This window comes from Sorangium sp. So ce448 (assembly GCF_051520915.1).
Taxonomy (GTDB): Bacteria; Myxococcota_A; Polyangia; order Polyangiales; family Polyangiaceae; genus Sorangium; species Sorangium cellulosum_B.
The window spans coordinates 1,957,978-2,073,320 of record NZ_CP150343.1; the positions used below are offsets into that span (position 1 = coordinate 1,957,978).

96 protein-coding genes (2 of these 96 only partly in view) are annotated in these 115,343 nt (G+C 71.0%); 49 read left to right on the forward strand and 47 right to left on the reverse strand.

Annotation, left to right across the window (positions count from 1 at the left end; translation table 11 throughout):
* Positions 1–194, reverse strand: partial view of a hypothetical protein gene (locus tag WMF45_RS07415; protein ID WP_437716241.1) — the beginning only. 940 nt of this gene lie to the left of the window's left edge; only the first 194 of its 1,134 coding nucleotides appear in the window; its start codon is at positions 192–194; the stop codon falls past the left edge of the window.
* 568 nt (positions 195–762) lie between these two features.
* Here WMF45_RS07415 and WMF45_RS07420 point away from each other — a divergent pair.
* Together WMF45_RS07420 and glgX are read left to right on the forward strand one after the other, a co-directional pair.
* On the forward strand, positions 763–1,014 hold the full coding sequence (locus tag WMF45_RS07420; RefSeq protein ID WP_437716242.1) for a hypothetical protein: 252 nt from the start codon (positions 763–765) through the stop codon (positions 1,012–1,014).
* 81 nt (positions 1,015–1,095) lie between these two features.
* Positions 1,096–3,225 (forward strand): glycogen debranching protein GlgX, encoded by a 2,130-nt coding sequence (glgX, locus tag WMF45_RS07425; RefSeq protein WP_437716243.1) that lies wholly within the window; start codon positions 1,096–1,098, stop codon positions 3,223–3,225.
* A gap of 10 nt (positions 3,226–3,235) precedes the next feature.
* Here the strand turns inward: glgX and WMF45_RS07430 are convergent, their stop codons facing one another.
* The 4 genes from WMF45_RS07430 to WMF45_RS07445 form a co-directional block, all read right to left on the reverse strand.
* Positions 3,236–4,555, reverse strand: coding sequence for a GNAT family N-acetyltransferase (locus tag WMF45_RS07430; RefSeq protein WP_437550472.1), 1,320 nt, complete (start codon positions 4,553–4,555; stop codon positions 3,236–3,238).
* Between the two features lie 5 nt (positions 4,556–4,560).
* A complete protein-coding gene (locus WMF45_RS07435) occupies positions 4,561–5,412 on the reverse strand; it encodes a serine/threonine-protein kinase (RefSeq protein ID WP_437716244.1) in 852 nt (283 codons plus the stop codon).
* 109 nt (positions 5,413–5,521) lie between these two features.
* Positions 5,522–7,312, reverse strand: coding sequence for a Rieske 2Fe-2S domain-containing protein (locus WMF45_RS07440; protein ID WP_437716245.1), 1,791 nt, complete (start codon positions 7,310–7,312; stop codon positions 5,522–5,524).
* 146 nt (positions 7,313–7,458) lie between these two features.
* Entirely contained in the window at positions 7,459–8,625 is a 1,167-nt protein-coding gene (locus WMF45_RS07445; RefSeq protein WP_437716246.1) for an RtcB family protein, read from the reverse strand.
* A 169-nt stretch (positions 8,626–8,794) separates the two neighbouring features.
* On the opposite strand from WMF45_RS07445, the gene WMF45_RS07450 reads away from it, so the two are divergent.
* Together WMF45_RS07450 and WMF45_RS07455 are read left to right on the forward strand one after the other, a co-directional pair.
* Positions 8,795–10,735, forward strand: a complete 1,941-nt coding sequence (locus tag WMF45_RS07450; protein ID WP_437716247.1) for a D-glucuronyl C5-epimerase family protein — start codon at positions 8,795–8,797, stop codon at positions 10,733–10,735.
* A 32-nt stretch (positions 10,736–10,767) separates the two neighbouring features.
* A complete protein-coding gene (locus WMF45_RS07455) occupies positions 10,768–11,157 on the forward strand; it encodes a tautomerase family protein (protein WP_437716248.1) in 390 nt (129 codons plus the stop codon).
* Between the two features lie 65 nt (positions 11,158–11,222).
* On the opposite strand, the gene WMF45_RS07460 is transcribed toward WMF45_RS07455, so the two are convergent.
* Entirely contained in the window at positions 11,223–12,059 is an 837-nt protein-coding gene (locus tag WMF45_RS07460; RefSeq protein WP_437716249.1) for a cyclase family protein, read from the reverse strand.
* 362 nt (positions 12,060–12,421) lie between these two features.
* Here WMF45_RS07460 and WMF45_RS07465 point away from each other — a divergent pair, with 362 nt between their 5' ends.
* On the forward strand, positions 12,422–13,435 hold the full coding sequence (locus WMF45_RS07465) for a hypothetical protein (RefSeq protein WP_437716250.1): 1,014 nt from the start codon (positions 12,422–12,424) through the stop codon (positions 13,433–13,435).
* Positions 13,436–14,030: 595 nt separating this feature from the next.
* Positions 14,031–14,351 carry a DUF433 domain-containing protein gene (locus WMF45_RS07470; protein WP_437716251.1) on the forward strand — a complete coding sequence of 107 codons (321 nt, stop codon included), beginning with the start codon at positions 14,031–14,033 and terminating at the stop codon, positions 14,349–14,351.
* Between the two features lie 22 nt (positions 14,352–14,373).
* On the opposite strand, the gene WMF45_RS07475 is transcribed toward WMF45_RS07470, so the two are convergent.
* Both WMF45_RS07475 and WMF45_RS07480 read right to left on the reverse strand, forming a co-directional pair.
* A complete protein-coding gene (locus tag WMF45_RS07475; protein ID WP_437716252.1) occupies positions 14,374–14,721 on the reverse strand; it encodes a DUF5615 family PIN-like protein in 348 nt (115 codons plus the stop codon).
* The gene (locus WMF45_RS07480) at positions 14,721–15,575 is read right to left on the reverse strand and encodes an SIMPL domain-containing protein (RefSeq protein ID WP_437716253.1); all 855 of its coding nucleotides are present in this window, start codon (positions 15,573–15,575) and stop codon (positions 14,721–14,723) included. The genes WMF45_RS07475 and WMF45_RS07480 overlap by 1 nt, the downstream gene beginning before the upstream one ends.
* Before the next feature lie 627 nt (positions 15,576–16,202).
* Here WMF45_RS07480 and WMF45_RS07485 point away from each other — a divergent pair.
* From WMF45_RS07485 to WMF45_RS07540, 12 genes are all read left to right on the forward strand, one after another.
* Positions 16,203–16,745, forward strand: coding sequence for a hypothetical protein (locus WMF45_RS07485; RefSeq protein ID WP_437716254.1), 543 nt, complete (start codon positions 16,203–16,205; stop codon positions 16,743–16,745).
* The gene (locus WMF45_RS07490; RefSeq protein WP_437716255.1) at positions 16,742–17,701 is read left to right on the forward strand and encodes a phosphotransferase; all 960 of its coding nucleotides are present in this window, start codon (positions 16,742–16,744) and stop codon (positions 17,699–17,701) included. The genes WMF45_RS07485 and WMF45_RS07490 overlap by 4 nt, the downstream gene beginning before the upstream one ends.
* Before the next feature lie 54 nt (positions 17,702–17,755).
* Positions 17,756–18,775: an STAS domain-containing protein gene (locus WMF45_RS07495; protein WP_437716256.1), complete on the forward strand. Its 1,020-nt coding sequence runs from the start codon at positions 17,756–17,758 to the stop codon at positions 18,773–18,775.
* Positions 18,772–19,014, forward strand: coding sequence for a hypothetical protein (locus tag WMF45_RS07500; RefSeq protein WP_437716257.1), 243 nt, complete (start codon positions 18,772–18,774; stop codon positions 19,012–19,014). The genes WMF45_RS07495 and WMF45_RS07500 overlap by 4 nt, the downstream gene beginning before the upstream one ends.
* A gap of 202 nt (positions 19,015–19,216) precedes the next feature.
* Entirely contained in the window at positions 19,217–19,465 is a 249-nt protein-coding gene (locus tag WMF45_RS07505) for a hypothetical protein (RefSeq protein WP_437716258.1), read from the forward strand.
* Positions 19,466–19,597: 132 nt separating this feature from the next.
* Entirely contained in the window at positions 19,598–21,127 is a 1,530-nt protein-coding gene (locus WMF45_RS07510) for an amidohydrolase family protein (RefSeq protein WP_437716259.1), read from the forward strand.
* A gap of 80 nt (positions 21,128–21,207) precedes the next feature.
* Positions 21,208–22,764 carry a hypothetical protein gene (locus WMF45_RS07515; protein WP_437716260.1) on the forward strand — a complete coding sequence of 519 codons (1,557 nt, stop codon included), beginning with the start codon at positions 21,208–21,210 and terminating at the stop codon, positions 22,762–22,764.
* A gap of 159 nt (positions 22,765–22,923) precedes the next feature.
* On the forward strand, positions 22,924–24,006 hold the full coding sequence (locus WMF45_RS07520; protein WP_437716261.1) for an ABC transporter substrate-binding protein: 1,083 nt from the start codon (positions 22,924–22,926) through the stop codon (positions 24,004–24,006).
* A 64-nt stretch (positions 24,007–24,070) separates the two neighbouring features.
* A complete protein-coding gene (locus WMF45_RS07525; RefSeq protein ID WP_437716262.1) occupies positions 24,071–24,931 on the forward strand; it encodes an ABC transporter permease in 861 nt (286 codons plus the stop codon).
* 23 nt (positions 24,932–24,954) lie between these two features.
* Positions 24,955–25,737, forward strand: coding sequence for an ABC transporter permease (locus WMF45_RS07530; protein ID WP_437716263.1), 783 nt, complete (start codon positions 24,955–24,957; stop codon positions 25,735–25,737).
* Between the two features lie 114 nt (positions 25,738–25,851).
* On the forward strand, positions 25,852–26,607 hold the full coding sequence (locus tag WMF45_RS07535) for an ABC transporter ATP-binding protein (protein ID WP_437716264.1): 756 nt from the start codon (positions 25,852–25,854) through the stop codon (positions 26,605–26,607).
* A gap of 152 nt (positions 26,608–26,759) precedes the next feature.
* Positions 26,760–27,923, forward strand: coding sequence for a sigma-54 interaction domain-containing protein (locus WMF45_RS07540; RefSeq protein WP_437719506.1), 1,164 nt, complete (start codon positions 26,760–26,762; stop codon positions 27,921–27,923).
* A gap of 79 nt (positions 27,924–28,002) precedes the next feature.
* Here WMF45_RS07540 and WMF45_RS07545 read toward each other — a convergent pair whose 3' ends face one another.
* The 11 genes from WMF45_RS07545 to WMF45_RS07595 all read right to left on the reverse strand — a co-directional run bounded on the left by WMF45_RS07545 (position 28,003) and on the right by WMF45_RS07595 (position 44,136).
* On the reverse strand, positions 28,003–28,635 hold the full coding sequence (locus WMF45_RS07545) for a hypothetical protein (protein ID WP_437716265.1): 633 nt from the start codon (positions 28,633–28,635) through the stop codon (positions 28,003–28,005).
* A gap of 18 nt (positions 28,636–28,653) precedes the next feature.
* Positions 28,654–28,983 (reverse strand): hypothetical protein, encoded by a 330-nt coding sequence (locus WMF45_RS07550; protein ID WP_437716266.1) that lies wholly within the window; start codon positions 28,981–28,983, stop codon positions 28,654–28,656.
* 406 nt (positions 28,984–29,389) lie between these two features.
* A complete protein-coding gene (locus tag WMF45_RS07555) occupies positions 29,390–29,848 on the reverse strand; it encodes an SRPBCC family protein (protein WP_437716267.1) in 459 nt (152 codons plus the stop codon).
* 92 nt (positions 29,849–29,940) lie between these two features.
* Complete coding sequence (locus WMF45_RS07560; protein WP_437716268.1) at positions 29,941–30,744, reverse strand: phosphatase PAP2 family protein; 804 nt, start codon at positions 30,742–30,744, stop codon at positions 29,941–29,943.
* A complete protein-coding gene (locus WMF45_RS07565) occupies positions 30,741–32,348 on the reverse strand; it encodes a M16 family metallopeptidase (RefSeq protein WP_437716269.1) in 1,608 nt (535 codons plus the stop codon). Before WMF45_RS07565 ends, WMF45_RS07560 begins: the two co-directional genes overlap by 4 nt.
* A 4-nt stretch (positions 32,349–32,352) precedes the next feature.
* Complete coding sequence (locus tag WMF45_RS07570) at positions 32,353–34,107, reverse strand: M16 family metallopeptidase (RefSeq protein ID WP_437716270.1); 1,755 nt, start codon at positions 34,105–34,107, stop codon at positions 32,353–32,355.
* A gap of 99 nt (positions 34,108–34,206) precedes the next feature.
* Entirely contained in the window at positions 34,207–36,621 is a 2,415-nt protein-coding gene (locus tag WMF45_RS07575; protein WP_437716271.1) for a lysyl oxidase family protein, read from the reverse strand.
* Positions 36,622–36,766: 145 nt separating this feature from the next.
* Positions 36,767–38,587: a hypothetical protein gene (locus tag WMF45_RS07580; RefSeq protein ID WP_437716272.1), complete on the reverse strand. Its 1,821-nt coding sequence runs from the start codon at positions 38,585–38,587 to the stop codon at positions 36,767–36,769.
* 43 nt (positions 38,588–38,630) lie between these two features.
* Entirely contained in the window at positions 38,631–41,567 is a 2,937-nt protein-coding gene (locus tag WMF45_RS07585; RefSeq protein WP_437716273.1) for a hypothetical protein, read from the reverse strand.
* Positions 41,568–41,880: 313 nt separating this feature from the next.
* Positions 41,881–42,975, reverse strand: coding sequence for a substrate-binding domain-containing protein (locus WMF45_RS07590; RefSeq protein ID WP_437716274.1), 1,095 nt, complete (start codon positions 42,973–42,975; stop codon positions 41,881–41,883).
* Between the two features lie 159 nt (positions 42,976–43,134).
* Entirely contained in the window at positions 43,135–44,136 is a 1,002-nt protein-coding gene (locus tag WMF45_RS07595; RefSeq protein WP_437716275.1) for a Vgb family protein, read from the reverse strand.
* Positions 44,137–45,165: 1,029 nt separating this feature from the next.
* On the opposite strand from WMF45_RS07595, the gene WMF45_RS07600 reads away from it, so the two are divergent.
* Entirely contained in the window at positions 45,166–45,951 is a 786-nt protein-coding gene (locus tag WMF45_RS07600) for an SDR family NAD(P)-dependent oxidoreductase (RefSeq protein WP_437716276.1), read from the forward strand.
* A 113-nt stretch (positions 45,952–46,064) separates the two neighbouring features.
* Here WMF45_RS07600 and WMF45_RS07605 read toward each other — a convergent pair whose 3' ends face one another.
* The 3 genes from WMF45_RS07605 to WMF45_RS07615 all read right to left on the reverse strand — a co-directional run bounded on the left by WMF45_RS07605 (position 46,065) and on the right by WMF45_RS07615 (position 51,547).
* Entirely contained in the window at positions 46,065–48,377 is a 2,313-nt protein-coding gene (locus WMF45_RS07605; protein WP_437716277.1) for a di-heme oxidoredictase family protein, read from the reverse strand.
* Positions 48,378–48,456: 79 nt separating this feature from the next.
* Positions 48,457–50,034, reverse strand: coding sequence for a DUF1552 domain-containing protein (locus tag WMF45_RS07610; RefSeq protein ID WP_437716278.1), 1,578 nt, complete (start codon positions 50,032–50,034; stop codon positions 48,457–48,459).
* Positions 50,035–50,086: 52 nt separating this feature from the next.
* Positions 50,087–51,547: a DUF1592 domain-containing protein gene (locus WMF45_RS07615; RefSeq protein ID WP_437716279.1), complete on the reverse strand. Its 1,461-nt coding sequence runs from the start codon at positions 51,545–51,547 to the stop codon at positions 50,087–50,089.
* 354 nt (positions 51,548–51,901) lie between these two features.
* Here WMF45_RS07615 and WMF45_RS07620 point away from each other — a divergent pair, with 354 nt between their 5' ends.
* Positions 51,902–52,735: a LamG domain-containing protein gene (locus WMF45_RS07620; RefSeq protein ID WP_437716280.1), complete on the forward strand. Its 834-nt coding sequence runs from the start codon at positions 51,902–51,904 to the stop codon at positions 52,733–52,735.
* Between the two features lie 3 nt (positions 52,736–52,738).
* Here WMF45_RS07620 and WMF45_RS07625 read toward each other — a convergent pair whose 3' ends face one another.
* The 4 genes from WMF45_RS07625 to WMF45_RS07640 are packed head-to-tail and all read right to left on the reverse strand — an operon-like array spanning position 52,739 to position 55,480.
* Complete coding sequence (locus tag WMF45_RS07625; RefSeq protein WP_437716281.1) at positions 52,739–53,788, reverse strand: hypothetical protein; 1,050 nt, start codon at positions 53,786–53,788, stop codon at positions 52,739–52,741.
* A gap of 9 nt (positions 53,789–53,797) precedes the next feature.
* Positions 53,798–54,703 (reverse strand): hypothetical protein, encoded by a 906-nt coding sequence (locus WMF45_RS07630; protein WP_437716282.1) that lies wholly within the window; start codon positions 54,701–54,703, stop codon positions 53,798–53,800.
* Positions 54,696–55,322, reverse strand: coding sequence for an RNA polymerase sigma factor (locus WMF45_RS07635; protein ID WP_437298401.1), 627 nt, complete (start codon positions 55,320–55,322; stop codon positions 54,696–54,698). Before WMF45_RS07635 ends, WMF45_RS07630 begins: the two co-directional genes overlap by 8 nt.
* A complete protein-coding gene (locus tag WMF45_RS07640; RefSeq protein WP_437716283.1) occupies positions 55,319–55,480 on the reverse strand; it encodes a hypothetical protein in 162 nt (53 codons plus the stop codon). The genes WMF45_RS07635 and WMF45_RS07640 overlap by 4 nt, the downstream gene beginning before the upstream one ends.
* A gap of 219 nt (positions 55,481–55,699) precedes the next feature.
* Between WMF45_RS07640 and WMF45_RS07645 the strand changes: the two genes are divergently transcribed.
* The 6 genes from WMF45_RS07645 to WMF45_RS07670 all read left to right on the forward strand — a co-directional run bounded on the left by WMF45_RS07645 (position 55,700) and on the right by WMF45_RS07670 (position 65,710).
* Positions 55,700–57,049 (forward strand): hypothetical protein, encoded by a 1,350-nt coding sequence (locus tag WMF45_RS07645; protein WP_437716284.1) that lies wholly within the window; start codon positions 55,700–55,702, stop codon positions 57,047–57,049.
* Between the two features lie 1,272 nt (positions 57,050–58,321).
* Positions 58,322–58,948: a hypothetical protein gene (locus WMF45_RS07650; RefSeq protein WP_437550540.1), complete on the forward strand. Its 627-nt coding sequence runs from the start codon at positions 58,322–58,324 to the stop codon at positions 58,946–58,948.
* Positions 58,939–59,976 (forward strand): hypothetical protein, encoded by a 1,038-nt coding sequence (locus WMF45_RS07655; protein ID WP_437716285.1) that lies wholly within the window; start codon positions 58,939–58,941, stop codon positions 59,974–59,976. Before WMF45_RS07650 ends, WMF45_RS07655 begins: the two co-directional genes overlap by 10 nt.
* Positions 59,977–60,038: 62 nt before the next feature.
* Positions 60,039–60,605, forward strand: coding sequence for a response regulator (locus WMF45_RS07660; protein ID WP_437716286.1), 567 nt, complete (start codon positions 60,039–60,041; stop codon positions 60,603–60,605).
* Between the two features lie 5 nt (positions 60,606–60,610).
* Positions 60,611–63,469 (forward strand): response regulator, encoded by a 2,859-nt coding sequence (locus tag WMF45_RS07665; RefSeq protein ID WP_437716287.1) that lies wholly within the window; start codon positions 60,611–60,613, stop codon positions 63,467–63,469.
* A gap of 93 nt (positions 63,470–63,562) precedes the next feature.
* Complete coding sequence (locus tag WMF45_RS07670; protein ID WP_437716288.1) at positions 63,563–65,710, forward strand: TonB-dependent receptor plug domain-containing protein; 2,148 nt, start codon at positions 63,563–63,565, stop codon at positions 65,708–65,710.
* 198 nt (positions 65,711–65,908) lie between these two features.
* Here the strand turns inward: WMF45_RS07670 and WMF45_RS07675 are convergent, their stop codons facing one another.
* Positions 65,909–67,228, reverse strand: a complete 1,320-nt coding sequence (locus tag WMF45_RS07675; protein ID WP_437716289.1) for an ABC transporter substrate-binding protein — start codon at positions 67,226–67,228, stop codon at positions 65,909–65,911.
* A gap of 387 nt (positions 67,229–67,615) precedes the next feature.
* Between WMF45_RS07675 and WMF45_RS07680 the strand changes: the two genes are divergently transcribed.
* The gene (locus WMF45_RS07680) at positions 67,616–69,316 is read left to right on the forward strand and encodes a hypothetical protein (protein ID WP_437716290.1); all 1,701 of its coding nucleotides are present in this window, start codon (positions 67,616–67,618) and stop codon (positions 69,314–69,316) included.
* 102 nt (positions 69,317–69,418) lie between these two features.
* Here the strand turns inward: WMF45_RS07680 and WMF45_RS07685 are convergent, their stop codons facing one another.
* Complete coding sequence (locus WMF45_RS07685) at positions 69,419–70,663, reverse strand: hypothetical protein (RefSeq protein ID WP_437716291.1); 1,245 nt, start codon at positions 70,661–70,663, stop codon at positions 69,419–69,421.
* A 453-nt stretch (positions 70,664–71,116) separates the two neighbouring features.
* On the opposite strand from WMF45_RS07685, the gene WMF45_RS07690 reads away from it, so the two are divergent.
* Positions 71,117–72,169 (forward strand): FG-GAP repeat domain-containing protein, encoded by a 1,053-nt coding sequence (locus tag WMF45_RS07690; protein ID WP_437716292.1) that lies wholly within the window; start codon positions 71,117–71,119, stop codon positions 72,167–72,169.
* A 30-nt stretch (positions 72,170–72,199) separates the two neighbouring features.
* On the opposite strand, the gene WMF45_RS07695 is transcribed toward WMF45_RS07690, so the two are convergent.
* From WMF45_RS07695 to WMF45_RS07720, 6 genes are all read right to left on the reverse strand, one after another.
* A complete protein-coding gene (locus tag WMF45_RS07695; protein ID WP_437716293.1) occupies positions 72,200–72,841 on the reverse strand; it encodes a tetratricopeptide repeat protein in 642 nt (213 codons plus the stop codon).
* Positions 72,838–75,105 (reverse strand): urea transporter, encoded by a 2,268-nt coding sequence (locus tag WMF45_RS07700; protein ID WP_437716294.1) that lies wholly within the window; start codon positions 75,103–75,105, stop codon positions 72,838–72,840. The genes WMF45_RS07695 and WMF45_RS07700 overlap by 4 nt, the downstream gene beginning before the upstream one ends.
* Positions 75,093–76,436 (reverse strand): diaminopimelate decarboxylase, encoded by a 1,344-nt coding sequence (locus tag WMF45_RS07705; protein ID WP_437716295.1) that lies wholly within the window; start codon positions 76,434–76,436, stop codon positions 75,093–75,095. The genes WMF45_RS07700 and WMF45_RS07705 overlap by 13 nt, the downstream gene beginning before the upstream one ends.
* Entirely contained in the window at positions 76,433–77,500 is a 1,068-nt protein-coding gene (locus WMF45_RS07710; protein WP_437716296.1) for an ATP-grasp domain-containing protein, read from the reverse strand. Before WMF45_RS07710 ends, WMF45_RS07705 begins: the two co-directional genes overlap by 4 nt.
* Entirely contained in the window at positions 77,497–77,766 is a 270-nt protein-coding gene (locus WMF45_RS07715; RefSeq protein ID WP_437716297.1) for a PqqD family protein, read from the reverse strand. Before WMF45_RS07715 ends, WMF45_RS07710 begins: the two co-directional genes overlap by 4 nt.
* Before the next feature lie 423 nt (positions 77,767–78,189).
* Complete coding sequence (locus tag WMF45_RS07720) at positions 78,190–78,363, reverse strand: KOW motif-containing protein (RefSeq protein ID WP_437716298.1); 174 nt, start codon at positions 78,361–78,363, stop codon at positions 78,190–78,192.
* Between the two features lie 52 nt (positions 78,364–78,415).
* On the opposite strand from WMF45_RS07720, the gene WMF45_RS07725 reads away from it, so the two are divergent.
* From WMF45_RS07725 to WMF45_RS07740, 4 genes are all read left to right on the forward strand, one after another.
* Entirely contained in the window at positions 78,416–79,396 is a 981-nt protein-coding gene (locus tag WMF45_RS07725; protein ID WP_437716299.1) for an aldo/keto reductase, read from the forward strand.
* 918 nt (positions 79,397–80,314) lie between these two features.
* Entirely contained in the window at positions 80,315–81,118 is an 804-nt protein-coding gene (locus WMF45_RS07730) for a sigma factor-like helix-turn-helix DNA-binding protein (protein ID WP_437716300.1), read from the forward strand.
* Positions 81,115–82,287 (forward strand): hypothetical protein, encoded by a 1,173-nt coding sequence (locus WMF45_RS07735; protein WP_437716301.1) that lies wholly within the window; start codon positions 81,115–81,117, stop codon positions 82,285–82,287. Before WMF45_RS07730 ends, WMF45_RS07735 begins: the two co-directional genes overlap by 4 nt.
* Before the next feature lie 140 nt (positions 82,288–82,427).
* A complete protein-coding gene (locus WMF45_RS07740; RefSeq protein ID WP_437716302.1) occupies positions 82,428–83,570 on the forward strand; it encodes a hypothetical protein in 1,143 nt (380 codons plus the stop codon).
* Between the two features lie 21 nt (positions 83,571–83,591).
* Here the strand turns inward: WMF45_RS07740 and WMF45_RS07745 are convergent, their stop codons facing one another.
* On the reverse strand, positions 83,592–83,780 hold the full coding sequence (locus WMF45_RS07745; RefSeq protein ID WP_437716303.1) for a hypothetical protein: 189 nt from the start codon (positions 83,778–83,780) through the stop codon (positions 83,592–83,594).
* A 1,349-nt stretch (positions 83,781–85,129) separates the two neighbouring features.
* On the opposite strand from WMF45_RS07745, the gene WMF45_RS07750 reads away from it, so the two are divergent.
* Together WMF45_RS07750 and WMF45_RS07755 are read left to right on the forward strand one after the other, a co-directional pair.
* Positions 85,130–85,258, forward strand: a complete 129-nt coding sequence (locus WMF45_RS07750) for a hypothetical protein (RefSeq protein ID WP_437716304.1) — start codon at positions 85,130–85,132, stop codon at positions 85,256–85,258.
* A gap of 38 nt (positions 85,259–85,296) precedes the next feature.
* Positions 85,297–85,425, forward strand: coding sequence for a hypothetical protein (locus WMF45_RS07755; RefSeq protein WP_437716305.1), 129 nt, complete (start codon positions 85,297–85,299; stop codon positions 85,423–85,425).
* A gap of 76 nt (positions 85,426–85,501) precedes the next feature.
* Here the strand turns inward: WMF45_RS07755 and WMF45_RS07760 are convergent, their stop codons facing one another.
* The 5 genes from WMF45_RS07760 to WMF45_RS07780 all read right to left on the reverse strand — a co-directional run bounded on the left by WMF45_RS07760 (position 85,502) and on the right by WMF45_RS07780 (position 90,833).
* A complete protein-coding gene (locus tag WMF45_RS07760) occupies positions 85,502–86,497 on the reverse strand; it encodes a tetratricopeptide repeat protein (RefSeq protein WP_437716306.1) in 996 nt (331 codons plus the stop codon).
* Entirely contained in the window at positions 86,494–87,111 is a 618-nt protein-coding gene (locus WMF45_RS07765; RefSeq protein ID WP_437716307.1) for an RNA polymerase sigma factor, read from the reverse strand. The genes WMF45_RS07760 and WMF45_RS07765 overlap by 4 nt, the downstream gene beginning before the upstream one ends.
* A 111-nt stretch (positions 87,112–87,222) precedes the next feature.
* Positions 87,223–88,575 carry a hypothetical protein gene (locus WMF45_RS07770; RefSeq protein ID WP_437716308.1) on the reverse strand — a complete coding sequence of 451 codons (1,353 nt, stop codon included), beginning with the start codon at positions 88,573–88,575 and terminating at the stop codon, positions 87,223–87,225.
* A 144-nt stretch (positions 88,576–88,719) separates the two neighbouring features.
* The gene (locus WMF45_RS07775) at positions 88,720–89,508 is read right to left on the reverse strand and encodes a hypothetical protein (protein WP_437716309.1); all 789 of its coding nucleotides are present in this window, start codon (positions 89,506–89,508) and stop codon (positions 88,720–88,722) included.
* Positions 89,505–90,833, reverse strand: coding sequence for an AAA family ATPase (locus WMF45_RS07780; protein ID WP_437716310.1), 1,329 nt, complete (start codon positions 90,831–90,833; stop codon positions 89,505–89,507). The genes WMF45_RS07775 and WMF45_RS07780 overlap by 4 nt, the downstream gene beginning before the upstream one ends.
* Positions 90,834–91,002: 169 nt before the next feature.
* On the opposite strand from WMF45_RS07780, the gene WMF45_RS07785 reads away from it, so the two are divergent.
* The 10 genes from WMF45_RS07785 (at position 91,003) to WMF45_RS07830 (ending at position 102,347) form a co-directional block, all read left to right on the forward strand.
* A complete protein-coding gene (locus WMF45_RS07785) occupies positions 91,003–92,226 on the forward strand; it encodes a DNA polymerase IV (RefSeq protein WP_437716311.1) in 1,224 nt (407 codons plus the stop codon).
* Positions 92,227–92,255: 29 nt separating this feature from the next.
* The gene (locus WMF45_RS07790; protein ID WP_437716312.1) at positions 92,256–93,509 is read left to right on the forward strand and encodes an outer membrane protein assembly factor BamB family protein; all 1,254 of its coding nucleotides are present in this window, start codon (positions 92,256–92,258) and stop codon (positions 93,507–93,509) included.
* Between the two features lie 45 nt (positions 93,510–93,554).
* Entirely contained in the window at positions 93,555–94,757 is a 1,203-nt protein-coding gene (locus WMF45_RS07795; RefSeq protein WP_437716313.1) for an MFS transporter, read from the forward strand.
* A 10-nt stretch (positions 94,758–94,767) separates the two neighbouring features.
* Entirely contained in the window at positions 94,768–95,238 is a 471-nt protein-coding gene (locus WMF45_RS07800; RefSeq protein ID WP_437716314.1) for a hypothetical protein, read from the forward strand.
* Positions 95,239–95,667: 429 nt separating this feature from the next.
* The gene (locus WMF45_RS07805; protein ID WP_437716315.1) at positions 95,668–96,771 is read left to right on the forward strand and encodes a hypothetical protein; all 1,104 of its coding nucleotides are present in this window, start codon (positions 95,668–95,670) and stop codon (positions 96,769–96,771) included.
* A gap of 552 nt (positions 96,772–97,323) precedes the next feature.
* Positions 97,324–98,598, forward strand: coding sequence for a hypothetical protein (locus WMF45_RS07810; RefSeq protein ID WP_437716316.1), 1,275 nt, complete (start codon positions 97,324–97,326; stop codon positions 98,596–98,598).
* A 246-nt stretch (positions 98,599–98,844) separates the two neighbouring features.
* Complete coding sequence (locus WMF45_RS07815) at positions 98,845–99,390, forward strand: dihydrofolate reductase family protein (RefSeq protein ID WP_437716317.1); 546 nt, start codon at positions 98,845–98,847, stop codon at positions 99,388–99,390.
* A 308-nt stretch (positions 99,391–99,698) separates the two neighbouring features.
* Positions 99,699–100,757, forward strand: coding sequence for a hypothetical protein (locus tag WMF45_RS07820; RefSeq protein ID WP_437716318.1), 1,059 nt, complete (start codon positions 99,699–99,701; stop codon positions 100,755–100,757).
* A gap of 305 nt (positions 100,758–101,062) precedes the next feature.
* Complete coding sequence (locus tag WMF45_RS07825; RefSeq protein ID WP_437716319.1) at positions 101,063–101,923, forward strand: HipA family kinase; 861 nt, start codon at positions 101,063–101,065, stop codon at positions 101,921–101,923.
* Positions 101,901–102,347, forward strand: a complete 447-nt coding sequence (locus WMF45_RS07830) for a DUF3037 domain-containing protein (RefSeq protein ID WP_437716320.1) — start codon at positions 101,901–101,903, stop codon at positions 102,345–102,347. Before WMF45_RS07825 ends, WMF45_RS07830 begins: the two co-directional genes overlap by 23 nt.
* A 28-nt stretch (positions 102,348–102,375) precedes the next feature.
* On the opposite strand, the gene WMF45_RS07835 is transcribed toward WMF45_RS07830, so the two are convergent.
* The 3 genes from WMF45_RS07835 to WMF45_RS07845 all read right to left on the reverse strand — a co-directional run bounded on the left by WMF45_RS07835 (position 102,376) and on the right by WMF45_RS07845 (position 105,132).
* On the reverse strand, positions 102,376–103,299 hold the full coding sequence (locus WMF45_RS07835) for a DUF808 domain-containing protein (RefSeq protein WP_437716321.1): 924 nt from the start codon (positions 103,297–103,299) through the stop codon (positions 102,376–102,378).
* A gap of 180 nt (positions 103,300–103,479) precedes the next feature.
* The gene (gene ylqF, locus WMF45_RS07840; protein WP_437716322.1) at positions 103,480–104,391 is read right to left on the reverse strand and encodes a ribosome biogenesis GTPase YlqF; all 912 of its coding nucleotides are present in this window, start codon (positions 104,389–104,391) and stop codon (positions 103,480–103,482) included.
* Between the two features lie 30 nt (positions 104,392–104,421).
* Positions 104,422–105,132: a DsbA family oxidoreductase gene (locus WMF45_RS07845; RefSeq protein WP_437716323.1), complete on the reverse strand. Its 711-nt coding sequence runs from the start codon at positions 105,130–105,132 to the stop codon at positions 104,422–104,424.
* 224 nt (positions 105,133–105,356) lie between these two features.
* On the opposite strand from WMF45_RS07845, the gene WMF45_RS07850 reads away from it, so the two are divergent.
* Positions 105,357–105,701, forward strand: coding sequence for a hypothetical protein (locus WMF45_RS07850; RefSeq protein WP_437716324.1), 345 nt, complete (start codon positions 105,357–105,359; stop codon positions 105,699–105,701).
* Positions 105,702–105,740: 39 nt separating this feature from the next.
* Positions 105,741–107,156, forward strand: coding sequence for a DUF6896 domain-containing protein (locus WMF45_RS07855; RefSeq protein WP_437716325.1), 1,416 nt, complete (start codon positions 105,741–105,743; stop codon positions 107,154–107,156).
* Positions 107,157–107,346: 190 nt separating this feature from the next.
* Here the strand turns inward: WMF45_RS07855 and WMF45_RS07860 are convergent, their stop codons facing one another.
* From WMF45_RS07860 to WMF45_RS07875, 4 genes are all read right to left on the reverse strand, one after another.
* On the reverse strand, positions 107,347–108,057 hold the full coding sequence (locus WMF45_RS07860; protein WP_437716326.1) for a GNAT family N-acetyltransferase: 711 nt from the start codon (positions 108,055–108,057) through the stop codon (positions 107,347–107,349).
* A 73-nt stretch (positions 108,058–108,130) separates the two neighbouring features.
* Complete coding sequence (locus WMF45_RS07865; RefSeq protein ID WP_437716327.1) at positions 108,131–109,828, reverse strand: rhomboid family intramembrane serine protease; 1,698 nt, start codon at positions 109,826–109,828, stop codon at positions 108,131–108,133.
* A gap of 137 nt (positions 109,829–109,965) precedes the next feature.
* Entirely contained in the window at positions 109,966–111,612 is a 1,647-nt protein-coding gene (locus WMF45_RS07870) for a protein kinase domain-containing protein (protein WP_437716328.1), read from the reverse strand.
* Between the two features lie 283 nt (positions 111,613–111,895).
* Positions 111,896–112,669, reverse strand: a complete 774-nt coding sequence (locus tag WMF45_RS07875) for an endonuclease/exonuclease/phosphatase family protein (protein ID WP_437719507.1) — start codon at positions 112,667–112,669, stop codon at positions 111,896–111,898.
* Positions 112,670–112,731: 62 nt separating this feature from the next.
* On the opposite strand from WMF45_RS07875, the gene WMF45_RS07880 reads away from it, so the two are divergent.
* The 3 genes from WMF45_RS07880 to WMF45_RS07890 form a co-directional block, all read left to right on the forward strand.
* Positions 112,732–113,229, forward strand: a complete 498-nt coding sequence (locus WMF45_RS07880; protein WP_437716329.1) for a GNAT family N-acetyltransferase — start codon at positions 112,732–112,734, stop codon at positions 113,227–113,229.
* Positions 113,230–113,590: 361 nt separating this feature from the next.
* Complete coding sequence (locus tag WMF45_RS07885; protein WP_437716330.1) at positions 113,591–115,078, forward strand: sensor histidine kinase; 1,488 nt, start codon at positions 113,591–113,593, stop codon at positions 115,076–115,078.
* Between the two features lie 153 nt (positions 115,079–115,231).
* Positions 115,232–115,343 carry the 5' portion of a DUF4185 domain-containing protein gene (locus WMF45_RS07890; protein ID WP_437716331.1) on the forward strand. It continues 1,007 nt past the right edge of the window, so only the first 112 of its 1,119 coding nucleotides appear in the window; it begins with the start codon at positions 115,232–115,234; the stop codon falls past the right edge of the window.

Here is a 115,343-nt window from a genome sequence, read left to right on the forward strand (position 1 = left end):
GCATCACCGACCTCCGGTGTGGCGTTCTCCCACCCTGGCTCCCAGTGATCGCAGACCGCGAAGAGCAGGTGCCGCGGGCCGAGCGGGCGCGGAGCACGGGCGTTCTCGATCCTCTGCCGGGCGTAGCCGCCGAGCCAGTTGTGAAGGTTCTTGTTCTTGAGATACTGGATCTTCGCCTGGAGTGTTCCGATCATGAGCTCTCTCGACCGCGACGCGTTGGACCGGCGGCCGCCGCGGCGGAACGGATACTAACCTGGCCCCCCCGGGCGTAGCCATAGCCGCCTAGGGGCCGCGCAGCGATCAAGATCACCTCGCGCTCTCAGGCGACGCCGCGCGGAGCGCGGCCCACCTGCCTCCCGGACGGCGCGCGACGGGGCGTCGTGATCGTGCTCGCCACAAGCAGAGAGCACACGCGGCCCGGCCCGCCCGCCCACGGCAAGGGGTGCGCAGAAGCCATGGAAGCTCGAGCACACCCAGCAGAGCCCGAACGGCCGTCCCGAACAGCCGCCATGCAGCGAACCCTTGCGGCATGCATCGTGTCTTCAATTTTTGCGCCTGGCTGTTCGATGCGCCGCCCGCTTTGCCGAACGACTGCGGCTATGAGGGGGACAAATCGCCCCACCTGTGGCGCTTTGTGCCGCCCAGTTTGTCGGCTGACCACCTACCGTTGTGTCTGCGGTGAGCATCCGCACGGGAGCCGCGCTGGCACGACGCCTGCTCTGGGGGGTGCGGACCGTAGCCATCACCGACAAGGAGCCAGGCATGATGTCAACCGCGATGACGCTGAGCGAAGAGATGGTCTCCCTCCCGCGGAGGGCCTCCGTCGAGTCACCAGCTTCGATGGCCGAGGCGTGCGAGCTAGCCCGGCGGCTCGTGGACATGATCGAGCGCCTCAGGATGTGCACTCCGGAGGGCGATCAGGCCCAGGCGCTCCGCATCGCGGAGGGGATGGCACGGAGCGTCGCGGATGTCGTCACCGACGCCATGGGTAGCCGGCGCGCTCACGTCGCCTAGCCGCGCAAGCACGCCGGCCGGGGCGACGAGGCCCGAAGGGGGCGCCGCGCCCCGGCCGTGGATCGGCAAATCGAGACCAGCATGAGCTACAAGCGCAAAGGAATGCGCCCCGGGGATCCTTACCCGCTCGGCGCGACATGGGACGGCGCTGGAACGCAGTTCGCCCTCTTCTCGGAGAACGCAGAGGCGGTGGACCTGTGCCTCGTCGACGACGAGGGGAACGAGCAACGCCTGCCGGTCCGTCACCGCACCTCCCTCGTCTGGCACGTCTACGTGCCGGAGGTCGGACCGGGGCAGAAATACGCGTATCGCGTGCACGGCCCGTGGGCGCCGGAGCGGGGGTTGCGCTTCAACCCGCGGGTGCGCCTGCTCGATCCGTACGCGAAGGCGCTCGCCTCGCGGGTCCAGTGGGACGCGGGCGCGTTCGCCCACCGGAGCGGTGAGCCCGACGGCGACCTCGCCATGGCCGAGGGGGAGGCGCTCGGCGCCCCGCTCGGCGTCGTCATCGACCCGTCCTTCGACTGGGGCGGAGACCGGCGCCCGTACGTGCCGTTCCACCGCAGCGTCATCTACGAGGCGCACGTCCGCGGCATGACGATGCAGCACCCGGAGATCCCGGAGGAGCTCCGCGGGACCTACCTTGGCATCGCCCACCCCGCCATCATCGGATACCTGCGGTATCTCGGCATCACGGCCATCGAGCTCCTGCCCGTGCACGCCTTCGTGCACGAGAAATTCCTGCTCGACAAGGGGCTCCGGAACTACTGGGGATACCACTCAATAGGCTTCTTCGCGCCGGACGTCGGGTACCGCGCCGGCGCCGAGGTGGCGTCGGAGGTGCGGCAGTTCAAGGAGATGGTGAAGGCGCTCCACGCCGCCGGCATCGAGGTCATCCTCGACGTCGTCTACAACCACACGGCGGAGGGCAACCACCTGGGCCCGACGCTGAGCCTGCGCGGCATCGACAACCCGACCTACTACCGCCTCGTCCCTGGCAACGAGCGCTATTATTTCGACTACACGGGCACGGGGAACACCCTCAACGTGCGTCACCCGCAGACGCTCCAGCTGATCATGGACTCCTTGCGGTACTGGGTCCTCGAGATGCACGTGGACGGGTTCCGCTTCGACCTCGCGGCGGCGCTGGCGCGCGGCCTCCACGACGTCGACCAGCTCTCGAGCTTCTTCACGATCATCCACCAGGACCCGGTGCTCAGCCAGGTGAAGCTCATCGCCGAGCCCTGGGACGTGGGCCCCGGCGGCTACCAGGTGGGCAATTTCCCGGTGCGCTGGGCGGAGTGGAACGGTCGTTATCGGGACACGCTGCGCGATTTCTGGCGCGGCTCGGGCGGCATCGCCTCCGATCTCGGGTTCCGGATCACGGGGAGCAGCGATCTCTACGAGAACAGCGGGCGAAAGCCGTACACGAGCATCAACTTCGTCACGGCCCACGACGGCTTCACCCTGGCGGATCTCGTCTCGTACAACGAGAAGCACAACGACGCGAACGGGGAGGGGGGCTGCGACGGCGCCGACGACAACCGCTCGTGGAACTGCGGCGTCGAGGGGCAGACCGACGACCCCGAGATCCTGAAGCTGCGGGCACGGCAAACGCGGAACATCATGGCGTCGCTCCTGTTCTCGCAGGGGACTCCGATGCTCCTCCACGGGGATGAGCGGGGGCGCACGCAGGAGGGGAACAACAACGGGTACTGCCAGGACGGCCCGCTCACGTGGCAGCCGTGGGGCTGGGACGAGGCGTCGCGAGCGATGCTGGAGTTCACGCGCAAATGCCTCCGCGTCCGGCACGAGCACCCGGCGCTCAGGCGCTCGATCTTCTTCAAGGGGCGCCCGATCCGCGGCGGCAAGACCTACGATATCCAGTGGTATCGCCCGGACGGAGAGCTCATGACCGACGAGGACTGGTCGAACCCGTTCACGCAGTGCCTCGGCGTGTTCCTGTCGGGGGAGGGGCTCGACGACGTGGACGAGGAGGGCGATCGGCTGATCGACGACGACTTCGTCCTGCTGCTCAACGCGTCGCCGTGCGACCTGAGCTTCCTCCTCCCCTTCTCCGATGATCCCAGGCCGTGGCAGCTCCTCGTGGACACCCAGGACGACGCCGCCGTCGAGACGCGGAAAGGCGGGGAAGAGACGGCGCTGGCGTCGCGCTCGCTCAAGCTCTTCCTCCGCGCACGGCGCAGCACCTAGAGCAGGGCGCTCAGAACGCGTTGAAGGCGCCGAGGAAGAGCGGGGGGCCGGCGAACGCGGCGTCGAGGAGGGCGGCCGCCTTGGCGCTCCCCACCACGAAGCCCTGGCTCAGGAGATCGCGCGCCGAGGAGGCGCCGAAATAGATCTGCGTGAGGCGCTCGATGGAGAGCGAGAGGCGATCGCCCGCGGTGCTGCCGGGCGCCGTCTGGACGCCGCGCGCCGCGAAGGTGACGTCGAAGGCGCGCGGCGCGTCCGTGAACACCGGGTCCTCGACGTCGACGCCGATGGCGCCGCGGACGCCGTGCTTCCGCGGCGACGGGTGAAGCGCGAGCGCGGCGGCGACGTCGACGATGCGCCCCATCGCGCCCGCCGCCGTCAGGCCGAGGACGCTCCGGCGCTGCGCCGTGTGCGCGGGCGGGCACAGGCCGGGGTGCCGGGCCGCCGTCTCGTACACGATCGGCTCGTCGCGGACGCCGGGCTCGTCGAGCAGCGGCGCGCCCTGGCCGCGCGGGAGCGCCAGCTCCACGACCTCGTACTGATCGCCGAGCGCGCCGAGGAAGCCGATGAGCCCGCGGTACGCGCCCGGCGTCGGGGCGTGGAGCTCGCGGACGAGCAGCTGCTGGGCGCCGTAGGCGCCGCCCTCCGGGACGTCGAAGAACAGGTAGCCGGCGATCGCCTTGGAGCCCGGATCCACGTAGACGGCGCCGCTCGGAGAGCGCTTGAAGACGCGCACGTCCCACCAGTAGTCGCTCCGCTTCAGCTGCCCCGTCGTCTCGGCCCGCGCGACGTCGTAGGCCTGCTTGATGAGCGGCTCGTCCCGCGGGCGAGAGAAGGCCCGCACGTGGCGGCGCAGCACCGAGTCCGGGAGCCGATCGGGGGAGGTGCGCACGACGTCCCGGAGCTCGCAGACGCCGAAGCCGAACCGCCGGTAGAACGAGAGCCGGAAAGGGTGGAGCAGGGTGAGCGCCTCGCCCCGGCGGCGCATGCGGCGGAGGCTCTCGCGGACGAGCCGATCCGCGATGCCCCGGCGGCGGAACTCCGGCAGCACCGCGACGGACGAGAGGCCCTGGAACGGCACGTCCGCGCCCGCGAAGCTCATCGTCAGGTCGAGCGAGGCGACGTACCCGACGAGCTGGCCGTCGGTCTCGGCGACGATCACGTTGTCGAGGGCGAGGTGCGCGTGCTCGGTGAAATACCGCAGCCACGCCTCGGGATCACCCGCCTGGAACGCGCGGTAGGCCACCGTCGCGAGGGTGCCCTCCTCGCCCTTGCGGGCGCTGCGAAACACGAGCTCATGGTTGGAACGGCTCGGGGTGCGGGTGCGCGCCATGCCGGTCAATCTACCCTGGGAGGCGCGCTCCCTGGGCCCGACGGCCCGGCGGTGGCCCGGCGAAGCGCTTCGGACATCTCCTCGGCCGATCCGAAGCGGCCGGACGGCTCACGGGCAAGCGCCTTGACGAACCACGCGTCGAGGGCGGGCGTGATCTCGGCGCAACGCTGGCTCGGAGGCGAGAAGGTGCCGAGCCGGATGGCGCCGAGGAGGGCCTCGATCCCCTTCTGCTCGAACGGCGGCGCGCCGGTGAGCGCGTGGTACGCCATGATGCCCACGGACCAGAGATCCGAGCGGCCGTCGACCAGCTTCGGGTTGAAGAACTGCTCCGGGCTCATGTAAACGAGGCTGCCGACCACCGCGCCCGTGTTCGTCAGCGTGGTCCCATCCGGGTCGACATCCCCCCTGGCCACCCCGAAATCGAGCAGCTTGACGCAGGTGCCTCCGCCGGTGTCGGCGAGGAAGACGTGCTCTGGCGTGATGTCCCGGTGAATGACGCCGAGCTTGTGCGCCGCGGTGAGCCCTGTGCAGAGCTGCGAGACGAGCGCGAGCGTCTCCTCCAGGGGGAGGCGCCCGGCCCGCGCCAGCCGGTCGGACAGCTCCTCGCCCTGCAGCAGCTCCATCACGATGTACGAGAGGCCGTTGGCGGCGACGCCGTGCTCGTACACCTCGGCCACGTGAGGGCTCTTGATCCTCACCATGAGCGCGCCTTCGCGGTGGAACCGGGCGACCGCGGTCGCGTCGGTCGCGAGCGACGCAGAGATGAACTTGACGGCGACCTCCTTGCCGAGCCCGAGGTGATGCGCCGTCCAGATGCTGCCGACGCCTCCCATCCGGAGGAGGGTGTCGAGCGTCAAGTGCGGCGCTACGTGGGATCCAGGCTCAAGCCGCATAGACAGTCAGTATGAATGATGCTCGCACCAGTGCACGTCTCTCCGGTCTCTGTCCAACGGGCGGGCGGGCGGCTCAATACAGCCCATCGGGTGGTCGCCCATCGGACATGAACTTCTTTGCCACAGCCGCGATCCGGCGCGCGGAGAGCTCCCGCCGGACGGGGACGACGTGGGTGAGCAGCGCCGCGAGGTACGCTCCGTCGGGCTGAGGATCGGACGACTCGAGCCGCTCCAGCGCCTCGAGCGTCTTCACGGCGTGCGCCGTGAAGATGGGCCTCACCGCCGCGTCGAACGCGGCGAAGGGGGCGAGCTCGGCGAACGCGCGCCGGCGATCCGCGGCGTCGAGCTCCCGCGCGATCGCGAGCGCCGCGCCGACGTCGCGCGCCTCCACCGCCTGGAGCAGCCCGCCGCCTCGCGCGCGGGTAGTAGCAGCGGTCGTCGTAGCGGACGCGTGCGGCGCGGCGGTGTCCGCCTTGCGGAGCTTGCCGACGAAGCCGGCCGCGAGCACCGCGAGCTGCGCGGCCTCGCGCGGGAGGGCCTCGCGCCCGAGCGCCGCCGCCGCCTCCGCGAAGGTGACGGCGTGGGTGACGTCGAGCACCCCGACCTCGGCGTCGAGGCGCGCTTCCCAGGCCGAGTCGAAGCGCCCGAGGCGGACGGCGGCGGCGTGGCCGATCGCGCCGAGCAGCGCGAGCGGCCCGGCGCCGCGCGCGAGCCAGCGCACGGTCGCCTCGACGGCCGGCTGCTCTCCTGCGAGCACCTCGGCCTCGAAGGCGGCGCGCTCCGCGCCCTCGAGCGGCGCGGCGTCCGGGCGCGTGGCCTCTGCGGCGCCGTCGGGGCCGGGCAGGGGTAGATCGGCGAGGCGCGCGAGCGCGGCGCGCGTGGCGGTGAAGGGGGGCAGGCTGGTGTCGGCGGTCGCCCAGGCGAGCTGCACCGTGGAGGCGGCGAGGACCTCGTCGGCGGCGGACGAGAAGCGCTCGGCCAGCTCGAGCGCCTTCGACAGGAAGATGGCGCCGTGCCCGTAGTCGTACAGGTGCTGCGCGACGAAGGGCATGAGCGCGCGGCGCGCGCCGGCCGTGCCGCGGATCTCGACGAGCTCGCGCATCCGCGCCTCGGCCTCGTCGCGGCGCTCCGCCGCGAGCGCCTCGCTCACCTTCGCCGGCTCGTCGAGCTCGAAGTCGGCGATGCGCGCGAGGGGCGAGCGGGCCCCCACCTTGCCGGGGCCCTTGCCGCGGGGGCCTAGCCGGGCCGACGCCTCGCCGATCGCGTGGGCGGCGACCACGAACGCCTCCTCGGCCGGGATCCTGCCGCGCTCGACCCAGGCGCAGAGGTCCGCGAGCAGGGCGAGGCCGTGGTCGAAGCCGTACTCGGCGCGCTCCGCCCCGTCCCTGGCGAGCACCTCGAACGCGAGGTGCAGGCTGCCGAGGCCGGTCTCCCCCCGGTGGAGCCCGAGCGCGCCCAGCCGGAGGCCCTCGCGCAGCGCGCGCGCCGGCTCGTCGCGCAGGATCGCCTCGCGCAGGCCGGCGACGAGGCGCCGCACCTCGGCCGCTGTGTCGACGGCCCGGTTGAGCTGCACGCGCCCGCCGTCGATGCGGGTGGCGTAGCGCCGCACGGGCTCGCCGCCGAACATGCAGGCGCCCGAGGCGAGCTCGAACTTCCAGTTGTGCCACGCGCAGGTCAGCACGCCGCCGCGCAGCGCGCCCTGCGAGAGCGGGTAGCCCTGGTGCGGGCAGCGATCGTCGAGCGCGTGGACCTCGCCGCCACGGAGGACGCAGGCGAAGCGCCGCCCCGTGTCGTCCTTGCGCAGCACGGGCACCTCCGCCGGAAATTCGGAGAGGGGGCCCAGATCGATCCAGTCCGACTTCATGGCTTCTCCGCGCCGCGGCGCGCGCCGCGGTGGGTACGCGGCGCGCGTCGTGAGAGCGAGGCGCATCGTAGCCGAGGGCGAGGCGGGGAGGGGCCGCGAACACGGGCTGCCGCGAAAAGTTCCCTGTCCGGACCCGCGCCGCTCGCTCACCCCTTCACGCAGAGGACCTGCCGCAGCTCGGCGACGACCTCCACGAGATCGCGCTGGTCTTCCATGACGCGCTCGATCGGCTTGTAGGCGGAGGGGATCTCGTCGAGGACACCGCCGTCCTTGCGGCACTCGACCCCGGCCGTCTGCGCGGCCAGGTCATTGACCGTGAAGCGCCGCTTCGCCTCGCCGCGGCTCATCTTGCGCCCCGCGCCATGCGAGGCGCTCTCGAACGCCTCGGGGTTGCCGAGGCCGCGCACGATGTACGAGCGCGTGCCCATCGAGCCGGGGATGATGCCAAGCTCGCCCTTGCCCGCTCGGATCGCGCCCTTGCGCGTCACCAGCACGTCTTCACCGAAATGACACTCTTCTGCCACGTAGTTGTGATGGCAAGTGATGGCTTCCTGGATCGCGAGCTCGGGGAAGTGCCGGCGCAGGGCGCCTTCGGCGAGGTGGAACATGGCCTCGCGGTTCGCCCGCGCGTACCGCTGCGCCCAGAAGAGGTCGTGCCGGTAGGCCTTCATCTCCGGGGTGCCGGCGAGGAACACCGCGAGATCGCGATCGGGCAGGTCGCGGTTGTGGGCGAGCTTCTTCGCCCTGGCGATGTGGATCTCGGCGAGCTCCTTGCCGATGTTGCGAGAGCCGGAGTGGAGCATCAGCCACACGCCGCCGTCCGTGTCGAGGCAGAGCTCGATGAAGTGGTTGCCGCCCCCCAGCGTGCCGAGCTGACAGCGCGCCCGCGTGAACAGCCCCTGGACCTTCGGGCTCAGGCTCGCGAACTCGTCCCAGAGCGCGAGGCGCTCGAACCCGGCCGGCGGGGCGTCGTGGGCGGCGAACCCGACGGGGATCGCCCGCTCGATGTCGCTGCGGATCCGCCGGAGGTCGTCGGGCAGATCGGCCGCGGTGAGGTTCGTGCGGAGCGCGCCCATCCCGCAGCCGATGTCGACGCCGACGGCGGCCGGCGCGACCGCGTCCCGCATCGCGATGACCGAGCCGACGGTCGCGCCCTTGCCGAAGTGGACGTCGGGCATGGCGGCGACGTGGTGGAACACCCAGGGCAGGGCGCTGATGTTCCGCAGCTGCTCCAGCGCGATCGCCTCGACCTCGTCCGGCCGGGTCCACAGCTTGATGTCCACGTTCTTGCCCTTGATCTGCGCGGGTCCCATGCGGGCAGAATAGCGCGGGGCGCGCGCAGGCGAGCAGCGAGGGACGCATGCGGCGGAATCGCGAGGGCGCGTGCGGGCGATCGCGAGGCGCGCGGCTACCCCGTTCGGCCTTGCGGGACCTCTGGGTTCTTGATACGCGTCGAAATCGCTGCTTCCGGGGTCCTTGTTCATGTCGTCTGCTCGCGCGCTCTCCATCGCAACCCTGGCGGCCTTGGCCGCTCTGTCGTGTGGGGTCACGAGCGGTTGTGACGGCTGCAAGCCGGGCGAGGACCCTGCGGCCGGGAAGCCCGCCGCCGCGGCTTCCGCGACGGCCAGCGCCGCGGAAGGCGCGGAAGGCGCGGAACGTCGAAAGCGCCTCCTGCCCGCCGGCGACGACCGCTTCGCGGCCCAGATCGCGGCGAACCTACCCCGGGTGCCCGATCCGGCGATCCAGGCCCCGGAGGGCGGCGACGCGGGCGCCGAGCTCGACAATGGCACCTTCCGCGATCGCGTCATCGCCTTCGTCCGCCAGGTGGCCGCGGGCGGTGACAAGGTGACGTGCGATCTCGCCCTCTCGTCCAAACGCCCCTTCCGCGCTGTCGTGATGGGCTTTCAGGAGGGGAAGCAGATCGCCCGCGGGGAGGCGTCGGACGCGGGGCTCTGCGTCGCGCTGAAGGACGCTGCGCGCAGGGCCGTGGCCGCGGCGGGCGGCGCGGCGGCGATGACGAGCGCGCTCGCGGGCGCGCGGCTGGTCGTGGAGCTTCCGGATCATCACGAGTCGATGGTGGAGAGCGTCGAGCGCCCGGGGAAGGGCGTCGAGCTCGTCGAGGGGCTCGTGCCGGTGCGCGTCCTCGACAAGCCCCTCCTCGCGCGGCGCATCGAGGAGGGCAAAGGCTATCTCCTGCGCGTCATCGATCCGCGGCACAAGGGGGTTCACAAGTACTACCACGCCCCCGCGGACCGGTTCGAGCGCGAGCTGCACACGATCTACACCGCGTCCACGGCGCTGACGCTGCTGAAGCTGCACGCCTACAAGCCCGACGAGCGCCTGCTGCGGCTGGCGACGGAGGCCGCCGGCTTCATGATGGGCATGCAGAGCCGCGAGGCGCGCGATCGCACGGCCGGCGGCTTCTTCTATGCGTTCAACCTGGAGCGCGAGCGGCCCGAGCGCCGGCTGGTCGTCGGCACGGCGTCGAAGTCGATCTTCACGCTCCTCGAGCTTCACGGCGTCACGAAGGACAAGCGATACCTCGAGTCCGCCGTGCTCGCGGCCGAGTGGCTGATCTCGATGCAGCGGCCGGACGGCAGCGTGCGCTCGGCCCTGATCGGGCAGGAGGGCGGGGCGTGGAAGGTCCAGGGCAAGGACTCGACGCTCTACACCGGGCAGGTCCTCTCCGCCCTGTCGCGCACCTACCGGGCCACGAACAACAAGAAGTACCTCGACGCCGCCGCCCGGACCGCGGACTACCTGCTCGCCAGGATCGCGGAGAAGGGGTGTTTCCTCGGCGACGATTACAGGAAGCCCAACCCGATCTCGAGCTCGTGGGCGGTCCAGTCGCTGCTCGACTTCGCGAAGGCCGGCGGTGACCAGCGCGTCGAGCAGACCGTCTTCCGCTGCGCCGACGACCTCGTGAAGCGGCAGTGGCGCAGGCCCGAGGACGCCTACCGCTACGGCCGCTGGCAGCGGTCGCTGTCGAGCAGCGGGAGCGGCTGGCTCGCCGAGGTGATGTCGGAGGTGTACCACCATTGCCGGAAGAAGGGCACGGAGGGCTGCGATCGGTACAAGGACGCGGTGGTCGCCGCGATCCGGTTGCTCTTGCAGTACACCTACGGTCCGGAGAGCTCGTTCGTGGTGAAGAACCCGCAGGCGGCCGCGGGCGGGGTGTTCTGGAGCGTCAGGGATCGTTATGTGCGCACCGACTCGGTGTGCCACGCGATGAACGCGTACCTCAACATGATCGGCGAGCTCGGCGACGGCCCGCTGCTCACGCTGCCCGAGCGGCCCCTCGTCGAGCGGATGGCGCTCGCGGCGGAGGCGCCGGGCGCGGCGGACGCGGGGCTCCCCGAGGACGAGGGCGAGGAGGCCGCCGCGGGGCAGTCCGGGCCGAAGGACGAGGACGCGGACGACTGAAACGAATCGACGTTGCTCCAGGAGAACTCCCCATGGCTCAGGTGAAGATCTACGGAATCAAGGAGAAGCTCAATCCGGTGAAGGAGTCGCTGTCGACGGTGATCCACGCCTGCGTCATGGAGGCGCTGCAGATGCCGCAGGACAAGCGGGCGCATCGCTTCTTCCCGATGGAGCGCGAGGACATGCTGGCGCCGGGTGGGCGCACCGACGCCTATACGATCATCGAGATCTCGATGATCACCGGGCGCAGCGTGGAGACGAAGAAGAAGCTCGTGCGGCTCCTCTTCGACAAGATCCGGGACGAGGTCGGGATCGACCACCAGGACATCGAGATCTGTATCTCGGAGTCGCCCGCCCACGACTGGGGGTTTCGCGGGATGCACGGCGACGAGGTCAAGCTGAACTACAAGATCAACCTCTAGCGTCCGGGCGCTCGCGGACTTGCCTGCGCGGCAGCGCGCGCCGGACGCCGGCGCGGCTCCGGCGGTCAGCGCGGCAGCACGGCCACGATGCGCAGCGGCCCGCCGGAGCCGGCGCGGATCTTCATCGGGAGCGCGATGACGAGCGCGCCTCGCGGGGGCAGCGACGCGAGCGAGGCGACGTTCTCGAACGCCGGGATATCCGCCCCGAGCAGCGCCCGATGCGCCATGAAGGTCCTCGATGGGCCGTGATCGATGCTCGCCGTGTCGATGCCCACCGCCCCCACGTTCCGCTCGATGAGCGCCCGCGCGGCGTCCTCGCCGATGCCCGGAAAATGCAGCGCCTCGGCGTGGCCAGGTCGATCGTCGCCGAGGTAACGCTTCTTGTCAGGCCAGCGCGCGCCCCAGCCCGTCCGGATCATCACGAGGGTGAGCGGCTCGATGGCGCCGTGCGCCCGCTCGAACGCCTCGATGTCCGCGAGGGTCACGAGGTAGTCGCTGTCCCTGGCCGCGGCGGCCGACACGTCCACCACCACCGCGGAGCCGACGAGGCGGGACAGGGGCACGGCGTCCGCTGTCGATTTGCCCTCGGCGAAGTGGATGGGCGCGTCGAGGTGCGTGCCGCCATGCTCGGGTGCGCAGAGCGTGTACGCCGAGTAGAAGTAGCCGCCCTCGGTCTTGCCGTGGTGCACCGTACCGTGGGTGAAGCCTGTCGTTGCCGTGGGCCAGTAGATGGTCTTGTCGTCGAAGGGATAGGTCAGGTCGACGAGCCGCGCGCCCTCGGGCAGGCGGATATCGCTCGCGCCCGCGCCTCCAGGGGTGTTGCCCCGCGCCCCCGCCTGCTCCGCCGCGCAGCCCGTCGAGACCGCGGCGAGCACGAGTATCGTCGTGATCAACATTCGCATCGAGCCCCTCCTGGACGGCCACGCGACCGGCCGCCGGAGATGATTCTGTCACCGGCCTCGCGCCGGGGCATCGATCCAGAGGTCGCGCGCGGGAGAGCAACGCGGGCAGGAGCGGAGGGAACGACGAGGACAGGAGCGCGGCGAGCGGCAGGCGGGGGAAGCCGCCTGTCCAGTTCCGCTTCCGACGAACGTTCCGTGGGCCGGCTGCTCGAGCACGATCTTGGCCGGAGCCCCGCAGGTCGTGCGGCCGCGACCCGCACCCGCCATGGCGCCGCCATCTGCCTGGCGCCACGCCGCACCCCGAATTCCGCTGATTTTCGCCGCCTGCGCCCCTGGCACGCGCGCTGCCATGGACACCGCGCATGGGAGACGCCGACATCACGCTTCGCCACCTCGCCCGGCGGCGCCCCGAGGACCTGGTGCGCGCCCTCGTCCCGGAGGGCCGTCCCGTCGAGGTCCTCGGCTGGGTCGACAGCCAGGTCACGAACATCGAGCGTCGCCTCGACAAGGCCATTCGCTTGCGGATCGACGGCGAGCCACGCGTGCTGCACGTCGAGTTCTGCTTCGCGCTCCGCGACGATGTTCCGGATCGCGTCTTCGAGTACCTCGGCTTCCTCTTCGCCGCGCTCCGCCTCGATGCCCACGGGGAGGCGGTGCCGCCGATCGAGAGCGTCGCTGTGGTCCTGTCGGGCCGCAGGCGGCGACTGCCGACGACGGGCAAACGCTGCATCGCGTGGCCGGGGCGGCCGTTCAGCGGCGCGCACTTCCGCATCGACGCCGTCTACCAGCGCACGGTCTCCGAGCTGCGGGCGCGTGGCAGCGTGCTCTGGCTGGTGTTCGCGCCTCTCGCCCGGAACGCGACCCCGGCGGCGCTGAGGCAGATCGTCGCGGAGATTCATGCGGGGGCGGCCACCGCCGAGGAGCGGGCCGAGCTGTACACGGCGCTCCTGGTGATGGCCACCATCGATCCCTGGGGGCATAATCTGCTGAAGGAGCTCGTCATGATGGTGGAGGACAAGGAAGAGGGGCTGCTCCGGCGCACGCCGATCATCGGGGAGATGATCATCGAGGCCGAGCGACGTGGCGAGGAGCGCGGGGAGCGACGCGGCGAGGAGCGCGGGGAGCGACGCGGCGAGGAGCGCGGGGAGCGACGCGGCGAGGAGCGCGGCGAGGAGCGAGGCAAGCAGCAGGCGATCGCGGAGCTGCTCGGTCGGCTCTTCGCCCGGCGGCTCGGGCGGCGCCCGACGGCCGAAGAAGAGCGCTCGATCATCGAGCGAGCCCGCGCCATCGGTCCGGGCGAGGTCGAGGATGCCTTGCTCGATCTGGAGGCCGACGCGCTGGTGCGCTGGCTCGCGGAGCCGCTCCGCACGTCGTGAGCTCGGGAAGTTCTTCGCGGGTGTGATCGCTACGGCCCGACCCAGGTTGGGGCAGCGACGGCGCACCGATTCGGACCGCAGGTTGAACCGTCTCCGGCGCATCGATCGGGGTTACGGCAGCGCGGGCCAGCGGCCTCCGCTGTACCGATCGGGGTTTTCGATCGGCGGTCGAACCGTCTCCGCTGTATCGATCGGGGTCGTCGATAGGCGGCTGAGCGCCCAGGCAGCACCGACCGGAGTCCTCGCGGGCGGTCCAACCGCCTCCGGCTTCAGTGCGCCGAGGCCGCAGCCCCGCTCGGGCTGGGTCGCCGCCGCGACCGGATCGCCGTGACCTCCACCCTCAACGCCAAGGCGCTCGTTCGCCCGTCCCCTTCGACCGCCTAGGCACGTGCAGGTGAGAGCGTGGACCAGGCGCGCAGCTCGTAGGCAGGAACCGCAGGCATTGTCCGGCAGCCGGGCGATCGCGAACTCGGCGACCTGCCGTACCTGGCCAACCGCCCGCCGAGGCGGGAGGCTCGGGATAGGCGCGTCAGAGACGGTGCTCCGTCCGTGAGCAGGGTGGTCAGCTCGTGCCGCGTAGCGTATCCTTGAGGGCATGGCCGTTACCATCGAGCAGCTCGAGGAGCAAGTCGCCCGACTAACCTCAGCCGAGAAGGCCCGCCTCCTCCGGGTGCTCGCACCCGATGGGTCGGGGATTGAGCGCTCACCGGGCGTCCTTGGCGGCGACGCCTGCATCGCAGGGACACGGATTCCGGTCTGGCTGCTGGAGAGCTACCGCCGCCTTGGCTGGAGTGAAGCGCGCATCCTAGAGAACTTCCCGACCTTGCGCGCTATCGACCTCGTGACCGCGTGGGCCTACCGTGACTCGCATGGTGACGAGATCGAGCAGGCGATCCGCGAGCACGACGCTTCATAACCAACACGGTGATCTCTGACCTTCACGCGACGGGCGGTCGATTCACCCGGACGACCTTGCCCTTCAGATCACCATGCACAGCGATCGCTTCATGGATACGCTCCGCCTGTCGCTCGCAGTCGGCGTCCTCGGTGCAGGCTATGATACCCGCATGATTCGTTATCGTACTGGCAAGCCTGAAGAAATCGCGTCGGTTCAGCGTCAGGAGGGCGCGCCCGTGCTCCATGGCGAATCGGAGGACGTCTTCGTCGGGGATGCGCTGTCCCGCCTTGCCCGCCTCATGACATGTGAGCACATCATGGCCCAGGCGCCGCAGGGCTTCGATGACATTCCGAGGCACATTCTCGTCCGCGTAAATCGCGGCTCTCATCACTTTGCCTCCGCGATGGCATCGGCAAGCGCTTTCGCTTTCGCAGCCGCCGCTCTGAACTCGCCGACTTGACGCTCTGCTACTTCGACGAGCCTGTCGATGAGCGCCGGCAACCTGTCGACCGCCCGGAGTCGGACCTCTTTGCTCGTGCTCAACAGCGGAGACTGCGACCAGTCCTCCGGCTCTCCATCCATGGGACCGCTCTCCAGAAGCAGTCGCCACGTCGAGCCGTCCTTTCCAAAACGCACGTACTGATTCCAGTCGTCGCGCGGGTTAGCGTCTGGATCCAGGTTGACGGCTGCAGTGACACCGAGGTTGAGCGCTGAAAGAGCCTGCTCGACGCGCTCGAGAGCATTGTTGACGGCCTCGGTGGCCGACGCGAGTTCCGGAGCAACGCGCCGCGCCCGTTGGAGGCTCAAGTGCAAAGAATCGGTCTGAGTGTCGAGCTTCGCGAACGTGGCAGTGCCGCGCCGAGCGCTGACGGTCGTGAACGACAGTTCCGGCGCGCTAAGAAAGTACGTGGTGAGCGCCGAGAGCAGCATTTGCCTGGCGGCCGGCTCGGCGGCCTGTCCAGCGAGGAACGAATTCTCCTCGTAGCCTAGCTCGACCCGCTCGGGACCGAAGCGCAGGAGAACGGCATGTTCAAGCACGCTCACGAGTGCCGGCCGCTTAGGCAGGATAATAGCGAGGACCTTGCGCCACCCATCGTGATCGAGGGGGGGGGCAACCTCTGCGGTAGCCAGGGACGTCGGCCGGGGCGTCTTCGCAGCGGAAGTGATGCGTCCCCCGGCTGCCACGGAGCTCCTGGGTTTGAGAGCCTTCGACGGCGGTGCCGTCGGATCATCGATGGACATAAGTATACCCTCGGGCGTTCTGTGCCCGCGTTATCGATCTCGGGGCTCAAATGACTTCCGTCATCCGAGTGCTCCAGGCATGGAGCACTCGGACTCTAGACCGGGCGTGCCGTCGGTGCAAGGCGCTGAGCTGGGTCGATCCGGAACATCCTGTCGATTTCCCTTCGACCGAGCGCACGCGGCCAGGTGCCCGGCCGCGAGGTGCACCGCGAGCGGCAGCCCGCCGAGCGCGCGGACGATCCGCTCGTGCTCGCGCCGCTCTCCTCGTCCCGCGAGGAGCGGTGCTGCTCCGTGAATTGCTCACCGCCACCTGCTCTCGAAGGGCTGCGCTAGGACAACGACGCAGCGCGGGTCGTCGCGCCAGGCACCCAGGGCCGGTGAAGACGGCGGCGCAGCCATGAAGGCGGGTGAGCGAGCGTCGCCGCGGTGGGCTGCGCTCCCTTCGGCCTGGCGCGCCCCGACGCGAAGCGCTAGCGTCTCGGCAGGGTGCGCAGGGGCGCCCTCCCCGCCGGAAAGAAGCCTTTCACCCTGCGACGCGACGACCGCGAGTCACCTCGCACCGTCATGACCACGTCGACATCCTCGGGCCGAGGGAGCGGGTAGCGGCCGATTCGAGAGGAGACGTCCATGATGGATCCCGTTCGCGAGCTGAAGACCCGCGCCGAGCTGCTGCACAAGCAGCTCGCGTCGAACGACGCCAGAGCGCTCTTGCGCCTGCGCGCGCTGCCCGAGCTCGGGCGCGCCGACGAGGCCGCGCTCGCCGCGGCCGCTCCTGGCATCCGCCGGAAGCACTGCCTCGCCGTGGTCGCGCGCGAGTGCGGCTTCTCGAGCTGGGAGCGCGCGCGCCTCGCCCTCGCGGGAGAGCCCGGCGCGCCCGAGCTCGGGACGCTGCTCTACGGCCGGGAGGGCGGCGTGCTGCACCACTGGTTCGCGACCCACGAGGAGGCGCGCGCCCACGTCGAGGCGCTGCCGGAGGCGTCGCGCGGCTATCTCCTCGCGTACAAACACCACTTCTTCGTCGCCGATCGCCCGTTCGTCGCGTCGCTCGGGCTGGATCCCGACGACCCGGACTGGCAGGCGATCGGGTGGGACTGGGCACGGCCAGCCAATCTCGCCGCGCGGAGCCGCCTCTACGCAAAGCGGCTCGCCTCGATGCGGGGGTGGGCATGAGCGCCCCGGAGCTGCACCCGGACCTCACCGCCGCGCTCGAGGCAACGTTCCCGGGGCGCCCGGTCCAGGACGTGACCTCGCTCTCCGGCGGGTTCTCCGGCGCTGCGCTGATCGCGTTCGTCGTCGACGGCGCGCCGTACGTCGCGAAGCGCTTCGCGCTCGAGCCGAGCGATCCGGAGCGCGCCGGGCGCGAGAGCGCGTGCATGCGCATCGCGTCCGAGCGCGGGGTCGCGCCGCGCCTGCTCCACGCGGACGCGCGGACGGGCGTGACGATCATGGACCGCATCGCGGGGACACAGCTCCGCCCGACGCGCGATCCGGCGCAGATCGAGCGGGTCGCTGCGGCGTTGCGGCGGCTCCACGACGGTCCGCCGTTCCCGCGCAGCCCGTCGCGCATCGACTTCCTGCGCTCCCTCGACGCGCAGTGCGCTGCGCTCGCAGGCGCGGGCCTGCCAGCCGAGCTCGTGCGCACGGTCGTGGAGCTCGAGCGTGTGAGCGCGCCGCACGCGCACGCCGCCGCGTGTCATCGCGACCTCAACCCGAACAACGTGCTCGTGACGGCCGAGCGCGTGTACTTCGTCGACTGGACCCACGCGGGCGCGGGAGATCCGTTCATCGATCTCGCGCAGCTCGGTGTCTTTGCGTGCCCGCGGCCCGAGCAGCGCGAGGCGCTGCTCGAGGCGTACCTGGGGAGGCCAGCGAACGACGGCGAGCGCGTGCGGGCGGGCCTTGCGCGCGCCATCGCCCTCGCCTTCTACGCAGCGAGCTTCTTCTTCGTGGCAGCGCGCCTCGGCGGGCCGCCTCCTGAAGACGACGCGTCCCGCCCGCTCGCGGAGGTCCTCGCTGCGTTCGGCGCCGCGCCGGAGCGCACGCACCCCGGCGTCGTCGCCGCCGCCCTCCTGCGCGAGATGCGACAGGAAGCCCGGGCTCTCGACGTCCTGCGCGGCTCGCCATGACGTCACGCTGAAGGCATGGGTCGCGAGCCCCGACAAGGATCGCGGCCCACCTCGGTGCTGCCCAGCCGAGGCGCACGCTGCGACCCTGTCCCGCTCCTCGGCAGCGTACGCGTTGCGCCCGAGCGCCATGCACCGCGCTTCTTTGATATACAGGCCAGGACGGAACCGAGGGTACGGATGAACGGTGACGCGGATTACAAGGCTGTCGTCGCGGAGAACCAGCAGCTGAAGCAGCGCATCCGGGAGCTGGAGGAGGCCGAGGAGGCGCGGGATCGCCTCCAGGCGGAGCTGCGCCAGAGCGAGGAGCATGCGCGCGTCTTTGTCACCTACAGCCCGGCTGCGGTGGCCATGTTCGATAAAGACATGCGCTACATCCTGGCCAGTCATCGCTGGCGGGAAGATTTCGGCATGAAGGAGAAGGACATCATCGGCCGATGTCATTACGATCTCTTCCCCGAGATCTCCGAGCACTGGAGGGAGATCCACCGGCGCTGCATCGCAGGGGCCTCGGAATCGAATGATGAAGAGCCCTTCGCGCGGGCCGACGGGAGCGTCGACTGGGTGCGCTGGAAGATCTTTCCCTGGTACAAGTCGACCGGCGAGATCGGCGGGATCATGCTGTTCTCCGAGGTGATCACCGACCGGAAGCGGCTCGAGGATACGCTCCGGTTGCAGGCGAAGACGCTCCTGGAGCTGTCGACGCCCATCGTGCCCATCAGCCAGGGCGTCCTCGTGCTGCCGCTCGTGGGCGTGCTGGACGCGGCGCGGGCGCAGCAGATGATGGAGAACCTGCTGAGCAAGGTGGTCGAGCGGCAGGCGCGGGTGGCGATCATCGACGTCACCGGCGTGCCGAACATCGACGCGGCCTCGGCGAGCGCCCTCCTGCAGGTGGCGCGGGCGGTCCGGCTGCTAGGGGCGCAGGTCGTCCTGACGGGCATCCGGCCGGAGGTGTCCCACGCCATCGTCAGCCTCGACATCGATCTCGCCGGCGTCGTGACCCGCCGTGACCTGCAGAGCGCGATCTCGTTCGCGACCGGGATGAGCCTGGCGCCCGCGTCGCCGTCCCGGCCTTGACGCACCTCGCCCCGGGGCTGCTGCTGGAGCAGCACCCCCGCAGCACGCGCCTGCTGCTCCAGCAGCAAGGGCTTGTCCGGTATAACGGATCCGTGTCTTTTGAAGCGGACGTAAGCCTGGTACGCCGCATGCAAAACGCAGAACGCAGAATGCAGAACGCAGAACGCAACCTGCAGCGGCGCATCGAGCGTCGAGCTGCCTTCCTGACAGAGCGCGCGGCGTGTGCCGCGTGCGGCTGAGTTTCCTTCATTGCCGGGAGGCATCGGGGCCTTCGAGCCCTCTCTGAACTCTCCCCCCGGGACGGCGCGCTGGAGCGTGCGGGCGCGGTCACAAGGCCGAGCGCATCGATGGTGCTTCCGCCCGACCTGCCCTGCTGGCCACGGTGAAGGCTTGGTCCGCACAGTGCAATGCGTCAGGGCGATAGTCGACCTGAAGAAAGCCATGAAAGATCCAGTGATCGCGATCGACGCGGTCTCATCCATCCTCGCGATCACGACCCTGACGAACGCCCTCCCGGGCGCGCCAGCCGTCGTGTGGCGCCGGGTCGCGACGCGCCCTGCGCTCTGCGCAGAGGCGCGCTCCGCAGCGCTCCCCCGGCGCTCGCGGCGGCTCGCGCCCCGCCGGATCGGCGCTGACGTCGAGCGATGGACCGCCACGCGCTGTAGGGGCGCCGCGCTCGCGGCGCTCTAGCTCGAAGGCCTCTCACATTCTCAGCACAGGAGCGGGCGCCTGGTCGGCGCGCGGCCTCGTGCGCCCTGGGCGCGGCTGCCCGGCGCCGATGGCCGCCGCGTGACCGCGCGATCGCGCCATGGAGTCATCGTCATGAGCGTCTCATCCTCTCACCTCTCGCTGAAAGACGGCAAGAAGACCTCTCGCTCGTGGGTGGTGCGCGACAAGCTCGATTACCCGGTGATCGACACCGATCTGCACACGATCGAGTTCGCGCCGATCCTCGAGGATTACATCGCGAAGTACGGCGGCGCGAAGTCCGTCGACGAGTTCCGCGACGCCATCAACCGGGGCTTCGGCTACCTGAGCAACGAGTGGTACGAGCTCACGCCCGAGCAGCGCGCGGCGCAGCGCTCGGTCCGCCCGCCGTGGTGGGCGCTGCCGACGAAGAACACCCTCGATCTCGCCACGGTGTCGCTGCCCAGGCTGCTTCACGAGCGGCTCGGCGAGTCGGGGACGGACTACGCGGTCCTCTTCCCGAACGTCTCCACGTTCGCCACCCACGTCGGCAAGGAGGACCTGCGCCGGGTGCTCATCCGCGCGGTCAATGCCTATCACGCCGACGTGTACCGGCCGTACGCCGACCGCCTCACGCCTGTCGCGGCCATCCCGCTGCACACGCCGGAGGAGGGCGTCGAAGAGCTCGAGTTCGCCGTGCGCGAGCTCGGCCTCAAGGTCGCCCTCATCCCGGGCAACCTCCGGCGGCCGATCCGGTCAGTGGCCGAGAAGTACCCGTCGCGGCACCACCCGGACGTCGCGCGGCACGCGAACTGGCTCGACACGTTCGGCGTGGACAGCGAGCACAACTACGACCCGTTCTGGGCCAAGGCGGTCGAGCTCAGGACGGTGCTGACCACCCACTCCGCCGGGATGGGGTGGACCAGCCGCAGCTCGGTGTCGAGCTACATGTACAACCACATCGGCCACTTCGCCTCCGCCTCCGAGGCGCTCGCGAAGTCGCTCTTCTTCAGCGGCGTGACGCGCCGGTTCCCCGATCTCCGCGTCGGCTTCCTCGAGGGCGGGGCGGCGTGGGGCGCGACGCTGTTCGCGGATCTGGTGGGGCACTGGGAGAAGCGCAATGGCAGGGCGGTCCAGAACTACAACCCCGATCTGATCGACGCGAAGCTGCTGTACGCGCTCTACCAGCAGTACGGCGATGAGGAGGTCGGGGCGCGGCTCGGCGACATCCACGCTGTCCTCGGCGGGGCGCTCGGCGTCTCGAACAACTCGCGGAGGCAGCCGCAGGACCCGGGCGCGCTCGACGACTTCGCGGCGGCGGGCATCGAGCGGATCGAGGACATCCGCGACAGGTACGTGCCGAACTTCTACTTCGGCTCGGAGGCGGACGACCCGACGATCGCGTACGCGTTCAACACGAAGGTCAACCCGCTCGGCGTCCAGCTCAACGCCTTCTGGGCGTCGGACAGCGGCCACTGGGACGTGCCGGACCTGACCGAGGTCCTCGCGGACACCTGGAGCCTCGTCGAGCGCGGGGCGCTCACGGAGGCGAACTTCCGCGATCTCGTGTTCACCCATCCCTACAACTTTTTTGCCGGCAAGAACCCCGGCTTCTTCGCCGGGACCGCGGTCGAGCAGAAGCTGCGGAAGAGCAAGGCGGCCTGAACGTGGAGCGTCGGGCGGGGCGACGGAAGCAGCCCCGCCCGACCGTAGCTGTGAATCAACGAACCCCTCTGGATCCATTCATGCGTTTGCTCGACCGCTCAAGAACCGCCATCTCATCGATCCTCGCGACGACCGTCGTCCTTTGCGTGACGCAGGCGAGCGCGCAGAACCCGCCCGGCAGAACCCAGGGCGAGCGTCCCGCGCCTGCGCCCGCCGGCGCGGCCCCTGCGCCTGCCGCCGTGCCTCCCGCGGCCCCTGCGCCTGCCGGCGCGGCTGCTGCGCCCGCTGGCGCAGCCCCCGCCGCGCCGGGAACCGCGGCCGCCGCCCCGGCTGGTCCCGGCGCCACCCCCGGCGCGCCGGACCCCGGCGCCCCGCCCGCGGGCGACGCAGCCGCGGAGGCCTTCGTCGAGCCGGATCCCAACGCCGTCACGCGGGACGACCTGCAAGGGCTCGTCACCGACCTCGAGAACTTCAAGTTCCAGTGGCAGCGAGAGCGCGATCTCCACACCGCCCTCTCGACACGCTCCCTCCTCGTCGGCGGCGTCATCCAGGCGCGCATCGGATGGACGGAGCAGCCGGTGAACACGGCGACCTCGAACGATCGCAAGGTGACGTTCGACACGGGCGCCGCGACCCTCACGTTCAATGGCATCCTCTACAAGGACTACGAGGAAGGCCGCAACCTGACCTACTCGGTGCGCTTCGGCGCCTCGCCCCAGCAGGCGAGCAACAACAGCTTCCTCAACCTGCTGGACGCCCAGCTGGCGTACTCCGTGCTCCCCACCCTCGCCCCCGAGGACTGGGTCCTGCAGGTCACCCTGGGCCAGCAGCTCCTGCCGTTCGGGCTGGAGGTCCCCGCGAGCGAGGAGCTGAAGCCGGTGATCACCAACGCGCAGTTCACGACGAAGCTCGGGCTGAACCGGCGCGACCTCGGGCTCATCGTCCGCGGCGACGTGCTGCCGCAGGTGGACTACGGCTACAACTACCGTGCTCCCCTCCTCGCCTACGCGATCGGCATCGTCAACGGGAGCGGGCCGAACACGACCGACGACAACAGCGAGAAGGACATCATCGGCCGCCTCGCGTTCACCGTGCCGTCCGACTACAACTCGATCCTCCGCCAGATCACGCTCGGCGGGAGCGCGTACATCGGCTGGCAGAACACGTTCCTCAAGGACGAGAAGAAGACGCTGTCCGGCAAGGGCGTCAAGCGCCGCTTCGGCGGCGACATCTACTACAACCACTATCCGATCGGCGTCACCTACGAGTTCATCTACGGCCAGGATGACGTGACGCTCGGGACGACGGCGGAGGACCCCAGGAAGACGAGGCAAACCAGCCTGTCGCACGTGGCGACCTTCTTCTACAACTGGGGCGAGCAGTTCCTGCGGGGCTACCGCAACCAGGGCCGCTACGACGACTGGTGGCCGAAGACCTACCAGCCGTTCCTCCGCGTCGACCTCTTCGACCCCAGCACCGAGGTGCAAGAGAACCGGGTCGACGTCTACACGCTCGGCTTCAACGTCTTCTTCGCGGAGACGACGAAGTTCCAGCTCAACGTCAACCGTCGAGACGACCGCACGAGCACCGAGGGGGCCAAACACGAAATCCTGGCCCAACTCCAAGGCGCCTTCTGAGCGATGCTCGCCCGCTTCGGATACGGGCCCACCTCGACGTTTTCGGTGCTCGGCGTACGTGAGTACGCCTGCGCGCCGAAAACGCCGATCTGGGCCCGTCTCCTGTGCGGGCGAGCCTCGCTCGGGGGGCGGGTGGCAATGAATTCAGAGAGGGTATTTATGAGACGAGCTTTGGTTTTGGTGCAGATGTTGGTCGCGGTGATTTTGACGTTGTCGGCGCATGTGGCGCGGGCGGAGGCGCCTGGCGTTATCCGGGTGGCATTTGCGGGGGTGGGGATCGGGAACCGGCCTTTTGTCGGCGGTAGCAGCTTGAGCGTGGTGCACGCGCGGGGGCTCCTGGAGGAGGAGTTCAAGAAGGACAATATCAAGATCGAGTGGTCCTTCTTCAAGGGGGCCGGGCCCGCGGTCAACGAGGCGTACGCGAACCGGCTGCTCGATTTCGCGCTCCAGGGAGATCTGCCGTCGAGCATCGGCAGGGCAGGAGGGCTCAAGACGAAGCTCCTCGCGGGGGTGTCGACGAGGCAGCATACGTACCTGGCCGTCCCGGCGGACTCGTCGATCGCGTCGCTCGCGGACCTCAAGGGGAAGAAGGTCGCCCTCTTCAAGGGCACGAATCTGCAGCTCGCCGTCAACAAGATCCTCGCGGGCAGCGGGCTGTCGGAGCGCGATCTCCGGATCCTCAACATGGACAGCGCGACCGCGAAGGCGGCGCTGGCGACAAGGGACATCGACGCCGCCTTCGGCGGGTACGACCTGCTCACGCTCCAGGACCAGGGGGTCGCCAAGATCGTCTACTCGACGAAGAACGACTCGCCGGCCTACCTGCGGCACGCCCACCTGATCGTCACCGAGGACTTCGCGAACAAGTATCCCGACATCACGAGGCGCGTCGTCAAGGTCGTGGTGCAGGCCGCCCACTGGATCGCGCAGAACGAGGCCAACCCGGCGCCGATCTACCAGCTCTGGTCCAAGTCGGGGGTGCCGTACTCGAACTTCAAGGCGGACCAGACGGGCGACTCGCTCAAGGTGCGCGCGAGCCCGCTGTTCGATGACTACCTGATCTCCCGCTACAAGGCGGCCGTCGCCGACGCGAAGCGGTTCGGCCTGATAAGGAACACGTTCGACGTCGACTCCTGGATCGATCTGCGGTTCCTGAACGCGGCGCTGAAGGAGCTGAACCTCGAGGGCTACTGGCCCGAGTTCGACGTGAACGGGAAGGTCAAGCACCCCGGGAGGTCATGAGAGGAGAGCGCGCGGCGAAGGGGCCTAGCGCAGGGCGGAACGCCACGAGAGAAAGGCAACCAAGATGACGCAGCAGGGAATTCAAGAAAGCCAGACCCAGGCCGGCTACAAGCTCGCGGCGCCCGACGTGGCGCTGCCCGCGGGCGGCGCCTCCAGGCTCCTGTCGCGGAAGGTGGGCAACGTCGCCGTGGGGCTCGTCTTCCCGGCGGCGCTCCTCCTCGCGTGGAGCTACGCCTCGCAGCGCGAGCTGATCCCGGCGCAGATCCTGCCCGCGCCAGGGCTCGTCGTGCAGACGCTGACCGAGCTCGCGAGCTCGGGCGATCTGCACACGAACATCGCCATCAGCCTCGGTCGCGTCCTCGGTGGCTTCGCCGCGGGCGGCGCGGCGGGCCTCGCGCTCGGCATCGCCATGGGGCTCTCGCGGCGGTTCGAGGAGCACGTCCACCCGCTCTTCAAGGCGCTCGCGCAGGTCCCCGCGCTCGCGTGGCTGCCGCTGGTCATGATGGTGGCGGGGATCGGCGAGTCGCTCAAGCTGATCCTCATCGCGCAGGCGAGCCTCGTCCCGGTGGCGATCAACACGTTCGAGGGCATCAAGAACGTGCCGAGATCGTACATCGAGGTGGCCCGGGTCTTCCGCTTCAGCCATGCTCAGCTGCTCCGGAAGGTCGTGCTCCCCGCCGCGGTGCCGTCCATCGCTGTCGGCGTCCGTTACGGCCTGACGCAGGCGTGGCTGTCGCTCGTCACGGTCGAGCTCCTGGCGTCCTCCGAGGGCGTCGGGTTCCTGATCGTCTGGGGCCGCCAGCTGTTCCAGCTCGACGTGGTGCTCGCGGCGATCCTCGTCGTGGGGATCGTCGGGCTCGTGCTCGACAAGGGGCTCGAGGCGATCGAGGCCCGCCTCCTCCGCTGGCGGCGCGTCGCCCTCTAACACCTCACAGAAGAACCCACACGATGAGCGCCATCACCCATGCTCTGATCCAGCCGCGGCTGCGGCGCGGCCTGCTCCTGCCCGTCCTGCTGTTCGTCGCGTGGCTCGTGGTCTGCCGCTACGAGCTCGCCAACACCCGCATCCTGGTCCCGCCGCTCGCGGTCTGGAACGCCGCGAGCGCGCTGCACGAGAGCGGCGATCTCTGGGTACACCTGCGCGCCAGCCTCGTCCGGGATCTTTTGGGGCTCGCGCTCGGGATCCTCGCGGGCGGCGCCGTCGGCGGTCTGCTCGCCGTCTCGCGCACCGCCGACAAGCTGTTCTCACCGAGCTTCCACGCGGCGAAGCAGGTCGCGCTGTTCGCGTGGATCCCGCTCATGTCGGTGTGGCTCGGCGTGGGCGAGCAGGCGAAGATCGCCTTCATCGCGCTCTCCGCCTTCTACCCGGTCGTCGTGAACACCTATGAAGGCGTGCGCAGCGTCGGTGTCGAGCACATCGAGGTGGCGCGGGTGCTCCGCTTCTCGCGGTGGCAGACCCTCCGCAAGGTCATCCTGCCGTCCGCCGCGCCGTCGCTCTTCGCGGGCGTGCACCAGGGGCTCATCTACGCGTGGCTCGGCACGCTCGGGGCCGAGTACCTGCTCGAGCCCGCCCCCGGGATCGGCAGCCTGATGGTGGACGGGCGCGAGCGCTTCGCCATGGATGTCGTGCTGGTCGGGCTGATCGTGTCCGGCCTCGTGGGCTTCGGCCTGAACGCGCTGGCCAAGGCCGCGGAAGACCGCCTGTTGCGATGGCGCGTCCGCGGCGTGTGAACGTCGCCAACGTCGCCAACGTCGCCAACGTCGCCAACGTCTGATTCCGTCTGCTTCGTCTGCTTCGTCTGCTTCGTCTGCTTCGTCTGCTTCGTCTGCTTCGAGGAGGAACTCATGGGCTCGCCTGGAGTCATCAACATTCGTGATGTCAGCAAGAAGTACGTGGTCAAGGACAAGCCCCTCGAGGTCCTCCGGGGGATCGGCCTGACCATTCACCCCGGCGAGTTCATCAGCGTCGTGGGCACGAGCGGTTGCGGTAAATCGACGCTCCTCCGGCTCCTCGTCGGGCTGGACGGCGACTACGAGGGCGACATCCTCGTCGGCGGCGCGCGCGTCGAGGGGACGAGCCTCGATCGGGGCATCGTCTTCCAGGAGCACCGGCTCTTCCCCTGGCTCACCATCGAGCAGAACGTCGCGCTCGGGCTCGAGAGCTCGGCGTGGACGGGGGCCGAGAAGGCCCGCGCCGTCGACGAGCACCTCGAGCTCGTGGGCCTGTCCGGGTTCAAGCGGGCGTACCCGCACCAGCTCTCCGGCGGCATGGCCCAGCGGGCGGCGATCGCGCGAGGGCTGGTCAACCGGCCGGGCATCCTGCTGCTCGACGAGCCGTTCGGCGCGCTCGACGCGCTGACCCGCGCGAAGCTGCAGCAGGAGCTCCAGCGCATCTGGCAGGAGGAGAAAGTCACGATGATCCTCGTCACGCACGACGTCGAGGAGGCGGTGTTCCTCGGCGATCGCGTCGTCGTGCTCGAGCCGCGGCCCGGGAGGATCAAGCAGGTCGTCCCTGTCGGCGCGCCGCGCCCGAGGTCCCGCACCGATCACGAGATCAAGGCCCTCGTCGACGAGGTGCGCGGCTACCTGCTCGAGGCCTAGCGCGACGGCTCGAGGCGCAGCGTGACGGAAGGCCCGAAGCCATCTGGGACAGCCGGTAGGGCCGCGCCGGAGAAAGATCTCTGGCGCATGGCAGGACCATCCGTTATAATGGACGAGCCATCCGCTATCATGGTGAGTAAAGCCCGATGACGATGCCCTTGCTCACGCTTCCCAACACGAGCTCGCCGGCCCTTTCTGTGCGCGCCAAGGCGCTTGTCTTCGAGGATCCACGCTCGCAGGCGATCCTCGAGCGGATCCGGCAGCTCTCGCCGAGCGACGCGACGTTGCTCGTGACGGGGGAGACCGGCACGGGCAAGGAGATCGTGGCCCGTCACATCCACGCGTTGAGCCACCGGCGGGGGCGGCCCTTCGTGGCGGTCAATTGCGGCGCCTGGTCGGAGTCGCTCGTCGAGAGCGAGCTGTTCGGCCACGAGAAGGGCGCCTTCACGGGGGCGACGACCTCGAAGGCCGGGTGGTTCGAGGCCGCGGACGGCGGGACGCTGTTCCTCGACGAGATCGGGGATCTGTCGCTGCCGCTCCAGGTCAAGCTGCTCCGCGTGCTGCAGGAGCGCGAGGTGGTGCGGCTCGGCTCGCGCCAGCCAATCCCGATCGACGTGCGGCTCATCGCGGCGACCAACGTGAACCTGGAGGAGGCGGTGATCGCGCGGAAGTTCCGCGAGGATCTCTTCTACCGGCTCAACGTGGCGACGCTGGCGCTCCCGCCGCTGCGCGAGCGGCCGGGCGATATCCTCCCGCTGGCGCGCTACTTTCTAGAGCTCTACGCCCACCGGCTCGGCTCGGGGCCGGCCGTGCTGACGGCGGAGGCGACGGCGCGGCTCCTCGGGCACCCGTGGCCCGGGAACATCCGGGAGATCGAGAACGCGATGCACCACGCGCTCCTGGTCTGCAAAGGCCAGGAGGTCACCCCGGCGGATCTGCGCCTCACGGCGCTCCTGCCGAAGGCCGGGGCGAGCGTTCCTCCGCCGGAGGAGGGGGCGACGGGCGCCGTGTCCCAGGTCAGGCCGACGCCGCAGGCGACGGCGCTGGAGGGCGCGCTGCTCGCGCTGTTCGAGCAGAACCTGCCGAACCTGCACGAGCAGATCGAGGAGACGATCATCCGGACGGCGTACCGCTACTGCGATCGCAACCAGCTCCAGACGGCCAGGCTGCTCGGCATCAGCAGGAACATCGTGCGCGCGCGGCTCGCGCAGTTCGGGGAGCTGGCGCGCTACCGGGCGTCGCGCGGCGGGACGGCGGCCGCCGCGTTCGGGCGAGGGGAGGCGAGCTCCGCGCCGCGCGCCCCGGGGACGACCTGAGCGCGCGCGTCAGCTCGGCGCTGCTGGGCGCGCTGGTCCCGGCGGGCGCGGTGAGGTGAGCGAGGCGTGCGGGGGCGCCTTAGGAGCGCGACGGGGAGGCCGGCCGGGGACGACCCGGCGTGCGGGGGCGAGCCCTCGCGGCCGGGGTTCTGATCCCGAGGGCCTCTCGCACCGTGTTGGCCGTGGCCGCCTGCGCGATCCACCGATCGAGCTTCGCCGCGTCGGCGCAGGCCCGGATGCGCGTCTCGTCGTCCTGCGAGGGGGAGAGCCCGCGCGCCCGCAGCAGCGTGAGCAGCGCGTCTTGACGGCCCTTGGCTTCGCCCTCGGCTCGGCCCTTGGCCTCGCCCTCGGCCCGGCCCTTCTTCCGTCCCTGTGCTTCGAGGAAGAGGCGGAGCTTCCGGGCAGCGGGTGTCTCCGGGATCTTGTCGGGATTCATCGATGCCTCTCCGAGGAGCTCCAGCATCCGCTCGCTGAGCACGGAGAGGATCGCACGCTGCTGGGCCCGTCGCAACGCGCGCGGCAGCCGCTCGGTCAGCTCGAATGCTCGCTCGACGACGGCGCGCGCCCGAGGCCCATGGCGGTGCTGCATGGCCCAGGCCGCGAAGAGCGCGAGCTCCGGGTGGCGCTCGTCGAGCAGCGCCTTGCCCTCGGCGTGGCCGAGGTGGAGCACGACGGGCTTGAGCTGGAGCAAGGTCCCGAGGCGCGTCCGCACGCACGCCACGCGCTCGGCTCAGCGGGCGACGGCGCGGCGCGCGGTGATGACGATCACGTCGCCGAGCGCGCCGGTCTGACTGAAGAGCAGGCTGGCCGCGAGGGGCCACCGGCGGCGCTTGGCCGGATCGACGCTGCGTTGCAGCTCGACAAGGACCCAGCGGCGCCGGCCGCCATGAAGGACGAGATCGAGCCGCAGCTCCGCCGGCTTCACGAAGCGGAGCGTGGCGTCGGCGGGCTTGAGGCGTCGCGGCAGCTTCACGCCGGTGATCTTGGAGACGAGCGCGCCGAGCAATCCGGGCTGCTCACGCAATGCGACGATCAGGACCTCATGCGGTGTGCTCGGCACGGCGCGTGACTACGCCGAAAGGGTGGTGAGCGGCCAAGTTCTGCTCGTCTCCCGCGCCCACTCCACTGCAGCGCTCGGGGGCACGCAGAATGCAGCGCTCGGGGGCACGCAGAATGCAGCGCTCGGGGGCACGCAGAATGCAGCGCTCGGGGGCACGCAGAAATCCAAATGGGCGTATCGACCGGCGCGTAATCAAACAATCCGCCAAGGGCGCGCCTGCCTCGCTGGACTCGCAACACAACCTGATGGATCGCGCCGCACTGGCCGCGATGGCAAATAGCCATGCTCCTTTTTCCTGCCGTCGCCGGGCGCCGCGGCATTGCGAGGAACCTGGGCCCGGCGCCTGTCCTCGCAATCAGCGGGTCGCGCGCGCGCCGTGCGGCGGACGCGGCGATCGGCGAGCAGGCTACCGCGGCGGGGCTTCGCAGGCCCGTCGCGTCACCTCGTGGCGGTAGTCGAACATCCGCTCCAGCTTGCGCCGGACGAAGAGGCCGCCGCCGAGCCGGCCGATCGCGCCGAGCGGGAGCTCGTACTCCACGCGGTCCGTGAGGTAGCAGCCGCCCGAGCCGTCGGGGTCCATGCGGTGCGTGTGCACCCAGCGCTTGAACGGCCCGCTGCGCTGCGTGTCCTGGAACATCCGCCCCGGCTCGTACTGCGTGTGCTCCGCGACCCAGCGCAGAGGGACGGGGCCGACGCGCGTCTCCACGACCACGCGCGCGCCGACGAGGATGCCGCCGGTCTTCTCCAGCACGCGCGCGTGCTCCCAGGGGGGCGTGAGGCGCTCGAGGGCGTCAGGCTCCTCGTGGAAGGCGAAGACCCGCTCGGGGGGCGCGGCGATGCGCGTGCGCTTCTCGAAGGTGGGCATGCGCGAGCATGGATCGCATTACGCCCCTCTTCGAGGCTCTTCGAGGAGCGGACGCGCATCACCGCCGCTCCTGGCGGCCTCTCGACGTGGCGTCAGAACACCCACGACCAGGTGACCGCGGCGGGCTCGGGGGGCGGGCCGGGCATCACGCCGGCCGCGTACCGGGTCTCGCTCGGCCGGATCGGGTGGACGGCCGCGATCGCGAAGCCCGTCACGTGACCCAGGATCATGCCGGCGCCGACGTCCTGCCACGAGTGCGCGCCGGCGCCGATCCGCAGCGCCATCGTCACCACCGTGGCCGCCTCGGCGAGGGCGAGCGCGCCGAGGCGCGGCGCGGCGTCGCCGGTCGTGCGCAGCGCGAGGTTCAGGCGCGCGCCCGCGATGGCGGCCACCGGGGTCGTGTGACCCGAGGGGAAGGCGTCGAAATCGAGGTCGGTCTCGCCGCACCGATCGGTCCGCCACGAGCGCGGCCGGCACCGGCCCGACAGGCGCTTGATCACGTTCGAGAGGCCGGTCGACAGCGCCACCGCCTCGACCTCGATGAGCGACGTCCTGAGCGCCCGCGCGTAGGGGCGGGGGACACCGGCGCCCGCGAGGTAGCTGCCCTCGAGGGCGTACCCGCCGCCGAGGAGGAGCAGCGTGCCCGCCGCGGCGCCGGTGATGTCGCTGGCGAGGCCGACCGCGTCGTTGCGCTCCTCGCTGGAGGCGGCGCCCCACCCGGAGCGCCGCTGGGGGAGCAGGTACGTCGCGAGCGACGCGGTGCAGGCCGCGGCGAGGGCCACCTCGCCGCCCGGCGCGCCGAACGCCCAGTCCGGGGCCGCCGGCCCCGCCTGCGCGGCGGCGGGCGCGCTCCACGCCAGCGCGCACACGCAGGCGAGCGGCGCGGCGTACCTCACGGCTTCTTCGCTGCGGGGGGCGCGGGCGCAGCGGGCGCCGACGGCTTGCCGGGCACTGCCGGCTTGCTGGCCGCCGCCGCCGGTCCGGCCGTCACGCCTGGCGCCTTCTGCACGATGACCTCACCGAGCTGCAACGCCGAGAGCTGCTCTCCGACAGCGCCGGCGTCGCCCACCAGGACGACCCGGAGCTGCTCGGGCACGAGGTACTTCTGCGCGACCCGCTGCACGTCCGCGGGCGTGATGCGCTGGAGCCTCGCCGGTCGCGTCGCGTACTCGTCGAGCGGCAGATCGTAGACCGCGAGGCCCGCGATCGTCGACGCTGTCGCGTCCGCCGTCTCGAAGCGCGCCGGCAGCTGGCGGATGAGGTTCGCCTTGGCGTCCGCGAGCTCCTCGTTCGTGATGGGCTCCCTCCGCATCCGGTCGATCTCCGCGAAGATCTCCCTCACGGCGGGGCCCGTGTTCTCCCGCACGATGGCGCCGCCCGCGGCGAACGGGCCCGCTCCGTGGCGCATGTCGAAGCCGGAGCGCGCGCCGTAGGTGTAGGCGTGCTTCTCGCGCAGGTTCAGGTTGAGCCGGCTCGAGAACTGCCCGCCGAGGAGCGTGTTCATCACGAGCAGCGCGTCGTAGTCCGCCGTCGCGCGCGGCACGCCCGGCAGCGCCACCGTCACGGTCGACTGCGTGAGCCCCGGCCTGTCGACGACGACGACGCGCGGCGCGCCCGCGGCGAGCGCCGGCGGATCGGCGGGGATCGCCGCCTTGGCGGGGGCGGGCGGCGCGGAGGCCGGGCCCTTCCAGGCGCCGAAGACCCGCTCCACTTCCTTCACCGCGTCGGCCTTGGTGATGTCCCCGGCGATGGCGACGGTCGTCAGCTCCGGCCGGAACTGCGCGGCGTGGAACTTCGCCAGGGCGCCCGCCGTGATCTTCTTCAGCGCCGCCTCGGTGCCGATCAGCGGCGCGCTGTACGGGTGGCCCTCGGGGTAGAGGACCTGGGCCTGGGCGATGGAGAGGAGCGACGCGGGGCGATCGTTCATCTCGGCGAGCTGGGTGATGCGGCGCGACCGCTCGCGCTCGATCTCCGCCGGCGCGAAGGCCGGGTTCATGTACGCGTCGCCGAGCAGCGTGAGCATCTCGCCGAACCGCGGCGTCACGCTCTGGCCCTCCACGCCGCCGCCGTCGAAGCCGACCGCGGACGAGAAGCTCGCGCCGAGCTTGCCGAGCGCGTCGCTGAGCGCGAGCGCGCTGCGGGTCCTGGTGCCCTGCATGAGCATCGCGCCCGCGAACGCGCCGACGCCCGGCTCGGCCTGGTCGGCGCCGCGGACGGTCGTCACGTCCACGGCCACGATCGGCAGCTCGTGCCGCTCCACGACGAGGACGCGGATCCCGTTCGCGAGCTTCGCCTCCTCGATCCGCGGCGGCTGGAAGACCACCTCCGGCCCGGGGGGAGGCGGCGATTTGCGGAAGTCGTCCGCCGCCGCGGCGGCGGGCGGCGCCGCGGCGGGGGGCTGTGCGCCGGGGGGCGCGGGGGGCGGCGTGGACGTGACCGGAGCGCAGGCGGCGAGCGCCACGGCTGCGAGCGAGGCGGAGACGGTTCGTTTCATGCGCATGGGCTCAACCCCCCTTCGGCGCGGCCGGGCCGGCCGCAGGCTTGTCGACCGCGGGCTTGTCGCCAGCGGGCTTCATGAGGGCCGGCGCGGCCGCCGGCTTGTCGGTCGCCGGCGCGGCCGCGGGCTTCGCGCCTGCCGGCGCGGCCGCGGACGCCGCGACCGCGGGCTGCACGCTCGCCGCTGCCGACGGCGCCGCGGTGGTGGGCTTCGCGCCCGCCGCCGCGGGCGTCGCCGCCCCGGTCTGCTTCACGAGGCGCCCGGCCTTCGGAGCGCCCGGCTTCGGCGTGACGAGGGCGATCACGCGCCTGCCCTGGGGCAGGAGATCCGCGGTCGCCTTCTGCAGGTCGGCGGCGGTGGCCTTCTCGTACCTGGCCACGTCCTTCGGGAAGTACCCCGGATCGCCGGTGAGCTGGTTGTAGTTGTTGATGGCGTTCGCGCGGGCCGTCACCTGCTCCATGCTGAAGACCAGCTCCGAGAGCACCTTGGCCTGGGCCCGGTCGTGCTCGTCCTGCGTCGGCGGCGCCTTGCGCAGCCGATCGAGCTCGGCGTCGATCAGCTTCAGGGCCTGCTCGGGCGACTTGCCCTTCTTCAGCGTGGCCGTGATCTGGAAGGTGCTGGCGAGCTGGCTCGATTGCTGGAACGCGAAGACGTCCTGCGCGATCTGGAGATCGTACACGAGCTTCTTGTAGAGGCGGCTCGTCTTGCCCGAGGCGAGGACGTTGGCGACGAGGTCGAGCTCGGCGTCGCCGGGCGCGAAGCTCGGCGGCGTCACCCAGCTGATCGTCACGCGGGGCAGCTCGACGTCCGCCTCGATGTCGAGGCGCTTCTCGGTCGCGAGGTCCCCGGGGTCGGGCTTCGTCGCCACGGGCGGCGGGGCGCCCTTCGCGATGGGGCCGAAGTACTTCTGGATGAGCTCCTTCGCACTGTCTCGCTCGATGTCGCCCGCCACGACGAGGGTCGCGTTGTTGGGCACGTAGAACGTCCGGAAGAAGGCCTTCACGTCGTCCATCTGCGCCGCGTCGAGATCCTCGGGCGTGCCGATGGTCAGCAGGTGGTAGGGGTGGCTCTCCGGGAACTGGGCCGCGCGGAGGAACTGCGGCACGAGGCCGTAGGGCGCGTTCTCGTAGTTCTGGCGGCGCTCGTTCTTCACGACGTTGCGCTGGCTCGTGAAGGTCGCGTCGTTCGCGTGGTCGAGCAGCCACCCCATCCGGTCGCTCTCCAGCCAGAGCACCAGCGCGAGCTCGTTGGCGGGGACGGTCTCGAAGTAGTTGGTGCGGTCGCTGTTCGTCGTCCCGTTGCGTTCGCTCGCGCCGGCCCGCTCCAGGTACTTGAAGAACATGTCCTCGCCCACGTGCTTCGAGCCCTGGAACATGACGTGCTCGAACAGGTGCGCGAAGCCGTTCTTCCCGCGCGGCTCGTCCTTGGAGCCGACGTGGTACCAGACGTTGACGGCCACGACGGGCGTGCGGTGATCCTCGTGCAGGACCACCTCGAGCCCGTTCTCCAGCGTGTACTTCTCGACGGGGATCGCGACGCTCACGCTGGTCGCCGCCGCCGCGGGCTGCGCCTTCGTCGCGACCGGCGCCGCCGCCGCGGGCGTGGGCTTGGCCGCAGCTTGAGCCGCCGCAGGCTGCGCCGGCGCTGCGGCCGGGGGCGCGGCATAGGCGGGCAACGTCAGACCGAGCGCGGCGACGAGCGCGCTGGACAGGGACGAGAGCGCCCGGAGGCGCGTCCGTTCGGACCGGTGGTGGGCTCGCATGGGCGCGGTTTTAGCGCAGATCGCCCGAGGTCGAGCGCAAACTTCGCTCGTGGAATGGGGGCGCGGCGCTGTGTGTTCACGCCCCGCGGCGCGCCTCTGTCACTGGAATGGCGTGACGAAGAGCTGGTACGGCCCGAAATCCACCGGAGTACGCCCCTTCACGGTGATGGCGCCGAGGCTCCCTCCCGGTCGTGCCCCGTAAATCCGGGAGTTCACGCCCTCCCTGTCGCCCGCGCATGCGCTGAGCGGGCCGAAGCACTCGATGTTGATGGGATTGCATGCGTCGTCCGCGGTCTTGATCGTCATCGGGAAGCCGGTCAGGCCGCACGAGGACACCACGGTGGACATCCCCGGGCAGACCGGGACATAGAACGTCTGCTCAGGGCTGCTCGCGCCGCACGTGGAGCTGGGAGGGATCGGCGCCCCGGTGGTGTCGCCGCTGACGAGGCCGCTGCCCGGGATGACCCCGGCCCTCTCGCCGAGGCACGACGCGCGCTGGAACCTGAGGCGGACCGTGCCGAGCGCCTCGGGGTGCGCGGCCTTGACCACGACCGTGTACGTCCCGGCCCGGAGCCTGGCCGCGAAGTGCGCGCCCGGCGCGGCGTCGCCGCAGCTGTCGGCCGCGCAGCCGACGGGGGGACCGCCGCACCCGTCGCCCTCGAGCACCGCGAGCGCCGTGTCGACGTCCGACGCCAGGGTGCCGAGGTACACGACCTCGTCGGACGGGAGCGAGAACCGGAAGAACACCTCGCCGCCGCTGCCGCCGCACGGCAGCGCGACGTCGGAGGTGTTCCCGGCCGTGATCTCCGCCGCGTAATCCATCGAGCCCGCCAGCTCCCCCGGCGTCTCGCAGCGGTCGGCGCCCGGGATCGTCGCGCAGCCGTCGTCCGGGACGCCGTTGCAGTTCTCGTCGACCGCGTTGCCGCACACCTCGGGCACCGGGGAGGCGCACCCCTCGCCCTCGCAGCCGTCGTCGGGGAGCCCATCGCAGTCCTGGTCCACCGCGTCCCCGCAGATCTCCGGCTCGGGCTCGCAGGGCGCGAACGCCGGGACGTGGACGGGCACCTCGACCACGTTGTTCTCGATCGCCTGCTCGGCGATCGTGCCGACCGGGTTGACGGTGACGCGGAGGGTGTAGTCCCCCTCGGGCACGTCCGTCACGTCGACCCACTGGCACGGCGTGCCGACGTCGTAGGTGTCGGCCCAGCCCGCGCTCAGGAAGTTGCACCCCATGCCTCCCGACGTCGGGTAGCCGCGCGGCGCGGGGGACGAAGGATCGAGGGGCTCCATGTCGACGAGGCAAAACGCCTGCTTGTGCCCCAGGGAGACGACCTCGCCCTCCGCGTCGACCAGCCGGTAATCGGTGAAGTCCAGGAAATGGAAGTGCTGGTGGCACTGCGCATACTCGAAGAGCGGGCTGTTGAACTCGGGGCCGGGGTCGAGGTGGCCGGGCCCTGCGTTCTCGACGCGCCCCTCGAACTCGAGGAGATGCCGCCGGCCGGGGCCGCCGATGCACCTTTCCATGAGCTCGCAGGCGTCTCTGGGGAACGTCTGGTACGAGAACCGGATCGTGTCGACGATGCGCTGCCTGTCCGGGCGCAGGTCGGGCACGATGCAGACGCCGGCCTCGCACGCGTGGCCGCTGGGACAGCACGCGCCGCCGCAGATCGCGCCGTCGCAGGCGGAGTAATCGACCGGGAGGACGATCGTGTTGTTGTCGAAGCGCGCCTCGGCGACGGTCCTGTCCGGGTTCACGGTGATCTCGAGCTCGTAGAGCCCGGCCGGGACGCCGGTCACGTCGAGGGCGTTGCACGCCACGGTGCCGGGCTGCTCGACGTGCTCTCCCGGGCCGAGGCCCTGCGCGTCGCAGCCGTACTTGCCGCCTGGCATCGCGACGCAGCGTGCGTCGAGCTCGGCCTCGGCGACCGCCGCGCCGCCCTGGCTGAGGCGCGCGCGGAAGAAGCGCGGGACGACGTAGCTGTTCTCGCAGAAATTCGGCTCGAAGACGTCGCTCTCCGAGGGCGCGCCGAGGTCGAGCGGAACGTCGCCGGCGTTCTTGAGCGAGACGTGGAAGCGCATGAGCGCCCGCCGGCCGCTCGCGCCGAAGCACCCATGCAGCAGCTCGCACGCGTCCTCGTCCACGCGGACCGTGGCGAACGTGACAGGCTCTCCTTGCTCCGGGGGCCCGAGCACGAGGTCCGCCGCCTCGCAGCCGCCGCGCACGCACGTGGCGCCGGGGCTGCAGCACGCCGCGTCGCCGCAGGCGCGCGCCTCGTCGCACGCGGCGGCGCAGCCCGACGCCTTGCCCTCGGCGTCGATCTGACACCGCGCGCCCCCGGGACACACGATGTCCGAGCCGGGGCAACGGATGCTCCCGTACCCACCGCCGTTGCCGGAACCGCCGTCTCCCGCGCTGCCGCCTCCTGCCGCGCCCGAGGATGGCTCGTTATCGCTGCACGCGGCTGCCGCCAGGAGCCACGATCCCATCAACAGCGCTTCGACGACCTTCTTCATGTGCACCCTGGTGAGGCGTAGCGGACGAGCGGCGCCCGCCGGTCTGCGGGCGCCGCTGCGGCAGGCCGCCAGGCAAGCTGCGCATCGTAGGGGTGCGCGCGGCGGAAATCAGCACGGTCGACCAGGTGCGCAGGATTACGACCGGTCAGGGGCTCGGCAGCGACCACGGGATGGCCGCGGGGACGGCGCCGAAGTTCCTCAGGAACACGATCTGCGCGGCGCTTGCACCGTCGGATGAGCCCCAATCTCCCATGAGGACAGCGGCGTACCAGTGTGTTGGCAGCGATCCCGAGAAGCTCCGGATGGCATCGGCCGATCGAACCCCGAACCATTGCTGGTCGGAGGCGCGCGGCGCCGCGAATTCAACCCCCGTGCTGGCGCTGCCCGAGGCGTACGCGACATCCGCGAGCACGGGGGTAAACGTGTCACCTCGGGTCCCGTCCTCATGGATCGACCAGTGGCCGAGATCCGCCGAGGGGGCTGTCGCCGAGGCGTTGATCAACATGGCGCGCGGGGTGGTGAGCGCCCCGGGAAAGTCCGGCTGGACCTTCCACAGCTTGAGCTGCAGCGCCCTGCCGCCTGTCTCGCCGGTGGTTCCGAGCAGGCCTCCCAGGTAGATAGCCCCGGCGTCGAGCCGGCCCGTCCGCTGGGCGTCGACCACCACGGTGTCACCCGAGTCCCCGCCTCCCTCGCCAGCGCCGGAGCCGGGCGCGACGAGCGAGAGCGTCGAATCACCCGGCGGAAGATCGGTGTACGTCGGCGCCTGTGCATACCTCAGGTTGATGGCGATCCTCTCCGCACCCGAGTACACCTCGAGAGGCGACGGCGTGGGCGGCAGCGACGCGTGGAAGAGATAGACGAGCGGATCCCGCTTGACGAACACGGCGGGTGAGTCGTCCTCCGCCGGGACGACGAGCAGGCCGTGCGCGCGGGCGTCATCGACGACGCGGGTCGGCTGTCCGGTCTCGATGACAAGGTAGGATCGCCCGGCGGCGAGCGATCCGGCGGGCAGCGAGAACGGGGCCTGACCCGTGGGACCGAAGGCCCTGGGCGCGGTGACCGTGATCGACCGGGTCGACAGCGGCACGAGCAGGCCTTCTGGGGCGCTCGCGCTGAACCCGTCGAGCGCCGCGGCGGCCGTGGCGCTCCGGTCGATGAAGAACGATTTGGGATTCCAGGTGTTGGAGTCGGCGTTCACGAAGCGCAGGGCGACCTCGCTGCATGAAGGCGTCGTGAACCGCTCTTCTGCGATGATGAGCCGCGGCGCCGTCGTGTCGGTCGTGCCCAGGATCCCGGCGGCCACGATCGTGTAGCGCACCCCGGCGGTGACCGTCATCGGATCGGCGGTGATCGTGAGCGCGTCGCCTGCTCCGGCGCCGCCGGCACCGCCGCTCGTCTCGTCGTCGCTCCGCGCCGAGAAGGTGATCGCGCCCGCCGTGACCTTCGCGTACCTCGTGACGGATGCGGCGACCCTACCAGGCGACACGGCCTCGATCTCGGGTAGCGGCGTCCCGTTGATGTGAAGGCGAAGCGCGGGCGGGTCGCCGACCCCCACCGGCCTGTTCGTGAGGTTCGGCATAAGGGCATTGATGAACCGGACCTTGGGCGCAGGATCGGTATCCGGCGGCAGACCACACTCCTGCGGATCGCCGCCGCCGGCGCCGCCCGTGCCGCCGCTGCCACCCGTCCCGCTGACGCCGCCGGCGCCGCCCGCGCCGCCGCCGCCACCCGTCCCGCTGGCGCCGCCGTCGCCGCCGACGCCGTCGCCGCCGTCGCCGCCGACGCCGGCACCGCCGGCACCGTCGTCAGAGCCACCGCTCGACGACGCGCTGGCGCCGGCGCTCGTGGTCCCCCCTGTGCCTTGCTCCCGAGGGGGCGCGCCATCGTCGTCCCCGCAAGCGTTTGTGAGGACCGAAAGCCCGCCCAGCGCACCCACCACGAACAGCCATTGTTGACGCGTCTTCATTGCATCAGATCTCCATGTAGGGCGTCGCGTGAGCCGGAGCGGTTCACTCTCTCGGATACTTCAGCTCGCAGGCGTCACGCGGAACAGCGATGACTCCGTTCGTCAGCTCGTCACGCATATAGATGTAGGCCATCACGCCGGCGTTGAAGATGGCTCTCCGGAGCCATGCGTCGACCTCCGGCGAGCTCGCGTCTGCGGCGCGGAGGTCGTCCGTGAGCGGGTTCCCGAGCGTGCACACGTCCCTCCACATGGGCACGCCGAACTCCGGCGCCACCGCGTTGCTCAGGATGAGCGCCCAATCTCCGCTCGCGGCCGCGGCGTCGTACGCGGCTCCGAACCGATGCGCGTCGGTGCGGATCTCGTCGCAGGCTGCGCGCGCGACGCCGAGCATGTTCGCCTTCGAGCGCTTGAACGCCTCCTTCGCGCTCGCCAGATCGAGCGGGATCGGCACCGCGGTCACGATCCGATTGTTGACGAAGACATTGAAGAAGGTCGTTTCCTCCTCCGGGGTTCGGCCGAACGAGACCGTGGTGCCCCCGGTCGCCATCCACACGAGGTACTTCGCAGCCCCGTCGGGGCCGAGGTCGTGCTCTCCGGCGTCCGGTCCATGAAACGTGGCGAGGTTCTCGTTGGCTGCCCAGCGCGGGCCGAAGAGCCCGTCCGGGAAGCTCGCGACCCTCGCCCCGGAGGTCGCGCGGAGCGCCCTTGCCGCTCCCGTCTGAGCGTCTCCCTGGACGCCGTGACAGTTCGCGCAGATGCCGGCATAGATATGCTGCCCCGGGGTCGCCCAGTAAAGCGCGCTCCACGGCTGGCGCGGCTTCCCGGTGCCCGGATTGATCATCCACGGCTCCACCGTCTCCGGCTCTGGCGCGTCCCCCGGGAACGCGCAGCGCGGGGCGAAGAACCCCTGCGCGTAGACCTTCTTCGCCAGCACCTCGTGCTCGCTCGTCACCTGCTCCGCGCGGATCCAGTCGTCGAGCTTCGTCTTCCAGTCGATGTTGCGCGGGACGTACGGGTAGCGCTCGGTCGTGTCCTCGAGCACCCACCCGATGGCGCGGTGCTGCTCGCAATCGTCGAGGGCGCGCGCCTCCGCGCCGTCCGCCGTGCGCCTGGCGAGCGCGATGGCCTCCGGATCCTCGGGCGCCTCCTGCCCCCCACGCTCGTAATCGCGCGGCACCGACGCCCACCAGCGCGCCACGAGGACGGGCAGGCGGCAGTCCACCGACGCCGTGTGCATCGGCATGTGGAGATTGAAGAATGCGCTCACCTCCTCGTTGTCCACGGGCAGGCCGAACTCGCGGGGAGTCCACGCGCCTGTGGGAAGCACGACCCGACGGTAGATCCCGCCGCTCGGCATGGAGTTCAGGATGGATCGCTCGTCGAAGGACGTGGGCTGAGGAGGGAAGTAGGGCTGCCCGTCAGAGCCCAGGGTGTTCAGGTGAAACCCGAAGATGGCCCCGCCTGGCGACATGTCCAGGCCTCGCAGCGTCGCCTTGCTCGCCACCGCGTAGCCGCGCGGGTTGTGGCAGTGCGCGCAGTTGCCCGCCATGTACGCCTGCATGTTCAGCTCGTCGTCGTTGCGCGGCCGGCGGGGCAGCGCGGACTCCTCGAGCCTGGGGAAGTCGGCGGGCGTGAGGGTCGTCGAGGTGCCGCGCACGACGCCGTAGGCGATGAGGCGATCGAGCTGATCGAGCTCATCCGCGAGGATGTCGCGCGCGTAGACGCCGCCTTCCCCTCGGGGGCGCCGGTGGAGCTGGAGGGGCGTGATGCCGAGGACGAAGCTCTCGCTCTCCGAGCCCGCGTGGCACGCCACGCACCGCGTCGCGCCTGGCACCGGGTAGCTCTGCAGCGCTCCGGTGGTCTCGTCGGCCACGTAAGGGCGGACGTAATCGGGGAACGGCTCTCCATTCAGGTAGAGCTCCTTGCTGTCCGGCGAGGCCGGGTCGAGCCCGGTCCCGAGGAGCTTCGCGCCCGTCTCCTCCGCGTTCCACACGTACGTGCCGAAGAGCGCGTCCTCGGCCCGCTCGCGCGTCACGATGATGCGGGTCTCCATCTTGCGGTACCGCGTGACCCCGTCCGGCTCGACCACGGCCCTGAAGAACGTCTTGTAGAAGCGCGTGTTCGGCGGGATGCGGAGCTCCTTCGCCGCCGGGTCGTACGTGATGGCCTGTCCCGCCGGGACGTGCACGAAGCGCAGCTTCGCCGCGTCGTCCGACCAGAGAGGGTAGGTCGGCGCGTAGGCGAAGGTCCCCCTGCGCGCGAGCACCTCGGCGTCCAGCGAGACGAAGTCGGTCTCCGGCAGCTTGACCGGGAGATCCTCGAACGAGCGCATCGCGGCGAAGCGCTCGTCGAGCTCCTCGTCCCGGCCGGCGATCTCGGCGTCGGGGATGCAACTCCCCAGCTCGGTCAGCGCGTCGCCGATCTCGCGCGGCGTCACGATGTCTCCGCCCGGATTGACCTCCATGTCGCCCTTCGGCAGGACGTACGTGCCTGAGGGGCATCCCTGCTCGATCCACGCCTGGAGCCGCCGGCCGAGCGCCTCTTGCCCGCCGATCATGTAGGGCATGTCCCCGCTGAGCATGACGTCGACGAGCGTCTTGCCGCTCTTGCCGCGCGCGGTGCACAGGTTCTCCGGGGTGCCCGTGTACGAGAAATCTCCTTGCTGCGCCGGGGCCTTGTGGCAGTTGCCGCATTGGATCTCGATCTCGCCCGAGAGGTTGTCGAACGTGTCGAGGGCATCTTCGACGGTGGTCGAATGGCGCTGCGGGATCCGCTCGTGCGCTCGGGCCGGCGCGCATTGACGCGGAGGCGTCGCCGCCCCCCCTCCGCCGTCTCCGTCTCCATCACCGCTTCCACCGCGTCCGCCAACACCGCCGGTGCCGCCGCCGCCATCGCTGCCCTCCGGGGGCGACATTGCGCCGGTGTCGTCATCCCCGCAGCTGTAGCCGGCCAGGGACACGAGCCCGAGCAACAGCACCATCGATCTCGTCGTCTCTCGACGCCAAGCTGAATGCATCTGCCAACTCCCCGCGCTCGCAGTGCGAACCCCCGTCGCCACGGCGGCCGAAATGCCACCGATGAGCCTCTGGGACAACCGTGAATGGTGGCTGTCATCGACCCGTGACGCCATTGCAGTCCCTTCGTACCGCGCTGCGGGCGGCGCGCGTCTCTGGCGACGCGCGGCGCTTGGCGAGTAATGAGGAGGCGCCGCGCTCGCCACGCGTGTCGAACGGAGCGCGCCTGTCGCGGTGGATCGCGAGGCGCGCTCCGTCCTTCATCAATGGGCCCTCAGCTCACGGGCACTTGCCGGCGCCGCAGTTGAGCGGGGTGCGGGGCGAGTTGCTCGGGCTGGTGCACGCGATGAAGCCGTTGCTGATCAGCGCGTTCTCGAACGCGACAGCGTCCGCCGGGTTGTTGACGCCGAAGGCCCAGTCCAGGAAGTCCTGCTCGGCCGCCGCGCGGGTCCCGTTGCCCTCGTTGAGGTACAGGTAGCGAGAGTACTTGTACGCTCCCGAGCGGACGTTGGCCTCGGTCGCGGCCGTGCCGTCGACCGTGAGCTTCTTCGCGCCCGCGTTGGTCGCGTCGAGGCCGGCGTACGCGAGCACGTCGACGTCGCTCGCGGCGATCTTGCCGAGGCAGGTGGTGACCGAGTCGCCCGACGAGCACATCGTGAGCGATGAGGTCCCCGCCGTGTCGGTCGAGAGCCGCGGCCCGGCCGTCGCGTCGTCGACGACTACTTTGACGCCGGCGCAGAACGTGGTGCAGCCGGTGAGGGACTTGAACGCGTCGGTCGTGCCCGAGGCGTCGTCGCGGCGGTAAAGCTTGAGCAGGTTCGAGGGGTTCGACGAGCCCGTCGTGAACTCGCCCCACGTGTCGAAGGCCGCGCAGCTGACCGCGCTCCCGCTGCCGTCGCCGCAGAACGCGCCCTTCACGCTGTCCGTGGGGCTCGTGTCCGCGTCCGTCGCGGTCTGGGTGCTCTTCGTCCAGAGCGCGACGGCGTCCTTCGCGATGCGGTTGGACTTGTCGCCGCTCTGGCAGGTGCCGTTGAAGTCCCGGGACATCGGGGCGATCGTCTGCTGCTTGGTCCCGTTGCAGTACGTGACGCCACCGTAGGTCACGCCGGGCGCCGTGCCGCGCAGGCACCGCTCGCCGTTGCCCGACCCGGTGCCAAGGTAGGTGAGGCCCGAGACGCCCGACGCGGCGACCGCGCTCGACATCGCGTCGAACAGCGTGTCCGACCCGAAGAAGCCCCCGGAGAAGCCCGTGCCGCTCACCAGCGCATCCTGCGACTCGCCCACGACCACTGCCTCGTCCGAGCTGCTCACCGCGCACGCCGCGAGGCCGAGGACCGAGAGCGCCGAAAGAACCAATTTGCCCATCTTGTTCATGTTCATCTCCATGGTTGAAAGCGACGGTGCGCCGGTGCACCTCGAGCATTTCGGTGCGCCGGCGCGCATCTATCAGCCAGCAAGTCAACGAAGACCGCCTGCGGCGCCGAGACGCTCGCCGGCAGGCGTGAAGCCTCTATCTCTCGCGCCGCGCGCCGCTCAGCGGGTGGTCACCGCGCGGATCTTGCCGAGGCGCCGCCCCAGCCGCTCGGTGAACCAGATGTCGAGGAGGCCGCACCCCCTGAGCGACGGGAACAGGGTGATCCCGAACGGGCGAGAGTTGGTGTTCGGGAGATCGAACTCGGTCACGACGCCGCTCGTGGTGATGCGCCCGATCTTGTTGCCGAACGACTCCGTGAACCAGAGATTGCCGTCCAGCCCGAGGGTGATGGACGTGGGGCCGCGATTCGGCGCGGGGAGCGCGAACTCCGTCACGTTCCCGGCCGCGTCGATCTTCGCGATCTCGTTCGCCGTGGTGAACCAGATGTTGAGGTCGGGCCCGAGCGTCATCGCGTTGGGGCCCGACGCCGCGGGCGGCAGCGGGTACTCGGTCACCGCCCCGGATGTGCTGATCTGCGCGATCTTGCTCGTGAACGACTCGGCCACCCAGAGCTTGCCGTCGATCCCGGCCGCGATCCCGCGCGGCTGGCTCCTCGCCGTCGGCAGCGTGAACTCGGTGATCACCCCGGCCGGCGTGATGCGACCGACCTTGTTGCCGAGGAGCTCGGTGAACCAGAGGTTCCCGTCGAATCCCAGCGTGATCGCGAACGGGTTCGAGTTGGCGGTCGGGAGTTCGTACTCGGTAACGACGCCGCTCGTCGTGATCGCCCCGATCCGGTTGCTCCCCGCCTCGGTGAACCAGAGCCGGCCATCCGGGCCGAGGGTGATGCCGAGCGGGTTCGCGCCGGCAGCGAGCGGGTACTCGGTCACGTTGCCGCTGGAATCTGCGGCCGCGATCATGTTGGCGGAGCTCTCGACGAACCAGACGCGGTGATCAGGGCCGAACGTGATGGCCCCCGGCGTGGCGTTCGAAGCAATGGCGTACTCCGTGATGTCTCCCGCGGACGCCGCCGGGCAATGCCCGGCGCTGGCCGGCTTTGTTTGCGCCGCGAGGGCGGCGCCGACCATGACAAGCAATGGAACAATCGACTTCTTCTTCATCTCGTCCTCTGTCCGGGCTGGAGGTTGAGGTCGTCTCGCGAGATCTCCTGCCGAGGAGCTGTGAATGCCGCAGCTGCGCCGCGCGCAGGCGTTGCGCGGCGAGAGCGTCGGTCAGCGCGCTCCCGCCCTCCGCCTTTTCGCGCTACCGCGCGTCGGTGGCACATCACGATCCCGCTCGTCGTCCCGTTCGGAACTGCGTTGATGAACTGCGTGTGCACACGGTGCGTCCCAGATCCCTCCCCGAATCCAGATTCCGTCCTGTGTCGATTCGCGCCCGCTCGCTCGTCGGATGAGCCATGGATCCGCGGAGCGAATCACGCCTCGCGCGTCGGTGGGGTGTCCGCGTCAGGCGCGCGCAATGAGAACGCCACGCCGAGATCGCGCGCTGGCCGGACACACCAAGCAGGTTGTCTGAACGGCCATGGCCGCGTGCAGCCGATGGCCGGACCCCGGTCGGGTCACTCCCACGATCGCGAGGCGCCTCCGCGGCGCTGCCGCCGGGCGGAGCGCGGACGAGCCGCGCTCCTGACCGGGCCTTTCATCTCGCGTCACAATGCACTGATGAAGCGCTCGAACGCTCGAGCAGCTGCGCGGGTCGGACGCATCACGCAATCGAACCCCACACGTGATGGCTCGCTATGCGGGGAGACGGCAGCCGTTGCCCCCCCGGCGGCTCTGCGTGCGGCGGACTATAATCGGCGCGAGGACGAAGTGCGCGAAGATTGTGTTACGTATTACCGACGCCGCGCCATTGGTTATGGCGTGATCGTGTTGTCGTAGATCGGCGCAGTGGATGGCATTGGAGATTGATCCGGCTTGCAGCTCTGCGACGGTCCTGTGCCGGATCGGTAGAGCGCCAGCGCCCGACACCGCCGCTCCAGCGAGCGCGACGGTATGCCGTCAGGGAGCCCCGCCCGAGATCGCGGAAGCATGAATCTCGGCCGCTGGCGGCCCGCCCAGTCGGCCCGGCGGGCCGCCAGCGGTCGCAAGTTTCTCCTCATCATACGGAGGTCGTGTACTCTCGCCGACATGGCTCCCGTCATCGTCATCACCGGTGCATCCAGCGGAATCGGTCGATCGCTCGCGTTCTCCTGGGCGAAGCGCGGCGCGCGCGTGGTGCTGAGCGCGCGCGGGCGGGACGCGCTCGAGGGGGTGGCCTCGGAGGTGCGCGCGGCGGGCGGCGACGCCCTCGCAGTGGCCGGCGACGTGACCGTCGAGGAGGATCGCAAGGCGCTCTGCGAGCGGGCGCTCGGCGCGTACGGCCGGCTGGACGTGCTGGTGAACAACGCCGGGCGCGGCTACTACACGCCGTCGATCGAGATCGATCCCGCCGAGCTCGAGGCGCTCTACCGGCTGAACGTCGTCGCCCCCGTGCGCCTCGCGCAGCTCGCGATCGAGCCCCTCGCGGCCACGAAAGGCACCCTCGTCATGGTCTCCTCGATCGCGGGGCTCGTCGCGGCGCCGCGGATGGGCCCCTACGCCTCGTCGAAGTTCGCGCTGGAGGCGCTCGCGATGTCGCTCCGCGCGGAGCTCTCGTCGCGCGGCGTGCGCGTTCTCGTGGTGCGGCCGGGGCCGGTCGAGACCCCGTTCCACGCGAACGCCGTCGTGACCGACGACAACGTCGGCTACCGCCCGCCCGGCCACAAGAAGCAGAGCCCGGACGAGGTCGCCGAGATGATCGTGCGCGCCGTCGATGCGGGCCGCGACGTCCTGGAGACGAGCCTGTTCGTGAAGACCGCGAGCCTCGCCGCCCGCGTGGCGCCTGGCCCCATGCGCTGGCTCTCGCGGCGGATGGCGCGCCGGTCGGGGTTCTGAGCGGAACGCGCCCCTCCTGCGCCGGGAACGCCGAGCGGGTCGAGCGCCCGAGCCAGCCGAAGGAAGGCGGGGGCGGGGAGGGGCGCCCGGAGCGAGCTCCGCGAGGCGGGGGCTCAGAGCGAGCGCAGGAAGGCGACCACCGCGTCGCGATCTCCCGCGGGGAGCGCCATGAAGCGCTGCTTCGCGGCGTCCGCCTCGCCGCCGTGCCACAGGATCGCCTCGACGACGTTCCGCGCGCGGCCGTCGTGCAGCAGCTGGGTGTGGCCGTTCACGGCCTCGAGCAGCCCGATGCCCCACAGCGGCGGCGTCCGCCACTCGCGCGGCCCCGCGAGGTGGTCGCTCGCCGACGTGTCCGCGAGCTCTTCTCCCATGTCGTGCAGGAGCAGATCGCTGAAGGGCTGGATGAGCTGATCCCGCAGCTCGACGAGCGGGTGGCGGCTCCCTGTCTTCATCGAGGGGACATGGCAGCTCGCGCACCCTGCCTGGCTGAACAGCGCCTCTCCGCGCTGGACGGCCGGGTCCGCCGTGTCACGGCGCGGCGGCACGCCCAGCATGCGCATGTAGACGGAGAGCCTGTCGAGATCCTCGTCGGAGAGCTCGGGATCTCCGCGCGTGCCGGCCTGGCAACCCGTCTGCGCCTCGCCGCACTCCTCGACAGGGAACAGGCTCGTCGTCACGCCCATGTCCGCCACCAGCGCGTCGGCGACCTGGTGAGGCACGCTCACCTTGCTCGCCTTCCAGCCCAAGCGCCCTATCCGCGTCACCCCAGAGACCGGGTCCGGGATCAGGTTCGGCCGGCCCGAGATACCGTCCTGATTGCAGTCCATCCCGTCTGCGCGCTCGAGCACCGCTTCCTCTGCGATCGCCTCGAGGAGGCCCATGCCCACGAGCGGGCGCGCGACGCGGACCGAGTAGCTCGCGATAGGCCCTGCGGAGAGCCCGTCGAAGCGGAACGTGGGCTTTCGCAGGACGTACGGCGTGCCATCGGGGAACTGCCCGGGTTCCTCGGTATAGGCCACGGTGGCCGTACCCTCGCTCGCGCCCCCGCCCTGCGCCTTGTCCTGCAGCTGCCGGCCGTAGCTCGGGTCGGCGGTGGGCCCGCCTTCCGCGTTCGCGCCTGCGCCGAACAGCTTCACGACGGCGGTCTCCATCGCCTCGCCGGGCTCGGGCGGGGCGCCGCGACCGTTGTTGATATGGCAGCTCACGCACGCGGCCTGGTTCGAGAGCGGCCCCGCCTTGCCGGCGTGCTCGTCGAAGACGGGGTTACCGCCCTCGCTGTGCTCGCCGGTGGCAAAATCGGTATGGAACAGGCGGCGCCCCTCCAGGAAGGGCTGGATAGAGCTCTCCTGGATGTTGAGCGCCATCTGCTCGTAATAGAGGTGAGGCTCCTCGTAGATGTACGGTATCGTCCCGTCGCCGCCCGACAGGGCCGCCTCGTTCGGCTCGTTGAACGGCGTCAGCTCGCCGCTCCCGACGCGGTAGCGGAACGTGTCGCTGTAATAGCTCGTCCTCCCCTCGACGGTGCCCGCGTCAAGGAACACCCCGAACTCGAACTCGAGCAGATCTCCCGCGCGGATCTCCCTGCTGTCCCTGGCGTTGCGATCGACGACGAACTCCCAGTGGGTGTTCGTGATGCGCTCCATGCCGTTGTTCGAGTCGAACACGTTGCCCTCTCCCGAATACCAGCAGCGGAAATTGATGGTCTGGTTGAGCGAGGCGTTGGCTTTGGGGAGCCAGGTGAACTTGATGGCGCTTCCGCCCGCCGGGATCGTGTCCTCGACGATGAACTTGTAGCTCCGGTTCTCGAAATAGCGCGGCTGGTACGGGCTGAACTCTTCCTCTTTCTCGTGGCGCCCGCGCACGCGCCCTGCGGCCTCGAGCGTGATCGTCCCATCGGCGGCCGTCGTGGTGATCGGCTTGCCCGCCGTCGCCGAGGGGAACAGCGGGGAGATCTCGCCGTCCACGCCGGAGCACTCGCCGGGATCGACCGCGCCGCCGTCGCAGGCCGGCGCGGGCGGCGCTCCCGCGGAGAAATAGGCGAAGATCGCCTCGATGTCGGCCGTCGCGATCTGCTGCTCGCCGAAGGCCGGCATGCGCGCGTCCTCGGTGCGCCCCGTGCGCACCTGCGCCGTGAATTCTTCCAGGGTGCCGTCGAAGGCGAACAGATCGGGGAACCCGCCGGTCGGCTTGCCGTGGGCGCTATGACACCCGCCGCAGTTCAGCGCGAACGCCTGCGGCAGCGCTGGCCCGTCGCTCGTCTCCTCGCAGGGCGGCGCGCCTTCCGGACCGCCCCCGTCGCCCTGCGAGGGCGACTCCGGCGAGGGCGACCCGTGCGAGGGAGACGCGGGCGACGGATCGCTCGAGCACCCGAGCTCTGCTGCGCAGGTCACGAGCAGCCCGAGCGCGACATGGAGACCCCCGGACACCAACCGACATGAGCGGCTTTCGAACATCGCGTTTCGACCTCCGGTGTGAGCCCATCCATCGAGACCGTGAACCGCCGAGCTACCGCAGGATCTCCTCGAGGAGCGCGTTCGGCACGCCGCGGCGATCCTCGCCGAACGACGCGACGCCGAGGTTGTAGTACTGGTTCATGATGGTGAACCACAGATCGCGGAGCTGGCGATCCTGGCCGAGGGGGCCATACGCGACGTGCGCGTCGTTCAGGAAGACGCCGTCGCCGCCCAGGAGGACGATGGGCAGATCGTACGCGTCGTGGTCGTGCGTGCGCATCTCGCTCATGTAGACCATCACCGAGTGATCGAGCACCGTTCCATCCCCCTCGGGGATCGCGTCGAGCCGCTGCGCGAGCTGCGCTGTCTTCTGGCCGAGCCAGCAGTTGATCGCCGCGAAATCGAGGTTGCTCTCCTCGACGACCGCGTAGCGGCCGCCCTCGTCCGTCGCGCCCAGGTTGCCGGGGCCGTGCTGGCAGGAGTGATAGTGGAGGCTGCTGCCCTCCCTGTACTCGAGTCCCACCTTCGCGCGGACGTCGGCCGGGATGCACCGGTACTCGAACTCGGAGCGCGCGTCGTCGAGCATGTGGGTGATCACGCGCGTCACGTCGCATTGAATGGCCATGACGATGAGATCGATCATGACGTTCGCGTGATCGTCATGTTTGTACTCGCCGGCTTCCGTGCTGTCGTTCTCGTTGAGCCCCTCCTGCTGCCCCGGCGGCTCGGGGACCACGCCGGGCTGGCCGATCGGGCTGCAGCCGAGGCTCGACGGGGTCATCGTCGACTGGACGCGGGTCACGTTCTTCTCGGTCTCTCGCAGGGCGTCCAGGTACTGCTGGACGATCTTGCGATCGTCCGAGCCGACCCGGCCCATGAGCGAGTTCGCGTCCGCGAGCACCGCGTCGATGACGCTCTTCTCGGTCGCGGCGCGGCGCTCCGCCTCGATCCTGGCCTGCTCGTCGGTCTGCCCTGGCACGGAGGGCGCGCTCGCGGCGCCCGCGTTGATGAGCGCGTCGAACACCGCCTTCGGGTTGACCGAGCGCTTCAGCGGCTCGCGCGGGCTCTTCCAGGAGACGGCCTGATTGTAGGCATAGCTGCGCCCGTCGAAGAAGCCGGGCTTCACCCCGAGCCCCGTCTGCAGCGACGGGATGCGGGTCGCCTGCTCCGGGCCTGCCTTCTGCACGATGAGCTGGTCGACCGAGACGCCGTTGCCCACCCACTCGCCGAGGTCCTGCCCGGCGGCCCTCCCCAGCTCATCGGCGTCCACGCAGGTCGACAGCGCGGCCATGCAGCGCGAGTGGGACGGCTCGAGGAACGCGTTCTGCTGCTTGCTCCACGTGTGGTTGCCGAGGCGGCTTATCATGAGCATCTTCGACTTCACCGGCGCGAAGTGCTCGAGCACCCTCGGCAGCTTGAAATCGGCGCCCGTGAGCGTCTTGCCGAACGCGGGCGCCGTCTCCCACCAGTGGTGGGGCGCCCCGTTCGGGAAGGTGCAGAGCAAGAAGCGCTTGGGCGTGCCGGGCTCCCCGGCGCGCGCCCTGCGCGGCGCGAGGCTCTCGAGAAACGGCAGCGCCAGGCAGACGCCCGCGCCGCGCAACAGGTTCCTGCGTGTCATTCCGCGTTTCATGTGCGCATCGCTCCTTCGTGCCTGGTTCCGTGAGGAATCAACGCCTGCGGCTTCACTTCGCCCCGACCTTCGCTGCGCGGAGGCGGAACGCCTCGCTGATCACCACCTGCTTCACCAGATCCGCGATCGTCCCCTTCTCCCAGCGCGCGGCGATCTCCTCGAGCGCGTCCCTGTCGCCGCCGGTCGGGCGCCGGCGCAACGCATAGGTGAAGAGCTGCTCGGAGGGGCAGATGCCCAGCTGGGGGTCCTTCTGGAGCTCCGGGATGAGGCCCGAGATGTCCTGGAACGCCGCGCCCCCGTACTCGCCGGTCGCGTCGACCGCGTCGCCGTTCGGGTACGCGGTCCGGTACGCGCCTATCGCGTCGAAGTTCTCGAGGCTCAGCCCGATGGGATCGAGGACATCGTGGCAGCCCGCGCAGTCGGGCGACTCGCGGTGCTTCTCGAGCTTCTCGCGGACGTTGTCGACGGCGCCCGTGTCGCCTCCCGCGGCCTCGAGCTCCGGGATATCCACGCCGGCGGGAGGGGCCAGGTCGGCGCAGTAGAGCTGCGCCAGGATCGTCTTCGCGCGGGACGTGGGGGAGGTCCGATCGGCGCGGGAAGACAGCGTGAGGAACGCAGGGAGCGTGAGGAACCCGCCGCGCCCGGCCTCGGGGTCGTTCGCGTAGAGCGGCGCGAGCAGCGGGCTCTCCGGGTGGGGCGCCGTGAGGAACTCGGACCACGGCCGCTCGCCGGTCGTGAAGCCGGTGAAATAGGCGTTGGCCTGGTCGATCATCGCGCCCTTCATCTCGTCGTTCCAGCCCGGGAACATCGCTGTGTCGACGCTGTGGCTCGGGAGCGTGCGGGTCCCGAGCCACTGCCCGAAGAAGTTCTGGAAGAACGCGGCGCTCTTCGGGTCGGCCAGCATGCGGTCCACCTGCTCCCGGAGCTCGTCCTCGGTGGCCAGCGCATCGCTCTCTGCGGCGTCGAAGAGCTCCTCGTCCGGGAGCGAGCTCCAGAGGAGGTACGAGAGGCGCGACGCGATCTCATGGCCGCCGAGGGCGCCCGGCGATCGCTTCGAGTCGGGGCCGACCTCGATCCGCAGAAAGAAATTCGGCGACGTCAGCAGGCTCCGGACGACGTGCTGCACCGCCTCGACGGGGGACATCTCGAGGGTGGTGACCGCGTCGTCGTACTGCGCCGCGTACCGGTCGACCTCCGCCGCCTCGAGCGGGCGCCGGAAGGCGCGCAGCCCGAAGCGCTGGATGATCTCGCGCGCGCACGCGTCGTCCGCGCCCGCGCCCTCCGCCGGGTCACACACGAGGATCTGGGCGCGCTGCGCCTCGTTCGAGAACGCGTCGGCCGCCAGGGTCTTGGCGGCGTCGTAATACCCCTGGACGAGCACCTGCGAGAGGCTCGAGAGCGCGCTGGCGTTCGCGTCGAAGCCCTTCGCGCCGGAGGCCGGGAACCCGTCCGCCGGCCTCAGGCGCGTGCCCAGGAGGTGGGCGACCGTGTTGTTGTACTCCGATGCTGTCATGTGGTGCAAAGGCATCCCGCCTGGCGCGACGACGGCGTCGTCCCCGGGGTCCTGTCCCGGTCCCGGAGCGTCATCGGCTCCGAGGATGCCAGTGCACGAGATACTCAGGAGACATCCCCCGGCGGCGAGCCAGGGACTTGCGAACACTCGGTCAAGTCGGCACATCATGGTCGGCTCCCGCGTGTGGAATCAGCACTCTCCCCCTCGTCGCCGGAGCGCGCGCCTTTCGTGATCGAATCGACCGCACACCCGCGCTACGATCAGCCTGTGTCGTGCGCGCGGAAGACTACGATGATGGTGCTGCTCCTCGGCTTGTCCGGATGTGGGGCAGATGTGGATATTGCGGTGGGCCGTATGATTCCGACGTCGGTTGTGGGCGGCGGCGGGGAAGGTGGTCGTGGCGGCGGGGAAGGGGGGCGTGGTGGGGCTCTGAGCGGTGGTGGGGCGGGAAGCGGCGGTGAGGCGGGCGGCGGCGGTGAAGGGGGCGGCGGCGCGTCCCCCTGCGATGCGCTGCCGTCGCTGGCTCATCGGTACTCGTTCGACGGGGTAGGGGCGGTCGTCGCCGATACGGTCGGCGGCGCCGACGGCGAGATCTTCGGCGGCGCGAGCCTCGACGGCGGAGGGGGGCTCACCCTCGACGGAGAGGACGACTACGTCGAGCTGCCCGCGGGTCTCCTCACGGGGCTCCGCGACGTCACCGTCATGGTCTGGGTCGCCCGCGACGGCGGAGGGGCGTACCTGCGCGTCGTCGACTTCGGCATCGGGAGCACAGGTGAGAATCCCGTCGAAGGCGACTCGAGCGTGGGGCGGTCCTACCTCGTCATCACCCCCTCGACGGGCTTCGACCCGCCGGGTATCGCCGCGCTCGCGAGCGACAGCGGCGCCGCGGGTCAGGTGCAGGTCACCACCGCGCCGACGCTCGATAACGCCGAGATCCATCAGCTCGCCGCGGTGTTCGACGGCGCGGCGGGGACGCTCTCGCTTTACCTCGACGGTGCGCTCCTCGGCAGCACGCCGGTCGGCTTTCCCCTCTCGGCGATAAAGGACGCGAACAACTGGCTCGGGCGGTCCCAGTTCGATCAGGATCCGTACTTCGGAGGGCGTTACGACGAGCTGCGCCTCTACCGCGGGGCGCTGGCCGGCTGCGCGATCGAGGCCGCGTGGCGCGCCGGCCCGGAGTTGCCCTGAGGCTCAGAAGGCCAGCGCGAGACCGAGGCGGGCGCTGAGGCCCGCGGCCGGCGGGCGGTAGACGGTGCCGTCGAGGTTCTCGACGACGAAGCGGGGCCGCGTCAGCGGGACGACGGCGTGCAGCGCGCCCTCGATGCTCACGGGAGCGGCGACGCGCCATTCGAGCAGCGTCCCGAGCCCGGCTGCGAAGATCGGCGTCGTGAGGGTGAAGGGCTCATCGACGTCTTGCCCCCTGGAGCGGAGCCAGTGCTGGCGGCCGAGCGCGCAGACGTAGACGCGGATGGGGCGCCCGAGCGGGAGCGCGCACGCGTCGACCTCGAGGAACCAGAGCCGGAACTCGGCGCCTGCAGCGAGCCCCGCGATGTGGCTCGAGCTCGACGGCACAACGCCGGCCGCGACGTCCGCGCGGAACCAGCCGCTGCGGATCCCGCCGCCCGCGGCGAGCCCGACGCCGATCGTCGGTACGAGCGCCTGCTCGATCTGCGCGCTCACCCAGAGCGCTCCCTCCACGTCACGCTCGTTCGCGACGGACGGCCGCGCCGCCGCGGGAGGTGGGCGGCGCGGCGCGCGGCCCCGCGCGGGAGGCGGCGGGCGCGGCGCGCTGACGGCGGGGGCGGCGATTTCCTGGGGCGGCGCGGGCGGCGCGGGCGGCGCGGGCGGCGCGGCGGCGCTCCGCGCGACCGCGTCGGGATCGATCGACATCGCGACGATCAGCGCCGCTGCCCGCGACATGGACGCGCAGTCGTCGCCACGGATCACCCGCTCGCCAGGCGCCGGCGAGCGGATGCGCAGGTCGAGCCGGTAGCGCTCGTCGCGCCCGCGCGCGATCGCGATCTCGACCTCGATCGGCTGGCGCTGCTCCGACGTTCCCAGCAGCCGGGCGATCTCGCCCCGGACCTCGTCGACCGGCGGGCACCCCTCGGGCGCTTCCCAGCGGAGATCGATGGTGCGCGGCTCGGCGGGCGCCGCGAGCGCGCGCGCGGGCAGGAGCCCTGCGGCGACGATCAGCGCCGGAACGATCGACGGCGCATGCGCCCACCTCGAGACGTGCACCCGCGCACTCTACTCCTCCTGTTCCTCCTGTCCGCACGCGGCGCGCACGCGCGTCGCGAGCGGCGAGCCCGGGCTCTTCGCGAGCAGCCTCGCCGCGATCGCCCTGCCGGACGGCGCGCGGCCGGAGCGGCAGAGCGCGATCGCGCGCGACGCCTCGCGCTCGGTCGACAGCACGCCCCTCGGGTACCGGCTGGCGTGCTCGTCGAGCTTCGAGAGCGCCTGCGCGAACTGGCCCGCCTGCAGCGCCTGCTGCGCGTCGCGGAGCAGCGCGATCTCCGCGTCGAGCCCCTCGGAGCCCTGCCTCGCGGCGGCCGCAGCCCGGGGCGTGCGCGACGCCGTCGCGCGCGCCGCGGCGGTCGCCGGGGGCGCGGCGCTCGGCTCGGCGGGCGCGCCGGACGCCTCGGGAGCGTCGGCCTTGCTGGAGGCGCTCGCCTCGGGTGGCGCAGGCGTCCCGTCGCTCGGGGCGCTGGAGGGCGCGACGCGCGCCGCTCGGGGCGCCTCGGCCGCGTCCGTCGCCGCCTCGAGCGCGCGTCGCGCATCGGGCGCCTCGCCCGGCGTCGGGAAGTAGAGCGCGGCCCCCGTCGCGAGGCCCACGACCACCGCCGCCAGCCCGATCTTCATCGGGGCGCCGAGCAGCGTGATGGCCGCGCCTTTCGCGACCGCGGTGCCCGCGCCCGCGGCCATGCTCGCGGCGGCGGGGCCGACCGCGTGCGCGGCCGCGCCGGCGCTCGCGGAGCCGGCGGCTCCGGCGCTCTCGGCGCTCGCGGCGACGGCCGTGGCCGTGGCCGCCGTCCCTGCGAGGCCGAGCCTCGCCCACACGGCCGCGCGCGTCCGACGTCTGTCGTCGTCGGTCGGCTCGTCCTCGTCACGAAGGGCGTTCAGGAGCGCTCGCTCCCCGGACCCCAGCTCATCCATTGCGGCCTCCTCGGATCCTGGCGTGGTGGCGGTGCACCGCGTCGGAAAACGCCTGTCGAGCGGCCCTCAGCCGCGCATACACGGTGTTGACGTTCACCCCGATGCCCCGCGCGATCTCCGCCGCCGGCATCTCTTCCAGCTCGGCGAGGAGGAGCACCACGCGCTTCTCCTCGTCGAGCGACGAGAGCAGCTCGTGCGCGACGCGCGCGGCCTCCGCCCTCGTCATGGCCTCGTAGGGGCTGAGGTTGCTCGGCCCCGCGAGCAGCTCGGGATCCACGGTCTCTCCTGTCCCGCGGTGGGCGGGGCTCTTGCGGCGCAGCGATCTCCGGTGCGTCTGCACGACGTTCACGACGATCCCGAAGACCCACGTCTTCAGCGACGAGCGGCCCAGGAACTCCGGGAGCCGCCGGTGCACGACGACGAACACCTCCTGGCACACGTCCTCGTGCGCCGAGGCGTCCACGCCGAGCCGGCGCACGGTCCGCCAGACGAAGGGGAACATCTCCTCGTACACCTCGGCGAAGTCGAGCGGCGCGGCCTGCACGCCGGCCGCGGGGACGGCGGCCACCGCGCCGGCGGGCGGAGGCGTCGACGGGGCGACCGCCGCGCGTGCCGTCACGGGCTGCGCTCCTCCTCGCAGGGCAGCGAGGCGGTGAGCTCGCCGAGCGCGGTGAGCTCGCCGCTCGCGCCGAGCAGGTTCACGTCGGGGATCGCGTCCGTCCGCCCGGAGAACCAGGGGTACCCGAAGACGTCGGGGTCCGATTCGAGGAGTGGCACCGCTTCTCGAATGGTCGCCGCCTGCGCATCGAGCGACCGATTGTCGCTCGTCTCCTGCATATTTCCAGTGCCGCCGCCCCCGGTCGCGTCTGGGGGGAGCGTTTCCTCCACACAAGCCACGGAGGAGCGGATCCCGAGCAGGGGGCTGATACCGCAGAGGAGGGCTTGGCGAGCTCGGCGCATGGATCGAGGGGCTGGTGACCGGAGCCGCCGCGTTCCGTGAAGAAAAGTGGAGGGACGGGGGGCGACGTTCATCGGGCGGTCGTCGACGGGCTGGCGCTCCACGGCTCGAAAGCGGATCATCCGCTGCGGCGCACCGCGACCGACAGCGCGCACCTCCGCGCGCTTGACGGCCGCGAGGAGCGCATCGAGGAAGACCGGATGACACCCCCTCGCTGGCTTGCCGCGCTCGCGGCGCTCACCGTTCCACTGGCGGTCTCGGCGACGGCCTTGACCCAGGGCGACGCTCCCCTCCCGCCGCCTCCTCCTCCAGAGCCGCTCCCGTCTGCCTCCGCGCAGCCAGCACCGCCGCCGTCTCCTGCGCCGACACCGGTGCAGCCCGCACCAGCGCCCGCGCCCGCGCCCGCGCCGACACCGGTGCAGCCGGCACCCGCGCCGACACCGGTGCAGCCGGCACCCGCGCCGACACCGGTGCAGCCGGCGCCGGCGCCGACACCGGTGCAGCCGGCGCCGGCGCCGACACCGGTGCAGCCGGCGCCGGCGCCGACACCGGTGCAGCCGGCGCCCGCGCCCGCACCTGCGCCGATTCCCGTGCAGCCCGCGCCTGCGCCTGCGCCCGCTCCCATGCCGTTCCCGCCGCCATCTCCGACGCCGGTGCCGCCTGCGCCGCGGCCTGCGCCCGCGCCGCGGTCGACACCGGCGCCTGTACCGCCGCCCGCGCCTGCGCCGCGATCCGCGCCTGCGCCTTCACCGCCGCCCGCGCCGCGGGCCGCGCCGGCCGCGCACACGCCCGCTCCGGAGCCGCCCGCGCCGGTTCCGCCCGCTCCCGAGGAGAAGCCGAAGGAGCCCGAGGACGACGAGAAGGACGGGATGCGCCTTCGTTTCGGTACGACGCTCAGCGGCGGGATCATCGAGTCACCCACGGGCGCGGGGGCCGTCTTCGCGCTCTCGGGCCGGCTCGGTGTCCAGGTCAACCACTATTTCGGGATATACTACCAGAACACACCGATGGTGACGCTCACCCCCGAGAGCACCGAGAACAGCGCTGGATTCGAGGCGGGGTTCATCGACTACAACTCGGTGCTCGCGGGCTTCACGCTGTTCCACTTCCTCGATCTCGGCGTGGGACCGTCCATGGATTACGTGGCCGTCGCGACCTGCGGCGCGGAGGTCCCGGAGGGCGGCATCCCGCTCCCGAGCGCCGGCTGTGAGAGCACGGCGGCCTGGTACCCTGGCGCTCACGCGCGGGGCGCGCTGATCCTCGGCGGCCTCGCCGGGAGCGGCGCGCGGCGGAGCGGCTTCGCCATCAGCGCGGATCTCCACCCGGTGTTCCTGCCAGAGGGGACGACCTTCACCTTCACGCTGGGCCTCGGCAGCGAGTGGTACTGAGACGAACGGCGCGCCGGAGCGCGGCGCGCCGCCTCGCCGGGCGAGCCGCTCCGCTCGCCCGGCGCTCCGGGCAGCGGCGGGCAGCGGTTTGCCCGTCCGCTGGCTGAGCGCCCTTCGAGTGGAACCTTCGTTCCCCAGGTCAAGAGAGTTCCTCGCAAATACGCCGGGTCGCAAGGGGGCCCTGCCTCACGACTGCGCGGCGGTCGGCGCCAGCGCCTCTGTGGCGCGCCACCCGCTGTGATCCGCGACACCCCGGCCCTGCGTTCGCGGTTCGCGAGGGTTGCTGTGTGGCGACCCGATGGACTACAATGCCATTGTCGGAGCGATTGTTTGCGGGGCGCCGCACCGGAGAGCTGGACGCCACGATCGTCCTGCGGCAGCGGCAAGCGACAGCAGGAGAGCGCCACCAGGTAGAGCGCCAGCGATAGAGCGCCAGCGGGAAGCGAGCGGTACGTAGATCGAGCGCGATGCGCGAGCTTTCGAGCTCGGTGGCAGGGAGCGAAGGCGCACCCATGGATCCGCTGTTGTGCATGACAAGGTAAAATTACCGAGCATCACGATGCACCATCGCTCACCATGTAGGTCGACAAGGCATGATGTGTCGCGCGAATCCGGGGTGCCATCTGCTGGTTTCTCGGAGGCGCCATCTCTTGCTCACGCTGTGCGGTGGGCATGTCGCCCCTGGGACTCGAGATCGAGCCCTGAGACCGAGGTGCGTGAGGAGCATGTCAAGCGCTCGCCTTCGTGTTTGGCGTGCTCGGCAGCGCCGGCGTGGTCGTGCTGGCCGGCTGCCGGGGGAGCGGCGGTCGGGTGTCGTCACCCTCTCCGGCGTCCCCATTTCGCCAAGCTCCGTGGGACCGCGGGGGCGCCTCCGAGGGGGCGCTTGACAAAGAGGGTTAACCATCGGCTACGCTGCCTACCCATGATGACCGGGAGGGCATGAGCCTGGTGGAAACGAGCTGCAGGCGCTCCACGGGGGCACGGCGGTCAGCGGTCGAGCGGGCCGTGGGGCACCTCGCGTGTCGGGCGCGAATCGCAACCCGCTGGGCATCATCGTGGGTGCCACGAAACAACCGCGCGGCTCCTCCGGTTCGGCACGGGGGATTTCGCTCACTCCTCAGGACTCTCGCCGAGCGCGCTTGGCCCGACAGGACCGGAGTTCCGCTTCGCCGGGGGCTCCGATCGACGCGCGCGCCGGCGGCCCTGCTCGCGGCGGCTCTGCTCATCGGGTGCTGTCTTCTGCTGCTCAGCCCGCCTATCACGGCTGGGCCCGTGGCCACGCTCTATGTGTATGCGGTGACACCGCTCCGCGCTCGCGCCCTCGAGCAGAAGATCGAGGAGTCGATGCCCGGCGTCGATGTCACCGTGTTTGGAAAGTTGAGCGATTTCAAGGCCGCGCTCGAGTCGACGCCGCCCGACGCGGCCCTCTCGCCAAAGCCGGTCCTGGCTTCGCTCAACCGGACCGCCGACATCCAGGGCATGAAGGCGGGGAGCGACGCGGAGCAGTACCTCCTGGTCTCGACGAGGGCGCTGACCAAGGAGATGCTCTCCGGTCTCAGATACGGGATCGTCGATCTGGTCGAACGGAAATCGCTCCCTAAGTTCGTAGCCGGGCTGCTGGGTGTGAGCACCGCGCCTGAGGTCCAGCGCGTCACGAAGATCGAAGATCTTCTGCAGCTGCTCCAGTTCCAGACGGCTGATGCGGTCCTCCTCCCCGAGCGATTTCGTTCTGACTTCGAGTCGAGGAGCAAGATGACGTTCACGATCCTCAGCCTCTCGACGGCGAAGGTCGGGCTGGTGGCGGTCACGTTCCTGGGCGAGCGCCAGACGCTGGAGGGCGCGATCCGGAGGCTTCCGAAACACGTGCTGGCCGATCTGGGGGTTGACGAATGGAAGTAAGGTCGACGCGTCCCCTCTCTCGGCGCTCGCTGCTGCGGGCCTCCGCCCTCGCGGGGCTCGTGCTGTCCCTGAGCTGCTCGTCGGGTCCGGCCACGCCCGTGGCCAGCGACCCGGCGCCGACGCTCACGCCGCCGCCTCCGGACGCGAGGCCGGTCATCTCCGTCATCGCCCCCTCGGATCCGCAGCTCGACGACATGCTGAGATCGCTCCGCGTCGAGCTGTCCGGGGAACACCGCGTCATCATCTCGCTGCTGCGCGGCGAGGCGTCGAGCCCCGACCTCGTGGCGCAGATCGTCGCCCGCGATCGCCCGCAGGCGGTGGTGCTGGTCAACAACTCGACCGTGCTCCTGTACCGCGAGTGGGCGCGCACCGTCCCGACCCCGCCGGTCGCGCTGATCCTGATGGCGTCCTTCGCCGAGGAGCTCCAGCGCACCGTCCCCAACTCGGTCGCCATCTCTTACGAGGTGCCGGCGGTCACGGCCATGGTGGGCCTGCGCACGCTGGGCCTCGACGCTCACCGGGTGGGCGTCGTCTACCGCCAGGGCTTCGCGGATCACATCGCGCGACAGGAAGCGCTCATGCACGTCGAGAAGCTGGCCTTCGTCAAGGAAGAGCTCTCGAACAAGCCACGGGTGCAGGACCTCCGCGCCGCGCTCGTGAACCTCCAGCGGGCGAAGGTCGACGCGATCTGGCTGCCGAACGACAATGGCCTCCTGAGCCCGAGGTTCTTGACCAACGTCTGGCTGCCCTACGTGGACCGGCTCGGCGCGCCGGTGGTCGTGGCCGTGCGTTCGCTCGTGAACGAGCACGCGGAGTTCGGGACGTTCGCTGCCATCCCCGACACCCAGGCGCTCGCGGTGCAAGCGGCCGATGTCCTCTACGAGCTCGCGGACGCCGACTGGAAGCTCCGGTCGTCGGGCGTCCGCCTGCCCATCTCGGTGAAACGCCTGGTCGACGTGAGGCTCGCACGGCGCTTCGGGCTGAATTCCAGTCAGTTCGGCCAGGTTGACTTTCTCATCGGTAGGTGAGCGCGTATCGGGGGGAATGGAGGCGCCGTGCGATTACCTTTCCAACCGGGCACATGGTCACGATGCGACGGGCCAGCTCGAACCATCGAGCTCCCGGGCTCGCCTCCCATCTGCTCGTCGCGTGGAGAGCGTCGCGCGCGGTGCTGCCGTCCCTGGAGCGCGCCGTCATGATCCGGGTGCTCGTGATCGATGACGACGAGATCGCTCGCGAGGCGATGCGCGCCGTCCTGGTCAGGGCCGGCTTCGATGTGGTCGAGCTCGCCACGCCCATCGGCGCGACGGCGGTCATCAAGCGAGACAAGATCTCCGTGGTCGCGCTCGACATCAACATGCCGACCATCAACGGCGACAAGCTGGCGAAGCTGCTCCGGGACAACGCGCAGCTCTCGAACCTGGGTATCGTCCTCGTCTCCAGCTGTGATATCGACAAGCTGAGCGCGATCGGCGAGAAGGTCGGCGCCGACGGCATCGTCTCGAAAGCGAAGCTGCACGTCGCGCTGGCGCCGGCGGTCGAGCGCGCGGTGGCCGCGCGCGCCGGGAAGACCAGCCCGCCGCCGCCCTCGTCTGCGGGGTCTTCTGCGGCGTCGTCCTCCTCTAACCCGCCGCCCTCGATGAGGCGTCCAAAGTAGAGTGCATGGCAACCCCGAACACCCACGGCTCGCTCCGCATCAAGCTGCTTCGCCTGATCCTGGGCGCGCTGCTGCTGCTCGGGGGCACCACGCTGCTCGCGAGCGGCGCGCTCATCTATTCGACGGATCGCGCGGTCCAGGCCAAGCGTGAGCAGGAGCTCCTGAGCAGCCTGGAAGAGAAGGCGCGCCTGCTCGGCTTCAACCAGGCGCTGGCCCTTCGCAGCCTGGTGGCGGACAACCTCTTCGGGGATGTCAAGGCGCTCATTCACCAGACCGTCTCGGAGAACAACGACATCGCCTACGGGGTGTTCTTCGACGCGGAGAACCGGGTCTGGGCGGCGAGCGGACTGGCCCGGGCGCACGCCTCGAAGGACGCGCCCGGCCCGGCGTCGCCGAACTACACAGCGGCGGACCTGGAGTCCCTCGGGATCAGCACAGCGCACCAGTCCCGGCTCGTGCTGCGGCGGCGGCAGAACCCCCTGGGCGGGGAGGACGTCCTCGAGGTCGCGGCCCCTGTCGTCTCGGAGGGGGCCCACGCCGGGAGCGTGATCTACGGCATCAGCACGAGGAGCGTCGTCGAGCGCATGGTCCAGGCCCGGGACCTCGCCGCGAACCGGCTCGTGACCACGCTCGGCCTGATCGTGGCGCTGATCCTCGGCAGCGGGGCGGCCAGCTATTTCCTCGTCAAGCGGGTCGCCGTCCACATCACCGAGCCGCTGCTCGCGCTGCGCACGGCGGCGGGGGCCATCGCCACCGGGCTCCGCTCGAGCGCGCCGCCGACCGAATCGCCCATCGTGGATCGGAAGAAGTGGGAGCGCGTGCAGATCACGAGCGGCGACGAGCTCGAGCTGCTCGGATCGGCCTTCAACAGCATGGTCGAGGCGAACGAGCAGGCGTTCGAGGAGCTGCGCGTGAAGACCGAGCAGGCGCTCGAGGCGTCCCGGATGAAGAGCGAGTTCCTCGCCAACATGAGCCACGAGATCCGGACGCCGATGAACGGGATCCTCGGGGTCATCCGGCTCATGCAGAACCAGTCGCTCGACGGCAAGATGCGGCGTTACGTGGAGACCGTCGACGCCTCCGCCAACACGTTGATGTCGATCATCAACGACGTGCTCGACTTCTCGAAGCTCGAGGCCGGCAAGTACGTGGCGCAGCACGTCTCCTACGATCTGCGCCTCGTCATCCAGGAGGTCGCGGAGCTGATGGCGAGCCAGGCGCACGAGAAGGGCCTCGAGCTCGTGTACCGCGTCGAGCGCCGCGTCCCCACGGGCATCGTGGGCGATCCCGACCGGTTCCGCCAGGTGCTCACCAACCTGGTCGGCAACGCGATCAAGTTCACCGAGCGCGGAGAGGTGCTGATCGACGCCTCGATCTCTCCGCAGGCTCAGCAGGACAAGGCCACGGCGCTCATCAAGCTCGCCGTTGTGGACACCGGCCCCGGCATCGCGCCCGACGACCAGAAGAAGCTCTTCGCGGCCTTCTCGCAGGTGGACGGCTCGCTGGTCCGCAAGCACGGCGGCACGGGCCTCGGGCTCGCGATCAGCAAGCGCCTCGTCGAGGTCATGGGCGGCGAGGTCGGCCTCGACAGCACGCCGGGGCAGGGCAGCCGGTTCTGGTTCACGATCCGGGTCGGCGTCACCGCCGGAGGCGAGCAGATCCGCTCCGCCGAGTGGGCGAGCGGGCGCCGCGCGCTCGTGGTGGAGAACAGCAGGAGCTGGCGCGACGTCGTTGTGGAGCACCTGGTGGCGTGGGGCTTCGACGCCGAGTCCGCGTCCTCCGGGAGGGACGCGATCAACCGGCTCGAGCTCGCGGTGCTGGAGAAGCGGCCGTTCAGCGCCGCCGTCGTCGGTGTCCAGATGGACGATCTCGGCCTCGAGGAGTTCCTCAGGACCATCCAGTCGGTCCCGGCGCTGCAGACGTTGCCCGTGGTGGCGCTCTATCACATGGGATCGAGCGTGACGTTGAGCGGGATGGACTCCAGCATGGTCACGCAGCTCCCCAAGCCGCTGCGCGTCTCCGAGCTGTACAACACGCTGCAGAGCGCGCTCACGGGCGCCTCGACCCCGCCGCCTAGCAAGCCCGGCGCGGAGCCGGGTAAGATCGCGAGCAAGCTCCCCGTGCTGGTCGTCGATGACAACGAGATCAACCGCTACGTGGCGATGGAACAGGTCGAGCAGCTGGGCCTGCGCGTGGAGACCGCGTGCAACGGCCAGGAGGCTCTCGAGTGCGTCAAGCGAAAGCGGTATGTCGCCGTGCTCATGGATTGCCAGATGCCGGTGATGGACGGGTACACCGCCACCCAGGAGATCCGCGCCTGGGAGCGCTCGCGGAATCGCCACACGGTGATCATCGCGCTGACGGCGCACGCGCTCGTCGGCGAGCGGGACCGGGTGCTCGCGGCGGGGATGGACGATTATCTGGCCAAGCCGGTACGCCCTCAATCTCTGCAGAAGACCCTGTGGCGGCACGTGGTCCTGAGCCGGGACGAGCCTGCGTCGTCGCGGTCTCCCTCCGCCCCCGAGCTGGAGGCGGCGCGCGCGCCGGTGCTCGACCCGGAGGTCCCGCGCTCGCGGAAGCTGATCGAGCTCGTCCTCAAGAACGTGCCGGGGCAGCTCGATGGCCTGGAGGCGGTCATCCGGAGCGCCGTGGCTGCAGAGATCAAGGCGAACGCTCACAAGCTGAAGGGCAGCATGCTCTCGATCGGCGCGGCGCGCGTCGCGGAGCTGGCGGAGAAGATGCAGCTCGCCGCGGGTCAAGGCGAGCTGCCGCAGGCGGACGACCTCACGCGGCTACGTGACGAGTTCGACTCCGTGAGCGCTGCCCTGAAGGAGGAGCTCGCCGCGACCGCCAAGGCGACGTGACGATCGCGCCGAATCGATGATGGACGAATGTCTGGAGCCCACTGAACCCGCATGATGCTTGCCTCACTCGAAACCCGGTGGATGGTTGCGCTGGTGATCGCTTCGATCCCCGGTCTCGCATGGGCCCAGCCGACGACCGCGACGGCGCCGGGAGCGCCGAAGGCGGTGGGGGGCGAGCGCCGGAACGACGCGCTCGAGGACGTCGACCTCTTGAGGTTGCTCGACGTCGAGGTGTCCACTGCCACGAAGACGCTGGAGACCCTCGACGACGCGCCCGCCATCATGACGGCGATCACCGCGGAAGAGATCCAGCGCTGGGGATACACGAGCGTCGGCGAGGTGCTGCAGCACGTCGTCGGGTTCTATCTCATCGACGATCACATCCTGCCGAACGCCGGCGTGCAGGGGATGACGGGCGGGCTGGGGGCCGAGAGCGGCGGGATCAAGGTGATGATCAACGGGCGATCGGCCGCGTTCCGGACCACCAGCGGCAACTGGCTGGGCACGGAGCTGATCCCGCTGTCGTCCATCAAGCAGATCGAGATCGTCCGCGGTCCGGCGTCGGCGCTCTATGGCGCCGATGCGTTCCTCGGGGTCGTCAACATCATCACCCTCGATCCGGAGGACATTCCCTTCGTCGACGGCACGGTGCAAGTCGGCGTGACGAGGGACCACCCGCGCGGCCGTTTCGACGTCGTGGGCGGCATGTTCACCGACCGCTTCGAGATGATGCTGACGGCCGCGGGGGAGCTCGATGATCGAAGTGGCCTGGAGATGCCTACCCAGTCCCCGGCTCCCCTCATCCCGCCTTACAACGCGGGGCGCCTGGACGCCCAGAACCTCGAGCGTTTGTCTGGGGTCGTCGGGGCGCGGCTCGGGTATCGCCATCCCGAGCGTGGGCACCACCTCGTGCTCAGCGCGTACTGGTCAGGCCTCCGGCGCGGCGGGGATTTTGCGCAATGGGCGCAGCTCACCGGCGGGACGGACGACGAGGGTTACCGTGCCGGCACGGTGGTCAGCCTCCAGCAGCGTCGCGTGGCGGTCGACGGGCTTTACCAGCTGAACCGGGAGCTCGCGTTCGCGGTGCAGGGGATGTACTTCCAGGGCGGCGTCCTGCCGGACGACCGCATCGACCTCGCCGGCGGCTGGTACTACATCGAGCGGCGCATGGCGTATCGCGGCGTGGACGCGAGCGTCGAGGCCCGGTGGATGCCGTGGGACCGATTCAACCTGATATTGAATCTGGAGTCCGTCTACGACAAGGAGGACCTGCCGTCCTTCCGCCGGGTCACCAAGGAAACGGGGCAGTCCTTCGGCTCGCCGGAGCGGGAGCAGCAATCGGCCGAGCTGGTCGACATCGGGGCGCTCCTTAGCGCCAACCTCAAGGTGCTCGATCCGTGGCTGAAGGTCACGGGCGGGCTCCGCTATGATCACCACAGCAAGTATGGCAATCAGCTGACCGGTCGGTTCGGGGCGACCTCGCACCTGGGAAAGACGGTCGTGGCCAAGCTGCTGTACGGCAGCGCCTTCAAGGCGCCGTCCCCGTACCTGCTCTTCGCCGAGCCCCTCGTGCCGGGCGACGTGATCGGGAACGAGCGCCTGTCGCCCCAGCTCATCCACACCGTGGACGCGGAGCTGACGTGGAGGCCTGCTGTCTGGGCCTCGGCGAGCACGGGGGTGTCGTACAGCCTCTTGAACGACAAGGCTGAGTTCGTCCCGCGGGGCATCAACCAGACGGCCCTGAACATCGCCAGCCAGAAGTCCTTGATCTGGGCGACCCGCGCCGAGCTGCGGCACGGCGACGCCTTCGGGGGCTACGGGTCGTTCGAGACCGTGCACTCCACCCGGGACACCGGCCAGGTGGGGTACCAGGCGGATCTGGTCGGCTCGTCGATGGTCGCGTACCCGAGCTGGATGGCCCGCGCCGGCGCCTATGTGAAGCTGCCGTCGCCGAGCTTCCTGCCGCTGGAGCTCTCGACGCAAGGGATCCTCGTCGGGCCCCGGCGGTCCGCGGAGGCGAGCACCCTGGAGAAGGGCGGCGCGTTCGAGCTGCCCACGTACCTCAGGTGGAACGCCAGCCTGGTCGCGCGCAACCTGTGGATCATCCCGGGGCACGAGACGACCCTGGCCGTGCGCGCCAAGAACATCCTCGGCACCTTCGGCCCGGATCCCGGGTTCTCGGGCTTCGAGTACCCGCTCGAGCCGCGCGAGATCTTCTTCGAGCTACGACACCGCTACTGAGCGACGGTCACCCGCGAGCGGCGGTCACCCGCACAGGAGACGGGCCCATCTCGACGTTTTCGGTGCTCAGCGCACAGGAGTGCGCTTCCGCGCCGAAAACGCCGATCTGGACCCGTCTCCTGTGCGGGTGACCGCCGCTCTGCGACGCTCGTGCCAGGCTCAGCTGAGAACCGCTCTAACAAGCTGCGGCGCTCTAGATCACTGCTGGACCACGCACTTGGCGTCGAAGGGGTCGCCATCGACGAACTTGTCGCCTTTGATGGTCCACCTTTCCATGATGTGATTCTGGCTCGCCCCGTAGGAGTCGAACTCGTATTCGGCGGCCGCGCCGATGTAGCGGAGCGGGGTCCCCGCGCGGAGCTTGGCCATCGCGGTCTTCAGATCCCACCACAGGGCCACGTCGTTCTTGGGGTCGTTGAGCTCGAGGATCGTCTGCCGCAGCTCGCGTCCGGACGTGATGATCTGCCCGGTGGTCGCGTAGCCGTACACGAGGCCCATCGCGATGAGGACGACGCCGTCGTAATAGAAGTGCGCTGCGGGGAACGGCACCTCGCCGTTCCACCGGCGGGAGAAGTGATAGGCGAAGGCGTCGGCGTTCCAGTGCGTGCAGGTGAGCGCCTCCCCGGTCGAGTCGCCGGGGGCGGGGCCGCACTCGCTCCGCAGGCTGAGCGAGGGCGAGATCCCATAAGAGTTGTCATCGAGCGCGCCTTGAGGGATGTTGGAGAGGAACACCTGGGTGTGCAACGCAGGCCCGAGGAGCCACTTGCCCGGACGCCCGTGGACGGTCCATTCGGTCACGATGGTCGAGGCGGCGGCGGGATAGGCGGCCAGCAGCGTGCGGCCGGCCGGCGCCCGCTCCGTCTCGTCGTCCAGGTAGAAGGCGGCTTTGATCTTGTCCTTGTACGTCGGTGCGTCCGGCTTGAACGTCACCGAGGGGAGGATCCTGCCCTGGAGCGCCGCGAAATGGGTCGTGAACTCGGTGCTGACGGCGGTGTTGTAGTCGTCCCGCGCGGAGAGGCTATTGGCCGTGCGGACACCCTCGCTGACGATGTATTTCGCGAGCGCGCAGCCGATGCCGAACGGGGAAGGGGCGAGCCTCACCCTGCCGCCCTCGTCCTCACGGCGCGCGATGGAGGGCGCGGCATAGCTCGGCAGCATGTGGAGAAGGTTCTCCTTCTTCACCTCGATCGCGATTTCGCGGGCGAGCTCGTTCTCTTCGGGCCCTACCAGGTAGCGGACATCATCCGTGTAGATCAGCGAGAGCAGCTGGTCGAGCCCGCGGTCCCGGTTCGAGTGGCTGTCTCGGCTCACGATGTCGAAGGGCCTCCCTTCGAGCCCGCCCGCGGCGTTCAGGTCCTGGACCGCGAGCAACATGGCTTGCTCGAGGTTGCGGCCGATGGCCGACTCGCCCCCGGAGAAGGGGACGAGGGCCCCGATTCTGATGGCGTTCTCTGGCTCATCTGGCTCATCGGGCGCCGTCGACGAGCAGGACGCCGAGAGCAGGGACGCGAGTCCCACAATCAGCCCGGTCTCCATACAGCGCATGCGTCGCCTGCGAGCACCCAGCCACGCGCCGGCTCGATGGAGGCAGTCCCGAACGGTAGGCATCCCAGTGTACATGGTTGTCCTTCGAGACGATGACATCGCATTGAGGACGGAGCTGTCAAGGGCCGTGGGTGCGATGCGCACCACAAGGTTTGCTGTTTGCGTTCTGCGATCGATGCGCGTCGAAGGCGGCTGTCGGGCTGTGGTGAGAGCGTGACCGAGAGAGAGACCCCGGGTCGGGCGCCGGCCGCGGCGTCGTGCCGTCGCCGGCGCCCGGGTTGCGCCCCCGCTCGGATTGTGATGGACGCCCGCCGCTGCTCCGCGAAACCTTTGCGGACCGCCCGTGTCCAAGGAGACGTGATGCCCTCCCACCTTCGCTCGCACTTCGCCTTCAACGCCCTCGCCGCCGCGATCGGGCTCTCCCTCGCGGCCTGCGCCGGGGCGCCTCCGCCCGCGCCGAACGCGCCGGTTTCGCCGGGCGACGGCCGCCCGGCGACCCCGCCGCCGGCGCCGCTCCCGGAGGAAGAGGCCTTCGCCGTCCACGGCACGCTCAAGGACGAGTGGCTCCCGATCCTGAAGCCGGCGCCCTTCGACCCGAAGACCGCGCTGGTCCCCCCGGCGCCGGCCGGCGTGCCCGCCGCGCCGCGCGCCTGCGAGGCGTTCGTGCGGCGCGCCGCCGTCGCGCCGGCGCAGCCCTGCGGCGACGCGCAGGGCGCGCTCGAGGCGCTCGACGCCGCGCTCGCCGAGGACGACGCCGCGAAGCGCGACGCGCGGCTCGCGGGCGTCGAGGCGTGCGCGGGCCTCGAGGCGGGCCTCGCGCGCGCGCTCCGGGCCGAGCTCGCGCCCATCACCTGCGGCGACGCCGTCGCCGCGCCGCTCCTCGAAGCGCCGCCCGCCGCGCTCCGTGGCGACCTCTACCAGGTGCTGCTCGGCCTGACGCTCTCCGCCCGGCTCGCGCGCACCGCGACCGAGCCGCCGACGCTGCGGCCGCCCTACGACGTCCAGCGGGTCCTCGCGTTCACCAAGGGGCCGCTCTTCGCGTGGGTGACGGAGCAGGCCCGGGCGATCGAGGATCTCGGGCGGCGCGGCGTCGAGCTTCCGTTCTATGCGAAGGGCATCGTCGCCGTGGAGTCCGGGCGGGCCGACATGCGGCTCGTCGAGGCGGTCCGGTCCGCGCCGCTGCCGGACGGCATGCGGAAGGACGCGGAGCTCGCCAACGTCTACTACGGCGAGCTCGATCAGCTGCTCGATCCCTGGAAGGTCCGCGGCCGTGACGCCGCGCTCGTCGGCCTGCGCGAGCTCTCGTCGGTCGGCGTCCTCCGCGACGCCCGCGTCGACGGCGCGCGCGAGATGCTCTCCCGCCTCTACGGCGGCCGGCGCGTCGACGCGCTGGACGCGCTGGAGCTGCCGCCGCTCGCGGCGGGCACCCCCCCTTCGTCGGCCGTCGAGCGGCTCGCCGCCCGGCTGCCGACGTACTACGCGGGCCGCCTGATCGCGCCCGAGGCGGCGGCGCGGCCCGAGCTCCTGCGCGTCCTGCTCGGCCGGGGCGTCCCGCTCCAGCACCGCGCGGCGCTGCGCACGGCGCAGCTCTCGCCCGAGTCGAGGCTCCTCTATGCGAGGGCGCGGCTCGAGCTCGGCCGGCTGTACTGGCGGGCGGTGGACTTCGATCAGGCGACCGCGCTGCTCGCGGCGTGGCCCAGGGAGACCCCGCGCCCCGCCGAGGCGACGGCGCTGCTCGCTGTCGCGCTCGGCCTGCGCAACGGCCCCGAGGACGCGGCGCTCATGATGCGGCGGGCGCCGCTCGCGGGGCTCGGCCTGGGCGACATCGCCGCGCTCGACTGGGTGGCCCGCGCGAAGCCCGCCTCGGCGTACGCGGGCATCGCGGCGTACGACGCGGCCGTCATCAAGCAGATCGCCGCCCCGCAGGGCGCGGAAGCGAGCTACTGGTCCGACGTGGCGGCGCGCTTCCGTGAGGCGCAGGCGCTCCTGACGGGGCCGCTCGCGAAGGCGGCGGAGGAGAGGGCGCGGGCGGCCGACGAGATCGCGCGGGCGGCGCGGTAGGGGCGGCGCGCTGGGCGGCGCGCCGCATCGTCCTGGTCGGCTGCTTTGCGAGCCCCCGCCGGTGCCGGCCGCCCCACGTGAAGTGCCGGCGCTGCCAGCGGTCTACGGATCGATGATCCAAGGACCACCCGCGCCACCCGCGCCACCCGCGCCGCCCGCGCCGTCGTTGGCGCCGGCGCCGCCCGTGCCGTCGCTGGCGCCGGCGCCGCCCGCGCCGTCGCGGCCACCGGCGCCGGATCCCGAATCGCCGGGGCCGCCAGCGCCGGCTCCCGTGCTGCCGGTGGCCGCGGCGGTGGCCGCGACGCCGGTGGTCCCGACGCCGCTGCCCGCCTCGTCACCGGGGGGCGTCGAACCGTTGCCCGCACCGCCGGTGCCGCCGCCGGGATCCACGTACGGGCCCGGGTCGATCAGACCGCCGCCGATCGCGGCCAGATCATAGATGAGGTCGGTATCGAAATAGACACCGATCGGCCTGTAGGCGATGCCAGAGCCCACGACGACGGTCTCCGCTGCATGGGTCTCCCAGTTCCAGCCGGTGGTGCTGACGATATCCCAGGTGTATTGCTGGTAGACCGGATAGGCCGAGACCCGCGCGAGCGCGGCCGTGGGCACGAACAGGACCGAGGTCGCGTCGAGCGCGACGGTCGCGCTCACGTCGAAGCCGACCGCCCTGGTGATCTGGTCGTCCGACGGCACACAATCGTCCAGCGGTCCCGGTGTGGGCTGGGCGTCCGAGGACGTGTCGCCGCCCGACGTGCCCGACGTGGCCGAGGAAGGCTGAGGACCCCATGTGCCGCCGCCAGGCATGCCCGGCGCGGGCTGATAGCTCCAGCCGCCGCCGCTGCCCGGCATTCCCGTCGACGGCTGAGGGCCCCAGATGTCGTCGCCGCCCGGTAGGCCGCCCGGCGCGCCCGGGAAGGGCTGGAAGAACCCGAACGGCTCGTCCTCCGACAGCGCCGGCAAGGGCCAGAGGTCGTTGGGGGCGCGACTGTCCCGTGCGCGCGCCACGGGCCGGGGCGGGGGCACCCTGGGCGCGGTGGTGCTCAGCACGCGCACCGCCGGCGTGACGCTCGCCGACACGGAGACGCTGAGGGTCCGCGGGCCGAACCCCTCCGCCACGCGGAGCAGGTGGGCGGCGTCCTCCCAGTGGAACGTGTCCGGCAAGACGAGGACGTTCGTGATCGTCTGACCAAAACACAGGGCCTGCCGGGCCTCGCCGACCCCGGCCCGTACGCCGCTGTCCGCGCGCTCGGGCACCTCGGACGCATCCCGCGGGCTCACGCAAGTGATGGATGGAACGAGCAGCATCGCCGTGCCGAGCACGAGCTTCACGTCGGGAACAAACATGTTCACTCCCCTGGGTTGCGAGCAGAGCAGCGAAGAGACGGAGCCACTCAGGCGTGGAGTGCGCCGAGGAGCCGTGCGTCGCCTTCCGCGTCCCGGTGTCCCGGGAGGCCTCTTCTTCCGACTCCGAGGCGGCGGTGGCCAGAGTGCAGCCAGTCCGTGAGCGCCGTGAGCTCGGGAGTCCTCCGTGAGACCAGCTCGATGAGCATAGAAGTCCTATGGGGCGACGCTCCCTGCAAGAAGCGTGGAGTGGAGCGCGCTCCCCTGCGCGCGCCACGGCGGCGTACACAGCGCGAACACTCCCGGCGCAAACGCCGGCCTCGAATGGACTGGCGCTTGCCGTCCCAGGGGGCGCGTGAGCGGCGTGCCCACGGGTGAGGTCGGGCATCCCCCCAGGATCGGCGGCCGTGCCGCGCACGCGGCGCAAGAGAGGCGAGCGTGACGAGTCCTGTGGTCGTGACCAAGTATCTGTGTGCCGCCGCTGCGATCCACGCCGTGCTCGGCTGCGCGGCCGGCGTCGACCTGCTCGACGAGGGCGGATCCGCGGCGGCTGCGACGCCCACCCTCGGGGTCGCAGAACAGCGGGCCAGCACCTACGGATGGCGGGTCATCGAGGTGATCGACTACAATTTCGACGGAAAGCAGGATGTGCTCTGGATCGACCCCGAGCGCAGCCTCATGGCCGTATGGTTCATGGACGGAGTCCAGCTGCTCACGCCGGGCCCGATCCTTCGTGGACCGGCCGGCAGAGGCTGGGTCGCCATAGGGAACGACTTCAACCTCGACGGCCTGGCGGACGTGCTCTGGCGTCACGATGAGCGGGACCTGATAACGATCTGGCTGACGGACGGAGGCCGGCCGTTCGCGCAGGGCCCGATGCTCCCCGGGCCGCGCGGCGGAGACTGGGTGATCCGGCCGAACGACTTCAACCGCAACCTCACCTCGGATGTGCTCTTTTACAATCACGAGCAGAACCTGATGACGGTGTGGCTGCTGGATGGCGTCCAGCTGCTCGCGCCGGGCCCCTTCATCCCGGGGCCGGGCGGCGACTGGGATATCGGCCCCGTGCCCGACGTCAACTTCGATCGCATCGCGGATGTGATCTGGAACGACGAGGTGCACAACCTGATGACGGTGTGGCTGATGAGCAACACGGAGGTCATCGGGCGGGGGCCGGTGATCCCCGGGCCGAGCGGCGAGGGATGGGAAGTCCTCTGGGCGGCCGACTTCAACGCTGACGGCATGTCGGACGTGCTCTGGAGCAACGAGGAGAGGGGCCTCGTTGCGATCTGGCTGATGAACGGCGTCGAGCTCCTCGACGCGGGGCCGGTGATCCCCGGGCCGATCGGCGACGGCTGGACAGCGGTCGCCGCCGGCGACGTCAACGCCGATCTGATGTCGGATGTCGTGTGGCAACGCCAGGGGACGAGCCAGATTGCGGTGTGGTTGATGAACGGCACCCACGTCCTCTCGCCAGGGCCGGTGATCGTGGGCCCCCCCGGCGGCTGACCGACCCGGGCGATCCGCGGCGGGCTCACGTCAGTTCGAAACGCCCGCCGCGCGCAGGCCGTCCCGGGCCAGCGCGTGCTTGGGCGCGATGTCGAGGACCCGCCGGAGCTCCCGCGCCGCGTCGCCGCCCTTGCCCATCTTGAGCAGCGACCAGCCGAGGCCCGAGCGCACCTCGACGTCGCTCGGGTACATCTCCGCGAGCCGGCCGTAGATCGTCGCCGCCTCCGGGTAGCGCGCCAGGTTGTACAGGGCGAACGCGAGCCGCAGGCTCGCGAGGTAGTTCGCGGGGTCGAGCTGCAGCGCCTTCCGCGCGGTCGCTTCCACGTCGGCCCACCGGCGCAGCGCCATCTGCGGGAGCAGCGCGCCGACGCGCGACTCGACCGATCTCGGCTCGAGCGCGCTCGCCCTGCCGTACGCGTCGACGGCCTCCTTGTTGCGCCCGAGCTTGTGATAGAGCCAGCCGCGGCGGAGCTCCGCGACGTATCCATCCTTCTGCGGCGCTGGGAGGCGATCGAGCGCGGCGAGCGCGTCCTGCGCCTTCCCGGCGGCCTCGGCGTCATAGGACAGCTGGAACAGGTCCGCCGGCCTCCCCTCCGCGTCGGCGGCCCCGGAAGGGACGCCGCTCAACGCACAACCGACCAGCATCACGAAGAACCATCGACTCGCTCTCATGACGTCTCCTCGCCGAATGACACGGTGAATCTGCTGCCGGCGCCCTCGACCCGCTCCGCCGCCCGCGTGCGGCCCTGCGCCGTGACCTCGACCCTGAGCGGCCCTCGGCCCCTCGTGAGCTCCGCCCGCGTCCGCACGAGCGGCTCGCCGCGGCGATCGCGCCGCCGCGACTCGCCGAGCACCACGAGGAGGTCGCCCTCGCGGCGCATCCTGAGGTCCATCTCGATCCCGTCGCCTGGCAGGAAGGGGGCGACGAAGTCGGCGAGCACCCGGAGCGCGAACGCGCGGAACCGCCGCGCCGGCAGCGTGTCCGCCCAGCGGAGCGAGGCGCTGCCCTCGAGCGGCACCCGCGGGAGCGCCGCGCGCAGCAGGTGAACGACCGACGCGTCGTCGCCCACCGCGTCGAAGCTCGTGAACAGGTCGTCGCTCCTGCCGTAGAAGAGCGACGCGGCGCGGTCCTCCGAGCGGATCAGGAGCCGCCCGTGGACGTCGACGTCGCACGTGACGCGCTCGACGTACGCGCCGACGCGGTACGCCCAGGTGTCGGCGCAGGTGAAGCCGAAGTACGCGGACACGTCCTCGTCGGCCTCGATGGAGCGCACGGCGTCGCCCTCCCGCGGCTCCAGGCTGGGCCAGAGCCGCGCCTCCTCGCCGACGGTGACCACGTCGCTGAACCGGCACGGGAGCGTCGGCGCGCCGAGCTTGTGGGTCGACTGCAGCTGGAAGTGCAGGTGCGGCTCGGGGGATCGACCCGAGCTGCCGGCGAGCCCGAGGACGTCGCCCCGCTTCACCCATTGCCCTTCCACGACCTTGAGCGTCCCGCGCGCGAGGTGAGCGACCATCGAGTAGACGCCGGGCGCGTGGGCCACGATGACGTGGTTGCCCCAGTTCTGCTCGAGGTTCAACGCGCCGACGTCGCTGTCGGGCACCGTCGACTCGACCTTCACCACGGTGCCGTCGGCGGCCGCGACGACGGGCAGCCGGTGGCAGTGGAAGTCCTGCGGCGCGCTCCCGGCGCCGCGGAAGGCCCGGCCATCTTCGCCCATCACCTGGAAATCGAAGGCATGGCGCCATTGCTCCTTGTGCGTGAACGCGCCGTCGACCGCCTGCGTGCACGTCCACGTGCCGCGGAACGGGAGCCGGAAGCTCACCCCGTGTGGCAACTGTTGAAAGCGCGCTCGCCGCGTGCGGAGGTACGCGAGGTTCTGCTCGGGCGTGCCCGGGAGGAAATCCACGGCCTTGGGCCGCTCGTCGCGCGCGCGCCGCCGCATCGCGAGGAGGACGGCGGCGACGGTGACGTTGAACGGCAGGATCAGCGGCGCCGCGCCGAGCCGCGCGAGCGGCGCCATCACGCCGGCGGTGACGAGCGCGGCGAGGGCGGCGCCGGACAGGCCGAGCGCGAACGAGGACGCCGAGGGGACGAACCAGACGCCGCCCAGCCCGACCGCCGTGAGGACGGCGTTGTAACCGAGCACGTCGAGCGCGCCGTCAGGCAGCGAGAGCCATCGCGAGGCGAGCCCGAGCGCCGCCGCGAACGCGAGCGCCGCGAGGAGCGCGGCGATCCGGCTGTGGACGAGGAGCGCGGCGAGCACCAGCGCGCCCGCGTCGGCGCGGGGCAGGAAGAAGAGGCCGCCGAGGCACCGCGCGAACAGCGCGATGGGCGCGGGGAGGCCCTCGAGCGCGGGCGGGGTTTGCGCGGGCGCCGCGAGCGTGAGCCCGGAGAACGCCGAGGTGCTCAGCGTCAGGTGGAAGACGACGATGAACGGGAGCGAGAGCACCGGCAGGCCGGCGGCGCCGCCGGAGCCGGGACCGGAACCGGTGAGCGAGCGCAGCGCGGCCGTGACCACCACGCACGCGGCGGCGCCGAGCAGCGCGACGGCGACCGCGGGGCCGTCCGCGGTGAACGACTGCGCCACGCCGAGGCCGACGAGGAGCGCGTTGTACGCGTACGAGCCGTCCCTCACGGCGTCCTTCTCGAGGTCGAGGAGGAGCGCGGTCCCGTTCGCCGCGCACGCCGCGATGACGCCGAACACGAAGGCGCGAGGCACGGTGGCGGTCGCGAGCAGCACGAGCAGCCCCACCGCCGGCGAGCGCGAGAACAGGATGTGCGCATAGACCCGGAGGAGCGACTCCCCCATCTCGACGACGCCGCTGCTCGCGAGCAGCGAGCTCACGGCCGCCGCGACCCGGCGGCGCCGGGCCGTCCCGGTCCCGTGCGCCGCGCCGCTCGCGTGGCGCGTCGGCGCGGGGATCACCTGAGCCATGCCGGCACGTCCTCGACGGCGCGGAAATCGTCGAGCGTCTCCGCGCGGCGGATGCAGGAGGCGCCTCCCTCGCCCACCATCACCACCGCCGGACGGAGGGTGATGAACTGGTGCCACTGCGTCACGTTGTAGGCGCCCACGTTGCGGAACACGAGCCGATCTCCCGGGGACGACGCCGGGAACTGCATGGTGTCGCGCATCACGTCGATGTTCATGCACAGCGGGCCGAACATCACGGTGGGCTCCTGCATGGCGCTGAACTCCTGCGCCGGGACGACATCGTGTTTGTACCAGAACGAGGTGAAGAGCAGGTTGACGCCCGCGTCGAGCACGAGGCCGCTGCGCCCGTCGGGGAGGCGCTTCTTGGCCTCGACGGTCGAGATCAGGTACCCCGCGTCGTCCACCAGCGCGCGGCCCGTCTCGAGGACGAGCGTCGGGAGCTCCCGCGCGGGATAGTCGAGCTCTCCGAGGCCGTCACAGATGGCCTCGGCGTAACGCTCGAACGACGGAGACGCCTGCTCGCCGAGCAGGTACTGCGCCTTGAGCGTGTTCTTCGAGGCGAAGCCGCCGCCGAGATCGAGGAACGAGAGCCGGATCCCGTGCGCGGCGCGTATCTCGTTGGCGAGGCGCGCCAGCTTGGACGCCGCCTTGCCGTAGGCGCCCGGGTCGAGGATGAACGTGCCGATATGGCAGTGCAGCCCGGTGAGCTCCATGCGATCTCCGCTCACGAGGCGGCTCACCGCCTCCCTGGCCTGGCCGGACTCGAGGTTCAGGCCGAACCGGCTCCACGGCGCGAGGCCCTCGATGTTCATGTTGACCCGGATGGCCACCTTCGGGCGCGCCTTGACCCGCTCGGCGACCCGCTCGATCCGCGCCAGCTCATCGAGGTTGTCGATGTGGATGATCGAGGCGCCGGAGACCGCGCGCGCGAGCGCCGCGTCGGGCTTGTAGGGGCCGTTCCAGTGGATCCGCTCGGCCGGGACGCCCGCGAGGATCGCCTTGTCGTACTCGAAGGGCGAGACGACCTCGGCCCAGGCGCCTTCGCGGTGGAACGTGCGGCAGATCGCCTCGAGGTAGTTCGTCTTGTACGACCAGGCGATCCGCACCTTGGCCCAGCGGCGCGCGAACGCGCCGTGGAGCTCGCGGTAGCGGCTCACGAGCGCCCGCTCCGAGAACACGAAGAGCGGTGATCCGTGCTCGGCGACGAGATCGGCGATGGCGACTCCATCGATGTGGGTGAGCGGCCGCACGCCCTGGAGGCGGCCGAACTTGTTCATCGCCCCCATCTGGTGCCGGACGATGCTGGGCGATTCGTAGGCCGGGCTATTCACGAGAGGCCTCCTGAACGGACGAGCTCGCCCGTCGTCACCATGCTTTGAAAGTCGCTGATCCGCGCGACCTGGTCGATCGAGATGCGGACGAACATCGCGCCGACCTCGTAGCCGCGGAGCGGCTCGATCGGCGCGCCCGCGGCGAGATCGACCACGGCGCGAGGCAGGTTCATCCCCGCCGCCACGCTCAGGTACACCCACGCCGGGAAGCGCGGGTTGACCTCGATGAGGTGATATCGCCCGTGCGCGTCGCGCATCACCTCGACCTCGAAGGGGCCGCGCCACCTCGTCGCCTCGGCGAAGGCCTGCGCGATGCCGACGAGCTCGGGGTCGCGCACGGTGATACCGGCCCAGCCCTTTCCCTTGTCGGTGAGGAGCATCTTCTTCATCGGCACGGCGCCGACGAGCCCGCCCTCCCCGTCGCCGACCGCCACCACATCGAACTCCTCCCCGGTCACGTGCTCCTGGACGAGGACGGGGAGGCCCCACTGGGCAATTACCTTGTAATAGGCCGACACCGCCTCATCGAAGGTCGTCGCCAGCGTCGCGCCGTAGAACACGCCCTTCACGTGGAAGGGGTAAGGCACCCGCTCGTGGATGCGCAGGAGCTCGTCGGCGTCCGAGAGGGCCGCCGTGCGCGGGACCCGGATGCCGGCGCGCGCGCCGAGCGCGGCGAGGCTCGCCTTCGAGCGGAGATCGAGCTGCTCGCGCGTGGGCAAGCAGGTGCCGATCCCCATCGCGCGGAGCCGCGGCGCGATGTCGATGAACGAGGGCAGCTCGGCGTCGAGCGTGGGGATGATCACGTCGAGCCCGACCCGCCGGTGGACGTACTCGAGGCGGGACACGAACGCTTCCAGGCCCTGCGATGGATAGGGGATCATGAACACGTCGCTCACGATGTCGCCGGCGTACGCGCCGGGATCGAGCGCGTCGTACGCGAGGCCGACGAGGCGAAGCGAGGCGTCGCCGCCCGCGCGGAGCGCCCGGATGACGCCCACGCCTGGAGCGGGGTTGTCGGTCGCGTTGAGGCCTGTGACGGCGATGGTACGGGGCCTCGCCTTCACTGGGCTCCCTCCGGCTCCGCGGAGAGGAGGCCGTGCTGCCGGAGGAGCTCCACGAACTCGCCGACGTCGCGCGCCGGGTCGCCCCCGCGGAGGTCGAAGCGCTCGCGGAGCCGGGCGGCGACCTCCTCGCGCGAGAGCCCCTCTTTCATGGCGTTGAGGGCGCAGAGGCCGGTGGGATTGACGGTGAACGTCGCGCCCGACGCGGGATCGAACACGAATCCGGTGTCGCTGAGTGCAAGCTCTTTCAATCGCAGGATCGCGCTCACGCGAGCCTCCTCGTCGTTAAGGATGTATTGGGTGCGAAGGCCGTGATGAAGCGCGCGCCGCCTCCGCCCCCGGGACGCACCTCGGCTGCTCCGGCGCGTGGCGCGAAGGGCGGGGCCGCGCGGCGCTTCGGGCGCGCCGGCCTGCCCTCCATGTGCCCGCCGGGGGCGAGATCGGGTCAAGAAATGTGACGGCGCCTCGCCCGCGACGCCGGGGGCCCGAGATGGGCGGACGCGAGCGCCCGGATGTGCCGATCGGGCTCGGGCGCCGTGGCGGTTTTCTGCTGAACCGGGGCAACTTCGCGCAGCAGAGTGCGACCAGGCAAGGCGGGTTCCGAAGGAAAGGAGTGAGCGGTAGCTTCAGAAATCGGGGTCGCTGTCCAGCGGGTGCGAATCCCGCCTGGTCGAGGTCACGCCCCGTCCCTTCTACCGCTCGACGACGACGTTCTTGGCGAGCGCCTTGAACCGGTCGCCGTCGGCCGTGCGCACGGTGATCGTGACGGCGCCCGTCCTGCTGGTGTTCAGGTCTTCGACCGTACCCGACCTGTCCTTGTGCGTTCCTGCGACCACGCGGCAGCGATCTCCGTTCTGGATGTCCACGGGTCCAAGAGAGGACTTCCCTCACGGGGGTTCAAGGAAGTACCGTGGTTCCATGGACTACGTGAAACTGGGTCGATCCGGACTCGACGTCTCTCGCATCTGCCTTGGGACCATGGGGTTCGGCGTTCCTCAGCCGAATTTTCACCAGTGGGTGCTGAACTACGACGACTCGCGCACGATCATCCGCAGAGCCTACGAGGCCGGCGTGAACTTCTTCGACACGGCGAACACGTACAGCGCCGGGACCAGCGAAGAATTCGTGGGGCGCGCGCTGAACGAGCTGAACGACCGCGATCGCCTCGTCGTCGCCACGAAGGTGTACTTTCGCATGCACGACGGTCCCAACGGCATGGGGCTGTCGCGCAAGGCCATCCACAGCGAGGTCGACAAGTCGCTGAAGCGGTTGGGGATGGACTACATCGATCTGCTGCAGATCCACCGCTGGGACTATGCGACGCCCATCGAGGAGACGATGGCCGCGCTCCACGACCTCGTGAAGGCCGGCAAGGTGCTCTACCTCGGCGCGTCGGCGATGAAGGCCTATCAGCTCCTGCGCGCGCAGCTGACCGCCGACCACTGCGGCTTCACGCGCTTCGTGTCCATGCAGAACCACCTCAACCTCATCTACCGCGAGGAGGAGCGCGAGATGCTCCCCTTGTGCCGTGAAGAGGGCGTGGCCGTCATCCCCTACAGCCCGCTCGCCGGCGGGCGCCTCACCCGCGACTGGAGCGAGTCCACCGCGAGAGAGGCCTCCGACAGGGTGCTGCACGCCAAATACGACAAATCGATGGAGAACGATCGGCCCATCGTCGACCGCCTCGCCGGCATCGCCACGGCCCGCGGCGTGCCCCGGGCCCAGGCCGGCCTCGCGTGGCTCCTGCAAAAAGAAGGCGTCACCGCGCCCATCGTCGGCGCGACCAAGATCGGTCATCTCGACGACGCGGTGGCCGCGCTCTCCGTGAAGCTCACGCCCGAAGAGATCGCGAGCCTCGAGGAGCCGTACGTGCCCCACGCGGTTCAGGGGGCATTGTAGATCAGGCGTCGGTGCTCAGGTACAGCCGGCCCGCGACCCCCACCGATCGATCGACATCGGCGACGGCGCCATCGCCATCCGGACACCGCAGCACGCGAAGAAGGAGCTCGAAGCCTATCTGGATTACGGGCTCCTCGGTCGCGCCGCTGCGCTTCGAGCAGCGGACTGCGGGGGCCGCCGGGCTCTCCGAGATCCCGGGGAGCGAGGCGCTGGCCGCGTTCCTGCTGGCGCCCTACGTCAAGATGGCCGACGACCTCGCGCGGTCCCGTCGAAGGGACCCCGCCGGGAAGCCCGAAGCCGTCCCGGCGCCCCCGGCCGGGTAGTGGTCGTGTTTGAACATGAAGGCGGGAAGGCGGGAAGGCGGGAAGAAAAGATCAATGATCTTCCCGCCTTCATGTGAACTCGCTCCGGGCAAATGCGACCACTACCTCTCCCGGTGGACGTGCCTCCACAACAAGATGGGTCGCTGGCATCTCCGCGGTGGACGTGCCTTCAGCGACAGAAGGGTCGCACCCGTTTCCCGGTGGACGCGCCGTCAACAAATGATGGATCGCAGCCATCACCCGCAAGCCAGTGGCGGAGGCCGTCGGCGGAAGGCGGAGCTAGCCAGGGACGACCGCAGCGGTGCGCCGAAGGCGGCGGAGCGGGTCGCCTGCCACCGCGGGCGGCGTGCAGGGCAGGCGTGCCTCCAACCCCACGCACCGGGAGGCGCATTTTTACAAACGGCCCCGGGAAGCTCCGCGGAATTTGAGAATATGAACGCACCGCTCTCCCCCTCTGAAGGCACCTCCCGCGACCGTAACTGGAATTCCGTTCACGCTGCCGCGGTGGAAATGCTCCCCCGCGCGCTTCGTCGATCCCGCGCCGATCAGCGAGGAGCGCATCGCGGAGCAAGAGCGGCTGGAGGTCGCGAGGGAGGTGCTCGGGACGATCGCGCCCGAGCGGCGGGTCCTCCTGGTCCTTTACGAGATCTACGAGATGCCGCTCGTCGACATCGCGCGCGAGCTCGGCCTCAACTACAACACCGCCAGCAACCGGCTGCGCCTCGCCCGCGAGGACTACCGTGCCGCCGTCAAGCGGCTGCGCCCGGAGCAGCGTCAGGCGCTGCGCGCCTGCTGGCTGGTGTTTCCCCTGGCGTCGGACTTCCTGGTGCGCGACGACGGCGCGAGCGCCGCCGCACCGCCGGCCGCGGTGCCGCACGCGCCTGCTGGATCGAGCCTGAGATCGTGGCTTGCCCGCGTCGGCCGCTCCCTCGGCTCCGTTGCGGCGGGCGGCGCCGGGACCGCGGCCGTGCTGCTCGCCCTCGCCCCGTCGCGGCCCCTCTGGGCGCGCCGCTTCGGGGCGGCGCTGGCCGATGAACTGCCCGTGACCAGCGCCGGCCTTGCAGCACCCTCGTCGCAGCAATCGCAGCAAACCATGGAACCGCGGCCGGTGGCGCCGGCGGTCGAGGCGCCCGCGCGCCCGTGCCCAGCGGCGCTGCGGGCGGCACCGCCGGCCGGCGCGCGGGAGGACGCCTTCGTGGACGAGCGCCGGCTGCTCGCCGCGGCGCAAGAGCGCCTCTCCACGGGCGACCCCGCCGGGGCGCTCCGGCAGCTCGCCGCGCACGAGGCGCGGTTCCCCGCAGGCCGGCTGAAGTCCGTGCGAGAGCAGCTTCGCACGGCGGCCCAGGCGCGCCTCGCCCCTTCGGAGCCGGGCGCGTCAGGAAGAGAGCAGGCGCGATGAGCCGGTCCAGGGAGAGACCGGGGCTCGGCGCGCGACCGGCCCGCAGCGCCCTCGGCCCGCTCCGGGGCGCCGAGCGCACGGGGCGCTCGGCGCGTTCCGCCGTCGCGGCGGCCACCGTCCTGCTCGGCATCGCGGACGCGCGCGCCGCGCCGGACGCGCCGCGGGCGGCGATGCGGATCGAGCTCGTGCGAGGTCCGGGCACCGAAGGCTGTCCTGGCGACGCGTTCCTGCGTGCGGAGGTGGCGCGCAGGCTCGGCGCCGACCCATTCCAGGACGGCGCGCCGCAGCTGCTCACGGTCCGCGTCGCGCGGGAGGGACCCGAGCTCACTGCCGCGCTGGCGCTACGCGACGGGGAGGGCGATACCCGGTGGGCCGACGGGTTCGGCACCCGGAGCGGCTGCGAGGAGCTGCTCTCCGGCGTGGCCTTGGCGATCGTGGCGCGCCTCCTGAGCGCGCCGGAGCCGGCATCCCCGCCGCGCGCGCCCTCGCCGCCACGCGAGCCTGCCTCGCCGCCGCCCGAGCCCTCCTCCTCGTCGCCGTCCGAGCCCTCCTCGCCGCCCGCGACGCCGTCGCAAGCGCAGCGTGCCGCGCCGGAGCCACCTAGGCCGGCCCAGCTGCCCCAGGCGTCCTCCCGGCCGGAGACGGCGCCGGCTCCGCCGGAGCGACTGCGGCTCGAAGCGGGGCTCGGGGCGACGCTGGGCCTGGGGATCACGCCAGGGGCCGCGGCCGGGATGACGCTGGCCGTGGGCGTCCGCCGGTCCGAGTGGTCGGTCGCAGTCGAGGGGAGGGGGCTCGTCGCCTTGGCGCAGGAGGTGGGCTTGGTGCCTGTCGGCACCAGGGCGTTCACGGCGGCTACTGTGGCCTGCTATCGCGGCCGCCTGCTGCTCGGATGCGGGCTCGCCACCCTCGGTGCAGTTCGCTTCACCCCTCGGGACCCGTGGACCATGCGCTCGCGCAGCGATGTCCTCTTCGGCTTCGGGGCGCGGCTCGGTGCCGAGTGGCCCCTCTCCGGCAGGTGGTCCGTGCTCGGGTACGCCGAGACGACCTGGATTGTGGACGATGCGGCGCTCAGGCGTCGGCCGTACGACAGAGCGACGCCAGCAACAGTCATTTGGACGTCACCGCCGCTCGGCACAGCCTTCGGGCTGGGCATTACGGCCGCATACTGAACGGCGTTTGGAAAAAGCACGCTCTGCCGCAACCATCGGGCGATAATTTCGGAAAGGACAAGGGAATGGCGAGCGCGATCGGCAGCATGAAGAAAGGGGCTTGTTGTGCGCACGAAGCGGCTTCCGGTAGTCTGCGCGGCATGCGCATCTGCTCGTTCTCGATCGTCGGCCTTCTTTTGCTATCGGGCTGCGGCGAAACTCCGACCATCGAAGGCCCGTGCCAGCCAGTCGAATGGGGCCAGCCGTGGTGCCCCCATCCCGAGGCAGGCACGGGAGAGGCGGGGGGCGGAGGGGCCGGCGGCGGCGACGACAACGGCGGTGGGGCTGGCGGCGGCGATGAAACCGCCTGCGCCGGCGACTGCGTTCCGCCGGCGCCGCTCGGCTGGTTCGGCCCGGCGCTCCTCTGGTTCGGCCCGCGGGACCAGGTACCCGCCTGCCCCGCCGCCGCGCCGAACATCGGCTACGAGGGGTTCGCCGACCTGGCGCCCGCGCCGCTCGCCTGCGCGGCCTGCCTGTGCGACCCGCCCGACGCGGCCACCGCCTCGTGCCAGCTGCCCCTGGGCTGGTCGGCGCACTCTTCGATGACGTGTCCCGGTGACCCCGGCAGCGTCGCGACCACGTTCGCGGCACCCGCCGGCTGGGACGGCGCCTGCACCGCCTCGACCGCGATCCCCGCGGGCCAGGATTGCGGCGGGAAGTCGTGTGTGCAGTCGATCTCGATCGACGCGCCGGTCGTGCTGGTCACCGCCGCCGCCGCATGCACGCCCAGGGTGGACGAGCCCCCGCCGCCGGCTCGCCTCGATCCCTGGCAGACCCGGGCGCTCGCCTGCGTTCCAGGCGCCTACACGGAGTGCCCGAGTGACCGCAGCACCTGCATGCCCTCGCCGGACCAGCCCGGGGTCCCGCCGCCCGGCGGCTTCTTGACGTGCATCTTCCACGAGGGCGACGTGACGTGCGAGGCACCGTACCTGGACAGGCACGTCTTCTACGGCGGCGCCGAGGACACGCGCGGCTGCTCCGAGTGCAGCTGCGGGGAGCCGGAGGGCGCGTCGTGCACCATCATGGCCTCGGTTTACAGCGACGGGGCGTGCGCCGACCTGCTCGCGTCGAACATCGTGAGCTCGACGACGTCGTTCTGCGGGGTCACCCCGCCCGGCGTCGCCCTCGGCAGCAAGTCGGCGAAGGTCGTCGCCGTGGATCCCGGCGGCTGCGCCCCGAGCGGCGGCGAGCCGCTCGGCGAGCTGCTGCCGGCCGAGCCGTCGACCTTCTGCTGCCAGGCATAAGCCCGCGAGAAGAACAGGCGATCATCGCCTCGCGCTCGGCGCCAGCTCCACCTGATCCGTGAGCTCTCCGCGCTCCTCGTCGCGGAGGGCCGCGACCAGGGCGCGTGCGAGCGGCCCCGAGCCGACCCTCGGCCCGACCGGCTCACGCACCCAGAACGCCATGATCGACTCGGCGAGTGTGTCGCGCCCCTCGGCCCGAAGCCGCTTCATGGCCGCGTAGGCCCGGACGTCCGAGGGGTGGCTACGCGCCTGGGTCTGGGTGCGCTGCCAGCGAGCATTCGCGACGTGAGCCGCACGCATCGATCGGTCCCCCGTCGATTCCCTGCAAGCGAAGCGAGAACGTCCGCGACCCATGCGCGTCCGGTTAGCGGGGCGGCGATTCTGCCAATAATCGCTCGGTTGACCGTGGCCATCCGGGGACGATCGACATTTCGAACTCTACTGCGGGAAGTCGGCCGGGGAAGCGAACCGCCAAGACGCCATAAGACGCCAAGAAAACCGGGGAACAGGGGGGGATGCCCGGACGGCCAGCTTTCCCCTCTCCCCTTGGCGTCCTTGGCGGCTTGGCGGTTTTTCTGCTGATCCGGGGCAACTTCCCGCAGTAGGGCGAACGCGGGCTGCGATCGTGGCGCCATGGCGAAGCCCACCGACGAGCCCACGTCGGCGCCGCCCGCGGTGCCGGTCGAACCATCGCCGCCGCTGTCAATCCCGGCCCGCACCGCGGCCGGGTCGCCGGAATCGGCGGCCGGGTCCGGCTGCAACGTATGGCCGGGTCACGCCGGAATACGCAGGCTGGCGCTCGATTCGCGCCCGCCCGCACATGCCGAAATTTGCCAAGCCCTTTCTCCGTATCCTATACACCCGCTCGGGCGACAGATGGGTTCTCAGCTCGCAGACGCGACAACAGGAGAGTTTATCTCATGAGAGCGATGGTGGTGTTGGTGTTCATGTCCCTCGGTCTGAGCTTCGGTTGCGCCAGCGAGGTTGAGCAGATCCCTGATGAGACCGCAGCGGAGGACGTTGAGCAGGTAGAGCAGGAGATCAATACGCCGTGCTTCCAGCATTGCCAATGTCCTCTTACGGAGCGCTGTGGATCAAGCTACTATTGCGAGTCATATGCAGTATGGGGACCGGATAGTAGTCCTCTGAGGTGTGTCAACGACTGCCAGTGCCAAACGTACTGGTCTCCGGGATACCGCTGTGACATGGATTCTGGTAGCTACGGTCATTGCAAGCCTTATTGAGCGACGATCGAGAGCGCCGTCATCCCAGGAGGCGCCGGCCGCTGATGCCTGACACCGCGGTGCCCGGGGCGGCGGCGCGCGTGTGGTGTCGGTGATCAACACGTCCCGCGTCCGATCGGTGAAGACCGCGGCCCCGTGATCGCCGGCGAACACCGTTCACCGCCGGCACCTGCGCCGATCTGAGCCGCGGTGAGGAGTTCGGTGAGCGTCCATGGGGCGCTCCCCGAGAACCGCCGCTACGGTCGGCGTGGTGCCGAGCGTACCGTGCACGCGGACCCAGTTGTAGGAGGCGACCCCCTGGCCGATCGCTGCCCGGTGTCCGCGGAGATCACGGAGGTGCCGTGCTCTATCCTCCACGCCGAGGGAAGAAAGGCGCCGCCGGAAGGGTGGGACGACACGCCGGAGCCGGAGATGCCGCTCGAGGATCTCCTCATACTGGCCTGAAGGAGCGCCTGCGCTGCTGAAATCGAAGAAGCGGGGTCGTGGGAGGGAGACGGGCCCCGCTGCCGGCTCGCTACGACCCCTGGCAGACCCGGGCGCTCGCCTGCGTGCCCGGCGCCTACTCGGAGTGCCTGGGCGACCGGAGCACCTGCGTGTTCGCGCCGGAGTAGCCCGGGATCCCGCACCTCCCGTAACGGATCGGGTCAACGATTTTGACGGCGCCTGGTGTGGAGGATCAACGCTCCGTCAATGCTCGGCCGCGCCCTCGGCACGGGCGCGCAGCCGGGCCGCGTAGACGCTGTCGCCGTGGCGTGAGAGGAAGTCGTCGATCGCGGCTCGCTCGTCGCTTCCGCGCCCGAGCTGGCGCAGGGCCTCGATGCGGCCGTAGCGCGCCTCGACGCCGAGCCCGCCGCGCCCGGCCGCGAGGTACCGCTCGAAATAGCCGAGGGCCGCGGCGGGATCTCCGCCGGAGAGCGAGAGCCGGCCGAGCGATACGAGCGCGACGCGCGCCTCGGGGCTGCCCGGATGGCGCGCGAGCAGCGCGAGGTACGCGGCCGACGCATCGACGTCGCGGCCGCCGGCGAGCGCCAGCTGGGCGTCGCGCAGCAGCTCGTCGGCGCTCGGCCCGGCGTGCGCCTCGCCGCGGCGGCCCTCGCGCGCTGCCCCGGCCCTCGGAGCGGGCGCCGCGTCGGCGGCCTCCTCCACGCCCGCGTCAGGCGCCTCTTCCGGCGCGGGCGCGGCGGCGGCGGGCTGGCGCTCGACGGTGCGCGCCGGCGGCTCGATCCCGGCGCTGGCCTGCGCGGGCGCCGCGTCTGCCGCGCGCGGGGGCGGGGGCGCCACGTCGCGGTCGCTCATCAGCTCGGCCGCGAGCGCGGCCAGGAACGTCGCCGCGAGCGCGACGCCGGCGAAGGTGCCCGCGACCCCGCGCCGCACGATCGCGCGCCGCCTGGTGCGCTCCTCCGGCGCCGGGACGCGCTGCGCCCCGGCCTCGCCGGCCGCCTGCGCGAGGATCCGCGCGGCCAGGGCGTCGTCGTCCACGGGGCCGAGCGCCCCGCCGCGCCGGGCGCCGAGCCGGCCGAGGTCGGCCCAGAGGGCGGCTTCCTCGGCGAGCTCCGGGTGAGCCTCCTCGTAGCGGCGGCGGAACGCGGCGTCCTCGGGGCCGATCGGCGTCCCGCGGCCTTCGGCTGCGACGATCGCGATCCAGCGCTCCTCGTCCGAGGCATGGGCCATCCTGGTCTTCACGGCGATCTTCTCCGGCCGACGGCGATGTCCTGCCGGACCCGCTTTCGCAGGGCGGCGATCCCGAGGCGCAGGCGGCTGCGCACGGTGTCCGGGCTGACGTCGGTCATCTCAGCGATCTCATCGACGGTGTGTTCGAGCGCGTGGTGCAGGATCAGCGCCTCGCGCTGGGCTTCGGGCAGCTCCCCCAGGTAGTCGCGCACGTGGCGCGGGAGCGCCTCCTGGGCGCTCCCCCGCGACGACGCCGGGACCTCCTCGGCGTCCGACAGGTCGCCCGCGATGGGGGCGTCGCGCCGCCGCACCGCGCGGAGGTACCGCAGCACGGTCCGCACGGCGATGCGCCGCGCCCAGCCCTCGATGGCGGCCTCGCCGCGGTACGCGGGCGCGGCCCTCAGGATGGCGAGCGTCGCCAGCTGCGCCGCGTCGTCCGCGTCGGCCGAGCGCCGCAGGAACGCCTGGGCGACCTGGCGGACGCCCGGGAGGAGCCTGGCCACGAGCCACGCCTGGGCCGCGGGATCACCCGCCCCGGCGCGGCGGGTCCGCTCGAGATCGATGGAGGAGACGAGGGGACCTTCGGCCTGGTGAGCGCGCGACCCCTCCGTGACGCGCACACCCATGAGGAGAGCCTGTCCATCCACGATCACGGTGACCCTGTGCCTCCCGCGGGCACGATCGGGTCATTTTTATGAGGGTGGCCCGGCGCGGCGAGAGCGCGCCGCGCCCCGCCGTCACCGCCCCGCGACCGTACGAGGCGGGGGGCTCCGCGCGGCCGGTCCGAGCTCGAGGCCGATCCCACCGAGGAAGCGCACGGGATCGGGCTGAAGATCGGCGAGCCGAGGCGCGGGGGTCGAGAGCCGGTTCAGCGGCACGTCGAGGCTGGTCCAGAGGGCGATGCGGAGCTCGTCGGAGATCCGGAAGCTCAGGCCCGTCGTGGGCGCGACGCTGATCAGCAGGTCGGTCACGCGCTTGTCGGACGAAAGAGGCGGTCCTTCCTGCGGGGACGCTTCCGGCGGACCCTGCGATCTCCAGGGCGCGTGCGGCGCTCGCCACGCGCCGCTCCGCGAGACGACGTCGAAGGTGGCCCGGCCGCCGAGGTGGAAGGCCCAGCGCCCGCTCCCGATGTCGAAGCGGTGGCCCCCGCTCGCGAAGAGCGGTGTGCGGTCGAGATCCAGATCGAGGCCCGCGCGCTCCACCTGGAGGTGCTGTGTGTCCATCCAGTCGTAGCCGGCGCCGACGTACGAGTCGGGCGTGGGCGCCCACGACAGCGAGAGCGAGACGGCGCTCTGCCAGGGGACGTGCTCTCCGAACGTGCCGCCCGCATAGCCGGCCGAGAGGAACCACCTCCGCCACCACGCGGCGTCAGCGTGCTCGAGCGTCGAGGGCGGCGTCGCGGGGCGCCCGTCCGGCGCTGGTGCGGGCCGCGCGGGCGCTTGGGCCGGAGGGGTCGCGGGCGGCGCAGGCGCGTCCGGCGGGGGCGCCGGCGCGGCGGGCGCGGCCTGCGCGGCGCCGTCGACGTCGACGCTCGCCATCCCGGCCCCGGTGATGGGCCCCTCCAGCACCTCGGCCGCCGCCGAGCCCGCGACGTTCGCGAGCGCCTCGACGGCCGCGGACGTCCGCCCGGGAGGCGCAGGGAACCGCCGCGAGTACACGCGCTCTCCGCCGCGAGGGAAGAGGTAGAGGGCGAGCTCGTTGCCCGGGCCCGCCTCGATCCACAGCGCGCCGTGCGCGGACCATTGCTCCACGAGCGAGCGCGCCGCCGCGACGCGCTCGTGCAGATCGAGCGCGGGCGCCGGCGCGCGCCGGACCACGTGGAGCCCGACGCCCGAGGGCCGGACGTGCGCCGCGACGAGCGCCGCCGCGTGCGCCTCGAGCGGCGAGCCCGGGCGCCCGGCGACGATCAGCACGAGCGCGCGCTGCGCCGCGGGCGCCTCACCCGCGCCGGCGCGCTCCGGGGCGCGCGGCTCGTCCGCCGCGGCCGCGCCCGGCGCCAGCGCGAGCCACCCCGCCGCGAGCAGCGTGGGCGCCTTGCGCCGGCGCGCGGCGCAGCGGGGGCGGTTCGGTCGTGCGGCGCTCGACGTCATGACTCACGATCCGCGACGCGGTCCAACGTGTCCGGCTGACGAAGGAAGAAGTAGCGTCGACCCGTAGCAGCAAACGAGCGACGACGCTACCGCGCAGCACGGCGCCGCCGCGGCGCTTGGCCTTCACCGCTTCCCGGGCGCGTCTCAGGCGTGTGTGCGGGCGAGGGCTGCGCAGAAGTCAGCGCAGTCCAGCAGCCCGAGCACTGCCGCGGCATAGGATTTGTTCGCCCCGAACACCTCGTCTGCCGGAAATGCTCGCTGCGCCAGCTCCAGGTGGTGCTTGGAGTCCAGGCAGAGCTCCGCCTTGAGATCCTCCAGCTCGTCGAGCGCCCCGCGGTCCGCTGCCCACCCGTCGATCTTCGCAACATGCCGGCCACATGCGACCTGGCAGAGCCTGCGTGCCTCGGCCGTGTTCTGGTAGAGCCATGCCTCGATGCTGCGGAAGGGGGTGAGGCGCAGCAGACGCGCAAGCGCTGCTTCGGCCGCCCGGGCGATGTCCTGGTCCGATGTCGCGAGCGCGTCCCGGTCACGCTGGCGGCGCAACGCATGGTGGACACCGGGTTGCACGTAGGTGCTCACGAACTCGGGGAATTTCGCGACGTTCTCGCTCGACGCCCGCTCGACCCATCGGCGATCGCCATCCACATGGAAGGCGACGAACCCGATCGGATCCTCGATGAGCTTCGCGGCGATCGCCCTGCCGAGGAGAATGATCTTCTGCCGGTCGAACGGGTTTCTGCTCTTCCACAGGTTGCCGCGCATCGCGCGCTGCTCATGCTCACCCTGAGGCTCGAACGCGATGAGGTGGGTCCGGCACGCCGGATCCACGAGCAGCACCATCTTCTTCATGAGCGCCGCGACGGTCTCGCAGCTCCCCTCAGCGCTGTCCTCCGTGAGGACCAGGATCGAGAGGCAAGCCTGCTCGCGGATCACCACAGCCCCTTCGTCCTCAGGATCTCGCTCACCTGGAGCGCTTCGGTCCGGTATGCACGGAAGAAGGCGTTGGCGTTCTCCTCGTCCATGTTGGCCCAGACCGTTCGATGCCGCCCTTCGTGGAGCTCGCGGCGGCAGAGGATGAAGCACCGCCGTACATCCTCGGCGGAGGCGAAGGGGAGGAAGTCGAGCAGGAGGGGATTCTGGCTCGTCAAGAAGGATTGCCGATCGACGAGCCGCTTGAGGCAGGCCTCGATCCAGTCGTAGTGCAGGCCGTTCACCAGCTCGTCGGCGATGACGATGTCCTCGCTCACCGCGAGGTAATGGAAGAACGACAGCAGCCGCTTCTGCCCGTAGCTGAGCGCATCGTGGGTGATGACAGAGCCGTCTTCCAGGGTGAAGGTGAAGGCGAGGCCTGTATAGAATAATTCCTCGCCAGTAGGTGTGATCTTCTTCGAATGAAGGCGCAAAATGAGGTCGGCGCCGGCGTAGTGGAACAGCGATACCGCGTCGCGCAGAAAGGGTAGCTCGGTGTGTGGGAGGCTGGGGCTCTTGGCCTCGAGCGACGCGGGGTTGCTCTCGATAAGGCGAACTACCTCAGGGGGAACACGCGTCGACAGCTTGACGCTCACATTCTGGTCACTTGTTCTCAGAGCGGTGAGCATGGGGGATTCGATGCAGTCACCCCGGTATTCTGCTAGGGACTCTCCGGTCATTTCCTCGAAGGCCTGTGATGCCTCGTCGAACCTCCCTCTGCCGCGTGGGACAAGGACGTCGTCAAACGCGGCGTCGTACCACTCAGGGCCAAGCTCCGTAGCTGCTTCGCGGAAGATATCATCAAGAACCCAGAGCAAAAAATCCGATTCAAATGGATCGGATACTGGGATCTCCATGTCGAGGTCGGGAGCGTCGTCAATGAAGTGTTCGGCTCCCACGGGAGTCACTGCGACCCGGTGCTCTGGTATGTGGTGATGGAATCGGATGCGCACTTCGTATGACCACGCCGGGGTTGCGCTCTCCGGAGAGCGTTTCGATAACCGGCCTCGTGCGATGCGTGCCTCCGTTGTGGATTCGTCCGAGAGATCGTTTTGAACCGAGACAAGAAGGCTCATTCCCACCGATTCAATCTCGTACTCCAGCGCGAAGTCCTCTCTCTCGAGCATTGCGAAGTTCGACGCCAGCGCCATCGCGATGAGCCTCAGCAGCGTCGTCTTCCCCGTTCCATTCTGGCCGAGGAGCACGTTGAACGTGTCGTTGAAGACGAGCTCCGTCCCCGGCGCCACGCCCCGGAACCTCTCGATCCGCAGCCGCTTCAGCTTTGCCATGCGTCTCGTTCGGGTGTACCGCGCACCTGCACACGCGGGCAAGCTCGCCCTGAAGGCGGGCGTTCCTCGGAGAGGGCGCGCGACCGCCGCCAGGGTCGCCCGGCAGCTCGCAGCCTTTTCCGCGCCGGTTGATCCCGGCGCGCTTCTCGGGTGCGATCGGCGCCCCGCGATGCGACAGATCCTCCACATCGACATGGACGCGTTCTTCGCGTCGGTCGAGCAGCTCGACGACCCGTCGCTGCGAGGCCGCCCCGTCCTTGTGGGCGGCGCCTCCCGGCGGGGCGTCGTCGCGGCCGCGTCGTACGAGGCGCGCGTCTCGGGCGCCCGCTCGGCGATGCCGATGGTCGAGGCGCTCCGCCGCTGCCCGCAGGCGATCGTCGTGCCGGTGCGGCACGCCCGCTACGCCGAGGTGAGCGCGCAGGTCTTCGCGATCTTCCGCCGCTTCACGCCGCTCGTGGAGGGGCTGTCGCTCGACGAGGCGTTCCTCGACGTGACCGCGAGCCGCGCGCTCTTCGGCGACGGCGAGGCGATCGCGGCGCAGATCAAGCGCGCGATCCGCGACGAGACCGGGCTCACGGCCTCCGCCGGCGTCGCGCCCTGCAAGTTCGCCGCGAAGATCGCGAGCGATCTGCGAAAGCCCGACGGCCTCGTCGTGGTCCCCGCCGACGTCGCCGCCTTCCTCGCGCCGCTGCCGCTCGAGCGCATGTGGGGCGTGGGCCCGCGCGCTGCCGAGCGGCTGCGCGCGGCGGGGCTCGCGACCGTCGGCGATCTGGCGCGCTGCCCCGCGCCGCGCCTCCACGAGCTGCTCGGCCCCGCGTGGGGCGAGCACGTGCGGCTGCTCGCCGCGGGCGTCGACGAGCGCGCCGTCGTCCCGGGCCGCGCGGCGGAGTCGATCGGCGCGGAGGAGACCGTGGAGGAGGACCTCCGGGGCAGGGAGCCGATCGAGCGCTGGCTGCTCGAGCTGTCGGGCCGCGTGGCGCGGCGCCTGCTCAAGGCGGGCCTGTCCTGCCGCGCGGTGGTGGTGAAGCTCAAGTACTCGGACTTCACGCTGCGGACGCGCCAGACGACGCTGTCCGAGCCGGTCAGCGACACGGACTCGATCTACACCTGCGCGAAGGGGCTGCTCTCGCGCTTCGATCTCTCGCGGCCGGTGCGGCTCGTCGGCGTCGCCGCGAGCGACCTGACGAGCGAGACGGGCGGCCCGACGCTGAGCCTGTTCCCTGTCGCCTCCGAGCGTCGCCGGCGCCTCGAGGGCGTCGTGGCGGAGGTTGCCGAGCGCTTCGGTGGGAAGGGGCTCACACGCGCGGCGCTCTTGGAACCCCCGCCCTCGGGCCGCGCGGCGTCGCGCGCGGCCCCGGGTGAGCGCGAGAAGAAGAGCGAGAAGAAGAGATAGACAGTCGCGAGCTCGTGTAGAGTGGGACGATGGCCAGGATCGTCGATTCCAGGTGTCCGCGCTGCGGCGCCCCGCTGCCGATTCAGCCGGCGATGGATGCAGTCACCTGCCAATACTGCGGCGCGCGGTCGCTCATCGATCGCGGCAGGAAGCCGACCACCGCGCCGATCCCGCAGGGGATGCACGTCGTCCGGGTCGCCCCGCCCTCCAGCAACGCGGCGGCGGTCATCGTGATGTCGGTCGTCATGGCCATGGTCGTGGCCGGCGCGGCCGCCGGCGCCTTCATGTTCAGCGCGCCGGGGCCGTCCAAGGGCCGGTCGGCGCCGCTCCTCGCCCTGGGACCGAACGCGTACTTCAGCGATCGGCCGATGCTCGCCGACGTGAACGGCGACGGTACGCCGGACGTGATCGGCAAGAACAACGTCCCCGGCGGCGAGGAGTGGATCGCGGCCCACGACGGGCGCGACGGCAAGCCGATCTGGAAGACGGCGGCGCTCACCAAGGACGCGGCCAACCACGAGGCGCGGCGCGCGATCGTCTCCGGCCGTCTGATCTCGATCGACGCGCTCGGCAAGGTGCAGGCCTATGATCTGCGCACCGGGACGCCGTCGTGGTCGGCGTTGCTCGGTGAGAAGGCGAGGCGGCTGTGCCAGGGCGACGGTGTGATCGTCGTCGAGACGGTCGACGACGCGAAGCACGGGCTCGATCCGGCGACAGGGACGCGGCGCGAGCTCGCGAAGGGCGCGGCCTGCAAGACGGTCCCGAGCTCGATCCAGGAAGAGGCGCCGGGTTATCGGTTCGCCCGCTGGCACGAGTTCGACGAGCTCGGGCTGCCCGGCTCCCATGAAGTCGAGGGCATGTCGGTGAGCGGCGCGATCATCCCGAGCGGGCCCGGGCCGCGGTTCCTGCTCGGCGGGCGGAGCAAGGGAAGCCAGGTCGGCATGGTGGCCGCGGTGGACAAGAAGAAGGTCCTCTGGAAGACGGTGGTGCCCGGCGTCGACCCGCTGACCACGAGGGCCACGGGGGTGGAGGCGGGGGCCTATGAAGGCGGGTTCCTGGTCATCCCGTATGACATGAAGGATCACAAGGACGGCACGCGCCTCGCCTGCTTCGAGGCCGGCACCGGCAAGCGGCTGTGGGACGTGCAGGTCCACAAGAAGTCGCAGGTCTCGTCCGGGATCTCGATCTCGGCGAACGACGTCTTCTTCGCCAGCTGGACGGCGCTCTACGTGTTCTCGCTGAAGACGGGGCAACTCAGGTACATGATCGGGACCGAGTTCTAGGCGTCCGGCGCGCCCGCGGCAGCGCGGGCCCAAGGACTCCCCTTCATGTCGTCCGTCCAGCAGAACCCCTGGCGCATCTGCGTCTACCACGGCGTTCAATCGCTGATGTTCCCGGCGGCCATCTTCCCGCTGTTCTGGACGCAGGACATCGGCATGAGCGTGGCCACCATGATGGCCGTGCAGGGCGCGTTCAGCCTGAGCATCGCGCTCTTCGAGTTCCCGTCGGGCTACATCGCCGATCGTCTGGGCCACCGCCGCGCGCTCGTGATCGCCTCGTTTTGCATCCTCGCCGGCTGGGTCCTCTACGCGCTCTCGCGCGGGCTCTGGTCGGTGCTGCTCGCCGAGCTCGTGCTCGGCGTCGGGTTCTCCCTTGTCTCGGGGGCGGACTCCGCGCTCCTCTTCGACTCGCTGCGAGAGCAGGGCAAAGAGCACGAGTTCGCCCGCTGGTACGGACGCATGCGGTCGATCGCGCAGATCGCCTCGGGGAGCGCCGCGCTCGCCGCGGGCTTCCTTTACGCGCGCTGGTCCCGCCTGCCGTTCGCGATGGAGGCCGCGGCCTGGGCGCTCGCGGCGGGGATCGCCCTCCGGTTCGGCGAGACCCGGCGCGCCGAGCCGAAGGTCGAGGACCACCTGGGCCGCATGCGCGCGATCGTGCGCGACGCGCTGTTCGAGCGCGCCGACTTCCGCGCGGTGCTGCTGCTCGGCGTCGCGCTCGCGCTCGCGTCGTACCTGCCGACGTGGCTCATGGCGCTGTACGCGACCGAGGCCGGCGCCCCGGTCGCGTGGATAGGCCCCATGTGGGCCCTCGCGAGCTTCACCACCGCGCTCGGCTCGATGCTGAGCGAGCGCGCCGGCCGCCGCCTCGGCATGACGGGGACGCTGCTCGCGTGCGTCGTCCTGGTCGCGGTCGGGTACCTCGGCCTCGCGCTCTCGCGCCACGTGCTCGGGGTCGCGTTCTATTTCCTGCTCACGCTCGTGCGCGGGCTGCACATGCCGCTGCTCCACCACGAGGAGCAGCGCCTCGCGCCCGACGGCGATCGCGCGAGCTGCGTCTCGCTCCGCAGCTTCCTCTTCCGCCTCGCCTTCGTGCTGCTCGGGCCCGTCGTGGGGTTGGGCGTCGATCGCTATGGGCACCGCCCCGTGCTGTGGGCCTCGGGCGCGCTCCTCGTCGCGCTGACGGGCGCGGCGTTCGGCCTGTTCGTCGCGCGCGCGGCGCGGCGTGATGAGGCGCGGGCGCCGCGGTGCTAGGGCGCCTGCCATGAAGAAGATCGAGAGAGAGGAGGAGGCGAACCGGCTCATCGAGCGCGTGGGCGCCGGGTCCTGGGACGTCATCCACGGGATCCTGGAGCGGCAGTTCGCCGTGCTCCACAACCGCGCTCAGGTGCTCATCGGTCTGTGCGGCATCGTCATCACCACGACCGGCTTCTCGGGCCGCCTCATCGCCGGCACCAGCCCCCACGCGCAGGGGCTGATCATCGCCGGCGTGGCGATCGTCCTGCTCTCCGCGACCCTGATCGTCTGGGGTGTGCAGCACATCCGCTGGCTCACCGAGCAACCGGGCGACGACCTGCGCGGCTGGGTCTTCGCCTCGCTCGCCTACCGCGATCGCAAGACCACGATCTACCGTGTCGCCATCGCGTTCCTGCTCGTCGGCCTCTCGTTTTATGTGATCGCCATTGCCATGATGCTACTCCACCCCACCGCCGCCCCGTCGCCGGGTGGGCGCTGAGCCCTGCGCCTCCTGATGAGGCCGCTGTCTCTCTCGGTGCCGCGCGCCGCCGTCGCCTCGACACCGCACCACGGCCGAGCAGCCAGGGACGCTCGGCCGCTGGCGCCGGCGGGCGCCCGCGCTCCGGACGCGACTTCGCAGGTGGCATGATGTGGCCTCTTTGTGCGCATTGGCGCCGGCGTCGGTGATCGCGAAATGCGCTGAACTGTAACGACGGATCCGCACGTCCGTGTTGTTGAGAAGTTGCTCTGTCCAGGATAGTCTCGTCCCGTGCCGTTTGGCTCGGAGGAGCTCGGGCGTGGTCGGAGCCGCTGAAGGCGAACGGCGGCATTGGCCGCGGGGCCGCGCGGGATGGATCCAGGAGGGGCTAGGATGAGAACAGTTCGTTCTACGGCGGTGTGTGGGTTGTTGGTTTTCGCGTTCGCCGTCATGGGTTGCACGGACAACCCCGCGATCCAGGACGGTACGGGCGGGGGCTTCCCCTTCCCCCCGAGCACATCGTCGGGCTTCACGGGCGCGAACAGCAGCTCGAGCGGCGGAGCGACCACCGGTGATAGCGGCGCGGGTGGTGGTGCCGGCGGCGGTGTGGGTGGAGGCGTCGTTGATCCGGGCGATGGCTGCCCTGGCTGCGCGCGGCTCTCCGTGCCGCTCACGAGGGCGATGCAGGCCACGCAGTTCATGATCTTCTTCCAAAAGAAGGTCGACCTGACCGGCGCGACCGTCACGTTCCGCGTGAGGACCCGTGCCGGCACGAACGGCGGCCTGCAGCCGTTCGTGCAGAACGGGGGCGATCTCGGTTATGCGAACATCGGCTACTCGTGGAACCCGCTTGCCGACCTGGGACAGTGGACGGAGCTCAAAATCGATGTCGATGCGCTGGCTCCGGGACATGCAACCTTCGACCGCACCGTGGTGGAGATGATCGGGGTTCAGGTCACGGCGGGCAACACGGGGCCCTGGGCCAATCCGACCGTTGTCGATGTCGACTACGTCACGGTCACGAGACCCGGCACAGGCGAAGGGGCTCCGAGCAGCGAGCGCTTCTTCTTCGGCCCTAGCGGGGAGCGCGGCGAAGGCGGCGCCGGGGGCGAAGGCGGCGCCGGGGGTATGAGCGGCACCGGCGGCGCGGGCGGCACCAGCGGCGAAGGCGGCGCCGGGGGTATGAGCGGCGCAGGAGGCGCGGGTGGGATGGCCGGGGCCGGAGGCGCGGGCGGCGAAGGCGGCGGCAGCGCGAGCAGCAGCAGCAGCAGCAGCAGCAGCAGCAGCAGCAGCAGCAGCGCGAGCAGCAGCAGCAGCGCGAGCAGCAGCAGCAGCGCGAGCAGCAGCAGCAGTTCGAGCAGCAGCAGCGCGAGCGGCGGAGGCGGCCAAGGCGGAGAAGGCGGCCAAGGCGGCCAAGGCGGAGAAGGCGGCGGCCCCAGCGTCGATGTGATTCATGTGATGGGTCCGTACGAGTTCACGACGAGCGAGGAGCCGATGGAGGTCAACAGTTACCAGCCCGTGGAAGGCTCGACGGTGACCCACGTCGCCCCGTGACCCGTGGCTATCCCGTGGCGCCGCTGTACCCCGTCAGGGAGGTCCACGAGACGTGTTGAAGCATCCATCTGCACCGATCTGACGACGGTTCCGGGCGCGACGGCGAGGGGCTCGGCACGCTCGACGAGCCGAGCGCGCTGCCGCGTCCGGAGGTGCCTTGAATGAACGAGGTGCGCTTTCGGTGGCGACGACGGTCGCTGATGAAGCGATTGGCATGAGAGCGCGCTGATTGGCGCTCTCGGGATGCCGCGCTGTGCTCGGGCTCGACTCCACAGGTGGTCTCATGTGGCTGCCGCGCCCCGCTTTGCTCGACTCCACAGGTGGTCTCATGTGGCTGCCGCGCTCGCAGCGGCGCCAGCGCCGGGCGATGCCAAGCGCGTTGGGTTCTGGTGACGTATTCGCACGTCCGGGCTGTTGAGAAAGTCGTCTGTCCAGGATAATGTCGCTCCTTGGGGGGCTGGCTCGGCAGAGATCGAGTGCGGTGAGAGCCGCTCCGGCGAACGGCGGCTTCGGCCGCGCAGCCTCGCGGGGGCCTATCCAGGAGGGGTCACGATGAGATCAGTTCTTTCTTTGGCGGCGTACGGGGTGCTGGTCGGCGCGTTCGCCATGACAGGTTGCGGTGACGACGAGTCGACCGGCAGCGGCGGTGCGGGCGGGACGGGCGGCGGGAGCTCGTCCACCTCCAGCACGTCGTCGAGCTCGACCAGCTCGGGCTCTGACGGCGGCGGCGGCGCGGGTGATGGCGGTTCAAACGCGGATGGCGGCGGCGGTTCGAGCGACGGCGGCGGCGGTTCGAGCGACGGCGGCGGCGGTTCGAGCGACGGCGGCGGTGGTTCGAGCGACGGCGGCGGTGGTTCGGGCGATGGCGGCAGCAGCCCGGGTGTCGGCGGCGGCGGCAGCTCGGGTGAAGGCGGCGGCAGCTCGGGTGAAGGCGGCGGCGGCTCGGTCCCGGAGGAGCGTTGCTCCGGCTGCGCGCGGCTGTCCGTGCCGTTCACGACCGCGAATACCGCGACGCAGTTCTTCATCGAGTTCGCCTCGGTGGTCGATCTGACGGGGAGCACGGTCACGTTCCGTGTGAAGACCCACGCCGGCACCAGCGGCGGCGTGCAGCCGTTCGTGCAGAACGGGGTGGACCGGTCCTATGCGAACATCGGCTACTCGTGGAATCCGATCGCCGGGCTGGCAGACTGGCAAGAGATCACGATCGATGTCGACGCGTTGGCCGGGTCGAAGCCCTCCTTCGAACGCAAGGAGGTGAAGTTGATCGGACTTCAGCTCACGGCGGGCGGCACCGGGCCCTGGACCAACCCGACCGTCGTCTACGTCGACTCCATCACCGTCACGAAACCCGGCACTCCGAGCGCCGCGCGAGGCGCCGCACCGAGCGGCGAGCGCGGCGAGGGCGGCGCCGGAGGTGCGGGTGGCGCAGGCGGGTGGAGCGGCGAAGGTGGCGCCGGCGGCGAGAGCGGCGTGGGCGGCGAAGGCGGCACGGCCGGTGTCGGCGGCGCGGGCGGCGAAGGCGGCACGGCCGGCGTCGGCGGCGCGGGCGGCGAAGGCGGCACGGCCGGCGTCGGCGGCGCGGGCGGTGAAGGCGGCACGGCCGGTGTCGGCGGCGCGGGCGGCGAAGGCGGTTCGGCCGGTGTCGGCGGCGCGGGCGGCGAAGGCGGTTCGGCCGGTGTCGGCGGCGCGGGCGGTGAAGGCGGCGGCTCCGGTGGAGAGGTGATCCACGTGATGGGTCCGTACGAGTTCACGACCGGCGCGGAGCCGATGGTGATCGGCAACTACAGGCCGGTGGCCGGCTCGTTGCTGACCCACATCGCCGAGTGATCCCGGGCCAGCCGGGGAGCACGCTGCACCGGACGCAGCGAAGCGCGCAAGGCGCGCCAGAGCATCCAGCAACAGCCTGAGCTCGTGACAACGCCAGCCGGAGGGGCTCGACAGCCCCCCGGCGAGCTTTCTCCGGTTGCGCCGGCGCGAGCTGCGCGATGAGAATGGCCTCGACGCGCCAGGACCCGGCGCGCTCGATGGACCGACCCACGGCGAGCTCAGGACAGCGCTTCAAGGAGGATTCGAATGAGAAAGATCGTCTATGACGTCGCGGTGACGGTCGACAACTTCATCTCGCACGAGGACGGCTCGGTGGACGGCTTGGTGATGCAAGGAGAGCACGCCGCCGATTACGTCGAGCGCCTGAAGGGCTACGACACCGTCGTGATGGGGCGAAGGACGTACGAGTGGGGCTATCCGTTCGGGCTCGTCCCGGGGAAGCGAGCCTACCCGCACATGGCGCATTACATCTTCTCGAAGACCCTCCGCTTCGGCGAGGGCGCCGAGGTGGAGGTCGTGGACCGTGACGAGATCGCGGCCCTGAAGCGGCTGAAGGAGGGCGACGGGACCGATATCTATCTCTGCGGGGGCGGCGCCTTCGCCGGCTTCCTCCTCGATCACGACCTCATCGATCAGCTCGTCCTCAAGGTGAATCCCATCGTCTTCGGGCACGGGGTACGGCTCTTCGGCGGCAGCTCCAGGAAGGTCGAGCTGGCGCTCCTCGGCGCGACGTCGTACGCGAACGGCGTCTCGCTCCTCCGGTACGACGTGAAGCGCGGGGGCGCGGCCTGAGGGGCCGCCCCGGCGAGGGCGTGCCGCACGATTCCGTCGCGACGCCGTCGTCGGGCCCGCCGCAGCGCTTTTGTCGGGTGGGCGCTGAGCGCCGCGCCTCGACGGGGCTGATCTGGTTGCCGGGCTCACACGTTTGGGCTGTTGAGAAAAATTTCTGCCCAGGGTAGCTTGCGCCTCGCGGCTGGCTCGGAGGAGCTCGCGGGTGGTGGCCATCGCCATGGCGAACGGCGGCCCGGGCTGCGTGGCCTCGTGGTGCACATCAGGAGAGGGTCAGGATGAGATCAGTTCTTTCTTTGGCAATGTGCGGGATGCTGGTCGGCGCATTCGCCATGACGGGTTGCGGTGATGACGACACCACCGGCAGCGGCGGCGCGGGCGGTGCGGGCGGTGGGGCCAGCTCCAGCACGACGTCGAGCTCCCGCAGCTCGACCAGCTCGGGCGGCGGCGAAGGCGGCGAAGGCGGCGCGGGCGGCAGCGACGGTGGCGCGGGCGGCGAAGGCGGCGCAGGCGGCAGCGACGGTGGCGCGGGCGGCGAAGGCGGCGCGGGCGGCGAAGGCGGCGGCGCCCCCAACATCGGTCCCGGTCCGGAGGAGAGCTGCTCGGGTTGCGCCCGGCTTGCTGTGCCGCTCACCACGGCTTCCACGGGGACGCTGTTCCAGTTCGACTTCCCTCAGCTGGTCGATCTGACCGGCGCCACCGTCACGTTCCGTGTGAAGGCTCATGCCGCCACCGGCGGTGGTCTTCAGGTCTTCGTGCAGAACGGACAGGCCCAGACCTGGGCGGGCGTCCCGTGGGCGTGGACGAACTTCGGCGACCTGAAAGAGTGGACCGACCTCACCATCGACGTCGATGCCTCCGATGCGGCCGATGCCGCTGCTGGGGGGAGCTTCGATAAGACCCAGGTGAGGCGCATCGGCGTCAAGGTCGACGCAGGTGCCGAGGGGCCCTGGGCCAACCCGACCATCGTCTATATCGACTCCATCACCGTCACGAGGTCGGCTAGCACGAGCGGTTCGGGCGGCGCGGGCGGTGCCGGCGGCGAGGGTGGCGCCGGCGGCGCGGGTGGCACGAGCGGCGAGGGTGGCTCGGGCGGCGCTGGCGGCATGAGCGGCGAGGGCGGCTCGGCGGGCGCCCCCGGTGAGGGCGGCTCGGCGGGCGCCACTGGCGAGGGCGGCTCGGCGGGCGCCCCCGGTGAGGGCGGCGCTGGCGGCACGAGCGGCGAGGGCGGCGCCGGCGGCGCGAGCGGCGAGGTGGTCGATGTGCTCGGTCCGTTCGAGTTCACGGACGGGCTGCAGACCTTCCTGCTCGGCGATTACCAGACCGTGCCCGGCTCGCGGCTGGATCCCCTCGGTCCCCTCGCCGAGTGATCCACGAGGGCCTGCGGCGCTCGCTCTCGCGCTGCTGCGCGGAGCGAGCGCCCGGGCCGCCTCATCGACCATCGAGGGCGCGCTCCCCTGCGCGCTCCAGCTCGACCCAGCTTCCCTGTCTCACGTAACTGCTGTGCGGCGGCGTACTTTGGCCGAAGGTGGGGCTTTTGAACCGCCAAGGACGCCAAAGACGCCAAGAAAAACATAAAAACCTTGGCGTCCCATGGCGTCTCATGGCGTCTTCGCGGCCCCATCCTCCCGGCGGGGCGAGGGAATTCCCCCGCCATACGCCACGCTGCTGAATCATGATCCGAACCGTCCACACGACCCGCTACGTCACCCCGCTCCGCGAGGGCGGGTCGTTGCCGGCCCTCGTCGAGGCCGATGACGACGGGCTCTATGTCCTGAAGCTCCGCGGCGCCGGCCAGGGGCCGAAGGCGCTCATCGCGGAGCTCGTCGCCGGGGAGATCGGGCGCGCGCTCGGGCTCCCGGTGCCGGAGATCGTCTTCATGGAGCTCGACCCCGCCTTCGGGCGCGCCGAGCCGGATCCGGAGCTGTCCGACCTGCTCTCGGCGAGCGCCGGCTTGAACCTCGCCCTCGACTACCTGCCCGGATCGCTCGCCTTCCAGCCGCTCGCCGGCCCGGCGATCGACCCGGGGCTTGCGGCCGCCGTCGTCTGGTTCGACGCGTTCACGAGCAACGTGGACCGGACGCCCAAGAACCCCAACCTGCTCCTGTGGCACCGCCGCCTCTGGCTGATCGACCACGGCGCGGCGCTCTATGTCCACCACGCCTGGACCGACGCGACCGACCCGCGCGCCGACGCGGACGACCGCTTCCCGCTCGTCAAGAGCCATGTCCTGCTCCCGTTCGCGGGCGATCTCGCGGCGGCCGACGCCGCGCTGAGCGCCCGGCTCACGCCCGAGCGCATCGCGGGGATCGTCGCCGCGATCCCGGACGCGTGGCTGGCCGACCAGGACCCCCGCGCCCGGTCCGCGGGCGAGCGGCGGTCCGCGTTCTCGCCCGACGCGGTCGATGCCCCGCAGCCCGACGCCGCGCCGGTCGCGGCGCGGCGCGCGGCGTACGCCGCCTACCTGACCCACCGCCTCGCGTCGCCGCGGGGCTTCGTCGAGGAGGCGCTCGATGCAGCCCGTGCCCGGCGGTAGCCCTCCGGGCGCGCGCGGCGTCGACGCCGCCGACCCGTACGATTACGCCGTGCTGCGCGTGGTCCCGCGCGTGGAGCGCGGCGAGCGCGTCAACGTCGGGGTGGTCCTCTTCTGCCGCGCCCGGGGGTTCCTCGACGCGCGCTTCGAGCCCGACGAGCGGCGCCTGCTCGCCCTCTGGCCCGACCTCGACCTGGAGGCCGTCCGCGGCCACCTCGACTTCATCCGCCGCGTCTGCGCCGCCGATCGGGCGTGCGGGTACGTCGCCGAGCTCCCCCAGGCCGAGCGCTTCGGCTGGGTGGTGTCCCCGGCGAGCACCGTCGTCCAGCCCTCACGTGTGCACGCGGGCCTCGGCGCCGACCCCGCCGCGGCGCTCGACCGGCTGGTCGCGACGCTGGTGAGGCCAGGGCGGTCCGGACAGGGCTGAGCGGCGCGGCGCGAGCCCGCGCTCCAGGTCAGTGGCCGTCCCTTTCGCGATTCATCGCCTGCTTCAACGCGGTCACGACGCCCAGCACGACCGCGCCGGCCGCGACGCCGACGATCATGTTGGCGAGCGACGGCACCACGGCGCCGAGCACGGCGCCGGCGCCCTGGGTCATGTCCTCGATGTGGTGGTGCAGCCACGGCACGCCGTGCGTCAGGATGCCGCCGCCGACGAGGAACATCGCCGCCGTGCCGGCGACCGACAGGCCCTTCATCAGCCAGGGCGCCGCCTTCAGGATGCCGCTGCCGAGCGACTGCTGAAAACCGCCGCTCTGGCGGCTCAGGTAGAGGCCGGCGTCGTCGAGCTTCACGATGCCGGCGACCAGGCCGTAGACGCCCACGGTCATGAGCACGGCGATGCCGCTCAGCACGGCGACCTGCGTGCCGAACGGCGACGCCGCCACGGTGCCCAGCGTGATCGCGATGATCTCGGCCGACAGGATGAAGTCGGTGCGCACCGCGCCCTTGATCTTGTCCCTCTCGAACTCGACGAGGTCGATCTTCGGGTCGGAGAGCGCCTGCGCGAGCTCGGCGCGGCGGGCCTCGTCCTCGTGCTTGCTGTGCAGCACCTTGTGGGCGACCTTCTCGAAGCCCTCGTAACAGAGGAAGGCGCCGCCGACCATCAGCAGGGGCGTGACGGCCCAGGGCGCGAAGGCGCTGATCGCCAGCGCCGCCGGCACCAGGATGGCCTTGTTGAGCATCGAGCCCTTCGCCACGGCCAGCACGACCGGCAGCTCGCGGTCGGCGTTGACGCCCGTCACCTGCTGCGCGTTCAGCGCCAGATCGTCGCCCAGCACGCCGGCGGTCTTCTTGGCGGCCACCTTCGTCAGCACGGCAACGTCGTCCAGCACGGTGGCGATGTCGTCGATCAGGGCGAGCAGGCTGCTTCCGGCCATGGAGTGAGGTCCTCGTCGGGTGAATGGGGTGGGAGCGTAGCGAGCGTGGCGAACGTCACGGGCGGCGCCGCACGGCAGCCGTCGCGGTGGGCATGGTAGCGGGCGTCGGCGGCCTTCGGGTCGAAGATCCAGGGCGCCCGCGTCGATCGGCCAGCCTGGCCGTCGGCGCCGCGCCGGGGCTCACGCGCTCTCTTCGATCCCCGACGGCGACTCCAGCCCCGGCGGCTCTTCCAGGCTGATGCGCCCGAGCCGGCCGGCGCGGAAGTCGTGGACCAGGATGTCCGACGCCTTGTGCAGGTCCACCGACCCGCCGCTGCGCAGGCAGCCGCGGCGGCGGCCGATCTCCTCGATCAGCGCGGCGGCCGTCTCCGGCAGGTCCTTCAGCTTGTAGCGGGCGACGAGGAGCTCGGGGTAGCGCCGCAGGAAGTAGCCCGCCGCGAACAGGGCGACGCTCTGGTAATCGATGGCCGTGTCGGGGATCGCCCCGCCCACGGCCAGGCGGAACGAGGCCGCCTCATCGTCGATCTTGGGCCAGAGGATCCCCGGGTTGTCGGAGATGGCCATGCCGGTCTTCAAGGTGACGAGCTGCTGGCTCTTCGTGACCGCAGGCTCGTCGCCGACCTTGGCCACCTTGCGCTCCATGAGCGCGTTGATGAGCGTCGATTTGCCGACGTTGGGGATCCCCACGATCATGGCCCGCACCACCTTGCCGGGGCCGTTCTTGGGGGGCGCGAGGCGCTTGCAGAGCTCCGGGATCCGGCGCCGCGCCTCGGACGACTGGCTCGCGGAGATCGCGATCGCGAGCACCTGGCCCCCCGGCGAGGCGCCGCGCTCCGCCTCGTCAGCAGGCGCGGCGCCCTCCGCCTCGAAGTAGCGGAGCCACGCCGTGGTGACGGCCGGGTCCGCCAGATCGCTCTTGTTCAGGACCTTGATGCACGGCTTCTGGCCGCGCAGCTCGGCCAGGACGGGGTTCTCGCTGGCCAGCGGCATCCGGGCGTCGAGCACCTCGATGACGACGTCCTGCGACGGCATCGACTCGGCGATCGTGCGCCGAGCCTTGGTCATGTGGCCTGGATACCATTGGATCGACATCCGCGGCGGAGCTCTATCACGCCCGGCGGGTCACGCGCACCCGTCCGGGCCGCAGGCTGCCCCCTCGGCGAGCGCCTGCTCGGGCGCGCCGGCCGCCTCGTCCCACGTCTTCTGGAGCACGCCGAGGAGGGCCTCGGCCGGCTGCGCGCCGGAGACGCCGTACCGCCCGCCGAACGCGAAGAAGGGGACGCCCGTGATGCCGATCGCGCGCGCCTCCTCCTCGTCGGCCCGCACCTCGCGCGCGTGGGCGTCGCTCGCGAGCGCCGCGCGGACCTGCTCCGGGTCGAGCCCCGCCTCGCCGGCGAGGCGCGCGAGCACCTCCGGCTCGCCGATGGCCTCGCCCTCGGTCATGTAGCCGCGGAGCAGCCGCTCCTTCACCGCGTCCTGCACGCCGCGCTCGGCCGCGAGGTGGAGCACACGGTGCGCGTCGAAGGTGTTGCCGGGCCGGACCTTGTCGAAGCGGAGCTCGAGGCCGTCTGCAGCGCCCACCTCGGTCATCTGCCGGATCATCGCCTCGGCCTTGGCGACGGGCACGCCGTACTTCTTCGCGAGGCGCCCGGCGTAGGAGACCTCGGTGTCCAGCACGCGCTTCGCCGAGGGGTCGAGCTCGAACGCGCGCCAGACGACCTCGACGGCATCCCGGTGAGGGAACCTGGCGAGCGCGGCCTCGAGCCGGCGCTTTCCGACGTAGCACCACGGGCACGCGATGTCGGACCAGACATCGACACGGAGCTTCTTCATGGCGGTCAAGGTAGGGCCGCGCGGCGCCTCCGGCCAGGCGGCGTGCGTCGCGGGCGGGAGGCGCGCCGGCGCGGCGGTTGGGGCGCGTGTCGAGCTCGCCGGGGAGAGCCGAGTGGAGCGCCGAGCCCTCCGTGTACGCTCGCCTGTGCGAGGCGGAGACCTTCGCGGCGGCATCTGAAGTCTGGTGTAAGGGGTGACTGGGAAACTGGATGAGGAGAGGCGTGATGGACATCGAGAGGCTCTTGGTCAATTTCTACAACGGTGCCCACATGCTCGATGTCGTCGCCGCGTGGGCTTATGCGGTCGGGAATCGACAGAAGATTCTTGAAGATCTCGCCTCGTTCGAAGGCGCATACGAGCAGCTCGTCGAGCTTCACGCGGCGGGAAAGCTCGGCGTCGGGACGGCCGATTTTTCAGCGGGGAACCTCGAAATCGTCAGGCGGATCAACCAGCTGATCGAGCCGGGGTTGGACAGTGGCGAGGTGCGTCAAGCGGCTCAAGAGGTACATGCTCTGGCTGAGCGATGCGCGCGAGCGTTGAAAGGAGGTGATGTGTCGCCTGCCGGATGAGCCTTGCCGCGCAGGCCCAGCCACGTCACGACGACGCCTGTGCATCCCGTCCTCGTCGCAGTTCGCGCCGCCCTGGCCGCGGGCCCGGTCGCCGCCGGTCCGCCTCCTGACCCGTGGCACGCGTGGCTCCTCGTGGCGCTCGCGCGGCAGGTCGATCGGCAGCGCTGGCTGGTACGGGTCCAGCGTGAGCGCCTCTTTCACGCCTCCCGCCGTGGCGACGTACCGGGCATGCCGGGCTGGAAGTTCTACTTTCACGGCATCGGCCTCTGCCTGACCGCACCCGACGGCGAGACGATCGACGTCGACGATCACGGCGATGACGGCCTCACGATCGATCCTTGGTTCTTCACGCAGCGCATCCTGAGCCTCCCTTCCCCCGCGCTCCCAGAGCGGCGCCTGCTCGCATTCCTTCCGACCGCTGACGCCATGGCCGCCGCGATCGACGAGCTCACCCGGAAGGGACTGCTCGTCCGCAACGAGCATCGGCACGTCTTCCGCGTCGTCCCTGAAATCGAGGAGAACGCCGGGGCGTTCGCCGCGATCGACTTCTCCGACGCGTCTCTCCGCGCTCGCTGGGCGGAGCACCTCGGTGATCACGAGCTGCTCGCCGTCGAGCGGCCCTCGGCGGCCACCCAGGCGCGAGCCGCCGCGCAGCGCGACGCCTACAAGCGGTACTTGCTCGCGGGGATCGAGAACGAGGCGACGGCGCGCGCGTTCATCGAGCCCCTCGAGGCAGCGCTCGATCCGGCGGAGTTCGTCGATGTGTGCGGAGGGCTTATCGACGCGTCGGTGAACACGACCTCTGGGCGCGCGATCGAGCGGCTCGACGTACACCCGGACTACCCCGTTTGCCCGGCGGTAGCCAGGCTGCTCGCCCGCGCGGATCCGGCGCTGCATCACCCCTACGCCGTGCACGCCGCGGCCCGGTACCTGCTGCGCCGCGGGATCGAGCGCGAGCGCGCGATCGAGGTGGTGCTGGCGTTCGCGCGCGTCGAGGTCGTCGCGGGCTACCGGGGCAACCCGTTCCTCGGCGAGCTTGCCCTGCTGCTCCTCGAGCACGCGCCTCCGCACGCGCTCGCCGCGCTCCGCCGGGGGCTGCGATCGAGCACGCCCGCGGTCCGGACGGACGTCGCCGCGGCGCTCGCGGCGCTGGGCCAGGCGTGGTGCCTCCGAGAGCTCGTGCTCGCGCTGGACGACGCCGCCACGTTCGAGGAATCGGCCTCCGTGCGGGCCGCGCTCTCGTGGATCGGGTCGGGCGAGGCGCGCGCGGCGGTGAGGTACTGGACGCAGACCCACGTTCTGCGGACGACGGAGGGCCCGGGTCATGGATGGGAGGAGATCCAGGAGGCCTTCGCCGATGAGTCGCTCGAGTACGAGATCGACGAACGTCGCGCCTGGGCCGACGCTATCCGACCAGGTATCGATCCGGACTTCGACCGCGTTGTGTGGGGATGAAATGCAGGTGGTGGGGGATTCCCCCATCCTGCCGGAATGATGGAGCCGCCAAGACGCCACAAGACGCCAAGAAAAATAATAATCTTGGCGTCTTATGGCGTCTTTGCGGTTTAAAAGACTCCACCTTCGGCCAAAGTACCCCACCACCGGGCGATGCGGCGCCGCCTCGCCCTCGCCCGGTGACCCCCGCTTACCGCCGCTCCTCCGCTCCCATCAGCGCGGAGAGGCTCTGCCGCTGGCGGCCCGCTCCGTCGAAGTTCGACGGGTCGAGCCAGCGCTCGAACGCCGCCTTCGCCGCCGGCCACTCCTTGTCGATGATCGCGTGCCACGCCGTGTCGCGGGTGCGCCCCTTGACCACGGCGGCCTGCCGGAACACGCCTTCGAAGCGGAACCCGAGCCTCGCCGCCGCCGCCCGCGAGCCCGCGTTGAGCGCGTCGCACTTCCACTCGTAGCGGCGGTAGCCGAGCTCGTCGAACGCCCGCCGCATCATCAGGTACATCGCCTCTGTCGCGGCAGGCGTCCTCTGAAGGAGCGGCGAGTACCTGAGGTGTCCGACCTCGATCACGCCGCTCTTGGGGTCGATCCGCAGGTACGCCGCGACGCCGACCGCCCGTCCGGTCGCCGCGTCGATGATCGCATGGAACAGCGGATCGTCGCCCAGGCACGTGGCGTCCATCCAGGCGCGGTAGTCCGAGAGGGTCGCGAAGGGCCCATAGGGCAGGTAGGTCCAGCCTCGCCCCTCCGCGTCCGCGAGGTTGGCCGCATGGAGGTCCGCCGCGTGCCTCTCGGGGTCGATCGGCTCGAGTCGGCACGTGCGCCCGACCAGGGGCTCGCGCGGCGGCAGCGGCCGCGGCGTCCAGCCGGGGAGGGGGTGGCCGATCGGCTGCATCAGAGAATTCATGTGCTCCACGGGTTCGCTCTCTCCGCAAGGTGGTTTGCTCACGGCGCCGGCCGCGGGCGCCGCCCGCCGCGTGTTACTGCGCCCCGATCGTCGCCGCCACCTTGTCCTCGACCCCTTCCCACGTCGCCGGCCGATCCGCCGTCGAATAGGCCTGGAGCATCACCTCGCGGTCCCCGAGCACGACGACGTAGCTCACCATCTGCACCCCGTTCTTGAGCCCGTTCTCGACCCTCACCGCCGGCCGCCCGCCCAGCGTGATACGCGCCGCCGGGCCCTTCGTGACGGTGTTCGCCGGCCGTTGCTCGTCGAGCACCTTGCGCTCCTGCTCGAGGAGGCCGTCCAGCTGATCGGGCGGCACCGCGCCATCGAGCGGGAACACGGCGACCTGGAACACGACGGGCGTCCGGGGCAGCTGCCCGTACGTGTGGAAGCGGACGCCGGACAGCTCCTCGACGGACGCGGCGCTCGCGAGCGCCTCCGGCAGGTCCAGGGCGACGCCCGTGTCCGCGACCGCGGTGCGCGTCAGCGCCGGCGGCGCGCGGAGCTCCCACGGGCGGCCGGCGGCGAACGCCGTCGCCACGGACAGCGCCATCGCCGCGGCCGTCAGGGCGGCCGCCGCCGTGAGGAGGGGGCGCGGCCTCGGCTCGGCGTCGGCCGCGCGCTCGCGCCGGTCCACGGGCGTGAGGCCCCGGGGGAGGACCGTGACGACGAGCGCGAAGCCGACGACGCCGCCGCCCAGGTGCGCGAGCAGGTCGACGCCGGGCTGGAAGCTGTAGACGAGGTTGAGCCCGAGCGGCAGCCACGCGCGGCTGCGCATCTGCGCGATCATCGCGGGGGGCAGGAGCCCGTGCGGCCGGAGCGCGACGCCGATGCCGGCCGTCATGAGGCCCCAGATCGCGCCCGACGCGCCGACGCTCCACCGGTCCTCCAGCATCGCGCTCGCGAGCGACCCGCCGAGCGCCGAGGCCCCGTAGAGCAGGAGGAAGCGCCGCGGGCCGAGGAGCGCCTCGAGCATCGGGCCGAAGGACCACAGCGCCAGCATGTTGACGAAGAGGTGCATCGGGTCGGCGTGCAGGAACGCCGACGCGAGGAGCCGGTAGACGTCCCCTTGACGCACCGCCTCGCCGCTGTTGGCGCCCATGCGCCACAGCGCCGCCTCGTGGGTGCCCGAGCCGAAGGCGTAGCTCACGGCGAGCAGCACGGCGCACGCGATCATGAGCGTCGCCGTGACGCGGCGGCTGCCCTTCAGCCGGTCGACGATCGCGCGCTCCTGCTGCGCCAGCGCCTGCCCCTCGGCGAGCGCCTCCGCGAGCGCGTCCTGCTCGATCGGGCCCACCTCGGCGAGGCGCTCGTGGGCCCGCTCGAGGGCCGGCAGGGCCTGCCCCTTCACGCGCGCGAGCCCGCCCGCCGCGTCGAGCTGGTGGAAGCCCATCGGCACGGGCTGCACGAACGGCGCGACCTTGGCGAGCGCGGCCTGGCCCGGGGCAGCGCCGCCGCCCACCAGCACGACGTGCGTCGGCGGCCCGCCGGCCTGCACCGCCTTCACCAGCGGCTCGAGCAGGGCGTGGATCTCGTCGGCCGACGGGTCCCCCGGCGCCGTGACGAGCGCGATCTGGAGGGGCGCCGACCTGCCCGCGAGGAGCGCCAGGCCCGGGTCGCAGCGGAGCAGCACGAGGGCGTCCGGCCCGCGGAGCAGCGCGGCGAGCAGGCGGTCGCGTCGCGCCGCCGCGTCGTCCCCGGGCGCACGGTCCATGATCGGCGGATCCTCCACGCTCGCTCCTCCTCCTGCTTCCTCCTCCTGCTGGAGGTCGCGCGGCGAGCGTAGCCGAAAGGCGGCGCGCGCAGGATCGCGGACCGCGCCCGGCGAGCCGCCGCGCTCGCCCCGGGCCGGCGCGCCCGGCCTCCTCGCTAGGGCATGTGCGACGCCCGCGCCGCGTGCGCCGCCACCTCGCGGCGGAGGGCCTCCGTGACCCCCGGCAGCTCCCTGAGCCAGTCCCGCGTCGGGCGATTGCGCATCAGCCAGGCGACGGCGTCGTCCATGGTGCTGAACACCTCGTAACGAAGCCGCGAGCGGCTCAGCAGGATGAACTCGATGGCCACGTTGCGCACGAGCGACGCCTTGAAGCCGTGGCCCTCGAACACGAGCGCGGCGCACATCCCGTGGGCCGCGAGCTCCCTGGAGAGCTCCGCGAGCGAGCTCCGGACCTCCCGCCCCGCCGGGACGTTGTTCTCCTCGAGGATGACCAGCGTCGCCTGCAGCTCGCTGCCGCGCTCGCGCAGGATGCTCCGGACCTCGCTCACCGCGGCTGCCGTGGTGTGCCGGCGCCAGATCTGGAAGAGGAGGCCCTTCCAGGTGGCGACGCAGTGATCTTCATCCAGCGCGTGGAGGAAAGGCCTCGTCGCCCTGCTCCCCCCCTCGCTGCGCGGCGGCGGCGCGCTCGCGGGCGGCGCGGGATCGTCGTGATCCCGGAGCGGCGGGGCCGCGAGCGTGCTGGTGAAGCAGGCGGCGGCGGGGGCGGGCGGCCTCGCCGTGACCGCGCCGGCCGGGAAGGCCTCGGGCGGAGGGCGCGAGCTGCGGCGACGCGCCGCGGCGCCGGACGAAGCCTCCGGCGGCGGGAGCGAGGTGCGGCGGCGTGACGCCGGCGCGGTCGACGCCGGCGCGGTCGGCGCCACGCGCGCGGCGCCGTCGAGGAGGCGATCGAGGACAGGGCACATCGCGGACGCGCTGGTGAACCGGGCGAGGGGGTCGCGCTCGACGCAGCGAGAGAACCAGGCGTCGAATCCGGGGAAGAAGGGCGGCAGTCCGAGCTCGCCCGCGCGCCGGCTCGCGGCGGGGATGGGCTCGAACAGGATTTCCCGGAGGAGCGCCGGGAGGCCTCGGCCCTGCCAGAAGGGCTTGCCCGTGAGGGCGAAGAACGCGAGGAGCCCATAGGCCCAGACGTCGCTCTGGGGGAGCGCCCCCTGGCTCTCGCGCGCTTGCTCGGGGGCCATCCAGAGGGGCGTGCCGACGGCGGCCGTCAGCGAGGCGCGCGCGTCGGCGATGATCTTGGCGATGCCGAAATCGAGGAGCTTGACCCGCGGCGCGGCGCCGCCGCCGGCTTCCTCGAGAAACACGTTCTCGGGCTTGAGATCGCGGTGAACGATGCCCGCGCCGTGCGCGTCCTCGAGCGCGCGCCCGAGCTGCCCGAGGACGCGGCGCGCCTCCGCGAGCGGGAGCGGGCCTACCCGCTCGACGCAGGTAGAGAGTGTCTCGCCCTGGAGGAGCTCCATCGCGAGGTAGGGCAGGCCCGTCACGCCGTCGACGCCGGCGATCAGCACCTCGACGATGTGCGGCGACCCGATGAGCCCAGGAGCGCGCGCCTCTCGCTCGAAGCGGCGGCGCTCCTCGGGGTCGACGGCGCGCACCGGGTGCATGACCTTCACGGCGCGCTGGCGCGCGGTGCTGCGCTGGCGGCAGAGATAGACGCTGCCCGTGCCGCCCGAGCCGAGCGGGCGCACGATCTCGAAGTCGCCGCCGATGATGCTGCCAGCGTGCAGGCCGTAGGGTGAATCCATGGCGCGGACCGAAGCGTTTGCGTAACGGATGCGTAACGGAGCCGCCGCGCGTGTCGCGCGCGATACCGCCGATTCAATCATGTTGTCGGCCGCTGGCGAGCCGAAGACATCGCATCGTGTGCTGTTCCAGTGCAGTCGTCCCGGTTCGACCCGGTCACACCGGCGCTCCGTCCGTTGCTCGGTCGCTGCCGCCACCGCGCTCGCCGTGAGGATTGCCGAGCGAACGGTGCGTCGCTGTTGCAGCTGCAGAGGCGTGGACGGATCCTCCGCGCGGCCTGCGGTGTCAGGAGAGCTCGGCGATGACCGCGTGGTGGTCGGACGCGGCGCCGACGTCGATGACGTCGGCCAGCGCGAGCCGGCCGGCGAGCCGCGGCGACAGCAGCACGTAGTCGGTCCGCGTCTCCACCTGCGCGCCGTCGCGCCCGCGCAGCGCGGTGAACCAGCGCGAGGAGCGCGGCCTCAGGAGAAGGGCGTCGGCCCAGCCGAACGCCTCGATCGCATCCATCGTGTCGAACCGCGGCGGGCTGCCGTACTTCTCGATGCCGGCCGCCGCGAGGCGCGCGCCGAGGTCCGCGGGGTAGGGGTCGCGGCGCGACAGCGCGTTGAGGTCGCCGGCGAGCGCCCAGAGGCCCGAGGCGAACCGGGCGGGCGGCACGAGGGAGAGCAGCCAGCGGGCCTCGGTGAGCCGGCGATCCTCGCTGCCGGCGTTGAGGTGGGTGCCGAGCACCACGAGCGGCTCGCCGCCCAGCGAGAGCTCGACCTCGACGAGGCAGTGCGCCAGCGCCTCGGGCGCGTGCACGCGCGCGCCGGCGAGCGGCGCCCGGCTGACGACGGCGACGTGGTTGCGCCTCCCGTTCGGGCGCGGGTTGGCGTTGCCCAGGACGGCGTGCCGCTCGCCGGCGGGCGCGCCGATCGCCTCGGCGACGGCCCGGAGCCGGGCGCCGTCCTCCCAGCCCACGCACTCCTGGAGGACGAGCAGATCGGGGCGCGCGGCGGCGACGATCGCGAGGATCGCCTCGAACCGATCCTCGCCGCCGAAGAGGATGTTGAAGGTCATGATCTTCACGGTCCGATCAGGCTAGCTCCTCCGAGGCCGGGGCGTCTGCGCGGAGCAGCGCGGTGACGCCAGAGCGCGCGCTGAATCGGGTGGACGCAGCGCCCGAGACGGCGCACGAAGCGGGCATGGCCGGCGACGTCCTCCCGATCCGCAGCGACTCGCCGCTCTACGCCGCCGCGCTCCGCCTCCGGCGCGAGGTCTTCGTCGTCGAGCAGTCCGTGCCGGAGGACATCGAGATCGACGAGCTCGACCCCGTCGCGCAACACTTCGTTGTCCTCGACGGCGGCGAGGTCGTCGCGACGATGCGGATCTTGCCGTACGAGGGCGCGCTCAAGGTCGGCCGCGTCGCCGTCAGGAGAGACCTTCGCGGCGCGGGCCTCGGGCGGCGGCTGATGGAGGAGGCGATCCACGTCGCCGGGGCCGAGGGCGCGCGCGCGCTGGTCCTGAACGCCCAGGTCGCTGCAGCGGCGTTCTATCGCAAGCTCGGCTTCGTCGAGGAGGGGCCGATCTTCGACGAGGCGGGGATCCCGCACACGAGGATGGTCCGGCAGATGGCCTGAGCCGGCGGGCGCTGGGCCGTGGTGGGTTCGAGGGCGCGAAGCGGGCGGAGGTGAAGCGCTTCGTCCATCTCTCCGCCTCTCCGCCCGCGAGAAGGCAGCGCGCGCCTCCTCGCGCACGTTGCGCATCGCAGTGTTCGGAGCCAATCTCCCGTGAACGATGATGTCGAAAGCGGGCGGGCGAAGCCCCGGACTGGACGGGCCTGGCTGCCCGCGCGAAGGCCCTGGTTCACCTCTGATCGGCTGGATTGGGATCGTCCCACGAGCCGCGTGCGCAATCACCGTCGTGACCGCTGCTGCCGTCCTGGTGGGCTGGTGGCTCGATATTCAGACTCTCAAGAGTGTTCATCCGACGTTCGTGACCATGAAGGTGAACACGGCGCTGGCGTTCCTTGCCGCCGCCGCGTCGCTGTGGCTCCACTGCCGCGCGGGATCGCGCCTGTGGACGCGCCGGCTTTCGCGGGCGTGCGCCGGCGGGGTCGCTGCCGTCGGGTTGGTCACGTTCCTGGAATACGCGCTGAACCGGCCGCTCCATATCGACCAAATTCTCTTCCGGGAGGGGCCGGGCGCCGTCGGCACCCCTCACCTCGGGAGGATGGCTATCACGACGGCCATCTGCTTTGTCCTCGTCGGCTCGGCGCTGTGGCTCCTCGACGCGAAGGCGCGGCGCGTGCGCCGGCTTTTTTCCGCGCTGGTCGTGCTGATCGCGCTGTTCGGGCAGCTGGTGGTGCTCGGATACGTGCTCGGGGTCGGGTACCTTTATGGCGTCGGGGCGACGACCGAGGTGGCGTTGCATACGGCGCTGCTCTTCCTGGTGCTGTCTGCCGGCGTCCTGTGCGCGCGGCCCGAGCTGAGCGGCGTCGAGCTGCTGATGAGCGCGGGGGCAGGCGGCGTGATGGCACGCCGCCTGATTCTCGCCGCGTTCGGCGCGCCGTTCGTCCTCGGCTGGGTGATCGTGGAGGGGCGGAAGCTCGGCCTCTACGATTCGGCGTTCGAGTCGTCGCTCCTCGTCATCGGCTGCATCGTCCTCATCGTGCGCCACATCTGGAAGAGCGCTGCCGCGTTGGAATGCATCGACCGGGATCGGGGGAGGGCCGTAGAAGATCGCGGCCGACTCGCTCTCCGTGAGGAGGCCGCGCAGGCTGCCGTCCGGGAGAGAGACGAGTTCCTCTCCATCGCGTCCCACGAGCTCAGAACGCCCATCGCCGCGCTCCAGCTCACGCTGCAGGCGCTGGAGCGCAGGCTCGGCGGCGACGAATCAGCGACCCTCCGGCACGACCGCACCGCCCGGGCGGTGGAGGGGAGCCTTCGCCAGGTCGCGCGGCTGACGCGGCTCGTCGATCAGCTGCTCGATCTGTCGGGCATCAAGGCGGGTCGTCTCAAGATCGAGCCCGAGAGGGTCAATCTCGTCGAGGTGGTGCGTCAGGCCGTCGAGCCCCTCCAGGGGGTGCTGGCGCAGGCGGGCTGCTCGCTGTCTCTGCGCGTCGAGCGCGAGATCCTCGGTCGCTGGGATGCGCTGCGGATCGAGCAGGTGGTGACGAACCTCGTGTCCAACGCGCTGAAGTACGGCGCGAACGCTCCCGTCGAGCTCAGCGCACAGCGGCGTGGGGGCACGGCCGTGATCGCGGTGCGCGATCATGGAATCGGCATCGCTCCGGAGAACGCGGCGCGGATCTTCGAGCGGTTCGAGCGCGCTGTCTCGTCGCGCGACTACGCCGGGGTGGGCATCGGCCTCTTCATCGCCAGGCAGATCGTCGAGGCCCACGGCGGCTCGATCCGGGTCGAGAGCGCGCTCGGCGTGGGTTCGACCTTCGTCGTCGAGCTGCCCATCGAGCACGTGTGGGCTCGCTGAAGGCAACGCAATCCCAGCCGGAGCTGAAGCGGTCGCCGGCAGAGCGACGCGAGCCGAAAACGACGAAGTCGGTGGTCGAGGACGATGTCGAGCGGAGCGCCAGGCTGGTCGATCTGCTCGATGCGCCGTCCGCTGTCGTGGGAGGATGGCGTGATGCGCTCCACATGCCGATCCCTCACGCTCTCCCGTTCTGTCCCCATCGTCCTCGCGCACATGGTCGTCGCGGCGTGTGGCGGGGAGCCGGGCCCAGGCGTCGATTCCGCCG

Coding starts and splice junctions, on each gene's coding strand:
- WMF45_RS07815 (WP_437716317.1), top strand. CDS start 98,845: ATGAGAAAGATCGTCTATGACGTCGCGGTGACGGTCGACAACTTCATC.
- WMF45_RS07795 (WP_437716313.1), top strand. CDS start 93,555: ATGTCGTCCGTCCAGCAGAACCCCTGGCGCATCTGCGTCTACCACGGC.
- glgX (WP_437716243.1), top strand. CDS start 1,096: ATGAGCTACAAGCGCAAAGGAATGCGCCCCGGGGATCCTTACCCGCTC.
- WMF45_RS07790 (WP_437716312.1), top strand. CDS start 92,256: ATGGCCAGGATCGTCGATTCCAGGTGTCCGCGCTGCGGCGCCCCGCTG.
- WMF45_RS07810 (WP_437716316.1), top strand. CDS start 97,324: ATGAGATCAGTTCTTTCTTTGGCGGCGTACGGGGTGCTGGTCGGCGCG.
- WMF45_RS07805 (WP_437716315.1), top strand. CDS start 95,668: ATGGGTTGCACGGACAACCCCGCGATCCAGGACGGTACGGGCGGGGGC.
- WMF45_RS07630 (WP_437716282.1), bottom strand. CDS start 54,703: ATGGATGAGCTGGGGTCCGGGGAGCGAGCGCTCCTGAACGCCCTTCGT.
- WMF45_RS07830 (WP_437716320.1), top strand. CDS start 101,901: ATGCAGCCCGTGCCCGGCGGTAGCCCTCCGGGCGCGCGCGGCGTCGAC.
- WMF45_RS07450 (WP_437716247.1), top strand. CDS start 8,795: ATGTCGTCTGCTCGCGCGCTCTCCATCGCAACCCTGGCGGCCTTGGCC.
- WMF45_RS07470 (WP_437716251.1), top strand. CDS start 14,031: ATGGCCGTTACCATCGAGCAGCTCGAGGAGCAAGTCGCCCGACTAACC.
- WMF45_RS07590 (WP_437716274.1), bottom strand. CDS start 42,975: ATGAACAAGATGGGCAAATTGGTTCTTTCGGCGCTCTCGGTCCTCGGC.
- WMF45_RS07480 (WP_437716253.1), bottom strand. CDS start 15,575: ATGTCCATCGATGATCCGACGGCACCGCCGTCGAAGGCTCTCAAACCC.
- WMF45_RS07700 (WP_437716294.1), bottom strand. CDS start 75,105: ATGGCTCAGGTGATCCCCGCGCCGACGCGCCACGCGAGCGGCGCGGCG.
- WMF45_RS07620 (WP_437716280.1), top strand. CDS start 51,902: ATGATTCCGACGTCGGTTGTGGGCGGCGGCGGGGAAGGTGGTCGTGGC.
- WMF45_RS07835 (WP_437716321.1), bottom strand. CDS start 103,299: ATGGCCGGAAGCAGCCTGCTCGCCCTGATCGACGACATCGCCACCGTG.
- WMF45_RS07540 (WP_437719506.1), top strand. CDS start 26,760: ATGCCCTTGCTCACGCTTCCCAACACGAGCTCGCCGGCCCTTTCTGTG.
- WMF45_RS07820 (WP_437716318.1), top strand. CDS start 99,699: ATGCTGGTCGGCGCATTCGCCATGACGGGTTGCGGTGATGACGACACC.
- WMF45_RS07740 (WP_437716302.1), top strand. CDS start 82,428: ATGCGCATCTGCTCGTTCTCGATCGTCGGCCTTCTTTTGCTATCGGGC.
- WMF45_RS07445 (WP_437716246.1), bottom strand. CDS start 8,625: ATGGGACCCGCGCAGATCAAGGGCAAGAACGTGGACATCAAGCTGTGG.
- WMF45_RS07870 (WP_437716328.1), bottom strand. CDS start 111,612: ATGGATTCACCCTACGGCCTGCACGCTGGCAGCATCATCGGCGGCGAC.
- WMF45_RS07765 (WP_437716307.1), bottom strand. CDS start 87,111: ATGGGTGTGCGCGTCACGGAGGGGTCGCGCGCTCACCAGGCCGAAGGT.
- WMF45_RS07655 (WP_437716285.1), top strand. CDS start 58,939: ATGGAAGTAAGGTCGACGCGTCCCCTCTCTCGGCGCTCGCTGCTGCGG.
- WMF45_RS07595 (WP_437716275.1), bottom strand. CDS start 44,136: ATGAAGAAGAAGTCGATTGTTCCATTGCTTGTCATGGTCGGCGCCGCC.
- WMF45_RS07695 (WP_437716293.1), bottom strand. CDS start 72,841: ATGAGAGCGAGTCGATGGTTCTTCGTGATGCTGGTCGGTTGTGCGTTG.
- WMF45_RS07515 (WP_437716260.1), top strand. CDS start 21,208: ATGCGTTTGCTCGACCGCTCAAGAACCGCCATCTCATCGATCCTCGCG.
- WMF45_RS07845 (WP_437716323.1), bottom strand. CDS start 105,132: ATGAAGAAGCTCCGTGTCGATGTCTGGTCCGACATCGCGTGCCCGTGG.
- WMF45_RS07725 (WP_437716299.1), top strand. CDS start 78,416: ATGGACTACGTGAAACTGGGTCGATCCGGACTCGACGTCTCTCGCATC.
- WMF45_RS07440 (WP_437716245.1), bottom strand. CDS start 7,312: ATGAAGTCGGACTGGATCGATCTGGGCCCCCTCTCCGAATTTCCGGCG.
- WMF45_RS07685 (WP_437716291.1), bottom strand. CDS start 70,663: ATGTTTGTTCCCGACGTGAAGCTCGTGCTCGGCACGGCGATGCTGCTC.
- WMF45_RS07485 (WP_437716254.1), top strand. CDS start 16,203: ATGATGGATCCCGTTCGCGAGCTGAAGACCCGCGCCGAGCTGCTGCAC.
- WMF45_RS07825 (WP_437716319.1), top strand. CDS start 101,063: ATGATCCGAACCGTCCACACGACCCGCTACGTCACCCCGCTCCGCGAG.
- WMF45_RS07860 (WP_437716326.1), bottom strand. CDS start 108,057: ATGAATTCTCTGATGCAGCCGATCGGCCACCCCCTCCCCGGCTGGACG.
- WMF45_RS07585 (WP_437716273.1), bottom strand. CDS start 41,567: ATGGTGCTGTTGCTCGGGCTCGTGTCCCTGGCCGGCTACAGCTGCGGG.
- WMF45_RS07680 (WP_437716290.1), top strand. CDS start 67,616: ATGCCCTCCCACCTTCGCTCGCACTTCGCCTTCAACGCCCTCGCCGCC.
- WMF45_RS07610 (WP_437716278.1), bottom strand. CDS start 50,034: ATGAAACGCGGAATGACACGCAGGAACCTGTTGCGCGGCGCGGGCGTC.
- WMF45_RS07455 (WP_437716248.1), top strand. CDS start 10,768: ATGGCTCAGGTGAAGATCTACGGAATCAAGGAGAAGCTCAATCCGGTG.
- WMF45_RS07615 (WP_437716279.1), bottom strand. CDS start 51,547: ATGACAGCATCGGAGTACAACAACACGGTCGCCCACCTCCTGGGCACG.
- WMF45_RS07575 (WP_437716271.1), bottom strand. CDS start 36,621: ATGAAGAAGGTCGTCGAAGCGCTGTTGATGGGATCGTGGCTCCTGGCG.
- WMF45_RS07885 (WP_437716330.1), top strand. CDS start 113,591: ATGAAGGTGAACACGGCGCTGGCGTTCCTTGCCGCCGCCGCGTCGCTG.
- WMF45_RS07535 (WP_437716264.1), top strand. CDS start 25,852: ATGGGCTCGCCTGGAGTCATCAACATTCGTGATGTCAGCAAGAAGTAC.
- WMF45_RS07580 (WP_437716272.1), bottom strand. CDS start 38,587: ATGAAGACGCGTCAACAATGGCTGTTCGTGGTGGGTGCGCTGGGCGGG.
- WMF45_RS07475 (WP_437716252.1), bottom strand. CDS start 14,721: ATGAGAGCCGCGATTTACGCGGACGAGAATGTGCCTCGGAATGTCATC.
- WMF45_RS07800 (WP_437716314.1), top strand. CDS start 94,768: ATGAAGAAGATCGAGAGAGAGGAGGAGGCGAACCGGCTCATCGAGCGC.
- WMF45_RS07660 (WP_437716286.1), top strand. CDS start 60,039: ATGCGACGGGCCAGCTCGAACCATCGAGCTCCCGGGCTCGCCTCCCAT.
- WMF45_RS07570 (WP_437716270.1), bottom strand. CDS start 34,107: ATGCGAGCCCACCACCGGTCCGAACGGACGCGCCTCCGGGCGCTCTCG.
- WMF45_RS07460 (WP_437716249.1), bottom strand. CDS start 12,059: ATGCGAATGTTGATCACGACGATACTCGTGCTCGCCGCGGTCTCGACG.
- WMF45_RS07600 (WP_437716276.1), top strand. CDS start 45,166: ATGGCTCCCGTCATCGTCATCACCGGTGCATCCAGCGGAATCGGTCGA.
- WMF45_RS07490 (WP_437716255.1), top strand. CDS start 16,742: ATGAGCGCCCCGGAGCTGCACCCGGACCTCACCGCCGCGCTCGAGGCA.
- WMF45_RS07525 (WP_437716262.1), top strand. CDS start 24,071: ATGACGCAGCAGGGAATTCAAGAAAGCCAGACCCAGGCCGGCTACAAG.
- ylqF (WP_437716322.1), bottom strand. CDS start 104,391: ATGTCGATCCAATGGTATCCAGGCCACATGACCAAGGCTCGGCGCACG.
- WMF45_RS07420 (WP_437716242.1), top strand. CDS start 763: ATGATGTCAACCGCGATGACGCTGAGCGAAGAGATGGTCTCCCTCCCG.
- WMF45_RS07745 (WP_437716303.1), bottom strand. CDS start 83,780: ATGAAGCGGCTTCGGGCCGAGGGGCGCGACACACTCGCCGAGTCGATC.
- WMF45_RS07735 (WP_437716301.1), top strand. CDS start 81,115: ATGAGCCGGTCCAGGGAGAGACCGGGGCTCGGCGCGCGACCGGCCCGC.
- WMF45_RS07430 (WP_437550472.1), bottom strand. CDS start 4,555: ATGGCGCGCACCCGCACCCCGAGCCGTTCCAACCATGAGCTCGTGTTT.
- WMF45_RS07465 (WP_437716250.1), top strand. CDS start 12,422: ATGGGAGACGCCGACATCACGCTTCGCCACCTCGCCCGGCGGCGCCCC.
- WMF45_RS07520 (WP_437716261.1), top strand. CDS start 22,924: ATGAGACGAGCTTTGGTTTTGGTGCAGATGTTGGTCGCGGTGATTTTG.
- WMF45_RS07555 (WP_437716267.1), bottom strand. CDS start 29,848: ATGCCCACCTTCGAGAAGCGCACGCGCATCGCCGCGCCCCCCGAGCGG.
- WMF45_RS07780 (WP_437716310.1), bottom strand. CDS start 90,833: ATGGCAAAGCTGAAGCGGCTGCGGATCGAGAGGTTCCGGGGCGTGGCG.
- WMF45_RS07510 (WP_437716259.1), top strand. CDS start 19,598: ATGAGCGTCTCATCCTCTCACCTCTCGCTGAAAGACGGCAAGAAGACC.
- WMF45_RS07505 (WP_437716258.1), top strand. CDS start 19,217: ATGAAAGATCCAGTGATCGCGATCGACGCGGTCTCATCCATCCTCGCG.
- WMF45_RS07770 (WP_437716308.1), bottom strand. CDS start 88,575: ATGACGTCGAGCGCCGCACGACCGAACCGCCCCCGCTGCGCCGCGCGC.
- WMF45_RS07875 (WP_437719507.1), bottom strand. CDS start 112,669: ATGACCTTCAACATCCTCTTCGGCGGCGAGGATCGGTTCGAGGCGATC.
- WMF45_RS07785 (WP_437716311.1), top strand. CDS start 91,003: ATGCGACAGATCCTCCACATCGACATGGACGCGTTCTTCGCGTCGGTC.
- WMF45_RS07565 (WP_437716269.1), bottom strand. CDS start 32,348: ATGCGCATGAAACGAACCGTCTCCGCCTCGCTCGCAGCCGTGGCGCTC.
- WMF45_RS07530 (WP_437716263.1), top strand. CDS start 24,955: ATGAGCGCCATCACCCATGCTCTGATCCAGCCGCGGCTGCGGCGCGGC.
- WMF45_RS07850 (WP_437716324.1), top strand. CDS start 105,357: ATGGACATCGAGAGGCTCTTGGTCAATTTCTACAACGGTGCCCACATG.
- WMF45_RS07665 (WP_437716287.1), top strand. CDS start 60,611: ATGGCAACCCCGAACACCCACGGCTCGCTCCGCATCAAGCTGCTTCGC.